Below are 115343 nucleotides of genomic sequence, written 5' to 3'. Positions count from 1 at the left end.
TGCTTCGCTACACCGACACGATGGATCGCTGGCTGGCTAACCCACCGGCTAGCGGCCCGCTGTTTCTGCCGCTGCTGTTAAGTCCGGCGCGGTTAGCTCGTTTTGCCAGCAGCCTGAGCCGTTCGCTGTGAAGTAAGCATAAAAACTGTGGCGGGTGTTGTCTGCAACTGGCGTAGAGGGAAAACCGGGGATGGGCGTGAAAAGCGGAAAAGCGTGATAGCCTTCGCGAATCGCAGATAAAGCCTGTGATGCGCGTTGGCTTTTTTCATTTAAATGACGTGATAAACATCACCTGAAGCGGAAAAAAATGTGATCCCCGGCCATGCGGCCGGGGAGGGTCAGGTTAGTGCGCCTGGCCGCGTTCGATACCGATCCCAGTCTGCGAACGGATAAACTGCGCGCGGAACTGCTCGCGCTCGCGCATCCCTTCGGCAGAGTTGTCGGTGGCAGAGAAGAACCAGATACCCACGAAGGCGATGGCGATAGAGAACAGCGCCGGATATTCATACGGGAATATCGCCTTTTCATGCCCGAGGATCTGCACCCAAATTGTCGGGCCGAGGATCATCAGGATCACCGCCGTCAGCAGCCCCAGCCAGCCGCCGATCATCGCGCCGCGAGTGGTGAGTTTCGACCAGTACATCGACAGCAGAATGATCGGGAAGTTACAGCTGGCAGCAATCGAGAAGGCCAGACCTACCATGAAGGCGATGTTCTGGTTTTCGAACAGAATCCCCAGCAGGATCGCCACCACCCCCAGCAACAGCACGGTGATTTTTGACACCCGCAGTTCATCGCGCTCGCTGGCACCTTTGCGGAAGACGTTGGCGTACAGGTCGTGAGAGACCGCCGACGCGCCTGCCAGGGTTAAGCCCGCGACCACCGCCAGAATTGTGGCGAAGGCGACGGCGGAAATAAAGCCGAGGAACAGGTTACCGCCCACCGCGTCAGCCAGGTGAACCGCCGCCATGTTATTGCCGCCAATCAGCACGCCCGCCGAGTCTTTGAACGCCGGGTTTGCCCCGACCAGCATGATCGCGCCGAAGCCGATGATAAAGGTCAGAATATAGAAATAGCCCATAAAGCCGGTGGCGTAGAACACGCTTTTCCGCGCCTCACGCGCATCGCTCACGGTGAAGAAGCGCATCAGAATATGCGGCAGACCGGCGGTACCAAACATCAGACCGAGGCCAAGGGACAGCGCGGATATCGGGTCTTTCACTAGTCCGCCAGGGCTCATAATGGCCGCCCCTTTCGGGTGAACCGCCATGGCTTCGCTGAACAGATTATTGAAGCTGAAACCAACGTGTTTCATGACCATAAAGGCCATAAAGCTGGCGCCGCACAGCAGCAGAACCGCTTTGATAATCTGCACCCATGTGGTGGCAAGCATGCCGCCGAACAGGACGTAGAGCACCATCAGCACGCCGACCAGCACCACCGCCACGTGATAGTTCAGGCCGAACAGCAGCTGAATCAGCTTGCCCGCACCGACCATCTGCGCAATCAGATACAGCGCCACCACCACCAGCGAGCCGCAGGCGGAAAGGGTACGAATCGGCCCCTGTTTCAGGCGATACGAGGCGACGTCGGCGAAGGTGTAGCGCCCGAGGTTACGCAGACGCTCGGCAATCAGGAACAGAATAATCGGCCAGCCGACCAGGAAGCCAAGGGAGTAAATCAGCCCGTCGTAGCCGGAGGTATAGACCAGCGCAGAAATACCGAGGAAGGAGGCCGCCGACATAAAGTCGCCGGCAATCGCCAGCCCGTTCTGGAAACCGGTGATATTACCGCCCGCAGTGTAATAGTCGTTGCGCGAGCGCACCCGTTTTGAGGCCCAGTAAGTGATATACAGCGTGAGGGCGACAAAAATCAGGAACATCACAATCGCCTGCCAGTTTGTCGGCTGGCGCTGCACCGCACCGGAAATAGCGTCAGCGGCGCTCACGGAAAAAGGGAGTGTGGCGGCAATCGCCGTCAAAACTTTTTTCATGATGCGTGCACCTCGTTAATCACACTTTTCGTCAGGCGATCAAACTCACCGTTTGCCCGCCAGACATAGATCCCGGTCAGTACAAAAGAGACAACGATAACGCCGATGCCAATGGGAATGCCTCGGGTGACGCTGGTGCCGGCATGCAGCGGCGTGCCGAGCCAGCCCGGGGCGAAGGCGATGAGCAAAATAAAGCCCACGTAGATAACCAACATAATCAGTGACAAGATGGCGGCAAACCTTTGCCGGGTAGCAACTAACTCCCTGAAATGCGCACTATCTTCTATCCGCTGACAAATTTGTTCATTCATTACAGCGTCTCCAGAGGTATCCCTTTTGTCATCCACGCGCCATTCATCGGCAGCACTTATCCGCCCGGCAGCGTGCTGTCGGGAAGAGGAGGGCTTGCGCTGTCCTGCTACGTGGAATCCTTAGGGGCTATTATTTATGTCCTCTCCCCTGAAGGGGAGAGGGTGTAGGGAATGCGTTGGTTTATGACGGCATGGCAATGGCCTGCTTCTCTTCGAGCAGTTTTTCCACTACGCCCGGATCCGCCAGGGTTGAGGTATCGCCGAGGTTGCTGGTATCGCCCGCGGCGATTTTGCGCAGAATACGGCGCATGATTTTACCGGAGCGGGTTTTCGGTAACGAATCGGTCCAGTGCAGCACATCCGGCGTGGCCAGCGGACCAATCTCTTTACGTACCCAGTTGCGCACTTCGGCATACAGTTCCGGCGTCGGTTCTTCACCGTGATTCAGCGTCACGTAAGCGTAAATCGCCTGGCCTTTAATGTTATGCGGAATGCCGACCACCGCCGCTTCGGCAATTTTCGGGTGCGAAACCAGCGCCGATTCGATTTCCGCGGTGCCCAGGCGGTGGCCGGAGACGTTCAGCACGTCATCCACGCGTCCGGTGATCCAGAAATAACCGTCTTCATCACGACGCGCGCCGTCGCCGCTGAAATACATATTCTTGAAGGTGGAGAAGTAGGTCTGTTCAAAGCGCTCGTGGTCGCCAAACAGCGTGCGCGCCTGACCCGGCCAGGAGTCAGCGATCGCCAGGTTGCCTTCCGTTGCGCCTTCCAGCGGGGTGCCTTCGTTATCGACCAGCACCGGCTGCACGCCGAAGAAAGGCCGCGTGGCGGAACCGGCTTTCAGCTCAATAGCCCCCGGCAGCGGCGTAATCATGAAGCCGCCGGTTTCGGTTTGCCACCAGGTGTCCATTACCGGGCATTTTTCGTTGCCGATCTTCTTCCAGTACCACTCCCAGGCTTCCGGGTTAATCGGTTCGCCGACGGAGCCCAGAATGCGCAGGGAAGAGCGGTCAGTGCCTTCGATAGCCTTATCGCCTTCCGCCATCAGCGCGCGGATCGCCGTCGGCGCGGTGTAGAGAATATTGACCTTATGCTTATCGACCACCTGGCACATGCGCGCCGGGGTCGGCCAGTTTGGCACGCCTTCGAACATCAGCGTGGTGGCGCCGCAGGCCAGCGGGCCGTACAGCAGATAGCTGTGACCGGTGACCCAGCCCACATCGGCGGTGCACCAGTAGATCTCGCCAGGATGGTAGTCGAAGACGTATTTAAAGGTAGTGGCCGCATAGACCAGATAGCCGCCGGTGGTGTGCAGCACCCCTTTCGGCTTGCCGGTGGAACCGGAGGTATAGAGGATGAACAGCGGGTCTTCGGCATTCATCTCGGCCGGCTGATGCTGGTCGCTGGCTTTTTCCAGCAGGTCGCTCCACCACAGGTCGCGATTTTCCTGCCAGTCGATTTTGCCGCCGGTGCGTTTGAGGACCACCACGTGTTCGATGGTGGTGACGTTCGGGTTTTTCAGCGCGTCATCGACGTTTTTCTTCAGCGGGATGGCGCGACCGGCACGCAGGCCTTCGTCAGCGGTGATCACCAGGCGAGAGCTGGAGTCGATGATGCGCCCGGCAACCGCTTCAGGGGAGAAGCCACCGAAGATCACCGAATGGATAGCGCCGATACGGGCGCAGGCCAGCATAGCCACGGCCGCTTCGGGCACCATTGGCATATAGATGGCGACAACATCGCCTTTTTTAATCCCGAGATTGAGCAGGACGTTCGCAAAACGGCACACGTCGCGATGCAGTTCGCGATAGGTAATGTGCTTGCTTTGGCTGGCGTCGTCGCCCTCCCAGATAATCGCGGTCTGGTCGCCGCGTTCGGCGAGGTGGCGATCGAGGCAGTTCGCTGCGAGGTTCAGGGTGCCGTCTTCATACCATTTGATAGAGACGTTACCGGGCGCGAACGAGGTGTTCTTCACGCGGGTGTAGGGCTGCATCCAGTCAAGGATTTTGCCCTGCTCACCCCAGAAACTCTCGGGGTCAGTAATCGATTGTTGATAGTTTGCCTTGTACTGTTCCGGGTTAATCAGGCAGCTGTCCGCAATGTTAGCGGGAATAGAGTGTTTATGTATTTGGCTCATGGCTTTTTTTCTCCTTTAGATTGTTAAATATATGTCAAGTAAACGTTAATTGTAGGGGCTTTAGCGGCTTTGTTTGCTATTTGGGGGGCAGATCACGCATTAATTCAACTGAATGAAAATCAATCAAATGAAACTTTGAAGTGGAATAATTTCGGAGATGTATTTATAGAAATTGAATTTATGAAAATTTTTTTATAACAAATACTTATGCAATATAAGTGGGGAAAGTTCGTGAATTTATGCACAAAACCAGCGGAAAGCCCTGTTCTTAAACGCTTGCGTAGCATGCCGTGCAAATGATACTGATACCGCGCGTTAAAAAATCCCATAAAGCAACGCAACACAATTCATACCCCTTTCAGTGGGCATCATTACCTCTGGGAATGCTGCCTTTCATTGAGGAAGTCTGTAGTGAAGAAAAAAACAAACGTCAGTCTGGCCTGGCAAATTTTGCTGGCCCTGGTGCTGGGTATCCTATTGGGTAGCTACCTGCACTATCACGCCGAAAGTCGCGAATGGATCATTTCGAATTTCCTGACGCCGGCGGGCGATATCTTTATCCATCTGATCAAGATGATCGTCGTACCGATTGTTATTTCGACGCTGATCGTCGGGATTGCGGGTGTGGGCGATGCCAAGCAACTGGGCCGTATCGGCGCCAAAACCATTATCTATTTTGAAGTGATCACCACGGTGGCGATTGTGCTGGGGATTACCCTGGCGAACGTGTTCCAGCCGGGAAGCGGCATTGATATGTCGCAGCTGGCGGCGGTGGATATTTCGAAATATCAGAGCACCACGGCGGAAGTACAAAACCATGCTCATGGTCTGATGGGGACGATCCTGTCTCTGGTGCCGACCAATATCGTCGCCTCCATGGCGAAAGGCGAAATGCTGCCGATTATCTTCTTCTCGGTGCTGTTCGGGCTGGGGCTCTCTTCGCTGCCAGCGACGCATCGCGAACCGCTGGTCACCGTTTTCCGTTCCATCTCCGAAACCATGTTTAAAGTGACCCACATGGTGATGCGCTATGCGCCGGTCGGGGTGTTCGCGCTGATTTCCGTCACCGTGGCGACCTTCGGTTTCGCCTCGCTGTGGCCGTTGGCGAAGCTGGTGATTCTGGTTTACTTCGCGATTCTGTTCTTCGCGCTGGTGGTGCTGGGGACCGTGGCGCGGTTATGCGGGCTGAGCATCTGGATCCTGATCCGCATCCTGAAAGATGAGCTGATTCTGGCGTACTCAACCGCCAGTTCTGAGAGCGTACTGCCGCGAATTATTGAGAAGATGGAGGCCTATGGCGCCCCGGCTTCAATTACCAGCTTCGTGGTGCCGACCGGTTACTCCTTTAACCTCGACGGCTCGACGCTGTATCAGAGCATCGCGGCTATCTTCATCGCGCAGCTGTACGGCATTGACCTCTCTTTGTGGCAGGAAATTACCCTGGTGCTGACGCTGATGGTGACTTCGAAAGGGATTGCTGGCGTGCCGGGCGTCTCCTTCGTGGTGCTGCTGGCGACGCTGGGCAGCGTGGGGATCCCGCTGGAAGGCCTGGCCTTTATTGCCGGCGTTGACCGTATCCTCGATATGGCGCGTACCGCGCTGAACGTGGTGGGCAATGCTCTGGCGGTGCTGGTGATTGCTCGTTGGGAACACAAGTTTGACCGCAAAAAAGCGCTGGCGTATGAACGCGAGGTGCTGGGCAAATTTGATAAGACGGCCCAATAACATAACAGGCCCGGTGCTATCGCACCGGGCCTGTTCTTATCCTTTGCTTATTCTGTCGAACTCTTCACACCCGGTATCAAACCCTTCCAGACAACTGACGTTCAGCCAGTGCAGTGCTTTCTGGTGATTCGGCTCGATAAACCCTTTCTCTCCCTGCAGGAACATCATCCCGGCCCAGTATTCGGCATACCCGGTGCGCGACAGCGAGGAGCTGCGTTTAAAATAGTCCGTCGCCATTGCATCATCTTCCGCCGCCTGCACGCCGCTGGCGTAAATTAATCCCAGTAGCATTTGGGCATCAACGGCAGAGTCATTTTCCGGGTCCTGCGCGGCATCCTGCAGCAGCGAGATCGCGTGGGAATAATCCGTCTGGCCGGCCTGATGGTTGACCAGCACCCGGGCAAGGACGATCTCTCCGGCCTTACTGCCGGTCTGTACCGATTTCTCGGCCAGCTGCCGGGCCAGTTTGTAATCGGCCTGCTGCGGATTGCGTATTTTTAGCTGAGCCAGCAGCGCCAGGGCGTCACCGTCGCCGTTATCGGCCGACTTTTGCGCCCAGTATTCAGCCTGCGGATAATCGCCGGAACTGACATAGGTATCAGCAAGATAATATTGCGCACGCGGATTGCCAGCTTCCGCCTGCTGTTTGTACTGGCTTCCGGGTTCCATGGCGCCAGCGGTGAGTGAAAATAATGCCAGAAGTAAATAGAGGTATTTCATTTTTTATTATCAGTCAGGGACACAGCGAGCAGTATAAAGGGAGGCGAAAAAGAAGAAAATGGCAGCAACTGGCAGGTTTGGTGAAACCCGGGGGCGGCGCTAACGCGCCTTGCCCGGGCTACGGGTTGTACAGTCCGGTAACCCGGACAGGTGCGCAGCACCGCCTCCGGGGAGGCGGAGGGCTTTCAGCTTGCCGTGCTCGTCAGTCACCGACAGTTCGGCGATGTTCCCGGGGGCGGCGCTAACGCACCTTGCCCGGGCTACGGGTGTGCAGTCTGGTAGCCCGGACAGGTGCGCAGCACCGCCTCCGGGGAGGCAGCCTGGTTAACCCATCGCGCTTTCGCGCAGGCGGGCTTTCAGCTTGCCGTATTCGTCAATCACCGACTGCCCGGCGATGTTCCCGGGGGCGACACTGACGTGCCTTGCCCGGGCTACGGGTTGTACAGTCCGGTAACCCGGACAGGTGCGCAGCACCGCCTCCGGGGAGGCGGTGTTGTTAACCCATCGCGCTTTCGCGCAGGCGGGCTTTCAGCTTGCTGTACTCGTCAATCACATACTGCTCGGCGGCGCGTTGATCGGCGATGCGCTCAACGTTCACGGCGCAGTACTTGTACTCCGGCGTCTTGGTTATCGGGCTCAGGTTCTCGGTCACCAGCTCGTTACAGGCGCCAATCCACCACTGGTAGGTCATATAGACCGCCCCTTTGTTCGGCCGGTCGCTGACCTGGGCACGGGTGATGATCCGCCCTTTGCGCGAATTGACCCACACCAGCGCTTCATCTTCAATCCCCAGACGCGCGGCGTCGGCGGTGTTGATTTGCGCATAGCCCGGTTCATCCGCCAGTGCGGCCAGCGCCGCACAGTTGCCGGTCATCGAACGACACGAATAGTGGCCCACTTCACGCACCGTGGAGAGCACCATCGGGTACTCGTCGGTCAGCTTGTCAATCGGCGCAACCCAGTCGCAGGTATAGAACTGCGCCAGGCCGTTCGGGGTATCAAACTTCTCTTTAAACAGATAAGAGGTCCCCTGATCGGCATCGGACTCGTCGCGACACGGCCACATGATGTAGCCCAGCTCGCCCATTTTCTCGTAGGTGGCACCGTAGAAATCCGGGCACAGATGCCGCAACTCGTCCCAGATCTCCTGGGTGTTGTTGTAGTGCATCGGGTAGCCCATCCGGGTGGCGATTTCACTGATGATCTGCCAGTCGGTTTTCAGGTCCCACTTCGGCTCTACCGCTTTAAAGAAGCGCTGGAAGCCACGGTCGGCGGCGGTATAGACGCCTTCATGCTCGCCCCACGATGTTGACGGTAAAATCACATCCGCCGCCGACGCGGTTTTGGTCATAAAGATGTCCTGGACGATAACCAGTTCCAGCTCTTCAAACGCTTTACGCACGGCGGACAGCTCGGCGTCGGTCTGGAGCGGATCTTCCCCCATGATGTACGCCGCCCGCACTTCGCCATGTGCCGCGCGGTGCGGCAGCTCGCTGATGCGGTAGCCGGTGTGTTCCGGCAGGCTGTCGACGCCCCAGGCCCTGGCGAACTTCTCGCGGTTTTCCGGGAACTTCACATACTGGTAGCCCGGATAGGTATCCGGCAGCGCGCCCATATCGCAGGCACCCTGGACGTTGTTCTGCCCGCGCACCGGGTTGACGCCGACGCTCGGTTTACCGAGGTTGCCGGTCATGATCGCCAGGCTGGTCAGCGAGCGGACGGTTTCCACCCCCTGATAGAACTGGGTGACGCCCATGCCCCACAGGATCGCGGCGGATTTGGCGCTGGCGTACATCCGGGCGCATTCGCGGATTTGCTGCGCGCTGACGCCGGTGATCGCTTCCACCGACTCCGGCGTGTAGCCTTCGACGATTTTGCGATACTCCTCGAAGCCCTCGGAACGGCTGGCCACGAAGGATTTATCGTAGAGATCTTCCTCGATGATGACATGCCCGATGGCGTTGAGCAGCGCGATGTTCGAGCCGTTTTTCAACGCGATGTGCATATCGGCAATGCGCGCGGTTTCAATTTTGCGCGGATCGCAGACGATAATTTTCGCCCCATTACGTTTGGCGTTAATCACGTGATTCGCCACGATGGGGTGTGAATCTGCCGGGTTGTACCCGAAGATAAACACGAGATCGGTGTTATCAATCTCTGTGATGGCATTACTCATGGCGCCATTACCGACCGACTGGTGCAGACCTGCAACCGAAGGGCCGTGTCAGACGCGCGCGCAACAGTCGACGTTATTGGTACCAATAACGGCGCGTGCGAATTTTTGCATCACATAGTTGGTTTCATTGCCGGTCCCGCGGGATGAGCCGGTGGTCTGGATAGCATCCGGGCCGTACTTGGCTTTAATCTCGCTGAGGCGGGTGGCGACGTAGTCGAGAGCCTCGTCCCAGGAGACGGATTCCAGTTTGCCGCCACGCTGACGGCGGATCATCGGGGTTTTCAGACGCGGGGTGAGGATCTGGGTATCGTTAATAAAGTCCCAGCCATAGTAGCCTTTCAGGCACAGGGTTCCCTGGTTGGTTTTCCCCTGTGCCGCCTCAGCCCGGACGATTTTGCCGTTATCGACCACCAGATTGATTTTGCAACCTGATGCGCAATACGGGCAAACCGTGACGACTTTTTTCATCGGTCTTGCTCCAGTTAATCAATGGGCGCATACGCGCTATCTCGCCCTCAATATGCATCTTCTATGCCATGTTTTCATTGTGTGTATTCACTGATAATACGTCGATTTTTTGGTCTGAATGCTGACGAAAAGCAGGCAATCGTCAGTTTTGACGTGTCGAAGTGAAGGGATGTGACGTGGGGAAGGGGCGTACCGGGTAGCCCGGACAGGTGCGCAGCACCGCCTCCGGGGATTCAGGATCGGAGACGTTACTGCACTTATCGGTATAACCGGGTCTAGGTTAAATAACGGCTACGTGCGAGCGTTGCTGCGCCCTGAGCGCCGTTAAACGCTGAGGACGAGGCGGTAACAAAGCGTACGACCTGGTAAGGCAGCGGACGGCGAACGTAGGTTTTAACCATGACGATTAGCGCGTCGCGCGGGAAGGCGGGCATATCCATCACGCCGCCGCCGAGGATCACCGCGTCCGGGTCAAACAGGTTGATGCTGGTGGCGATAGCGCGGGCTGCGTGGTTCAGCATCGCCTGCACAAACGGCTCCTGTGCAGCGTGGACAAACAGCTCGCCTAGCTCATACGTGCGCGGCTGTTGTTCATACCAGCGCTTTAACGCGATACCGGAACAGACGGTTTCCAGGCACGCAGGGTTGCCGCAGGCGCAGGTGAGAGCGCCATCACCTTGAGGAATATGCCCCAACTCGCCCGCAACGCCGTGCGCACCGGTCCACGGCCCGCCGTTCAGCCAGACGGCGAAGCCCATGCCGGTGCCGAGATAGGCCGCCAGCACCTCCTGCTCCTCGAGATCGTTTTCCTGAACGTCAAAAGAGAGCTGTAGATTTACATCGCGAGAAAACTCAACCGGGCAGCCAAGCGCCGCTTCCAGCCGGTCAGCCAGGTTATACAGGTCGTCAGCGGCCAGAGGCAGGTTAGGCGTTGAGATAATCGTCCGTTTGTCTTTTGCCACCAGTGCCGGGAACCCCATCACCAACCCGCTACAATGGGCTGCATAATGGCTAAGATGCTGCTGCAACAGGTTTTTAATGCCGTTGACCAGGCCATTAGGGGTTATCACATCAGCAGTACGCAGCTTTTCGCAGTGCAGCGCTTCGCCCTGCGATGTTTGCAGACAAAAACGGATATGGGTCGCCCCCATATCCACGCCCGCGACGACGTTACGCTGTTTTTGCATGAGGCAGTACCTCGTTTTTCGCCGCCAGGATCTGCTGTTCCATGATTTGCCACGCGTCATCAATCTGGTCGGCATGGTTAAAGAGACCGGAAGTGCCGACGATAAAGACATCTGCGCCCGCCGCCATCAGCTTTTTATAGGTGGCTTTGTTACAGGAACCGTCGATTTCAATTTCGTAGCTCAGACCGTCGCGCTCGCGCCAGGCTTTCAGTTCGGCAATTTTCTCCAGCATCTCCGGGATAAACGGCTGTCCGGCGAAGCCCGGATCGACGGTCATTACCGTGATTTTGTCGGCTTTATGAATGTAGTACTTCATGGCCTCAACCGGCGTTTCCGGATTCAGGATCAGCCCGACTTTCATGCCGTGGCGGTGAATCTCCTCAATCAGGCGGAAGGCCTGGCCGTTGATGGTTTCCGGGTGCAGGGTGATAAAGTCTGCGCCTGCCTGCGCCAGTTGGCTAATGTAATCCTGCGGACGAGTGACCATCAGATGGCAGTCCAGCGGCTTACTGGCCAGCTTTTTCACCTGGCTGACGAAAAACGGTGACAAAGTGAGGTTCGGCACAAAGTGACCGTCCATGATGTCGATGTGAAAATAGTCTGCATGCTGGTCGATAAACTCGATCTGTTCTTTAAATTTCAGAAGATCCATACACATTAACGAGGGAGCAATTTTCATCATAAATTCCTTACTTACTGATAAGACGGTCGAGGGCGACAGCCGCGATAATTAATCCACCCATCACCACCAGCTGGTAGTAGGTTTGTACCTGCAGAATATTCAATCCGTTGTTGATGGTGCCGATGATCAGACCACCTATCACCACTGAGAAAATACGTCCCTTACCACCGAAGAAGCTGGTACCGCCGATAATGGCACTGGCAATGGCGTATGTTTCAAAGCCCATCCCGGCCAGTGGTTCCGCTGCCCCCAGTCGCGCAGTGGAGACCACGCCAGCCAACCCGGCACAGACGCCAGAGATGATAAAGACCAGCAGCATGTGGAACTTGACGTCGATACCGGAGTAGAAGGCTGAGTTTTTGTTACCACCAAGGGCATAGATGTTGCGACCCAGTCGCGTACGGGTAGTCAGGAACCACAGGATCACCGCCACAATCAGTGAGAAGATAACCGGAACCGGGATCCCAAGCGGCGTAGCGGCAAAGAAGTTAACGAAGTCAAACGAGAAGCCGTACACCGAGTTGGCATCAGAGATAACCAGCGTAATACCGCGGAAAATAGCGTTAGTGCCGAGCGTAATAATGAACGGATGCAGGCCGGTCCAGTTGACCAGACAGCCGTTGATAGCACCTAGCGCACCACCTACCAGCACGCCGCCGATCAGCGCGGCGAGGAACGGATCGACGCCCGCGAGCATCAGCTTAGCGGTGACCATCCCGGAGAGTGCGAGAATCGCTCCGACCGACAGGTCGATCCCGGCGACGAGGATCGCGAAGAACTCGCCCATGCCGATCAGTACGGTGACGGAACTCTGAACGAAGATCTGCGTAATGTTGTTGGTCGTCAGGAAGTACTCTGACGATAGGGTGCCGAAAATCGCCACGATAATGGCGAGGATAAAAAAGGTGCCGTATTTATCCCAGAACAGCGCGAAGTTAAACGGCTTTTTTTCACCGGTTTCGCCTTTTACTCTTGAGGCAGTGCCCATACCATAATCTCCTCTTCGCTCATGTCGTCACGATTGGTCAGAATTTGCGTCATTTGCCCTTCGCAGAACACGGCGATGCGGTCGCAGACGGCGATAATTTCAGGAAGTTCAGACGACACCATCAAAATGACCTTTCCGTTATCGGCCAGTTGGCGCATCACTTTATAAATTTCAGCTTTCGCCCCGACGTCGATACCGCGCGTGGGCTCATCAAAAATAATGACGTCAGGGTTGCAGCATAACCATTTAGAAATCAGTACCTTTTGCTGGTTTCCACCGGAAAGTTCGGTAATGTTCTGATCGACGGAATGGCACTTCAGGGCCAACAGCTTGCGTTGTTCCTCCGCTGTTTTGCGTTCTTCTCCTTCATGAAACAACCCCATTGCACCTTTATAACCACCGCGTTTCAGGCTCTGACTCACCGCCATGTTCTGTGCAATAGTGAAATTACCGAAGAAACCATTCTCACGGCGGCTTTCCGTGATGTAGCCCATGCCTTTCTTTAAGGCATCCAATGGTGAGCGAGGAGAAATCTCCTTGCCGTTGAGGTGAATTTCGCCGCAGCTGCGCTTATCGACGCCGAACAGGCAGTCCATTAATTCAGTACGTCCGGAGCCAACCAGTCCGGCAAAACCGAGAATTTCGCCGCGATTAACGCTAAAGGAGATACCCCGGACCTTTTTCTTGTCATGGCTGGTGACGTTTTTCACTTCGAACACCGTCTCGCGAGCGATATTGCCGGTGCTCTCTTTCATAGCATTGAAGCGGTTTTGCAGCTCGCGACCGACCATCAGGCGCACGATGTCGTCATTGTTAACCTCGCTGACCATCCCGCTGCATACGCTACTGCCGTCTTTCATCACCGTGTAGCGGTCGCATATGCGGCGGATTTCCGCCAGCTTGTGCGAGATATACACGATAGCGGTGCCCTCTTTACGCAGCTGGTTCATGATCAGGAACAGATAATCCACCTCTTTATTAGTCAGCGAGGAGGTGGGTTCATCCATGATCAGAACTTTGGCGTCCAGCATCAGCGTCTTGGCTATCTCCAGCATCTGCTTATGGCTGATAGAGAGATTCGCCACCTTTTCTTCTAAATCGACCTTCAGCCCGACGCGTAGCAGCATCATTGCCGCCCGTACGCGCATCTCTTTCCAGTCGATAACGTTGATGCCGCAGACTTTTTTTGTCAGGTGCCGACCAATATATAAATTTTCCAGCACCGTCAATTCATCAATAACGCTGAGTTCCTGATAAATAATACCGATGCCAAGCTGGGCCGCTAATTTATGGTCAAGCTTGTCGTAGTTGACGTTATTAATGGTAATGGTGCCTTTGGTCGGTTCATATATTCCCGACAAAACTTTCATCAGCGTTGATTTACCGGCACCATTCTCCCCTAATAACGCATGTATTTCGTGGGGGTAAACAGTTAAATCAACCGACTTTAATGCGTGAACCGGACCAAAGGATTTGCCGATCCCCGCCATTGAAATATATGGCGTGAGCATAGAGATTCCTTATGTTTTCACCCCCACCCGGTGGTGAGAGGACCGGGGTGAGGGCAACCGACCGGACAAGGCCTGAATTATTTCGTCACCAGAATGGAATCCACCAGCTTAAATTCCGGGGTTTTATCCAGCGCGATGACTTTGCCGCTCTTCTCTGCATCAACCATTAGCTTCAGACCGGTTGCACCAATATCCGCTGGGTTCTGCGCGATAGTGGCGGTCATCTGTCCGGCTTCGACCATTTTGCGTGCCTCAGGAATACCGTCGGTACCGACAACCAGAATTTTGCCGGTTTTGCCGGCATTGGCGACGGCCTGGGCAACGCCCATTGCCATCGTGTCGTTAGCGCAGTAAATCGCTTTGACGTTTGGGTTACGCTGCAGCACGTTAGTGGCAACGTCCAGTGCTTTGATACGGTCCCAGTCGGCTGGCTGACTAGCAACCAGCTTGATCTGGCTTGCTTTTTTGAAGGCTTCGCTAGCGCCGTTGCGGCGAGCTTCGCCGGAGGCGTTACCGGCTTTGCCTTCAATAATAGCGACTTCACCACCTTCAGCGCCCAGCCTGTCAACGATAAACTCCGCCCCTTTTGCCCCTACCGCCACGTTATCGGTAGTCACAAAGCCTTCCACGTTGCCGCCGGCCTTCTTCAGGTTATCCATATCGATTTTTTCATCGAGGTTGACCAGATAGATGCCCTTTTTCCATGCTTTAGCCACCGGCATTACCAGGTTTACGGAGGAGAGCGGTGCAAAGGCGATACCTTTGTAGTTTTTGTTGCTCAGATCTTCAAACAGCTGCAGCTGCGACTGAAAATCGCCTTCAGAAGGGGAAGCAAAAATATCGACGCTGACGCCCAACGCTTTAGCTTCATCTTCAATGCCTTTTTTCATATCAACCCAAAATGGGTTCGATAAGGTTTTCAATACGACAGCGTAATCGGCGGCGGCAAAGGCGCTGGTGGATAACATTACGCCCATGAGCGTGCCGCTGAAAATTTTCAGATATTTATTCATGGCAGTATTCTCGATGTAGGATACAGTTATATTGATCCCACTAGTGTGGGATCGGTTTTTTATTTACTTAAGCGCGCCGGGTGAAAATAAATTAACAATCGCGCCCGTTTTTTGCATGTTTAAATTCGCTTGTTCAATATCGAGTTGTGCAACGGAAACAAAAAAAGCATCTAATAACGTTAGTTGTAATATACGCGCGGAGGCGTTTCGCCCTAATAAAGGCGTCTCTGGTGCTGGCGAACAAATAATAAAATCAGCTAATTTAGCAATCGGTGAATGATAGCTGTGGGTGATGCAGATAATTTTGGCCCCGTTCTTTTTAGCCAATTCTACTGCCGATTTAATATCGCTGGTGCGCCCCGAGTGCGACACAACCAGCACTACGTCCCCTTCTTTCAGCAATGAGGCGGACATCATCATGATATGCGCGTCTGGATAAGTCTGGCAGCGCACGCCGATGCGTAAAAACTTGTGCTGCACGTCAGCACAAATGGCGTTAGATCCGCCCGCACCGTACAGGTCGCGTTGGTTAGCCTGGGCAAAGAAGCGCGCCGCGCGGTGAATTTCGTCAACGTTGACGATCGACTGACCTTCCATAATGGTGCGTAGGGTGATGTTAAACACCTTATTCACCACATCCTGCGGTGCCTCATCAAAGGAAAGCTCAGCCGGAAGCACCTGCTCTGACTGCGAAAAATAGTCCTCCAGCGCGCTGCGCAGATTACGAAAACCGCTAAAACCCAACAGCTTGGAAACCTTGACGATCATGGCCTCGGATACGGATAGCGCTTCCGCGACGTCTTTGATTGCCGGTGCATCGCTGAGATTGCCGGGAGTAAGTACCCATTCGACGATGCGGCTTTCGTTTTCGGTCATGCCTTCCTGCTTCATACGTAGCCAGGGCGCAAGGCCGATACCGTTGGGGAGCGAACTGGGTTCTGACTGATTCATCGCTTTCTCTATGTCCATAAAATGAAGACGTCACTATATCACCACAGGCGAATCGGAAAAGATACAATCAACTTCACAAAAAATGTATTTTTATAAAGTTATGTATTTTGTGAAGTTTTCTTGATCGCTTAGGTAATGTGTTTTTAATTTAAATTCATTAAAATCAAAATGTTGCATTGAATTAATTAGCATTATAAAAATAACAGGTATTTGGTATAAATGGTTTTTCACACTTGATTTGTGAAATGTCGCCGTGTAGAACAAGCGCACATCATGGTAGATTTGATGTTTAAATCGGCAAAGAGTGCCGTTTAAATCACAAGGAAACCTAAGTTCGTAAAGTTAACTACAGGCGAGGCTAAGTATGAAAAGGATTGCAATTGGCTGCGATCATGTCGGGTTTATCCTGAAAGACGATATTCTGATGCACCTGTGTCAGCGCGGTATTGAGGTGGTAGATAAAGGCGCATGGTCCACGGAACGCACCGATTATCCGCGTTACGCCAGCGCAGTCGCGCAGGCAGTTGCCGCCGGTGAGGTTGACGGCGGGATCCTGATCTGCGGCACCGGCGTGGGTATTTCTATCGCTGCCAACAAGCACCCTGGTATTCGAGCGGTTGTCTGTAGTGAACCTTATTCTGCGCAGCTTTCACGCCAGCATAATGACACCAATATTCTGGCCTTTGGCGCCCGGGTAATCGGCCTTGAGTTGGCAAAAATGATCGTCGATGCCTGGCTGGCTGCCGAATTCGAGGGCGGTCGCCATCAGGGGCGGATTGATGCCATCGGCGCGATAGAACAGCAGCGGATTTGAGATTCCTCCGCTACTCGCCGTGAGGGCCGTTGATTAACGTAGGGCCAGCCCCCCGAAGAGACTGGCCCTATGAAACCACGTTACGCTACCGCTTTGATCTTCTGCACCCTGGTGCTGAACAGTCCGCTGGCGCGCGCCGATATTATCGACGACGCCATCGGCAATATTCAGCAGGCGATTAATGATGCTTACAACCCCAGCAGCAGCCGCGCGGACGACGATGACGATCGCGACGATCGTTATGATGACGGGCGCTACCAGGACAGCCGACAGCAAAGCAGCGATCGCCAGCGGCAGTATGACGACCGGCAGCGCCAGCTCGACGATCGCCGGCGTCAGCTTGACGATCGTCAGCGGCAGTTGGATCAGGATCGTCGCCAGTTAGAGAGCGATCGACGCCGGCTGGAAGACGACTATTGATGATCTCCTGATGCCAGGGCCGGGCTTAATCCAGCACGATCTCCATGCCGTCGTAACCCGCTTCGAACCCCGACGGTAGCGCGTTCTCCATCATCCACAGATCAAACTGGTGGCTGATATGGGTAAGAATGACCCGCGGGCAGCCAATCACCAGGTTGAGAGCCCGCACCGTATTCAAATCGCAATGGTTACGCGGGGTCTGCGGACGTGGTTCGTGGCTGCAGTCGATAACGATCACCTGCGGCTGGTTGTTCAGCAGAAACTTGAGGGTCTTGTCCGGCAGTCCGGCGGTATCCGACAGCCAGGCCACCCGGCTGTGGGCTGATTCCAGCAGATAACCGAACGTCAGCTTCGAGTGGTTCAGCGGCAGCGGCGTGACCCGCAATCCCTGCAATTCAAACACCACAAACGGCTCGACGGTATGGCTGAAATCCAGCAGACCGGGATGGGTAAACAGGTCGTCGCAGCCCACGGTGTCCGGTGGGCCAAACACCGGAATGGTCGCTCCTACGCCCCAGCGCAGCGGAAAGAGTCCCTGTACATGGTCCATATGGTAATGGGTCAGTAAAAACTGCTGAAACTGGCCGGCGGGCCACTGCTCCATCAGGTCGGGTAGCCCGGCATCCAGCAGGGTGACGGCCTCATTGAACTTCACCACCGCGCTACAGGGGCGGCGGCGATGGGCGTCATGGTCACGTGCGCGCTGGCAGGCCGCGCAGTGGCAGCCGAAGACCGGGACCAGCTGCGCGCCGCCGGTGCCGGTTAAGCGGATAGTCAGGCTCATGGCCCCTCCTCACCGCGTTTTTTTAAAACGCAGGTGGCTGTGGGTATACCCTTCGCGGAGTTCACTGGCAGGCATACTGATCCTCTTGTTGGGCATACTGGCGACGCAACAGCGTGAAGAACTGCTCGACCGATTGCCCCAGGCTGCCGTTGTTGTTGAGGGTCAGGCAGTCGGTGGGGGTATAGCGCGCCGCGCGCTCCAGCCGTTGGGCGATGTCGCTCTCGCACTCCCGTCCGCGCTGCTCCAGACGCTGGCGCAGCACCTCCGGCGTGACCTGCAGACAAATGGGCAGCAGGGCGTCGGCGTAGCGCGCCCGCGCCTGCGGCAGATGGGCGCGGGAGCCGTTCGCCACCACGTCAAAACCGGCATGCAGCCACAGATCTATCTCGATACCCACCCCGTAATAATTGTTGTTGGCATGCCAGCTGAGGGCAAAAAGCTGGCGCTCGGCGCGGTTAAAAAACTCTGACTTGCTGAGGGCGATATGGTTTTCACTGCCGGCGTTGAACGGGCGCGTGATATAGCGGTGCGCTACCAGCAACTGGGGATGTTCGCGCTGGCGTAACGCGGCCAGCAGACTGTCTTTTCCGGAGCCGGAGGCTCCCATCAGCCAGATCAATTTTCCCGTCATCAGAAGACCCTCTTTCCTTGACGCCAGACGTGGTCAATATGGACGTGATCGCCGCGCCGGTGCGCCAGCACCATGTCGGCCCGTTTGCCTTCCGCAATCACGCCGCGGTCGCGTAGTCCCAGGGCCCTGGCAGGGTTGGCGCTGACCAGCCGGATGGCCTGCGGCAGGGTGAAGCTGTTGCGCTCGTCATCGGCGATGCGGAATGCCGCATCCAGCAGGCTGGCGGGGTAGTAGTCCGACGACAGAATATCGAGCAGGTTGTCGGCCGCCAGGGCGTGGGCGGCGACGTTGCCGGAGTGCGAACCGCCGCGCACGATATTGGGGGCGCCCATCAGCACGTTCATGCCGTGATGACGCGATGCGGAAGCGGCGGCTAAAGTCGTGGGAAATTCGGCGATCACGCTGCCAAGTTGATGCGATTCCAGCACATGTTCCGGGGTGGCATCATCGTGGCTCGCGAGGGCGATGTTACGCTCGCGGCAGATCGCGGCAATGGTCTGACGGTTCGGCTGTGACCAGGTTGCCGCCAGCGCCATCTGCTCCTCTTCGAAGCGGTCCATCTCTTCGTTGGTCAGATGATATTTGCCCTGATAGTAGTCACGGTACTTGCTGCGGTCGGCGTACTGGCGCTGTCCCGGCGAGTGATCCATCAGCGAGACCATGCTCACCGGCTCGCGGCCCACCAGTTTCTCAAACAACGGCAGGGTGGTGTGGTGCGGCAGCTCGCAGCGCAGATGCAGACGGTGCTCGGCGCGGTTGATCCCGCGCTTCTGCGTCTCTTCGATGGCGTTGATCATCTTTTCCAGATTTTCCAGCCGATCGCCGCCGTCACGCACGTCGCCGATGGCCACCGCGTCCAGCACGGTGGTGATCCCGCTGGCGACCATCAGCGCATCGTGGCTGCTCATCGCCGAGTGGGCCGGCCAGTCGACCTTCGGTCGCGGGGTGAAGAATTTATCCAGATTATCGGTATGCAGTTCAATCAGGCCGGGCAGCAGCCAGCCGCCTTCGCCGTCGAGCGCTTGTGGCAGCTGGCTTTGGCTCTCTGCGAAGGCGTAAATCGTGCCGTCCTGAACCTCCAGAGAACCCTGCACCACCTCATCTTCGAGCACCAGTTTTACATTGTTGATAATCATGCTGTGATTCCCATCGGATGCAGCCGGTCAGCGACCTGGTTGCGCACCGTTTCATCATGGAAAATGCCGACGATAGCCGCGCCGCGCGCTTTGGCTTCGTGAATTAACGCCACCACCGCGGCGCTGTTTTTGGCGTCCAGCGAGGCGGTGGGTTCATCAAGGAGCAAAATCGGGTAATCCACCGCGAAACCACGGGCGATATTGACGCGCTGCTGTTCACCGCCGGAAAAGGTCGATGGCGCCAGATGCCACAGATGTTCCGGGACGTTCAGGCGCGTCAGCAGGCTGGCGGCCCGGGAGGCGCAGGTATCGCGCGCAACGCCGAGGTCGAGCAGCGGCTGCATCACCACGTCGAGGGCCGAAATGCGCGGGATCACCCGCAGAAACTGGCTGACCCAGCCGATGGTGCGCTTGCGGACTTCCAGCACCTTACGTGGTGAGGCGCTGACCAGATCCACCCATTCGTCGCCGTGGCGGATGTGGATATGGCCGGTATCCGGGAGGTAATTGGCATAGAGCGAACGCAGCAGGGTGGATTTTCCGCTGCCGGAATGCCCGTGCAGCACCACGCATTCTCCGGCGTCGACGGTTAAAGAGGCGTCGGCAAGGACCGGCAGACGAATGCCATGCTGCTGATGCAGAACAAAGGTTTTGTGTACATTTTCGACGCGGATCGCGTTCATTTTTTGCCTCTTTTGCATTTGTGCCTTCCCGGCGGCATGACGCCGGGGGTTAGTTCTGCAACACTGATGACACCAGCAGTTGGGTATAGGGGTGATGCGGGTCGTCCAGCACCCGGTCGGTTAGCCCACTTTCCACCACCTGACCCTGCTTCATGACCAGCAGTCGGTTGGCCAGCAGGCGCGCGACGCCCAGATCGTGGGTGACAATCACCACCGCCAGGTTCAGCTCCACCACCAGACCGCGCAGCAGGTCGAGCAGACGTGCCTGTACCGACACGTCCAGACCGCCGGTTGGCTCATCCATAAACACCAGCTTTGGTTGGGAGACGAGGTTGCGGGCAATTTGCAGGCGCTGCTGCATCCCGCCGGAAAACGTGGTGGGCAGGTCATCGATGCGCGACGGCGGAATTTCCACATCATTCAGCCACTGTTCGGCGGTCGCGCGAATACTGCCGTAGTGGCGCGCGCCGGTCGCCATCAGACGCTCGCCGATGTTGCCTCCTGCCGACACCTGACGGCGCAGGCCATCCATCGGATGTTGATGCACCACGCCCCACTCGGTGCGCAGCAGATGCCGACGTTCCGCTTCGCTCATGCCATACAGCGAGCGGTTGTCGTAGCGCACTTCGCCCTGCTGCGGCGCCAGTCGTGCGGAGATAGCTTTCAGCAGGGTAGTTTTCCCTGAGCCGGATTCGCCGACGATGCCCAGCACTTCGCCGGGCCATAGCTCGAAAGAGACGTCGCTGAAGCCCTTGCCCGGCGCATAGAGATGGGTCAGTTGATTGACCGCGAGTAACGGATGGCTCATTTGTTCAGCGCCTCGCTCTGTTGGCGGCAATAGTCGGTATCGGAGCAGACAAACATCCGTTTGCCACTGTCATCCAGCACCACTTCATCAAGATAGCTGTGGCGGGAGCCGCAGATGGCGCAGGGCTCATCCCACTCCTGCACGGTAAACGGGTGGTCGTCGAAATCGAGACTTTCCACCGGGGTATACGGCGGCACCGCGTAGATGCGCTTTTCGCGCCCGGCACCAAACAGCTGCAGCGCGGGCATCATGTGCATCTTCGGGTTATCGAATTTTGGAATGGGCGACGGGTCCATCACGTAGCGGCCGTTCACCTTGACCGGGTAGGCGTAGGTGGTGGCGATGTGGCCGAAACGGGCAATATCTTCATACAGCTTCACCTGCATCACGCCGTATTCTTCTAACGCATGCATGGTGCGGGTTTCGGTTTCGCGCGGCTCGATAAAGCGTAATGGCTCGGGGATCGGCACCTGGAAGATCAGGATCTGATCTTCGGTTAGCGGCGTCTCCGGGATCCGGTGGCGGGTCTGGATCAGCGTGGCATCGCAGGTCGCCTCGGTGGTGGCAACGCCGGTGACGCGCTGAAAGAACTGGCGAATCGACACCGCGTTGGTGGTGTCGTCGGCGCCCTGATCGATCACCTTCAGGACGTCATGCTCGCCGATAACGCTGGCGGTCAGCTGGATCCCGCCGGTTCCCCAGCCGTAGGGCATCGGCATTTCACGACCGCCGAACGGGACCTGGTAGCCAGGGATCGCCACCGCTTTGAGGATCGCCCGGCGGATCATGCGCTTGGTCTGCTCATCAAGATAAGCAAAGTTGTAGCCAGTGAGGGAATTAGCCACGTTCATTCTCCCGTTGCAGGCGTTTCAGCAGCGCCAGTTCGGCCTGGAAATCGACATAGTGGGGCAGCTTGAGATGCGAGACAAAACCGGCCGCCTCGACGTTATCCGCATGGGCGAGGACAAACTCTTCATCCTGCGCCGGGCCGGCAATCTCCTCGCCGTAGTCCGGCGCCTGCAGCGCGCGGTCTACCAGCGCCATCGCCATCGCTTTACGTTCGCTCATGCCGAAGGTCAGGCCGTAGCCGCGGGTAAAGTGCGGTGGCTCCTGCTCAGGGGCGACAAAGCCGTTGACCATTTCACACTCGGTCATCAGCAATTCGCCGATGCTGACGGCAAAACCCAGCTCTTCCGGCACGATCTCCACGCTGACGTAGCCGCTGCGGATCTCACCGGCAAAGGGGTGGTTGCGGCCATAGCCGCGTTGGGTGGAATAGGCCAGCGCCAGCAGATAACCCTCATCGGCGCGTACCAGCTGCTGCAGGCGTGATGAACGGGAGCCCGGGTAGACCGGTGGGTTGCGGGTGATGTCGTCCGGCGGGGTGTGGCTATCCTGCTCTGCTTTTGCCAGCCCCTCCTGCACCAGCAGGTTGAACACATGCGGCGTGGATCCCTGCGGCGACGCGGCGGTGCGTAGCGGCGGCGTTTCACCCTGTGCCAGCAGCGTGAAATCCAGCAGGCGGTGGGTGTAATCGTAGGTGGGGCCGAGCATCTGGCCGCCAGGAATGTCTTTGTAAACCGCCGAAATACGCCGCTCCAGGCGCATGCTGGCGGTGTCGATCGGTTCACCGATCGCCAGTCGGGGCACGGTGGTGCGCCAGGCACGCAGTAAAAAAATCGCCTCGACGTTGTCGCCGCTGGCCTGCTTCAGCGCCAGCGCCGCCAGTTCGCGATCGGCGATGCCGCCTTCGGTCATCACGCGGTCGACGGCCAGGTGAAACTGCTCGGCAATCTGCTCAACGCTCAGTTCCGTAAGCCCGCCATCGCCCCGGCGTTTATGCTCCTGTAAGGCGTGAGCGGCGACGATCGCCTTTTCCCCGCCTTTGACGGCAACATACATTAGCAAACCTCCACGTGGGTGGTGCGAGGGATCGCCAGCAGCCGCTCACCGCAGGTCAGGATCAGGTCAATACCGAGCGGGAACGGGTGCGGGCGTTCGGTCAGTTCATCAATAATGCAGTCCGGCAGCTGCGGGGCGATCATCCGCTCTTCGGCGATACCGGCGCCGGTGAGGCGCAGCATGCGCCCGCCGCTGAGGCTGGCGAGCTGGACGATCAGGGTGACGCCGGTCTCCGGGGCGGCAACGGTGCCGGCGGAGAGGACGTTAAGCTGCTCGCTGCTGATGCGATCGTCGGTGACGGCAAACACCGCCTGCTGCGGCAGCTCCACCAGCGGAGCGCCGGTATGAAAACGCAAATTCTGGCCGACCAGGTCGTTATGCAGCGCCGACGAGAACCACACCGGCGTGTCGTGGTCCGCCAGGGTCAGCAGCAGGCTGGTGGAGGCGATGCTCAGGGGCTGCCAGCCGTGCTGGAGCTGCTGCAGGGCGACAATCACGCCTGGCTCGCTCATGGCTTTCAGCAGACGACGAAAACTGTGTTGGGCATCCTGCACCGGTAGGGTAAAAGCGGTTTGTAAGGTCATGCGTTATCTCCGCGAACCAGAGTAAAGAAGTCGACCCGGCTGGCGTTGACTTCGGCGCGTCGGGCTTCAATGCGCGCGCTTCGTTGTGCTTCCAGCGGGGTAATCAGGGTTTCCATCAGGGTGTGAAAATGGTGGGGCGATTGCATCAGCGCGTCGACGGTTGCGCAGCGCTCGGCGTGGGGACGATCGCGCCCCAGGATCCAGCTGTAGCCGATGGTGCCGTCGGCCAGGCGAACCGCCGCGCGGGTTAAGGTGGCATCGCCGGCGAAAAAGCGGTCGCCGATCCCGCCCATGCGGGCCTGCAGCTGAACCAGGCCGGTTTCCGGCGTGCGAATCAGCTCATACGACGGCGCCAGCTTGAGGGTCTGCATCCGCGCTTCAAGTTCTTGTGGTTCACTGTGGGCCAGCACGGACATCCAGCGCTGGCGGGTGGCGGTATCAAAGTGCATTCAGTGCTCCATGGTGAATTCAATCATGTCCGCCCGGGTCAGGCTGACGGAGTACTCCGTGGCCTGCTGCTCGCCGGCCCGGTGGTTGAGAGTTCTTACGCACAGCAGCGGCGCCATGTTGGGGATCCCGAGAATGTTGCTCTCTTTGGCCTGGGCGCGGCGGGCGCTGATTTTGGTTCGCGTGCGGGTCAGTTCGACATCCAGCTGCTGGTGCAGGAAATCGTGCAGCGAACCCTGGGTAAAGGTTTGCAGCGCGGGCCAGAAGCGCAGGTCGGCGAAGTAGTGATCGATCAGGCACAGCGCGACGCCGTTGACGCGGCGCAGGGTGCGCAGGTGGATAACGTTATCCCCTTCGTGAATGCCAAAGGCCTCGGCGACGTGGCTGCTGGCCGGGCGCAGCACCGACAGCAGCTTTTCGCTGGTCGGGTGGCTGCCCTGTTCGAGCAGGTTCTGGCTAAAGCGGGCCTGGGCGTTGAGCGGGTAATCGATAGGGCGCATCAGCACCAGCACCCCGACGCCCTGGCGGCGCTGGACCCAGCCGCGATCGACCAGCTGGTCGATCGCCCGACGCAGGGTGTGGCGGTTGACGTCAAAGCGCGTCGCCAGCTGTTGTTCGGCGGGCAGGTAGTCACCGCAGCGATAGTGGTGACGCAGCTCCTGCTCAAGTTTGGCGGCTATTTCCTGATACCGGGTCGGATAACTGGTCGGATGTCTGGATAAGTGCATGTCAATCGAGCCTCACTGAGCAGAAGAAGGGATTTCCTTCTGAGAGTGGCCCGATCCTGACGCGTTTTTGTTACATTTCGGTTAACGCATAATGACCGATGGATGAAGAGTGAGTGCCGGCAGAGTGACAGGGCGGGAGACCCCGCCCGAAGTGGACTGCGGTTAAGATTGTTTGACGACGTTGACCATCCACGGCACGCCAAAGCGATCGATGGCCCGGCCAAATCCATGGGCCCAGAACGTTTCCTGCCAGGCCAGTTCGACCCGCCCGCCGTCGGCGAGGTTGTCAAACCAGCGTTTCCCTTCGTCCAGGTCCTGGGTGTCGAGCACCAGGTTAAATCCGTTATAACGGCCGCTATCTTCGCCGGGACTGTCGCCGAGCATCAGTTCGCTGCCCGCGACGCGCAGGCTGGCGTGGGCGATGCAATCCGGGGAGATTTGCAGGCCGGAAGGGCAGCCGTCCTGGGCATCCTGACTGTTCTGCGGCATTTCGCCGTAGGTAATTTTGTGGACCAGCTCGGCGCCCAGCGCATCCTGGTAAAACGCTATCGCCTCCGCGCAGTTGCCACTGTAGGAGAGGTAGGGACTCAGGGGCATGATGATGACCTCAGATAACGAAAGACCCTTTAAGCATAGAGGAAGACAGGCACTTCAGGCCAGGCGGTAAAAACCTGGTGTCGGCACGGCGTTACAGCGGAAATAAGTGGACGGTACTGCACTATGATATTCGTTAATTTAATCCGTCATCTTTTTCCGCCGCAGGGAAATAACGCCGCTGGGGGTAGGGAATAAGATTAATTCTTTTTCACGAATTCTGATTTCAGCTTCATCGGGCCAAAACCATCAATTTTGCAGTCGATGTTATGATCGCCTTCGACCAGACGGATATTCTTCACTTTGGTGCCAATTTTCAGCATCGAAGAGCTGCCTTTGACCTTCAGATCTTTAATCACGGTGATGCTATCGCCATCGGCGAGTAAATTGCCGTTCGCATCTTTTACCACCAGTGCGTCATTATCTTCAGATGGCTCGGCATTGTTCCATTCATGGGCGCATTCCGGGCAGATAAACATGCCGTTATCTTCGTAGGTGTATTCAGATTGGCATTGTGGGCAGTGTGGCAGTTGCATGGCGTTCCTCGTGATGGCTGATGAAAATAGGGCGTTGGCCCTTTAAACAGCGGCTGATAGCCGAAAGTGGGGGTGATTATAGCCTATTCACGTACTTTTGTCGGGCCTTTTTTTATGATAATAGCACCAGGGAAATGGCCGAATTAACCAGCGGTTATGCCAGAAATATGGCGCGCTGGCTATCACCCTGCTTATCCAGAAATAAACCATTCTGCGGTTATGTTCATGGAACCTATTAATTTTTCTCGACTAAACTATACGGTCTGTAATTTTTCGTGAAGTTGATCCCAAATTTAAACGCTGTTAGGGTAAAAAAGGAGAGTTCGTAAATTCAGCAAATTTATGACTAACGCTATTTATTGATAAATGCCATAGAGCAGGCGTCAATAGGTTCGGTTGTACGGACTGTCAGCAGACAGTGCAGGCAAACCTGCTACGCTTGAAAAGAGGAGCACAGCAACTCGCCGCTCCCAACGCACAACGCCACGGCTTTGCCGTATGGCGGCGATCTGTGCGCTCACGGCGAAGCTTTAGAGGAAAAATATGCTTAAAAGAAAAAAAATAAAGCCAATCACGTTGCGTGATGTCACCATCATTGACGATGGTAAGCTTAAGAAAGCCATCACCGCAGCATCGCTGGGTAATGCGATGGAGTGGTTTGATTTTGGTGTGTATGGTTTTGTGGCGTATGCTTTAGGTAAAGTCTTCTTCCCCGATGCCGACCCCAGCGTGCAGATGATTGCCGCGCTTGGGACATTCTCCGTTCCGTTCTTAATCCGTCCGCTAGGTGGCCTGTTCTTCGGCATGCTGGGGGATAAATATGGTCGACAAAAAATACTGGCTATCACCATTGTCATTATGTCGATCAGTACCTTCTGTATCGGCTTGATTCCGTCCTACGCCTCGATTGGTATCTGGGCGCCGATTCTGCTGCTGCTGTGTAAAATGGCGCAGGGCTTTTCGGTTGGCGGAGAGTACACCGGTGCATCGATCTTCGTTGCCGAATACTCACCTGACCGTAAGCGTGGCTTTATGGGCAGCTGGCTGGACTTCGGTTCGATAGCCGGGTTTGTGCTTGGTGCCGGCGTGGTGGTGCTGATCTCCAGCATCGTGGGTGAAGAGAGCTTCCTCGAGTGGGGCTGGCGCTTGCCGTTCTTCCTGGCGCTGCCGTTAGGGCTGATTGGCCTCTATCTGCGCCATGCGCTGGAAGAGACCCCGGCGTTCCAGCAGCACGTTGAAACCCTGGAGCAGGGCGACCGTGAAGGATTGCAGGAAGGGCCAAAAGTCTCGTTCAAAGAGATTGCGACCAAACACTGGCGTAGCCTGCTGACCTGTATTGGTCTGGTGATTTCCACCAACGTGACCTACTACATGCTGCTCACCTACATGCCGAGCTACCTGTCGCATAACCTGCATTACTCGGAAGATCATGGGGTGCTGATTATTATCGCCATCATGATCGGGATGCTGTTCGTCCAGCCGATTATCGGCCTGCTCAGCGACCGTTTTGGCCGCCGCCCGTTTATTCTTATCGGTAGCGTCGCGCTGTTCGTGTTGTCGATTCCGGCCTTTATCATGATTAACAGCAACGTGATCAGCCTGATTTTCGCCGGTCTGCTGTTGCTGGCGGTGGTGCTTAACTGCTTTATCGGCGTGATGGCCTCATCGCTGCCGGCGATGTTCCCGACCCATATCCGCTTTAGCGCCCTGGCGAGTGCCTTTAACATCTCGGTGCTGGTGGCGGGTCTGACGCCAACGCTGGCGGCCTGGCTGGTGGAAACCTCACAGAACCTGATGATGCCGGCGTACTATCTGATGGTGATTGCGGTTATCGGCCTGATGACCGGTCTGACGATGAAAGAGACGGCAAACCGCCCGCTGAAAGGGGCGACGCCTGCCGCATCGGATATCCAGGAAGCGAAAGAGATCCTGCGCGAGCATCACGATAATATTGAGCACAAAATCGAAGATCTCGACCAGGAAATCGCGGAACTGCAGGAAAAACGTTCCCGTCTGGTACAGCAGCATCCGCGTATCAACGAGTAAGCGCAGCCTCTGCTAAAAATGCCGCCGTGGGCTTCCCCGGCGGCATTTTTTTGCTGGTTTACAGGCCCTGTCGCCGCTGCTGGCTGAGTTTGCGGTACTGCTGCGGCGGCATGCCGACGTAGCGGGTAAAGGTGCTGTAGAAGCGGCTGCTGGAGCGAAACCCGGCGATCAGCGCAATGTCGAGAATCGTTTTGTCGGTATCGCTGAGCAGGGCGCGGACGTGGTTAATCCGCATCGCGGTGATGTACTGCTTCATGGTCTGCTGCATCACCCGCTGAAAAATCCCCATCGCATAGTTCGCGTTGAGTTTGACGTGTTCGGCGACGTCGGCGACGGTCAGCGCCTGATCGTAGTGGCTGGCGATAAACTCAAGCATCTGGCTGACGTAAAACTGGGCATGGCGCGAGACGCTGTGCTTGTGGGTGCGTGAGGTTTTGTTCACCAGAATCGGCTGCCAGCCGGAAAGGCTAAAGCGCTTAAGCATCAGGGCGATTTCATCGATGGCCAGCTGGCGGATCTGTTCGTTGTCGCTGTTCAGCTCCTGCTGCCAGCGCTGCACCTCAAAGGCGCTGAGCTGCTGGGCAGAGAGCGATTTGATGACCATCCCGTGAGTGACGTTATTGATCAGCTCACGGTCGAGCGGCCACGACAAAAACAGGTGCATCGGCAGGTTGAAGATCGCCATTTGCTGGCAATTGCCGGGGCGCGTCAGCTGATGCGGCGTACAGGCCCAGAACAGGCTGATATAGCCCTGTTTAATTTGCACCGCTTCGTTGTTGATGAGGTATTCGACATCGCCGTCAAAGGGGACGTTGACCTCAACCTGGCCGTGCCAGTGGCTGGTGGTCATGGCGTGCGGCGGGCGCAGTTCGATATCCATCCGCTGGTATTCGGAGTAGAGCGCCAGCGGGCTGCGGGTGTCTTTCTCGTCGCTGCTGCTCATGTACGGATCGTGATGTTTTTCCATGCAGAAATAGGTTCCTGAATCGTCACAGTTGCTGTTTTTTTGCACCGACATGCGTCTATCTTAGCGGAGAAAACGGCCCGTTTTCTCTCCTTTTCCGCCAATTTATTCTCATAAACTCAGATTTTGTGTGCGCCCACCGGCGATCTGAGTTTTCGGGAATGCTCCGTGGGGAAGGGGGCAGCGAGCCGAGCGGCGGGCATGTCACTCTACATGGACACAATGACATGATGGAGAACGCTCTATGTCTGCCCCAAAAATTACCTTTATCGGCGCGGGTTCAACGGTTTTTGTTAAAAATATCCTCGGTGACGTTTTTCAGCGCCCGGCGCTGAAATCGGCCCATATCGCGTTAATGGATATCGATACGACGCGGCTGGAAGAGTCGCATATTGTGGTGCGCAAGCTGATGGATTCCGTCGGCGCCGATGGTGAAATCAGCTGCCATCGTGACCAGCGGGTCGCGCTGCAGGATGCGGATTTTGTGGTGGTGGCCTTCCAGATTGGCGGCTATCAGCCCTGTACCGTGACCGATTTTGAAGTCTGTAAGCTGCACGGCCTGGAGCAAACGATCGCCGATACCCTCGGGCCTGGGGGGATCATGCGGGCGTTACGCACCATTCCGCACCTGTGGCAGATTTGCGACGACATGACCGCCGTGTGCCCGCAGGCCACCATGCTGAACTACGTCAATCCGATGGCGATGAACACCTGGGCGATGTATGCGCGTTACCCGCATATCAAGCAGGTGGGGCTGTGCCATTCGGTACAGGGAACGGCGGAAGAGCTGGCGCACGACCTTGACCTCGATCCGGCGGATTTACGCTATCGCTGCGCGGGGATCAACCATATGGCGTTCTATCTGTCGCTGGAGAGAAAGCTGGCGGACGGCAGCTACACTGACCTGTACCCGGAGATGCTCCAGGCCTGCGCCGACGGGCGGGCGCCGAAACATCGCGAGAATTCGCGCTGCCAGAATATCGTGCGCTATGAGATGTTTAAAAAGCTCGGCTACTTCGTCACCGAGTCCTCTGAGCACTTCGCTGAATATACGCCGTGGTTTATCAAACCGGGGCGGGAAGACCTGATTACCCGTTACCAGGTGCCGCTGGATGAGTACCCGAAACGCTGCGTAGAGCAGGTGGCGAACTGGCATAAAGAGCTGGAGCTGTATAAATCCAGCGAGCGGATCGAGATTAAGCCGTCTCGTGAATATGCCAGCACCATCATGAACGCGATCTGGACCGGCGAGCCGAGCGTGGTTTACGGCAACGTTCGCAACGACGGGTTGATCGATAACCTGCCGCAGGGCTGCTGCGTGGAGGTGGCCTGCCTGGTGGATGCCAACGGCATTCAGCCCACCAAAGTCGGGAAACTGCCGGCCCATCTGGCCGCCTTAATGCAGACCAACGTCAACGTTCAGACGTTGCTGACCGAGGCGATCCTCAACGAAAATCGCGACTATATCTATTATGCGACGATGATGGATCCGCACACTGCGGCGGCGCTGGGGATCGAGGAGATCTATGCTCTGGTGGACGATCTGATTGCCAGCCACGGCGACTGGTTGCCGGAGTGGGTTCATCGTTAAGGGTATCGTTAAAGGAATCGTTAAAGAACCGTCGGGCCGTCTGGCCCGACGTTGCGGTTGCACGGGGTTAACCGTGAGTCAGAAAGCGGGCCAGCTGTTGCTGCAGCAGCCGGTTCTCGCGGGTCAGGCGGGCGTTTTCATCCAGTAGCGTTAAGGCTACCGCGATGCCCGGCCAGTCCAGCTCCAGCTCCCGACGCAGGCGCAGCGCGCGATGGACAATCACCACCGCGCTGTCATCGAACAGCCAGGCTTCAGCCTGCGGCTGGCGTGGCTCAATCACGCCCAGGCCGACGATCTCCCTCAGGTCATCCTCAGACACGCCGGTATGCAGACAAACTTCGCTTATGGTGAACGTCACCGTCATCTTAGTCATTATGCTTTCTCCCATGCTTTACGCGGCGCGAAGCCAGCCTCTGCATCGGCCAGCTGTTGCCAGAGTGCGCTGGTTTTGTCGTTCGGTTTCGGCGGCATGACGATTTTTATCACTGCATATAAATCGCCGGTCGTCGTTTTGCTTGCCAGCCCTTTACCTTTGATGCGCAGGCGTTGCCCCGCCTGGCTGCCCGGCGGGATAGTCAGGAGGATGCTCTCTTTGAGCGTCGGGATGGTGACCTTCGCACCCAGCGCGGCTTCCCACGGCGCCAGCGGCAGGACGATTTCCAGGTTATGACCGACAATATCGAACAGCGGATGCGGAGCAATATGGATAACCAGCCACAGATCGCCGTTCGGCCCGCCGTTTTCCCCCGGCGTCCCCTGGCCTTTCAGGCGGATACGCTGGCCGTCGCTGACCCCGGCGGGGATTTTCACATTCAGCGTTTTCGGGGTTTCGCTCTCGACCATCCCGAAGACGTTATAGACCGGCAGGGAGTAGCTGATGGTGCGGGTCTGCTCGGCGAGGGTCTCTTCGAGGAAGACCGCGACTTCAATCTCCAGATCGTGGCCGCGCGCGGCATGCTGGCGGCGGGCGTGGTGCGCCTGCTGGCCAAACATCGATGAGAAGATATCGTCAAAGTCCTGCTGGCTGTAGCTCTGCTCGTGGGTCTGCTGCTGACGACCAAACTGCGGATCGTTGCGGTGCTGCCAGAGCTGGTCATACTCGGCGCGACGCTGTTCATCTTTGAGCACTTCCCAGGCTTCGGCGAGGTCTTTGAATTGCGCTTCGGCATCGGTTTCTTTGCTGACATCGGGGTGATATTTGCGTGCCAGACGGCGGTAGGCGGTCTTGATGGTTTTTAGATCGTCCGTTGGCTTAACCCCTAGAATAGTATAATAGTCCTTTAATTCCATGGCGTTATCTCATTTGGATTGATGCAGTGGTCACAGCTTTCACCTCTAAGCTTAGGGCAAATGAGGGCGCGCGGAGCAGGAATGTGCGGGAAACTTGACGCCGTCGGGTTGACGGCGTGCGTCGCGGGCAGGGCGGTTATTTGGCCGGGCGGGTCCGGTAGTTGCGGCGCAGTCCTTCCAGCAGCACCAGCGCGGCGCCAAGGGCGCCGGCAATCAGCGAGAGTGAGTCGGGCGCGTGCGGGAACAGGCGCACGATGGTCGGGTCGGTCACCCACATCGACCCGGCAATCCAGCCGATCAGCGCGCCGCCCAGCAGGATAACCACCGGGAAGCGGTTGAGGATAGCCAGCACCAGTTTGCTACCGGCAACGATAATCGGGATGCTGATCAGCACGCCCAGCGCTACCAGCAGCAGGTGGCCTTTACCGGCGGCGGCGACGGCCAGCACGTTATCCAGCGACATGATTACATCGGCGACGGTTATGGTGACGGCGGTCCGCCACAGGCTGCCTGAGCTGCTGACCTCTTCATTCTCTTCCTGATTGGCAACCAGCTTGATGCCGATCCACAGCAGCAGCAGGGCGCCAACAATTTTCAGCCACGGCAGTGAGAGCAGGTAGAGGGCGATGGCCAGCAGCAAAACCCGCGCCACGATGGCGCCGGCGGTGCCAATAATAATGGCTTTGGTCCGCAGTTCCGGCGGCAGCTTACGACACGCCATGGCAATCACCACCGCGTTGTCGCCGCCAAGCAGCAGATCGATTGCGATGATTTGCAGCAAAATGACGACGATATCCCACTGATTAACTAACTCATTCATGCCTGACTCATATCATTAAAAAAGATCTCAACGGGAAAGCGTACCCCTGTTGCGCCATCGTGTCATATTGAAAAACAAAGTTACTAATCAATGCATCGTGTCACGATGATTCCCCGGTAAAGAGTGTTACCTTGTCCCGTTAGGCTCACCTGCCGTTTTACTCATCGCAAGGATTACCCTCATGGCTGGCATGAAAAAAATACTGACTGGCGCATTGCTTGGCGTCACGTTACTTCCGGTTCTGGCAATGGCCGCAGAGGCTCCCGCCGCAACATTTACGCCGGAGCAAGAAGCGCGCATTGGCAAAATTGCCGCGGATTATTTAGTCGCGCACCCGGAGGTGCTGTTACAGGCCAGCCAGAAGCTGCAGCAAATTCAGCAAGAGCAGCAGGCGAGCGCGGCAACCCAGGCGGTAATGAAAAACCAGGCTGCGCTGACCCAGGATAAAAATACCCCGACCTATGGCCCGGCGGATGGTAAGGTCACCGTTATCGAGTTCTTTGATTACCAGTGCATCTACTGCAGCCGTCTGGCGCCGGTGATGGAGCAGGTGATCAAAGCGCATCCGCAGACCCGTTTTGCGTTTAAAGAGTGGCCTATTTTCGGCAGCCGTTGGGAAACCTCGCTGACCGCCGCGAAGACCGGCCTGCAAATTTATCAGCAGAAAGGGGCAGAAGCTTACCTGACCTACCATAACGGGATTTATGCTACCGGGCATAACGAAGGCAAGCTGACGGCGGCAAATGTTCAGCAGCAGGCGAAGAAAGTGAATTTCGACGCTAAAAAAGCGGCGGATGTTGACGCGGTGCTGCAGAGCACCAACACGCTGGCCCAGGAGATTGGTCTGAGCGGCACGCCGGGGGTGATCGTCATGCCGACAACCGGCGCGACCGAAGCCACCATTACCGTCTTCCCGGGGCTTGCAGATAAAGACTCGCTGGAAGCGGCGATTAAGAAGGCCGGCGGCAACTGATTGCTGGTCGTCGACAGCACCGCGAACCCGCCATTCGGCGGGTTTTTTATCGTGACGGCCTCCCCGTCTTACAGCCCCGTTTGCAATATGTTGGTTGTGGTTCGCATACGCGATGCATCACGCGTGTTGATGGGACGTCGGCATGGTGCCGCGAAGTAAAAATCCTTGTACCGCATCGGCACCGCTCTCGAGGCTGAGGGCATAATCTTGCCGGGTCTCAACCCCTTCAATCACCACACGGCGGCCTATCTGGCGATAGCGGGCGATCAGTCGCGTCAGCTGGTGCTCTGCGGTTCTGAACTGGTGGAACAGCGTGTTCGAGATTTTTACGGCATCAAAGCCCATTCCTGATGATTGCCAGGCGGGCAGTTGCTGCGGATATAGATCATCCAGCCAGACGTTAAACCCTGCCCGACGGAGTATGCGCAGGGAGGTCAGCACATTGTGTTGTTCGCTGTGGCCGAGGTGCAGCAGGGTCCCTGGATCCTGGATTTCAATGATAATCCGCGCCGGGTCTGCCTGGGTTACCAGGGACTGCACAAAGGTTGGCTGAATGATCATGTTGAGAGAGAGATTGATCGAGAATCGCCCTGAGAGAGGGGTAACCTGGCGGACTTGCCACAAAAAGAGCTGCTGCTTCGCCTAAGCAGAAAGATGACGAAAGAACGCATCCAGTGAATCGCGCGTCTTGACCTGGCTTAAGACTTCCTGGACGTTGGGTTCAGCATCGGCGAAGAAGTGGATTAATTCCAGCCGGATGCCGCAAATTTGCTCCAGTTCATGATGACGCTCCGTTGCTGGCGGGGTCAGGGTATTGGCTCTCTGTCTGCTCATGTTAATCATTCCGTTGATTGAAAGGGCGTCGTTGGTCCTGTAGCCAGGCGATCCGACGGTCAAGCGGGTATTCAAGATAAAAGCGGGCCGCCAGCTGGCGGGCCGTGGCGACATCTTGCTGATGCAGGGCAATCAGAATGCGTGTGAAAGAGACATTCGGATCGGGGTGAATGCGGACGTAGTCGGTTGCCCAGCGGCGAAACGCGAGGAGCCAGCGCTCGTCTTTCGTCTGCTGGTAGCGCTGCAGATAGCCCATGTTGATATCGAACCGGTAGCGAGTGGCAAGCAGCCAGGCGTCAGGGGGGACCGGTGCCTGAAGTCGATACTGTTCGCCACGTCTTTCAAGGGCGGTCAGGCGCTGTTGGGTGTGCAGCGTGGTTAGCAGAAGCGGGATGAGCAGCAGCGTCAGGATTAGGGTTGTGATGCGGATCGTCGCCGTTGCGGTCCCGGTAAGCCGTTTTCCCTGAACCGGGCGATCGGCACAGCGTATCAGGATGATCAGTAGCAGCCAGTGCGGCGTTGATTGCCAGACAGGGTATTCCGTTAGCATATGAATCAAGACCGGCGTCCCGGCCAGTAAACAGGCGCGACGCCAGATATTGCCCGTCAGCCAGAGCCAGAGGCCGCCGGCGATAAAACAGGCAACCCCGAGTAGCCCGACAATGCCACCTTCCACCCACCACAGTATCAACTCGTTATGCGGGTGCGAAATCCGGCTCAGCCCGGTGTGGCCAAACTGCGTCAGGAACAGAGACGGAAAGCTGCCAACCCCGGAGCCTGACCAGGGATGGCGGGCAATCAGCGCCCATGAAAAGCGCAGGATCTCCCAGCGTGTCGAGGCGGAGGTCAGATGGTCAATTGTTGCGACGGACAGCAGGCGGTGCATGGCTTCGCCAGCGGCGACCCCCAGTAACAGCAGCAGCAATAACCGGAACAACGGCTGGCGTGCAGGAACCACCAGCAGCAGCTGGGGCCAGCCGATAAACAGGGCCAGGTATCCGGTTTGCGACTGGCACCCATGCACCACAAATCCCATCAGCACCATGCCAATACCGATGGCGATACGGTATCGGGGGCCGGTTCGCAAGGCCAGTACGGCGGAGATCAGCGTGCCGCTGGCCGTGAAGCTGGCCATCAGATTGACCTGCTGGAAAACGCCATACGGACGAGTCTCTCGCCATAACGGAAATTCCCAGAGCTGCGCGAGGGGCAGATGCAGGTACTGGATGAGAAACACCAGGCACTGGATCAGGCTGGCTCCCCATAGCATTGAGAGCAGGGCGGTCAGCGTTTTTCCCGTGAGCGGTATCTGCAGCAGCACCAGGTAAAAGAGGGCTCCGCCGATGAGCGCGCCGGCGACAAGTGTGGCCTCTGCACGCCAGATCGCTGCCGTCAGCAAACACAGCATCGTCAGCAGGAGCGTGCCCGCGAGCATAAAGCGCAATGGCGTGGTGATGCGCCAGGGGTGTCGGCGTAGCACGCAGGAGGCGCCGCCCATCACCAGCGCGGCATAGAGCCAGGCGATGATATTCAGCGGTAGCGACAGGCCACTCCCTCCGTTATTGGGCCAGTAAAGAGGGAGCGCCGCTCCCCAGAATGCCAGGCTCAGGCCCAGCAGGAAGCGGCGTGCCGGGGAGCGTGTCGGAGAAAAAAGAAGACTCATGCTATTGATAATTCAGGGTCCAGGTTCCACTGGCGCTGAAAGGACCATACTCGATGGTCTGGTTTTTCAGGGCCTCTGGCTCCGCCTCTACCCAGCTCAGGAAGGTTAAATCCATGGGGCCTTCGGTAATGGTCTGACGGGAAGTGCTTTGGCCCAATTGAATGGCATCGCCATTCTGCTCACTCAGCCCAATGGCGATGCCCGATGCGCTACCTGGCCCTGCGGAATTTAACGCCAGGTGGTTGGGCAGGTTCGCATTTTCTGTGCCGTTAAAGGTGACGGACAGGGTGGCAAAAACGTTGGGATTACAATCCCGTAATGAGAGGGTGAATGCGTGCGGCTGGCTACGCCCGGTCAGGTAGAGGTCTTTCACGGCAATATGGCCGAAATCAACTTCAATTTTGTCCGCGTTGGGCGCAAGGCTGCAGGCCAACGCCATGACGGTGCCGTGAAAATGCATATCGCCGCCAACGAGTTTGGTATCCGCTTTGACGGAACTGACGGGCAGCAGAAGGAGCAACGTCATGAATAGCCGGTATGTCATCAGGTACCTCACTGAAACTGTGCCACGACGGTGGCAGAGGCTTCAAATTCCCCCTCTTTCACACTGCCGACCCCGGGACTGGCAACCGGCGCGGCGGTGATATTCCAGTCCCCCTGGTTTTGATAGAACCCTTTGATGTTATAGAACTGATTGGGTACCACGGTGCGGCCGCTTTCCTCTTTGAGGATGATGCCGAGATCGTCGCGCTTTTGTCCGTTGCTCAGCGTGCCGAGAAACTGGTTGTTGAAACTGGCGGTTCCGGAGGCGGTACTGGTCTGGACCGCCAGATTGATATTCAGCGCGCCCTGGTCAAAGCTCCCGCCCTCGCATTCAACATGGATGGGGATGGATTTGCTAAAGTTGGTGCCGTTGAGCTTATCGCCAGAGCCGGGTAAGTTACCGAATTCAATCGTGATTTTGTCACCACGGTTAAAGGTGCATTTGTCCGGTACGGTAATAATCCCGGATTTAATCACCACGCGAGAAATAGAGGTGGTCGGCGTGGGACCGACCGTGCCCATTCGTCCCGCCACGTCGAGCAGCGACTGAGAGGCGATGTTGATGCCGTTAATAATCGGTTTGGTGACGATAAAGACCACTTTTCCTTTGGAGCCGCTTTCCACGTTTCTGACCTTCGCGACACCCGTGCGCGTCGAGCACGAGTTGTTGGTCAGGCGATTGGAGACATTGGTGAACGGCGCCCGGACGTAGTCGCGGTAATTTCCGGCAATCCACACCGACACTTCAACATCGAGGTATTCATTCAGGCGATAGCGATTGGGCCCCTCTGATGAGAGCGGCATGGTTGAAAGCGTGGAGTAATGGATCGCTCCCCGGCGAATATTCTCCAGGGGGCAGTGGAAATTGACCGTATACTGGCCGTTCAGATTCCAGGTGAAAGGGTTAGTCCGGCCACCGATATGGTTCTTGCTCATATCTAACGATTTCAGTTCGATATCATACTGATGCGGCATTCCCCCCTGCGGTTCACCTTCCCCTTGGGTGAATGCTGACGCGGCCAGAGGGCTGAGCAATAACGCCGAGCCGAGCAGCGCGTTGAAAAATACGGTCATAAATACTCCAGCTGCAGTCTGAGCAATCCGTGAAACTCACCCGCGCTCACTTCCGTCCCGGTCGATTCCAGCGCGGCGAGAAAGTGAATCGCATTGTTGCCAGGCTTAACGATCCACATGCGTTGTGGCTGGCTGAGGTGGATCAGCTGTTGGCCTTCATTCATCACACGGATGCCCGCTCCCTCGACATCACCATGAATACGCGCGAGATCGCTATTTTCCCGTGCGCTCTCCGCCATCAACGTTAATGACACCCCTTGTCCCGTTGTACTGTGTGCGAACAACGGGGCGGCAGAGGTTTGCCCGGCGACGTCCTGGAGCTTGTGGCCCGACCCTTTCAGACAATCGTTGAGGTTTAAGGTCACCAGCACCGGGTGGCTGCGATCTCCTGCCTGATGAAAAGCCCTGGCGGAAATCTCCCCGAGGTCGATGCTTTGGTCACGCGACGCCATGTCCAGCACGCACGGAGAAACATAAACACGCCCGTGGAAGTGAACGTTGCCATATTCACCAGAGACATGGCTCATATCCCGGCGGCCGTTATCGGCCTGAACCGCGCAGGCGTAGCCGGCCAGCAGCAGCGCGCATAGATGCTTTTTCATTGTTGAACCCCCGATCACGCGTGTTACCTGGGCTGCTGGGCGGCCGGCAATGCCCGGCAGGTATCGCCTGTGCAGCGGTATTTGAGTTCTGGATGACCGCCAAAATCATTCACGTACATCATGGTGAACTGGCTGATGCTGGCGTCGGTGACCTTGAAGTCCATCGAGGATTTGGGGGCCACCATCATTCCCGGGAAATCCGTCAGCCTGCCGCTGCCTTCTGCTTCCGGTTTGCGGCTTAGCCCAATCACGGTCACAAAGTAGGGGGTCGGGTTTTCCACTGACCACTGGCGCCCTTTTTTGTGAAACACCACCTGGTTTTGCCACACCGCACCGGGCTCCGGCGGCACAATGGCGGAAGGGCGATAGAACAGTTTGATGCGGGACTGCATCGCCAGCTGCAGCACATTGGGCTTATCCGGCTTGGGGGGAATTTCACGCACGTTAAGGTAGAACAGGCTTTCACGGTCCTGCGGTAACGCGGTAATCCCGCTGGTTTTGGTGACGCGGGCAATCCCTTTCTGGCCGCCATTAATGCGCTGCAAAGGCGGGAGCACCATCAACGGCGATGTCACTTTGGCGCCGCTGGCATCCTCTACCCAGGATTGCGCCAGGAATGGGGTCGTGGGGCTGGTATTCGATAAATTCGCGCTCACCGAGCGATCGTTCTCGTTGATGATGAGTCGGGTGCGGTCAAGGGCAACGCCTGCCCAGGCGGAATCGACGGCGGCGGCCAGTAGCAGGCCGCATGTAACGGACATCAGCCAACGCCGGACAGATAAATAAGATTGTTTTTTCATCACGCTATTCATTTTGCTGGTTGAGAGAATTGGCAAGGCAGTAAGACATTGCCCTGGGGGTTGATTTGTCGGGGAACCTGCAGGTGACACTGCGTCCGGCCTCCCCATACAACGGAGAGCGTTTCATCCGGCTTAACGCCAGCGATCCAGCTTTCACCGTTGTCCATGACCATGGCGACGCTGACGCCGTTGGCATTAAACACTTCTGCACCAAAAGGAGGGGCCGAACCGTCGGCAAGACGCAGCATGGCCATCATCTTTTCCCCTTGCGCCACGGCAAAGCGTTGGTAGCCGATGGCTCCTTCCGTTAGCGTGCTGGTGACAATCGCTTTGGTGGCGGCGATATCTTCATCCATGGCATCGACGTCAATCCGGGTATCAAAGCTGTTGTAGCTGACGATGTCTGGCACGACCGCAATCCCATAGCGGTTTGAGTGAGCCTGTTCGCCGTTGAGCGGGACGTTGGCGACGCCATCGGTATCGACCATCACGCGGGCGGTGTTCATCGAGGCCTGGCTGTTGTGCAGCGCGGCACCATGCCGCGTGGCGGTAAAACCACCGCGCACGGTGCCCCCGACGGAAAGGTAGCGATCCTGCTGCCAGCTGACGTTGGACTCCAGTTCCGCCATCATGCTGCGGTGCTGGTAGTAACCATCAAAGGCCGTTCGCCCCTCATCTGACAGGCCTGCACGTATGCGCCATGGGTTATTGCGATCGCGGTTATCCGAATAGGAAACCATCTGGCTGGTCCGGTTGCCGCTGTTTTGCAGTTGATATTCAGTCGAGCGCCCGTCTCGCCACGGGATGGACAGGGACAGAGAAAGACTGTCATCGCGCTTTCCCTGATATTCAGAACGATACGCCGCAAGGTTAGCGCTGACCCCTTCCACTCCGGCGAACGAGAAGGTATGCCCGACGGACAGGCCATAGCGGTCCTGCGAGCGCCGATCCCAGTAGTTCTGGTGGGCATAGGTCAGATACAGCGTGGTGGCAAGGCGCGGATCGTCAGCAAAAAAGGTTTTATTCCCGGTGAGGGTATACATCTCTTTTTCACGCCCGGAGCTGTCGTTGTTTTCATACTGCTCATCGAGGAACTGCGAGAAAGAGCGGAAATTTCGCTGGGAAAAACGATATCCGGCAAAGGTAATGGCGCTGTTGTACTCGTCAAAGGTCTTGGCGTAGCTGAGCTTGAAGGACAAGCCTTTTTGTTGGTTTTGATCTTTTACCCGACTTATCGACTGGGTGACATCCGCCGAGAGTGCGCCAAGCAGGCTCAGGTCACGCCCGATCCCCACAGACCAGGCGTTGTAGCGATTACCGGTCAGCAGCGCGCCGCCATACAGGGACCACGCGTTGCTGACCCCCCATGAAAAGTCACCACTGTAAAACGTAGGCCCCTGGAGGTCGTGATTGTAGCGCGAAGGTTTCCCGACCGAGGTGTTGTAACGTACATAGCCCGGGCGCGTCAGATAGGGGATATCCGCGGTATTGACCTGAAAGGTCTGCACTGTCCCATCCTGCTCTTCCACCCGGACATCCAGGGTACCGCGCACCGAACTGCGTAAGTCTTCGATATTGAAGGGGCCTGCCGGGACGGTGGTTTGATAGATCACGCGTTGCTGTTGGCTCACCGTCACTTTGGCATTACTTCTGGCAATGCCGTACACCTGTGGAGCATAGCCCTGCAGATTCGGCGGCAGCATACGCTCGTCGCTGGCGAGATTCGCGCCAGTAAAGCGAATAGAATCAAAGAGCTGTGAATTCAGGTAGATTTCACCAAGCGTGAGCTTTGCCGCCAGCATGGGCAGTGGGCGATAGGCGTAAAACTGATCCCAGTCGAAGCGTGTGCCTTGCGTATCGGAGGTGTAATTAGCCTGATACTGGCTACGAAAACGCCAGGCACCGATGTTAAATCCCGTCTGACCATAGCCGGACAGGGACTGGTAGCTACCGCCATCCTGCTGATAGCGTGTTGCCTGGCCGGACAGGTTGTAGTCAAAAATGAGCCCGGCGATACCGTTGTCCCAACGTTCAGGCGGCGTCCAGTTTGGGTCGCTGTATTTCATCCATGCCTGGGGGATGGTGATGTCCAGGACCCCGGCGCTATTGTTCAGCACAATGCCGGGTAAGTGCGAGATGTCGAGGCAGCGTTCAGAACGCGCCCGGACGTAGGTCAGCGCCTCTTCCTTTAGCGCTAACAGGTCGAGTTGTTCTGCGCTGAGGCAGGCCACTGTTTTATGCGGGTGGTCGGCATCGGTAATGTAGTGGATCTGCTGCTGAGCGATCTCCTGGCCGTTGATGTGCACATCCAGCAAATACTCTCCTGGAGCCACATAGTTACCTTCTGAAAAACGCTGTAAATCAACATTTTGTCGGTCGCTGGCATCCAGTACGGCAGTATTGAATTCCACGGCATCGTCAGCGGTGGCTGGAGAAGAGCAGGCGAGGGTAATAAAAAGTGCCAGAAGCGTTTTGGATGTATTCAGATTAGTCATCTTTTTTACTCACCTTCAGGACCTTTATTACCAGAACTGCTTAGAGATAATTCACAACAAAATGCATGTTGGCGTTAAATTCACCGGAGCTGATATGTCCGTCCTCGGAAATCAAATGCGCGGTAAATCTGAGCGTATTTTTCCCTGGATTTAGCGCATAATCCGGCGAGGGAACGCCAAGTTGAATGGGGTTGCCATATTTATCAAATATCGTGATTGATAAATCTCCAGCATCAGTTTTCACACTTAAATGATCTTTGCGCTGGCGATCTGAGACACTATAAAAAGTAATGCTGGCACTATGAAATATACTGCCAGGGTGTTGTGAGTCGCCTAATGAACATCCCAGTAAATGAATGCTAAAATCATGTGCTGAAATATTTCTAGGGGAACCGCTGATATCTCTTGCTGAAATACTATTGAATTCCACCGTGAGATCCTGGTCATCATGATCAACATAACAAGCGGCTTCGATTATTGTTCCCTGCAAATGCATTTTCCCTGGCGTTTTGGCGTTGTTGCCGGTATTAGCCAGAGTCCATGTCGATGGAAGGAAAATAAAAAGCAAGAGCATCCGCCATCCAGGCATCACCGCACTCCCTTTATCGCATTGATAAAACGTTTTGAGCAGGTGCACTGAGGCACCTGCCCGATATCGTTACTGGTAATCGATCTGGAAGTTCACGGTGGACTCAAAGTCACCTGGTGTTACGGTATCGGAGGCGTTATTTGCCTGTAAATAAGCAACGAAGTCGATATCGGTTTTGCCATTAGCAATATTGACCTGGGATGCTGCTTCGCCCCATTTCACGTCCTGGTTACCGCTGTCAATCATGCCAATACCTGCGCCATGGGCAGTACCGGAAGTGAAGGCGGCGAGAGCGGCATTGTCCGGGTCGATGGTTGCCGGGGTATAGGTCACGGTTGCTGTTTTAGCGACGGTAGTATCGCAACCCTGCAGCATAATTTTTGCATGCTTGGTTCCGGCGCGCTGATTGTCTTTTAATTGCGATGTCGGGATTTCACCAAAATTAACCTGTACCGGGCTGGATTCCGGAGCCAGACCGCACGCAGAGTTGACCAGGGTACCGCTAAACTGAATTTTACCATTGGTCGGGTCAACATTTTTTGCTGCGAAAGCAGAGGTTGCAGTCATTGTCATACCGGCTATCAGCGCACAGGCGACAGCTACATTTTTCATATTCATGTTTATTCTAACCTTGTTTCTGTTTTGGGTTATTACAACGATGCTTCTGCAAAAGGTATTTCTTCGCCAGAAATACCTTTTTAGCGAATGGTCACGTCAGTTTCTTTACATCTTCTGGTGAAGACGGTCTGTGTGTCAGCCGGTAAATAATTAAAGTGTCATTATCTTGAGCTGCCATGTGCATCGTTTCGGTGACCTATATTAAGTCGGTAAGAAAATGAGACAATGCAAAGTTCGGGTTTGAATCAAACTCAGGGGAACCTGTTGCGGTGATGACGTTGTGGTGCGTTTTTATGCGAATTTAGCTGTATTTGTGCGCTGCGTGTGGATTTATATACTGTATTTATCTATTTTTATGGTGCTTTTATCTGTTTTTGTGATTTTTATTTATCTGTGAACCCCATCTTCAGATATTTATAAATTCTTTGTAAATAAAAACAGGGAGATCAAAGTGTAGGGGTGACAATAAGATAGCCACTTTTTGCATGCAGAGTATTCAGTCATGAGGAAGGGGTTAATAAAATGTTATTAAGTGGATAATAAAGTGATCTTTGGCAAACGCAAAAATGATAAATGAATTGTGATATGCTTACGCCTCAATCATTTATTCAGGGAGATTCCTGTATCAAGGAGACATCATTGGTTTCTCATATCCCAATATGCAAGATTAAATCTGTGATAATTGACGGCGGGCTGGTGTTCAGGCCGCAAAAGAATTCGTTAAAAGACGTTGGGTCCGGGAAGACAGGCAATCTCAATAATGTCGCATCACAATTACTACTTTATTTGTTGCAAAACGGTAGTGAAGTGTCCACACGCGATGAGGTTCTGCTTAATGTTTTTCAACGTAATGGCGCCAGGGCAACGGATGCGAACCTGAATCAGCATATCTCTTTTATACGTAAAGTGATCACCTCTATTGGCCATCCGGCTGAGGTGATTGTGACGGTACCGCGAATGGGATTCAAAATCGGCGAGTTTGGTATTAATTTTCAGTTGCTCGAAGCACCTGAAAACGAGAAGGGACTCGCTGTTGATGCCGTTAACATAAAAGAACACAGCAGGAAAACAAGCCGCTGGGCGATCGGACTGACGGGATTAATTACCAGCATTGCGGTGCTGGCAACATACTGGTGGACCTGGATACCCAATAACATTCCGATGATTGACGTTTCGGTCCTGAGGACCATCGAGTGGCAACAATGCCACATTCATATTCTCGGGAATGCCAGTACCGACAATATTACGGATAAAAGTGCTCAGGATATTTTTAAGGATACCGGGATTGCGCCGGACTGTTCTGTGAAAAAAGACCTGTATCTCAATGCCTGGGCCAGTAATCATGATCTGATCAACTGGAAATTTGCTGCTGAGTGTGGGCGTAACAATGGCTATTACTATTGCCACAGCCAGTATCATCATCGTGAGGAGTGGTATGAAGACTGAGAGGGATCTGTCGCCATTTTTTTGGTCACTGGTGATCATCATTATTGGAGGGGCGGTGATAGCTTTTTTACTGGTAAGCCGTGATGCCAAAAAAAATGAAATTAGCTTTTCCTGTTCATCTGAATTCAGCTCATCTCTTGATATCCATAAATCAAAGATGAATCTTGAGGGGATTTTGTTGATTACCAGCTATCACTCCGGTAATTTTTCCTTGTCTGTACAGGGAACGCTGAAAGCTGAAGGTGGCCAGTATGTTGTTAACCGCAAGCTTTTCTTTCGCTATTCCCGGCCACTGGGACACGCGGCGGGCGTGTACAACATTAATCCATCAGGTCGTGAAAAGTCGCCGGATGATAATGCGCCAGATGCCATCGATTATCTTTTCTTTGATGCCTATGAGCGTGGGGATAAGCTGTATATGGTCAAACGCATTGATCGTGAAACGGTCATCATCGGTGACCAGTTTTCACCACGCTACGCCTGTGTGATGAACCATTTTACCCACTAGCGATAGCGTCATATCTTCTGGCATAAGACCGAATCCGTGAGAGGCAATAGGGAGGATGTTGTGTTCTCCTCCTTTAGTCGCTTTTGGTAAGAGACTGGAACATTTACGTTGAGGTCTGGAAGCGTTGTTTATAACTACAAATAGTGTCCTGATAACGATGAAACGGCTAAGAGAAACTGACAAATATAAAGTGATAAACTTCACATAACTAAATTCATTCGCTTTTATTCAGTCTGGCTGGTTCGATAAATTAAGTCATTACAGGATTGTGACTGAAAACAGGCAAAACCTGAAATCTGAATGACTCCGTCTGACGGGGGAGTGTGGATTTCAGGTTTTTTTGTTTTTGTTAACAGAAGGGAATGATTATTCGCTAGCTGAATATAAACAGGTAAGCGCTAAAGCTTTTAACAGGGAAAAATAAAATGCTGATAAGAAAATGGTTAGTATCCGCTTTGTTAATAATGAGTTCATGCTCATTATATGCCAGTGAAGTTGTCACGCTGACGCTGTTTCATACAGGGGACACCCACGGCAGAGGGATGAGCGATGAGAACATCGGATACGGAAAAATGAGTAAGTATATCAATACCTTTAGAGAGAAGTCAGAGCATGTTCTTTTGCTGGACGTTGGTGACGCGGTCAGTGGTATTCCCGTGACGGATCTGAGTGCTGGCCAGACAAATATCGATGCAATGAATATTATGAAGTATGATGTCTTTACGCCAGGAAACGCAGACTTTATTTTTGGCGGCCAGGCATTGCTGGCATTGAAAGAAAAATCCCGGTTTCCGTTTGTCACATCTAATGTCTGGTATCAGGATAAGCCAGCGTTTAATCCATTTATCATTAAAAACGTCGGCGGACTGAATATCGGTATTATTGGCGTCTCTCCGCTAAATGCGATGGTTGCAACGACGGATAATAAATTATCAGGCTTTCGGGTCAGCGATCCGCTTGAAGCCGTGCAGGAAGCCGTTGCCCGGATTAAAAACCAGACAGACCTTATCATTGTGCTGGCTCATCTGGGGAAAACAGACCCCGAAGTGAATATTACTAAGCTGACTGATGCCGTGGCGGATATCGATGTCATTATCGACGGGCATGACCATATTGCCGTGCCGGGCGGAAAACAGCTGGGTAAGACAATCATGGTGAATGCCGGGCAGTATGGCGAATATCTGGGACAACTCACCCTGACCGTTAAAGATAAAAAGATTACGGCCTGGCATGAACAATTGCTGGATAAGGCCGCATTGTCCCAGCTGGTTCCGGACCCGGAAACGCAGTCTCTTATCGACCGGGTGAATGCAGAAAATCAGGCGGTCCTTAGCCAGATCGTCATGACGCTGCCTTTTGCGCTGGATGGCGAGCGGGCGCATGTCCGGTCCGGGCAGACAAACCTGGGGTCAGTGCTGGCCGATGCTGAGCGTGAACACGCAAAGGCGGATATTGCCTTTACGGTCGGCGCTTTCCTGCGTGACAGTATCAGTGCCGGGCCGGTGACTTTTGGTCAGGTACTTAACGCGGTGCCATTCTCTCTGCCTCTGGTGACGCGGGATATGACCGGTCGTCAGGTCAAAGATTTTATCGAACATAATTATAGCGAGCCAAAGGTCTATACCGGTGCCTATGCCCATGTCAGCGGGCTGGCGTTTGAGGTGGATTTCTCCCGTCCTGTGGGCGACAGAATGATGAATATTCGTGTGAATGGTTCACCGTTTGAGATGAACAAAACATACCGGGTGGCCTGCAATGAACAGGTCAGCGACTTCGGGATCCGGGATATCGCCATCCGTGACCGCTATGAGGTGACGATGTCCACGGTGTTGACGGACTACGTCAAGCGCCATCCGGAGTTGATGCCGCCGAATGCCCGGGTCCACTTTATCGGCCTGGAAAAGTAGCGCTGTGGGAAATTTAATTGTCCTGCCCGCACGCTTGTCGAGCGGGTCAGAAAGGGTGAGCGGTTTAGTGAGAATTACCTAATCAACACTGTGTTAAAACACAGTATTGACAGTGGGTTAATAACGAGTAGATTGACCTTATGGCCGGTAAGGAATTAATTTAGTTAGAGTGTTATAACCGGTATGATTTATCAGGTAAAACTTACCTGATAAAGTAAGTCAGATGCGATAAAGGCCACGAAGTAATTGTTGTTTGGGCTCTTCAGCATTGAGCAGAAAGTTTATGCCATGATATGAAGAGGTTTTAAGGCCACGTAGTAAAGCTCTACAATCGCATAATGTGGACGATGGCGCGATGATGTAAGGCCTTGTTGTTGATGGTTATTTTGCGGTTCGATTGGTGGCAGTTATGGCAACCAAAAGACAGCGAAGATAGTAAGGCAACGCATAAAAGAGTATATATCGCGCGGGCGATGTACTTAATTGAGAATCGTCGTCAGGATAATTCTCAATGAAATAAACAGGATAGAAATTTGTCTACTAGGATTTCAGGAGGATAGCAGCATCTGAAGTACCGATATATCCTGTGAAAACATGTACATCTTTAGCAGTAGTATTAAATAATTAAGTTGATTAATGTTAGATATTAATTTGAAAGTATCATAAAAGCCCCGGTGTTTTATTGCTGGGGCTTTTTCATTTTTGCGGCTAGTGGTGCCCGGACCCGGACTAACGCCGCAGGCGTTGAACAGCGCGCTTGTCGCGCTGGCCCCGAAGGGGTGAGCGGTTTACCGCGAATAATCGAACGGAATTCGATGAAGAGTCCGGCTCTCAGAAAGCAAAAAACCCGCCATAGGCGGGTTCTTCTAAATAGTGGTGCCCGGACTCGGAATCGAACCAAGGACACGGGGATTTTCAATCCCCTGCTCTACCGACTGAGCTATCCGGGCAACGGGGCGCATTAAACCGTAATCCACTCTGTGCGTCAACCAAATTTCTTGATTTTCCTGCTGATTGCTTAACTTTGCGGCAGTTACGCCGCAAAAGGAGTATTTTCCCTGGGTATCACATCATTCCGTTGTCGCCTTCACGGGGCTTCCAGCCGCTGATGGCCGAGATCGCATGGCGTACGCCGGAAATCGTGTAGCCGCCGATGACATCTTCATCTTCGCGGGGGGAGCTGATCATGATCTCGGCATCGACACCGTGACGATAGGCGCCGTGATGGCTGACCACCGTGCCGATAAAGCATTTTCCGGCGATCCAGACGGGAATATAGGCTACCGTTTCATAGACATAATAAGAGGCTACGCCGCTGTAGTAGTTATCCGCTTCATCAGATGAGGTGCCGGGCGGTATCGGGCAGATTGGCTCATCCCCGGCGTTGGTTTTTTTGTCTTTCAGCAGATTGCTTTGCATCAGATCCAGCGACTTGAGCAGGTCTGCCTGATCCTGGGGATTCAGCGCCGGGGAGAGCGGCTGGCCCTGTTCCGGTGAACTCAGGGTTTTCAGCGCATAACGATAGCGAATCGTCACCGCTGGCGTTCTGTCGGTCGGGCTGAAGGGCCGCAGCAGATAAAGATTGTCCTCGCCAAACTGGCCGTTGTACCACAGCGCATACACCTGGCCGTTGATTCTGACCCACTGATTCCACTGATTGGCGCCGCGCCCGTTGAGTGAAAACAGTGCGCCAGGTACTCCGGCGTCAAAATCATCGTCGTCGTCGCTGTCGCCCTGAACGACGCTATCAAACGTACTGTCGCCGCGTTTCAGTACCCCGGTATAGCTGAAGAGCCCGGTGCCGCCGATATAGCTGTCGATGATTAAATCGCGCTTGCCGTCGTTATCCAGATCGACCAGCGTAAAGCTGACCTTGCCATTTTCCGAGTCGGCATCGATATCGGAGTGGAGGAATGCCTGCCATTCATCGTCGCTGATATCGACAGCGGGTTTGCTGGTCGACACCAGGGAGTCATCGGCGTAGGTCAACGTGAAGTTGGTGATGTGCCCGGTCAGGGGGAATTGCTCGGCCACCTTTTTTAATGCCAGCTCAGGGTTGGCCTTCTGCTCTTTCAGCACCGCGTTATACAACGCTTTCAGCGCGATGTTATCGGCCTCTTTCTGCTGTTTTGGCCGTACCTGGCTGACGAAGGTTGGCAACATCCAGGTGCCGCCAGGCGTGATTTCACGGCACATCCCGGTGCTGTACTTCAGACTCTGAACAAAGGTGGTGCCGTCCCAGACCCGCTCTTCACCGCTGACGCAGTCGGCGATGCCGCGGCCTTTATTGAAGAACGTGATCACGCCGTCGGCGTAGCTGGAGGCATCGGTGGTAATGGCGACAGGTGGCGTACGCAGGGCGTTATCCACCACCCACATCGCGTAGCCGTCGTTATAGGCCGCACGCCAGCACAGTGCCTGAATGAGTGAATGGCTCTTATCCAGCGGCGTAGATGTTATCTGGCGCTCCTGCGCTGGAATTGCGTTGTTCTGCCAGTCGTCACAATGGCTGTTCAGCTGCGGGATGAGCGCCGGCAACAGCTTCTGGCGCTGTTTTGCCGTCAACGGCTCGGCCGACGCGTTGTGTGGCGTTGGGGCGGCGATAATCTCCGGTGCAGGAAGTGGGTTAAGCGTGCCGTCATCGTCGGCATCGCCTTTGCGGACCAGCGCATCTGCGGTTCCGAGACGTTGCTGAAACTCATCTATCTTGAGGAATACCGCGCTGCTGCCGGCGCTGGAGAGCGGCTTACGCTGGCCATTGAGCGCGATCTCAATCTGCCGGCTGTGCTCCAGCGCCTCAATTAGCGCGGCGGTCTGGGGACTATCGAAACGGAAGTGGCTGTCGTCTTTCGCCTCCAGGGTGCCGCGATCCTGGCCGTCGATCAGCAGGCTCACCGTGGCATCGGAGGGAATATCATTATCGGTCTGGGCGAAAGTCACCTGGGCGTTTACGCGCTGCCCGGCGCCGGCGTCACGGGTCAGCAGGACGCTAATTTCACCGATGTTGACGCCATAGCCCGCGGCCCGGCAGGTGCCGGTGTTATCGCAGGCGACTTCCCAGTCTTTATAGGCGAAAGAAAACCCTTGAAGTGGTGCTGCCTGGAGCAATAACGGACACAGCCCGATGATGGCAGCCCAAAGGAGACGTCGCATTTCAATCCCGGTAGACAGAGTGGTGTAGGGGGATTATACGCTGCGGACATCAAGTTGCATCTGTGTTAGTCGGCCGTTCATTCCCCGTTTACCCACCAACGGGCATCGCCCTGAATGTCAGGCGCGTGTAACGACGACCTGCCGACCACGATCAGGTTAACGCACCGCCGCTCCGGCACTGGGCAAAGCGCAGAATGTCTTCTGCCAGCCGCTGCGCGGTATCGACATCTTCCTGGCTACGTTTGACCAGCATACGGCTCAGGCAGCCTTCGACGATCAGCTCCATCTGTTTGGCGACCATCGCTGGATCGTCCACTTCCAGCAGCGTCAGCAACTCGTGAGTATAGGCCAGCGAGGCCTGTTTTTGCTGTTCCGCCAGTTGATGGACAGGATGCTGCGCGTCCGGGAAAAAGGTACAGGCGGCGATAAACAAACAGCCGGGATAGCGATGGTTGCTCACGCATTTGGTCAATGCGCCGTAGCGAGCCAGCAGCTTTTGTTCCGGCGTGAGCGAGTCGTCGAGCAGCAACTGCCGACGCCAGACATCAACCTGATGACTGAGATAGCGCAGCGCATCGTACAGCAGCGCGTCGCGATCGGGCCAAAAACGTTTGAGGTCATCGAGCGGGTAAGAGACGCGTTCGGCGACCATTTCCAGCGTGGTGTTGGCAATACCTTCGATTTCGAGAATTTGTATGGCTTCACCCAGGACATCTTCACGTTGCACGGTCTTCTCCTCCATTTTTCCTCCTAAAGTGTCGTTCACAGTTGCCAATCACGCAAATGGGCGCTGAATGCGGCTGCATCCATAAACCCGGTCACACGTTGCGCGGGCTGTTCTTCTCCCCGTGTATTAAAGAACAGAATCGTGGGCAGGCCGAGCACCTGCAGGTGCTTCAGCAATGCCACATCGTCGGCGCTGTTCTTCGTCACATCGATCTGCAGCAGAACGGTCCCTTTCAGGGCCTGTTGTACCTCTGCAGCGCTAAAGGTGTATTTCTCGAACTCTTTGCATGCCACGCACCAGTCGGCGTACAGGTCGAGCATCACCGGCTTGCCTTTTGCCTGTGCCAGCGCGCGATCGAGTTCTGCGACGTTACTGACGCGCGTAAAGGCCAGGTGCGCCTGCTGTTGCGCGGCGGGCGCGCCGAATGCCCAGTCCTGCAGCGGGCGAGCGCTGACCAGCGCGGCGCCGAACATCATGATTTGCGCGATGCGCAGCCACGGACGAGTGGCGCCGAGCAAGGTAATAAAGGCCCAGCTAAAGAAGGCTACGCCCAGCAGCGACCACAGGCGCAGCCCCCAGGGTTCACCGACGATACGCTCCAGTAAAAAGACCGGCAGCGCCAGGATCACAAAACCAAATGCGCTCTTCACGTGGCCCATCCATGGCCCGCTCTTCGGCAACAGACGGTTGCCAAAAACGGTCACCAGGATCAGCGGCAGCCCCATGCCCAGCGCATAGAGATACAGCGTGCCGCCGCCGAGCCACAGATTACCGCTTTGGGCAATATACAGCAGGATGGCGCTCAGCGGTGCGGTGGTGCAGGGCGAGCAGATCAGCCCGGCAATGGCCCCCATCGCAAAGACGCCGCCGGGGGAACCGCCCTGGCGTTTGTTGCTCATCAGCGTCAGGCGGGTCTGCACGGCAGAGGGGAGTTGCAGGGTAAACAGGCCAAACATCGACAGCGCCAGCAGGATAAAGACCACCGAGAGGCCAATCAGCACATAGGGGTGCTGCAGCGCCGCCTGGAACTGTAAACCGGCGGCGGCGACCACCAGGCCCAGCGCGGTATAGGTCAGCGCCATCCCCTGGACGTAGATAAACGCCAGCAGCAACGCCCGGGCGGTGGACAGCCGCTGTTTACCGCCGAGCACTATGCCGGAGATCAGCGGGTACATCGGCAAGACGCACGGCGTGAAGGCAATACCGATGCCGATCAGCAGCGCCCAAAGGGCAGTGAAGGGCAGGCTGGCCGGATCATCGCTGGCGTCGGGCTTCTCCTGTGGCGGAGTCGGCTGTACCGGCGGGGCGGTTTTGGCGATCAGCTCCGGACGTTTTTCTACGGGCAGAGGCGGATTAAATTTCGGCTGCCCGACGGCAGGAAGCGCTGCCGGAGTCGACGTTGACTCGCTGTCGGACGTCGCCAGCACCGCGCGAAGCGGGACGATTTTGGTCTCTGGCGGATAGCAAAAACCGGCGTCGGCGCAGCCCTGGTAGGTGACGGTGAGCGTCGCGCCTTTTGCCGCCTGGCTGAAGGTCACCGGTACGCTCAGGCTCTGACGATAGATCTCGCTCTTGCCGTAAAACTCATCTTCATGCCAGGTGCCCGGAGGCAACGTTGGTTCGACGAGCGTGGCCTCTGCCGCCGTCAGTTTGATCTGCTGGCGATAGAGGTAGTAACCATCCTTGATGTGCCAGGTCAGGTTGACGTCGTGCTGGTTCTGCTTGAAATCAAAAGCAAAAGCCTGATCCGCAGGAACGAAATTAGAACGACCAGGGGCGTCAAATAACCCGGCGAAAGCGGATGTGCTGCACAGCAGCAGAATCAGCGTAATGATGCGTTGAGCCATGAGAGGTAATCAGTGTCTCCGTGGGTGACGGGTAAAACCAAGAGTTCGGGCGTTTGATACGGGTGATGGGCCTTCAGACATTCCAGTAAGGCCTGCTGGTGAGCCAGGTCGGTTTTCAGCAGCATTTGAACTTCATACTCCTGTTCCAGCTTCCCTTCCCAGTAGTAGAGCGATGTTGCACCTGGCAGGAGGGTGGCGCAGGCGGCGAGCTTTTCTGCCAGCACTTTTGCCGCCAGATCCTGGGCGGTGGCTTCATCGGGCGCGGTACAGAGAACAACAACAGCATCAGGCGTAGTCATCGTGAACCTCGTATCAGCGAAAAGAGGCACTATAGCACGCAAGGTGGGGGATTAATGAAACGGGCCAGGAACTGGCCCGAATTTAAGCAGATTTACAGCATGATGCCGCCGAAAATGAACCCCAGAATGACGCACAGGGTAATGGCAATCACGCCGGGGATCAGGAACGCGTGGTTAAAGACGTATTTGCCGATGCGCGTTGAACCGGTGTCGTCCATCTCAACCGCCGCCAGCAGCGTCGGGTAGGTCGGCAGGACGAACAGCGCGGATACCGCCGCAAACGAGGCGATAGCGGTCAGCGGGGTGACGCCGAGCAGCAGCGCCGCCGGCATCAGCGCTTTGGTGGTGGCAGCCTGGGAGTACAGCAGGGTTGCCGCGAAGAACAGCACCACCGCCAGCAGCCACGGATAGTTGTGTAGCAGGTCGCCGGCAACGGCCTGGATATCGGTGATATGCGCTTTGACGAAGGTATCGCCGAGCCAGGCGACGCCCAGCACGCAGACACAGGCGCTCATCCCGGATTTAAAGGTGCTGGCGTTGAGCACTTCGCCAGTATCGATTTTACAGGTGATGCTGATAAGCGTCGCAATGGTCAGCATGAACACCACGATCGCTTCGTTACGCGGCAGTACCGGGTTCTGAATCAGCCCGACGGTATCGCTGATCGCCGTAGCGTAGAACATTACCGCGACAATACCGACGAGAAACAGCAGCACCGAGCGTTTCGCATGAGGTTTCAGTTCGAACACCTGACTGCCGCGCAGCCTCACTTCACCTTTTGCCAGGCGCTCCTGGTAAATCGGGTCGTCTTTCAGTTCACAGCCGAGGAAGTTACAGACCACGGCGGTGAGCATCACGGCAATCAGCGTCACCGGAATACAGATCGCCAGCAGCGTCAGGTAGCTGACGCCAAGCGGTTCGAGGATCCCGGCAAAAAAGACCACGGCGGCGGAAATCGGCGAGGCGGTAATCGCAATCTGCGAGGCGACAACGGCGATAGACAGCGGGCGGGACGGGCGAATACCTTGCTCTTTCGCCACTTCGGTAATCACCGGCAGGGTCGAGAATGCGGTATGTCCGGTTCCCGCCAGAACGGTCATAAACCAGGTGACCAGCGGGGCAAGGAAGGTGATGTATTTGGGATGGCGTCGGAGCATGCGCTCGGCCAGGCTGACCAGATAGTCCATGCCGCCGGCCACCTGCATCGCAGCAATCGCGGCGATAACCGCCATGATGATTTCAATGACGTCGAAAGGGATCGCGCCGGGTTTAATTTGAAAGATGAGCGTCAGGACGAGCACGCCCAGACCACCGGCAAAGCCAATGCCGATGCCGCCGAGCCTGGCTCCCAAATAGATAGCCAGCAGGACAACCACGAGTTCTGCTCCAAACATATGCGCCTTCCTTGTTTTTTAACAAGTTGATATTGAATTGTTGTGATTTGGTAAACCTAAGAATGCAAAAAAGGCATGTCATTGCTGACATGCCTTTTGGTAGTTTAACCCGAAAGCTTACTGTTCGCTTTCATCGGTATATCGCTTCGCTTTATAGGCCGGATGCATCAGGTTCTGGGCAGAGAAAATATCGTCCAGCTCTGCTTCGGTGAGCAGCCCGCGCTCCAGTACGACTTCGCGTACGCTCTTGCCCGTTTCGGCGCAAATCTTGCCGACGATATCGCCATTGTGGTGGCCGATAAACGGGTTCAGGTAGGTGACAATCCCAATTGAGTTATAGACATAGCCTTCACAGACTGCTTTGTTGGCGGTAATGCCGTTGATGCATTTTTCCAGCAGGTTGTAGCAGGCGTTGGTCAGGATATGGATAGACTCGAACATGGCCTGGCCAATCACCGGCTCCATGACGTTCAGCTGCAGCTGACCGGCTTCGGAAGCCATTGTGACCGTGGTGTCGTTGCCGATAACCTTAAAGCAGACCTGGTTAACCACTTCTGGCACCACCGGGTTGACTTTGGCCGGCATGATGGATGAACCCGCCTGCAGCTCCGGCAGGTTGATTTCGTTCAGGCCAGCGCGCGGACCGGAAGAGAGCAGGCGCAGGTCATTACAGATTTTGGACAGTTTCACCGCCAGGCGTTTCAGCGAGCTGTGGACCATCACGTAGGCGCCACAGTCTGAGGTCGCTTCAATCAGGTCTTCCGCCGGAATAACCGGCAAACCGCTGACTTCCGCCAGTTTTTGCACTGCCAGCTGCTGATAGCCATCCGGGGTATTCAGACGCGTACCGATGGCGGTGGCGCCGAGGTTCACTTCCAGCAGCAGCTCAGCGGTGCGCAGAATGCATTTGGTCTCTTCATTCAGCAGAACGTTAAAGGCGTGGAACTCCTGGCCGAGGGTCATCGGTACCGCGTCCTGCAGCTGGGTACGGCCCATTTTCAGGACGTCCTGGAATTCAACGGCTTTATGCTGGAAGCCTTCGCCCAACTGGTTGATGGCGTCGGTTAATTTCAGCAGTGAGGCATAAACGGCGATACGGAAGCCGGTCGGGTAGGCATCGTTGGTGGACTGGCATTTGTTAACGTGATCGTTGGGGTTCAGATACTGGTATTCACCCTTCTGATGGCCCATCAGCTCAAGGCCGATGTTAGCCAGAACCTCGTTGGTGTTCATGTTGACGGAGGTACCCGCGCCACCCTGGAACACATCAACCGGGAACTGGTCCATGCATTTACCGTTATTCAGTACTTCGTCACATGCGGCAATAATGGTGTTTGCGACGCTTTTAGGAATGGTTTGCAGTTCCTTGTTGGCCATCGCAGCGGCCTTTTTCACCATCACCATACCGCGCACAAACTCAGGTATATCACTGATTTTGCTATTGCTGATGTAGAAGTTTTCAATCGCTCTCAGAGTATGAACACCATAGTAGGCGTCAGCTGGAACTTCCCTGGTACCCAACAGATCTTCTTCGATACGAATGTTGTTTAACATGTGAACCTTCTTTTTCAAGCTGCCAATGAATTCACCAAATACACAGAATTTATGAGATTTAGCGTATTTTCTTGCCGAAGATTATTTCCTTAATCGGCCCGGTGCCCACGATCATATGCTGATGATAGCGAATGTCAGCAACCTTGATCACTTATTATGTATTGCAGGGTATAAGAATTATTAATCTGTGAAATGAGTCACCGCTTTGCCATTCATGACAAAATAAGCCTTTCCACAGATTGAAATCTGGCGTTTTAGCCCAATATTGATGTGATGCGAAAAGCAAACCAATGACTGCGGGGGCCGATAATGGCCGCCGCTAATGAAGGAGACGCCGGTGCGTTGGATTCCGTTAATTGCCATTTTTTTATACGTTTACATCGAGATATCGATCTTCATCCAGGTGGCCCACGTGCTTGGCGTGTTCATGACGCTGATTCTGGTGATCTTTAGCTCGGTGGTCGGGATGTCGCTGGTGCGTAACCAGGGCTTCAAAAACTTGATGCTGATGCAGCAGAAGATGGCGGCAGGGGAAAGCCCGGCCGCCGAAATGATCAAAAGCGTCTCGCTGATCATTGCCGGTCTGTTGCTGCTGCTGCCGGGGTTCTTTACCGACTTCCTCGGCCTGCTGTTGCTGTTGCCGCCGGTGCAAAAGCACCTGACCCTGAAGCTGATGCCGCATTTGCGCTTTAACCGGATGCCGGGCGGCGGTTTTAGTGCCGGAACCGGGGGCGGTGAGACCTTTGACGGCGAATACCAGCGCAAAGATGAAGAGCGCGACCGTCTGGACCACAAAGACGACCGCTAAGCTGTTCAGCCCGGTCATCCATTGCCGGGCACAACAGTTTATGAGCCGGATACGCGTTGCGCGGTCCGGCTTTTTTTATCGGTTTTTTATCGCAGATGAAGGCGTCTGGGCCGGTGGGCGGCGCTTCGGCAGCCACAACCAAAGGGCGGCCATCACGACCAGGGCATACAGACTTTTCCAGCCCACCATCGTCAACAGCAGCAGACAAAGTCCGCTCCCGACGATCGCCAGCACCCGGTAGCGCCCCTGTAACAAGCGGCAGCCTGCCAGCATGCACAGCAGATAAATCATAATAAAGATGCCGTTGGCATAGACGATCAGCGCGTCGAGATTGATATCAAGCCAGTAGATGCACAGCGTGCTGATGACGCAGCAGCCCAGTACCGCATTGAGCGCATTGCGGGGAATACGCTGCGGCGAAAGTTGCGCGAGGTAGCTTTCGGGCTTGTACTGCGCCTGGGACCAGACCAGGCGGGCAAAGCTCTGGATATAAATATTGAGGCTGGCGAAGCAGGCGAGATAGCCAATTACGCAGGCGACCCACAGTGCCTGCACGCCAAATAAGTGCACTACGATGGTCGGTAACGATGCGGCCGCGGCCATGTCGTCCCCGAAGGCATGAAAATGCAGAACCAGCACGGTGCAGGCCCAGTACACCGACCCGGCCAGTAACAGGCCGATCATCAGTGCGCGGGGGAAATCGCGCTCCGGGCGTTTAAATTCCGATGCCAGATGGGCAAAGGCTTCGAGACCGACAAAGCACCAGAACATCACCGATAGCGCAGAGAAAAGCTGGGAGCGATCGATTTCCGTCGCCGCCGGAAAGGGGATGTGCGCAAGGTTAATCCCACCGCGCCACCAGATGGCGGCGATCAGCGCTACGATAAGGATCGCGACCAGCGTTTGCAGGTTAGCGCTGGAGCTGGCGCCCCGCGAGCCGACCCACCAGACGATGGCCAGGGTGCCCAGCTCTGCCAGCAGCAGCTGGCTGTCGTGCCAGCCAAACAGGGCCTGCCCGAAGCCGGTAGCGATATGCAGGGCGGCAGGTAGCCCCACCGGAATGACCGACAGGAACAGCCAGCCGGTGACGCGTTCCATACGGGAACCGAACGCCATATTGACGAAGTGCGCGACGCCGCCGGCGCTGGGGAAATGGCGGCCCAGTACGGCAAAGACAATGGCAATCGGGAAGACCAGCAAAATCAGCGCAGGCCAGGCCCACAGGCTGTTGTCTCCCGCCACCAGGGCCGCCAGCGCAGGCACTGCGAAGACGCCGGTGCCAAGTAGCGACGTCGAAAGCAGCCCCACTCCCTGAGCCAGACCTAACTCCTGCTTCAAACCACTCATGATGCAATCCTGTCCCTGAAAAAATCGATGGTATCACAATCGTTTTTACTTATGACGACGGCCGTTTTTGTGCGTCAGCGCACGCGGAAAAATTTTTTTTTAACTTTGCCCCTTGAAGCGGGAAAACCTACCCCCATCTCTCAGGCACTAGCCGGAAAACCTTATACGGGCCGGTGTCACCCATAACTGATAATGACTTTCTCGAAGGAGAGCTATCAATGAGTATTCGTCCGTTACATGATCGTGTGATCGTCAAACGTAAAGAAGTTGAAACCAAATCTGCAGGCGGCATCGTTCTGACTGGTTCTGCAGCAGCCAAATCAACTCGTGGCGAAATCATCGCTGTCGGTAAGGGCCGCATCCTGGAGAACGGCACTGTGCAGCCGCTGGACGTTAAAGTTGGCGACATCGTTATTTTTAACGACGGCTACGGTGTGAAGTCGGAAAAAATCGACAATGAAGAAGTGCTGATCATGTCTGAAAGCGACATTCTGGCAATTGTTGAAGCGTAATTCGCGCGCGAAACTGAACGAATTTGAGGAATAGAAAAAATGGCAGCTAAAGACGTAAAATTCGGTAACGACGCTCGTGTAAAAATGCTGCGCGGCGTGAACGTACTGGCAGATGCAGTGAAAGTGACCCTGGGTCCGAAAGGCCGTAACGTGGTACTGGATAAATCCTTCGGTGCACCGACCATCACCAAAGACGGCGTGTCCGTTGCACGTGAAATCGAGCTGGAAGACAAGTTCGAAAACATGGGCGCGCAGATGGTTAAAGAAGTTGCCTCTAAAGCGAACGACGCTGCAGGCGACGGTACTACCACCGCAACCGTACTGGCTCAGGCGATCATTGCAGAAGGCCTGAAAGCCGTTGCTGCTGGCATGAACCCGATGGATCTGAAACGTGGTATCGACAAAGCTGTCGTTGCTGCTGTTGAAGAACTGAAAACGCTGTCCGTACCGTGCTCCGACTCTAAAGCTATTGCTCAGGTTGGTACCATCTCCGCTAACTCCGACGAAACTGTAGGTAAACTGATCGCTGAAGCGATGGATAAAGTCGGTAAAGAAGGCGTGATCACCGTTGAAGACGGTACCGGTCTGGAAGACGAACTGGACGTGGTTGAAGGTATGCAGTTCGACCGCGGTTACCTGTCCCCATACTTCATCAACAAGCCGGAAACTGGCGCTGTTGAGCTGGAAAGCCCGTTCATCCTGCTGGCTGACAAAAAAGTCTCCAACATCCGCGAAATGCTGCCAGTGCTGGAAGCCGTTGCGAAAGCAGGCAAACCGCTGGTTATCATCGCTGAAGACGTTGAAGGCGAAGCGCTGGCTACTCTGGTGGTCAACACCATGCGTGGCATCGTGAAAGTGGCTGCAGTTAAAGCACCGGGCTTCGGCGACCGTCGTAAAGCTATGCTGCAGGACATCGCTACCCTGACCGGCGGTACCGTTATCTCTGAAGAGATCGGTATGGAGCTGGAAAAAGCAACTCTGGAAGACCTGGGTCAGGCAAAACGCGTTGTGATCAACAAAGACACCACCACCATCATTGATGGCGTGGGTGAAGAAGGCGCTATCCAGGGCCGTGTTGCTCAGATTCGTAAGCAGATCGAAGAAGCAACTTCTGACTACGACCGTGAAAAACTGCAGGAACGCGTTGCTAAACTGGCAGGCGGCGTTGCAGTAATCAAAGTCGGTGCTGCTACCGAAGTTGAAATGAAAGAGAAGAAAGCACGCGTTGACGATGCGCTGCACGCGACCCGTGCTGCGGTAGAAGAAGGTGTTGTTGCTGGTGGTGGTGTGGCGCTGGTTCGCGTTGCCGCTAAACTGGCTAACCTGACTGCTCAGAACGAAGATCAGAACGTCGGTATCAAAGTTGCGCTGCGCGCAATGGAAGCTCCGCTGCGTCAGATCGTTTCCAACGCCGGTGAAGAGCCGTCTGTCGTTGCTAACAACGTGAAAGCGGGCGAAGGTAACTACGGTTACAACGCAGCAACTGAAGAATACGGCAACATGATCGACTTCGGTATCCTGGACCCAACTAAAGTGACCCGTTCTGCTCTGCAGTACGCGGCATCCGTTGCTGGTCTGATGATCACCACCGAGTGCATGGTTACCGACCTGCCGAAAAGCGATGCGCCTGATTTAGGTGCTGCTGGCGGTATGGGCGGCATGGGTGGTATGGGCGGCATGATGTAATCGTGCGCTATACCCCTTAGAAACAAAGAAACCCCCGGGCAGAAATGCTCGGGGGTTTTTCTTTTTCTCCTCTTTTTAGTATAAGGTGTACATCCGGGCCAGCGCGTCCAGCTCATTGATCATGGGGAATAACATGCAGGTAAGATATTTAGCAGGGATTGTCGGCGCAGCACTATTGTTAGCGGGTTGCAGTTCCAGCAACGAACTGAGCTCAGGCGGACAGAGCGTACGCTTTGTTGAAGACAAGCCGGGTGCGGATTGCCAGCTGTTGGGGACCGCGACTGGCAAGCAGAGCAACTGGTTGTCTGGTCAGAACGGTGATGAAGGCGGCTCCATGCGTGGCGCAGCTAACGCACTGCGTAACCAGGCAGCGGCAATGGGTGGCAACGTGATTTATGGCGTCAGCAGCCCGACGCAGAATCTGCTGTCGAGCTTTGTCCCGACCGACAGCGAAATGAACGGTCAGGTTTATAAGTGCCCGAACTGATGTGAGGTTGTGCCTTTCTCACCGTCGGTGAGAAAGCGGCCTGCACGTCGAGGGTCTGCCAGTTTATCCCCGGCAGACCTTTTCACGAATGTTGTTTCAAGCCTAAATCCAGCGGCGTCTTGCTTGGTTCGCCGCCAATCTCACGCGCCAGTTTTGGCACCATATAGCCTGACACCAGGGTCAACAGTTCGCGCATAATCGCCCGTGCTTCTTCATCATCGACCATAAAATGGGCCGCGCCCTGGACCTTATCCAGCACGTGCAGATAGTAGGGGATGACGCCAGCATCAAACAGCGCGTTGCTGAGATTCGCCAGCGTTTGCGCATTATCGTTAATGCCGCGCAGCAGGACGCTTTGATTCAGGAGCGTGACGCCCGCTTTACGTAAGCGCATCATCGCTTCACGAAAGTCGTTATCGATCTCATTGGCATGGTTAATGTGGTTCACCAGCAGTATCTGCAGCGACGATTGTTCAAACCGCGATACCAGCGTAGCGGTGATGCGCGCCGGAATGACAATTGGCAGACGGCTGTGGATGCGCAGACGCTTGATGTGCGGGATACCTTCCAGCTGCGTCAGCAGCCAGTCGAGCTCATGATCTTTCGCCATCAGCGGGTCACCGCCGGAAAAAATGATCTCATCGAGCTGCGGATGGGCGGCGATATACTCCAGCGCGGCCTGCCAGTTGCGTTTATTGCCCTGGTTTTCAGCATAGGGGAAGTGCCGACGGAAACAATATCGACAATTTACCGCGCAGCCGCCTTTCACCAAAAGCAGCGCCCGGTTGCGGTATTTATGCAACAAGCCAGGCACGACGCTGTGCTGTTCTTCCAGTGGATCGGTGGAGTATCCAGGGGCAGAGACAAACTCTTCCTGCGAGGTAAGTACCTGACGAAGAAGAGGATCATTGGGGTTTCCCGGTTCCATGCGAGCGATAAATGCCCGTGGAACACGCAGCGCAAACAGGCGCTTCGCATCACGCCCCGCCAATAAGTTTGCATCAGCGTCTACATTTAAAAGATGCAGCAGTTCATCAGGACTGGTCACAACATCGGCAAGTTGCGTTAACCAATCTTCTCTGGATGGGGTATTTAGGGTTACAATATGCGCCATTTTGTGGCTTAGCTACCAATTAACAATTTCAGAGGGCCTTATGGCGACTTACTATAGCAACGATTTTCGTGCCGGTCTTAAAATCATGATGGACGGCGAACCTTATGCGGTTGAAGCGAGTGAATTCGTGAAACCAGGTAAAGGTCAGGCTTTTGCTCGCGTTAAGCTGCGTCGTCTGCTGACCGGTACCCGCGTAGAGAAAACCTTCAAATCTACCGATTCCGCTGAAGGCGCAGACGTTGTCGATATGAACCTGACTTACCTGTACAACGACGGTGAGTTCTTCCACTTCATGAACAACTCTACTTTCGAGCAGCTGGCTGCCGACGAGAAAGCCGTAGGCGATAACGCTAAATGGCTGCTGGATCAGGCTGAGTGCATCGTGACCCTGTGGAATGGTCAGCCTATCTCCGTGACTCCGCCGAACTTTGTTGAACTGGAAATCGTTGAAACCGATCCAGGTCTGAAAGGCGACACCGCAGGTACCGGTGGTAAACCAGCAACGCTGTCTACTGGCGCTGTGGTTAAAGTTCCGCTGTTTGTTCAGATTGGTGAAGTCATCAAAGTGGATACTCGCTCTGGCGAATACGTATCCCGCGTGAAGTAATTCATGTTCTGAGATGGTTGGCGCAGCGGTGTGCTGCGCCTGCTATTGCACGTCAGGGTATGGTAAGCAAGGAACGGACAAGCAGGGGAAGATGAATAACTCAATTAAGCTTCTGATATTGCTCTCCCTGAGCGCAGTTTTGTTGACCGGCTGCAATACAGCCCGCGGCTTTGGTGAAGATATTCAGGGTCTGGGGCATGCCATTTCCCGTGCCGTCAGCTAGGCGCTTTTGCCAGGCTACATGATGCATCATCGCATCTGTTGTACCGTTGCACTTCCTTCTGTTGTTTCATCACTCCTTTTCTCTTAAAAAACGCTGAGATCCCGCCATCCCGGGCCAGGTTGTCTATGCTTATAGGGCACGATAACTAAAACTGGTAATAAGGATGACATTATGGTGAAAAAAGCGATTGCAGCGTTCTTTACGGTTTTGGCCCTTTCTTCTGTGTTGACCGCATGTAATACAACACGTGGTGTTGGTCAGGATATTTCAGAAGGTGGTAGTGCCATCTCTGGGGCTGCGACTAAAGCTCAGCAATAGACCTCGACGGTACGGTTTATCGGCCGTACCGTTCTTCCTCTCTGCGACGTAGTTGCTTATAATACCTGCGATTTTCACACACCTTGCGGGACGACCCGTAAGCGTATCGCATCCGGGGACGGCCCCATCAAGGGGGTTCTGTGTCCTGGTTTGTTCTGTTTATCGCCGGTCTGCTGGAAGTGGTCTGGGCGGTTGGTCTGAAATATACCCACGGTTTTAGTCGCCTGGTGCCAAGCGTTATCACGATTGTCGCCATGGTGGTCAGCATGGCGATGCTGTCGTGGGCGATGAAGACGCTGCCTGTCGGCACCGCCTATGCGGTCTGGACGGGGATTGGCGCGGTAGGTGCCGCCATCACCGGTATCGTCCTGCTGGGCGAATCCGCCAGCGCTATGCGTATTGCCAGCCTGGCGTGCATCGTTGTCGGTATTATCGGGCTAAAGATCAGCGCACACTGACTAATAGTGCTGATTCACCCAGATAAGTTTACTGACGTCGAAACCTTGCCGGGTAGCAATGTCCAGCATCTGCTGTTTAACCTCCGGTGAGATTTGCGGCGAGCGGGCCAGCAGCCACAGATAATCGTGGTCTGGTCCGCAGACCAGCGCATGGCGATACTCTTTATCCAGCGCGATAACGTTGTAGCCGCCGTAGAAAGGGCCAAAGAAGGAGACTTTTAATGCTGCGCGGGTCGGTGAGCCGGTAAAGTAAGCCACGCCATCGGTTTTTTGCCACATCTCCCGGTCGGGGTTATAGCCTTTATTCACGACGTCCAACCCGCCATCGCCACGCAGGCTGTAGGTGGCGGTGACTTTTTCGAGACCGCTTTCAAACGAGTGGTCGAGACGGGCAATCTCATACCAGGTGCCAAGATAGCGCTGAGTGTCAAACGGGCTGACCACCGTCACGCCTTGCGGCGGTGTCGGCGTGCTACAGGCGACAACCAGAAACGACGCGGCAATAACCGCAATAATGGGCAGCACACGCATAGCATTTTCCTTGCTGGCTTTTTAGCTAAGTGTAGATTCTGCCTGGAAAAAAGCGGGGATATTTTCTGCAAAAGAGAGCCCGGTAACAGAATGCTACCGGGCATCTGGGACGTTAAATAAATAATACGCCGATCAGCGTCACGACCGTCAGAATGGCCGCCAGGCCGTAGAAGACCCATTTACCGTTCGGGACGTGGATTTTCAGGTCATGCATGGCGTGATGGATACGGTGTAACCCGCACCACAGCGGCAGGACGATCATCAGGAAGATGAAGGCGCGCCCGACAAAGCTCTGCGCAAAGCCCAGCACGCGCTCGTAGCTGAAAGCATCGCCTGGCGCCAGACCTAATGGCAGCAGGATACCTACCAGCAGCACCATCACCGGCGCGACAATCGCGCCCCACATGCCGCCGGCACCAAACAGTCCCCAGAAGACCGGCTCATCGGAACGTTTCGGGTTGGGATTGATCATTTCAGTCTCCTTACCAGAACAGGGCAACAAACAGGATCACCACGGTCACCAGCGCGGTCACCATCCAAAGCCCCTTAATCACCGGCTCTGGCCCCATTTTTTCACCTTTAAGAATGATATTGGCGGCTTTCGGCGCCAGCTCAAACCAGGTTTTGGTGTGCAGCAACGCGCCTGCCAGGGTGATCAGATTCAGGATCACCACCACCGGGTTCTGCAGGAAACCCACATAGCCCGCCCAGCTTTCTGCGCCGTGCTTCAGGGCAAACAGACCGTAAATCAGCACAATACTGAACCATACCGTCGGTACGGCGGTGCCTTCACGCACCATATAGAAGCGATAAAACGGCAGCTTTTTCCACCAGGTGGAGGTCATCGGCCGCACATAGGGTTTGCGTTTCGTCGTCATCATGCACTCCTTAGCGTGGTTTCAGGGTGGCGATAAGAAAGTCTTTCGAGCTTTCTACTTTGCCCTGCTGAATGGCAGCCGCCGGGTCGACATGCTTCGGACACACTTCCGAGCAGTAGCCCACGAAGGTGCAGGTCCAGACGCCATTCTGACCGTTCAGCTGCGCCATACGTTCCTTCTTACCGTGGTCGCGGCTGTCTTCGTTGTAGCGATGGGCGAGGGTGATCGCCGCCGGGCCGATAAACTCCGGATTCAAACCAAACTGCGGGCAAGCGGCATAGCACAGGCCGCAGTTGATGCAGCCGGAGAACTGATGGTATTTCGCCATCTGCGCCGGGGTTTGCTTGTTTGGTCCCTGGTCCGGGGTTCGCGGGTTGCCGATAATATAGGGCTTAATAGCTTCCAGGCTTTCGATAAAGTGGGTCATATCGACGACCAGATCGCGCTCGATCGGGAAGTTAGCCAGCGCCTCAACTTTTATGCCCTTGGTGTATTCACGCAGGAAGGTTTTACACGCCAGTTTCGGCACCTTGTTGACCATCATCCCGCAGGAGCCGCAAATCGCCATGCGGCAGGACCAGCGGTAGCTCAGGTCAGGCGCCAGGTTGTCTTTGATGTAGCCCAGCGCATCAAGTAGCGAGGTTTGCTCATCATACGGGACTTCATAAAACGCGCTGTGCGGTGCGGTGTCCACTTCCGGGTTGTAGCGCACCACTTCAATTTTGAGGTTTTTCATCTCAGCCATTTGCCGGCTCCTTCTTCTCGGCTGCTTCCGCTTCTGCACCATAGACACGTTTTGCTGGCGGCAGAGTGGTGATTTTCACATCGCCATATTCCAGACGTGTGGTGCCATCGGCATCGCGGAAGGCGAGCGTGTGTTTGAGGAAATTGACGTCATCACGTTCGGTGCAGCCTTCGTCGAGGCGCTGATGCGCGCCGCGCGACTCTTTACGGGCGATGGCGGAGTGCGCCATGCATTCCGCGACGTTCAGGCCGTGGCCCAGTTCGATGGTGTAGAGCAAATCGGTGTTGAAGACGCTGGAGTTATCGGTGATGCGCACGCGCTTGAAGCGCTCCTGCAGTTCCGCCAGCTTATCGATGGTTTTCTGCATCAGCTCCGGCGTACGGTAGATGCCGCAGCCTTCTTCCATCGACAGTCCCATTTCATCGCGAATTTTCGCCCAGTTCTCGTTACCTTCCTGATTGACGAGCGTTTTAAGGCGTTTTTCCACGTCGGCAGCCTGGGCATCCAGCGCTGTGCCGTTAGCTTCCCCGGCCTCAGCGGCGCGCTTCATGGCTTGTTCACCGGCAAGGCGACCAAATACCACCAGTTCCGCCAGCGAGTTAGAGCCAAGACGGTTCGCGCCATGCAGGCCGACGGATGAGCATTCGCCCACCGCAAACAGGCCCTTAATGCGGGTTTCACACTGCTGGTCGGTATCAATACCGCCCATGGTGTAGTGGGCGGTCGGGCGAACCGGGATCGGTTCTTTAACCGGGTCTACGCCGACATAGGCCTTCGCCAGCTCACAGATAAACGGCAGGCGCTCAAGCAGCTTTTTCTCGCCCAGATGGCGCAGATCGAGATACACCACGTCGCCGCGCGGCGTGGGGATGGTGTTACCTTTCCGCCACTCATGCCAGAATGCCTGAGACACTTTGTCGCGCGGGCCGAGTTCCATATATTTGTTTTTCGGCTCGCCCAGCGGCGTTTCCGGGCCCATGCCGTAATCCTGCAGATAGCGGTAGCCGTTTTTGTTGACCAGAATACCGCCTTCGCCGCGACAGCCTTCAGTCATCAGGATGCCGGAGCCTGGCAGGCCGGTTGGGTGATACTGTACAAACTCCATATCGCGCAGCGGCACGCCGTGGCTCAGCGCCATGCCCATGCCGTCGCCGGTGACGATGCCGCCGTTGGTGTTATAGCGATAGACGCGTCCTGCGCCGCCGGTGGCCATGACCACCGCGTTGGCGCGGATTTGCACCAGAGTGCCTTCCATCATATTCATCGCTACCAGGCCACGGGCCTGGCCATCATCGACCAGAATGTCGAGGACGAAGTGTTCGTCGAAGCGTTGAATTTGTGGGAACTGGAGGGAGGTCTGGAACAGGGTGTGCAGCATATGGAAGCCGGTCTTATCGGCGGCGAACCACGTGCGTTCGATTTTCATCCCCCCGAAGCGGCGTACGTTGACGCTGCCGTCCGGACGGCGGCTCCACGGACATCCCCACTGCTCAAGCTGGGCCATTTCCGTCGGGCAATGGTGGACGAAATAGTCGACGACATCCTGCTCGCAGAGCCAGTCGCCGCCGGCGACGGTGTCGTGAAAATGGTACTCAAAGCTGTCATGATCCTGCGCGACGGCGGCGGAACCGCCTTCTGCTGCCACGGTATGGCTGCGCATGGGATAGACTTTTGAAATCAGTGCGATTTTGGCATTTGGATTTGCCTGCGCCGCGGCAATGGCTGCGCGAAGACCTGCTCCGCCAGCGCCAATTACGGCAAGATCGGCTTGAAAAGTTTGCACGACATTCCTCCAGTTTTTGTTTATTTCGCCGCCGGACTGGCGAAAATGTATCACTGCTCCTTTATAGGTAAAGGAGTATAGCCGTAGGGTTGATGGGGAAAATTGATGTGTTCGATTTTTTTATCAATATGTGCGCCGGATTATTAGCTGCGGTTATGAATTTTGGTCAAAAATAAATTATCCGAATGCTTTACGGCGGCCAGTTTGCACAAAATTTGTTTCACCCGACGGTTACGAGTAGACTTCGTGCCCTTGTATGAAATCGGAGAAAGTAACATGAGCGAAACGGCAACCTGGCAGCCGAGCGCGTCCATTCCAAACCTGTTAAAACGTGCGGCGATAATGGCGGAAATTCGCCGTTTCTTCAGCGACCGTGGCGTGCTGGAGGTGGAGACGCCTTGCATGAGCCAGGCAACGGTGACAGATATTCACCTGTTCCCGTTCCAGACCCGTTTCGTTGGCCCTGGCTATTCGCAGGGGATGGATCTTTACCTGATGACCAGCCCGGAATACCACATGAAGCGTCTGCTGGCGGCAGGCTGTGGTCCGGTATTCCAGCTGTGTCGTAGCTTCCGTAATGAAGAGATGGGGCGGCATCACAATCCTGAATTCACAATGCTGGAGTGGTATCGTCCGTGCTACGACATGTACCGACTGATTAATGAAGTCGATGATTTACTTCAACAAGTGCTGGAGTGCCAGCCGGCGGAAAGCCTCTCTTATCAGCAGGCGTTCCTGCGCCATCTTGAACTGGATCCTCTGTCAGCAGATAAAACGCAGCTGCGTGAAGCGGCGGCGAAGCTCGATCTGAGCAATATCGCCGATACGGAAGAAGACCGGGACACCTTATTGCAGCTGCTGTTTACCATGGGCGTTGAGCCGCATATTGGTAAAGATCGTCCGACCTTTGTGTATCACTTCCCGGCAAGCCAGGCTTCTCTGGCGCAGATCAGCACGGAAGATCACCGCGTTGCTGAGCGCTTTGAGGTCTACTACAAGGGGATTGAACTGGCGAATGGTTTCCATGAACTGACCGACGCGCGGGAACAGCAGCAGCGTTTTGAACAGGATAACCGCAAGCGCGCGGCCCGCGGTCTGCCGCAGCAGCCGATTGATACCAACCTGCTGGGTGCGCTGCAGGCCGGTCTGCCAGACTGCTCCGGCGTGGCGCTAGGGGTCGATCGTGTCGTGATGCTGGCGCTGGGCGCCGAGAGTATCAGCGAAGTGATTGCCTTTACCGTCGATCGCGCCTAGGTCCTGTCACATACGCTGGCGTAGCGTTGAATAACGGAATCACATAGCCCGGCGTTCACTCTCGCCGGGCTATGAGAGAGTTAGCGGGATATCTCAAAAATGACCGCCGAGCGCGGCGGCAAAGTGACCGTCAGGACCTCCTGCTCATTGTGCCAGACGGCTTCATGTTGCACGGTGGCTGGATAACCCTGTCGTACGCTGCCTTTAAGCCCGGTCAACGGTAGCGCGCAGCTCTCCTGCGGTCCCTCTCGTCGCCAGACCGCCAGCCACACCTTGCCTTCTGTGGACTTCATGCCCAAAGCCACCCATTCGTCGGTAAAGCTCGAGAGCCCCAGCGGCCAGAACGGCAGCGCAGTGTTGATGTGCTGGCGCAACGTTTTGTAGTAGCGAATCGCCTCTTTGACCTGCTGAAACCCCCGCTCGGAGAGCTCCGCCAGATGGCCGCTCTGGTGAATGCGCAGCAGCATCGCCGAGACCTGATTAAAGATGACCGCCTGTTCATCATCATCGCGCAGTGGATAGGACCAGATAGCCGCCTGCTCCGGCGTGACGGCGGTAGGGGCGTTGGCGGCAATGGTGGCGTACTTCAGGTAATCTTCCTGATCGCTGGTTGACTGGATAGAGCAGCGGCTCAGCATGGCATAATCCATCCGCAGGCCGCCGCTGCCGCAGTTTTCAATGATCAACTGCGGATAGCGGGTAAACACGCGGTCCAGCCACGCCAGCCAGGCCCGGTTATGCTTCAGCAGACCGTCGCCGGCGCTATCGGCGTTCTGCTCGGTGCCAATGCCGGGCTCAATGTTGTAATCCATTTTGATATAGCCGACACCATATTCAGTGACCAGCCGGTCGATCACTTCATCGGCATGGCGAATGACCGCCGGGCTGGTAAAGTCCAACTGGTAACGGCTGCGGTCAAAGACCCGTTTACCGTGGCGCATGAAGAACCAGCTGTCGTCGGTTTCCGCCAGTTTAGGTGATTTCACACCCATGACTTCCAGTTCCAGCCACAGCCCAGGGATCATGCCTTTTTCGCGAATATAGCGAATCACATGCTGAATGCCTTCGGGGAAACGCTCTTCGCTCGGCAACCACTGACCCACGCCGTTCCACCATTCACCTTTGTCATACCAGCCGCAATCGATACAGAAATATTCGGCCCCCGCTTCAGCGGCGGCATCGATCAGCGGCAGCAGTTTTGCCGTTGTGGGATCGCCAAATAAGCAGTTCATGTAGTCGTTGAAGATAACGCCTAACTGCTGGTTATCATCATTGAGACGCCGGGTGCGGCGGCGATACTGGGTCAAGGTCGCCATGGCATCGGTGAAGCCCGCCTGGGTGACGCCTATCGCCACCGGAACAGAACAGAACGCGTCGCCGGGCTGCAGCTGTTTAAACCAGTGATGATAAAACTCATTCGGACCACCTAACTGCAGATAGAGTTGGTTGGCCTGATCGCCGATTTCCCAGTGCCATGAACCGTTATGCTCAATTTGCCAGAACAGGCCGGCGCCGGTGCAGCTATCTTCCAGATAGCCCATTGGCAGGTATTCTTTGCTCGACCACGCACCGGTATTACTGTAGTGCAGCGGTTTTGATGAACGCTGCAGCCCTTTCTGAATACAGGGCATGAACCCTAATTCATCAAACCGGTACTGTCGCCATTGCAGCTCACGGGTCCAGCTGTTGTGGGGAATATGCAATGTGAAGTTATCCCCCCAGTTTTTGGCGCTCTCTTTGGCAATGCCGTTAATCACAAAGCTGGAAAGATACTCTACGGTAAAGGCCTCATGACCTTGGTTACGAATGACGCTCCAGCTGCGGATCAGCGCCAAATGAGTATAAAACTGATAATGAACTTCAACCTGTGCGGCGGTGATGGTGTCATACAGGGTAAAAACCAGCTTGCGTCCGTCGCGATTGTGGGAGTCCTGGTGCTGCTGGTAGCGCAGCGTATAGCCCGGTGCCGTAGCGGTGAACCCGGCGCCATGTCGTTCAAGCGGCTTATCCAGCCCGGAAATATTGACCTCAACCAGATTAAAGCGCGATTGCTCATCGTGATTGGGGCCGATGGTGTCAGCATTAAACGGCAGGGCGGAAAAATGCAGCAGACGTGCCCGGTCGGCTAAATCGAAAACCATGGTAATACCGTTTTCAATGACGGATAAAAACTCTGACATATCAACTCCTGAATCGCAGGGTTATACGGTTGGCGCGGGGTGCAGCACCCGATTGCGCGATAACGTGAAAACAGAAATAACGGTGAAGCACAGCGCGATAATGCCGAGGACGGTATAGGACTGTTTGAAACCCATCGCATCGTACATACCGCCGATGGCGGTGCTCATGAAGATTTGGCTGAACTGCTTGGAGAACTGGAAGCCGATTAAGTACACGGTGGCAGACAGTCGCCAGTCGAAATTGGCGGAGATGTATTTCAGGGTGGCGATAATCAGAATCGAGCTTTCGAAGCCATGTAATAGCTTCATGGTGGAAATCATGATCGGGCCGGTGGCCATTGCGCTGCCGATAATACGGAAGGTCATGATAAAACCGCAGTACAGCAGGGCGTTTTTGGGGCCAATACGATTGACGATGGCCGGCGCGAAAAACATGGTTAACGCATCAAGGAAAATCTGTACGGTGTAGAGATAGCCAAATACTTCCGCTCCCCGTTCGCGGGTGGCGAAAAAGCTGCTGTAGTAGACAGCGAACTGTTGATCGTAGGTTTCATAAACGGCGCCAACGCCCACCATATACAGCACCAGAAACCAGAAGCGTCCTGTTTGCAGCAGGGCCAGCACATCGCCGCGCTCTATTTTTACCCGCTGCGGACTGAGCGCATCGTCTTGCATATGCAGGCCTGGGCGGAAGAAACAGAGCAACACGGCGAGGATCAGCCCGGCGCAGCTTGCCATGATAAAGATGTAGTTAGGGTTAATCGCAAAAAGCTTACCGGAAATAAAGGTACCGACCGCCGCCCCGATACCGCCCCACATTCTGGCACGGCCAAATTCAAACCCTTCGAGACGAGAAATTTTATCGATCCACGCCTCGCAGATCCCGCAGCCGCAACCAAACGTCAGGCCGATGAAGACGCCGCCCGCCAGAGCCCCGGCGATAATATTGATTTTGAGTAACGGGGCGAACACCCAGATCCACCAGGGGGCAAAAGCAATCATCAGCCCCGCCAGCATCCACATCAGGTGTTTACGGAAGTTAAGCTTATCGGCCAGGATGCCGAAGACGGGCTGGAAGACCACGGCGACAATAGCGATGCAGGTATACACCATGCCGACTTCGGTTGAGCGAATGCCAATTTTTTCCGTTAGCCATAATGACAGCCAGGGAAAGCAAGAACCCCAGCCGATAAAGAAAAAGAGAAACCATATGCTCGAGAGCAGGTAGTTCTCTTGCTTCATACCCTTTGCCGATAACATATAAAACCTCATTTTTAGTAAACAAGATATTGTTACCTTAAAAATTAACTTATCGTTTTGGGAAGAAGGCAATTATTGAAGCGTGAATAAGATCATGTTTCAAAACCAATTGAGCAATATATTTCATGGTGATAGCTAATATTTCCATATTAATCACGGCGGGATTTTTAGCTTAAAAAATCGAGGGTTGCTGTGGGTACGGCATAAATTTATAGTTAACGTAGTATGTTTATTTTTTATTGGGAGCGACATGACAAAGCCGGTCAGGATCAGAAGTATTGCTGAGGCGTGCGGGCTGTCCGTTGCCGCAGTATCCCGAGCCCTCAAAGGGCAGCCGGGGCTCAGGGAAGACACCCGGCAGAGAGTTATCGCGGTGGCGAAGGAAATGGGGTACGACTTTTCCCGTCTACGGGGAGATAAAATTAAGCGCGTCCTGTTTTTGCTCCATCGTCAGCATGATATTGCTCGTGCACTGCCATTTTATTCCCTGCTGTTGCTCGGCGTGGAGGACCACTGCCGTGAGCAAGGGATCGCCATGAGCTTTCTCTCCATCGGGCCTGGCGATAATGTCGATGAACAAATTGCATTGCATCATCCTGATGCCCTGATTTGTGCCGGATATTTTGAAAGCACGTTGATCATGGCGATACAGAAAACGAAGCTGCCGATGGTGCTGGTCGATTTATGGGCCCCTGATCTGCCCTGTGTGAATCTGGATAACCAGCATGGCGGATATCTGGCGACGCGCCATTTGATCGACACCGGGCGCAAGCGTATTGCCTTTCTTGCCAGCACTGCCGCCCACTACAGTATTCGTCAGCGGGAAAAGGGCTATCGTCAGGCGTTATATGAAGCGCAGATGATGATGCCGCCGGAATATGAAGTGATTGCTTCACCGCTGGTGGATACCAACCTGTCGCTGGTGACGGCAATGAACGAGCTACTGTCGCTACCGGTACCGCCGGACGCCATCTTCGCCTATAACGACGTGACGGCGATTGCGGCCATGAATATTTGTGAACGACGCGGGGTTCGTGTCCCACAGGATATTGCCATTATTGGCTTCGATGATATTGCACCTGCAGCGTGGAGTCGTCCGGCGCTGACCACTATTGCGGTCGACAAACATCAGCTCGGTTATCGGGCCGTGGGACTCTTGCTGGAAGGGGTGACACAGGCGGATGAAATGCTGCCCGTCACGCTGGTGGTGAGGGAAAGTACCGGGGGATAGCTCCCCCGGATGGCTTTACAGACTTCCCGGCGCCCGGCCGGATTTCCCTGCTGAGGTCAGCGACTTACTGGTTTTGAGGCCATCGATGCTTTCCAGACGCATCTGGAACGGCGGGAACGGCATGTCGATACCGTGTTCACGATAGCCCGCCAGAATCAGCTGGTGGATCTCATGGCGCAGCGGCATCCGGTGTCCCATCTCGGCGGCGTAAATACGCAGTTCGAAAATCTGAATACCCTGCTGCAGATCGACGAGGAACGCCTCTGGCGCAGGGGTATCGATCACCAGCGAACAACGGTGTGCCGCGGCGATCAGGATCTGCGTAACCTCTTCGGTGTTCGCATCCGCCGGCGCCGGAATGGTTAACACCACGCGGGTGACGGAGTCGGAGAGCGACCAGTTGATGAACTGCTCGGTGATAAAGGCCTTGTTGGGCACAATAATCTCTTTGCGGTCCCAGTCACTGATGGTGGTGGCGCGGGTATTGATTCGGGTCACGCTGCCGGTCAGATCGCGGATTGTCACCGTATCGCCAATACGTATCGGTTTTTCAAACAGAATAATCAGGCCAGAGATAAAGTTGGCGAAAATTTCCTGAAGACCAAAACCAAGCCCGACACCCAGCGCAGCAACCAGCCATTGCAGTTTCGCCCATTCAATCCCGATCATCGAGAAGCCCATCAGGCCACCGACCAGCATCAGCAGATATTTGGTGATGGTGGTGATGGCATAGCCGGTACCCGGCGTGAGATCGAGGTGCTGCAGCACCGCCAGCTCCAGCAATGCCGGGAAATTTCTCACCAGTTGAGTGGTGATGATTATCACCAGAATGGCGATCAATACCGCGCCGAGGGTAATCGGCTCCAGGCTCTCAACGCCCTGTACCGTAGAGGTGACATCCCATAACGAGATGTTCTCGAGGAAGCCGAACGCGGAATGAATTTCTGACCACAGCACGATCACCGACACCAGCGCGATGAGCATTAGCAACGAACGCACCAGGCGCAGAGACTGGGTACTGATGGCGTCGAGATCGATCTCGCTGACTTCGTTCTCCGCGGACCCTTCCGGACTGCTGGTATGAACCACATCATCTTCCCCGCGAGCACGCTGGGCGAGAATTTCCGCCCGCCGGTGTTTCGCACGGTCGAAGGCCAGCCGGCGGCGCTGAATCAGCATCCAACGGCGGATAATGTGGTACACCACCAACAGCAGGAACCAGATAGCCACCGAGGTTTCCAGCCTCGCCAGCAGCGCCTGAGCGGTAGCCAGATAGCCGATCGCCGCCGCCAGCATGGCGATTAACGGCGCGCCAAGCAGCAGGTTCCACAGCATGCGGTTGATCATGTTCTCGCCGCTCCCGGATTTATCGAGATACAGCGGGATCCCGGCGTGTTTCAGGCTCCACGTCACCAGCGCCAGCGCCCCGCAAATCAACAGGAAACAGAGACGCCCGAGTGAGGCGGAAAACTCACGATCGTTAAGATTATCAAACATAATCAGCGCGATAATCAGCGGCACGATCAGCCCGATGCTCATCAGGTAGTAGCGCATAGCTTTGGTGACCCGACTACGCGGCCAGCCAAAGTGGGCGATAAACAGGCCGTTTGGCCGGGCGAAGGTGGCGCAAATCATCACTACCCACAACAGCGGGACCGTCGCTGTGACGCTATCGCCGATCGCCACCGCCAGCGGATAGGGCCAGGCGGACTGCAGACCAAAGCCCAGGGTCATCCACAGCACCGGAAGGGGAGATGCCACCAGAATCGACCAGAACACGGTACGCAGCGTCAGCCAGAAGTGATCCTGAGTGACTTTGCCAACCCGGGCGCTGGAACGCTCCAGAAAACGGGTGAAATGGCGACGGGAGCTGATGCTGAAGCCCACCAGAATCAAGGCACCAAACAGCGGGAGCAGTGTCTCTTTGCTGGTCAACATCATGGCGCTGGCTTTGCCAAGCTGGCTGACGGTATCGAGAGACACCAGACGGCGCAGGTCGTGGACGATTTCCAGCGGCCATGAGAAACCGATAGGGCTGACGTCTGAGGTCCAGAACAGATAGCGGTGGGTCGCTTCGTTGATCTCTTTCAGCGCATCTTCCAACTGACTATTGGAAACTTTCAGCTTGGTCAGTTCCAGAATCAGCGTGTCGCCACCCTGCAGCAGTGAATTAAGCAGTTCGTTCTGCGTGCGCAGCTGCGCTTCAAGAATGCGGTTTTGTTCGCTGGTGAGCGGTTCGCCGTCGGCCTGGCGTATGAGCCGCAGCTGTGGCTGGTTGCCGAGCAGATCTTCAAAGTGCAGGCGCTGTACCCGCAGCTGAGCCATCTCGGTATCCAGCTGCTGTGGTTTTGGCATTTCCGGCAGACGGGCCACCTGGGCACGTAAGGCTTCACCCAGCAGGTTAGACGACCCGAGCCACTGAGATTGTTCGCGCAGGGTATTCAACGCCTGACGTACCTGGAGCGTCTGATTGGTGGCCTGGCGTTGCTGTGAGGCCACCAGGTCCATACGCTGGGCCTGCTGATTCAGCGCCTGAGAGAGTTCTCGGTTAACCTTAAACTGCTCTACAAGCTCCGGCGGCAGGTTTTCGCTGTTCTCTGCCAGCAGCTCGGTACTTTCCAGCGCTTTTTCCGCTTCGCGTTGGCGCTGGCTATTGAGCTGATTGCGTAGCGCCTGCAGGTAGCCGTCGAGGAGCTTGCTCTGTTTTTGCGCTAACTCGCCGCGCATGCGCGACAGTTCCTGACGATTGTTCGCCGAGAGCTGCGCCAGATCCAGTTCGTTCACCAGCGCTTTCAGGCGCGAGGATTCCGCCTGTAGGCCAAGATTCTGCGCCTGTGCCAGCGGCGTATTGCTGGTCTGCGCGCCGACCCGACGCTCCACTTCGTTGAGCTGACGGCGTGCGTCAGTTTGCTGTTGCGGAAGCTGGTTCAGGGAGTCGGCGATATCGCGCGCGCGCTCCTGCTCTTGCTGTGCCTGACGACTGGCTTCGAGCAGCTGGCTGCTGACCTGCAGGATCTCCTGGTTCAGCGCATCGGAAGAGAGGCTGGTTGAGACCTGGCGCGGTTCGTCGGACAGATTATTGAGCTGCGAGCGCAGCGTCTGGAAAAGCTTGGGGAAGTTGTCGATAACCTGCTGATACTGACGCGCGCGCTCGAGGGAAGCACTTCGTTCCTCAAGCGCGTTCAGTGCAGCTTGTAACGCTTCAACGGTACCAGGCTGGGCGGGTTTTGCCGCCTTCGCCTGTTCAAGTTCCTGAGCGATCTGTTTCGCGTCGGGGGCTGTCGCTGCGTACGCCCCGAAACTGAGGCTCCAGGCCAGCAGAAAAATAGATATCAGGCGCACGGCATAACCCTTTTTAGTCAGGAATTAACCTTCGTCTTGTGTGGCATCGTTCAGTGGGGTGGCGTCGTCTTCGACCGCGGACAGCGTCTCGACGGCAGTCGCCAGCGGCTGACCGAGCTGCGTGACGGAGAGGCTTTGCAACTGCTCAACCAGCTTCACTTTACCCGGTGCGAACAGGTTGATAACGGTAGAACCGAGCTTAAAGCGGCCCATCTCCTGGCCTTTCAGCAGCGCGATAGAACCTTCGCTGTCGCCTGCCGGCCAGGTCCAGCGTTTGATGATGCCTTCACGCGGCGGGGTGACCGTACCGGACCACACGGTTTCAATGCTGCCGACAATCGTTGCGCCCACCAGAATTTGTGCCATCGGGCCAAATTCCGTATCAAACAGGCAGATCACGCGTTCGTTACGGGCAAACAGATTAGGCACGTTCCGGGCGGTCAGGTGGTTCACGGAGAACAGATCGCCTGGCACATAGATCATTTCACGCAGGATGCCGTTGCACGGCATGTGCACGCGGTGATAGTCGCGCGGTGACAGGTAGGTGGTGGCGAAGTTGCCGTTACGGAACAGGTCGGCCATCTGGTAGTTACCTGCCAGCAGGGCTTCCAGGGTGTAGTTGTGGCCTTTCGCCTGCAGGATTTTATCGTCTTCGATGGCGCCCAGCTGACTGATGGCGCCGTCGGCAGGCATGACCAGCACGTTAGGATCCGTGTTAACGGGACGCACTTCTTCACGCAGCGGGCGCACGAAGAAATCGTTAAAGGTGCGGTAGCTGGCGGTATCTGGCTTCTGCGCCTCTTTCATATCGACCTTGTAGCATTTCACAAACAGATCGATGACCAGTTTCGTCAGCCAGCCCGCTCGCTTGCTCGCACCCCAGCCTGAGAGGCGGGTGAGCCACAGTTTAGGCAGAATGTATTGCAGTGAAAGTTTAAGATCGTTTAACAAGGTAGCCTCCAGGCCATGATTTGTCGTTCCTGACCCCGCAAACGCGCGGGGACCTGAAAAAAGGGGGACGATTCTAACGATGCTCAGCTTAATTGTCAGTCATCGGATGATGAAAAGCTTTTACGCGTTTTTACCTGTACCTGCGTCATGCTTTCCAGGATGCGGTGATAGTTTGCGAAACGGCTCTCAGCAATTTTGCCATTTTCCACTGCTTCGCGAATAGCGCAGCCTGGATCGGTATCGTGCTTACAGTCGCGATATTTGCAACGGCCTAAATAATCGTGGAATTCGACAAAGCCGTGGGTAATTTGTTCCGCTTCCAGGTGCCATAACCCGAATTCACGTACGCCAGGGGAGTCGATCACATCGCCCCCGTGCGGGAAGTGATAGAGACGTGCCGCGGTGGTGGTGTGCTGGCCCAGCCCTGAGTTGTCAGACACATCGTTGGTCAGGATCTGATCTTCATGCAGACCCAGCAATGCGTTCAGCAGGCTGGATTTCCCCACCCCGGACTGCCCGGCAAAAATACTGATGCGGTCAGTGAGCGCGTCTTCAAGCGGTTTCAGACCATCCTGCGTGCGGCTTGAAACCATCAGTACGCGGTAGCCGATACCACGATAGATATCCATCTGCTCGTTAACGAAGGCCATGCCGTCAGCATCCAGCAGATCGGTTTTGTTGAGCACAATCAGAGGCTCAACATCCAGCGTTTCGCAGGCCACCAGATAGCGGTCAATAATGTTTAATGACAGCTCGGGCAAGATAGCGGAAACGATCACGATTTGATCGATGTTGGCAGCGATAGGTTTGACGCCGTCGTAGAAGTCCGGGCGTGTCAGGACGGAGGTTCGGTCGTGTACCGCCTCAACAATCCCTTTGACGTTGACGCCGTCAGCGGCATCTTTGCCGGGTCTCCAGACCACGCGGTCGCCGGTCACCAGCGAACGGATGGTACGGCGAATGTTGCAGCGGTGAACGTTACCGTCGGCGGATTCGACATCGGCATGCATACCAAACCGGCTGATAACGATGCCTTCGGACGTTTCGCCAAACAGGTTGTCATCGTAATCGGCCTTCTCCGAAGTCGTTTTCAGGCGGCGCTGATGATTGGCCTTCACGCGGCGCTGTTGGCCTTTGGAGAGCTTATTTTTACTCAATCGAACTGGCTCCTGGTCGCCCTGAGTGGGCAAAACCTCTATGATACACGCGATCTAAGATGAATATCGACCCGTCATCTTGCAAGATGCTGGTGCATTGTTCCGCCTGCATCCTGAAATTTTACGGGCCAGAATGGTAAAATTATGGGTGGAAAATAGCATGAGTGCAGATGAAAACAACCTGATTTGGATTGATCTTGAAATGACAGGGCTGGATCCAGAGCGCGATCGCATTATTGAAATCGCCACCCTGGTGACCGATGCGCACCTTAACATCCTGGCAGAAGGGCCGACGATTGCGGTACACCAGTCCGACGCGCAGCTGGCGCTGATGGATGACTGGAACGTGCGTACCCATACCGGGAGCGGCCTGGTTGAGCGCGTGAAGGCCAGCACTCAGGGTGATCGTGAAGCAGAGCTGGCGACGATCGAATTTCTTAAACAGTGGGTGCCGGCAGGTAAATCACCGATCTGCGGGAACAGCATTGGTCAGGATCGTCGCTTCCTGTTCAAATATATGCCGGAGCTGGAAGCCTATTTCCACTACCGCTACCTTGACGTCAGCACTCTGAAAGAGCTGGCGCGCCGCTGGAAGCCGGAAATCCTCGATGGCTTTAAAAAGCAGGGCACTCATCAGGCGATGGATGATATCCGCGAGTCGGTGGCTGAGCTGGCCTACTATCGCGAACACTTTATTCAACTGTAATCCCAACGCCGGGGTCAGTTGGCCCCGGCGCAGATCCTCTATTTAAACCACTTCTGTTCCATGGCCTGGAAGTCCGGCGAGGCTTTCACCGACTCCAGCGCGGCATTCATCGTATTAAGCAACTCCGGGTCGTCTTTACGCACCGCAATGGCGTATTGCTTACCGTAATAGTTCGGATCGGTGGCTCGTTCATCCATCATCGCGTAGTCAGGATTATCCGACAGCCACTGGTCCAGGGTCGTCTGGTCGCCCATCACACCATCCACGCTTCCTGCTTTCAGGGCTCCGAGGGCGTCGTCGCTATTGGCGTACATCTGCATGTTCACCCCTTTTTGTTTGTCCTGCAGGTAATGCTGATGAATGGTGCCTTTGACGACGCCGAGCGTTTTGCCCTTCAGGTCGGTGAAATGATGGGCGGCACCTTTCGCAGTGACTACCACGCCAGAGAGCGCCTGACGATAGGGCTGAGTGAATGCCACCTGTTTCTCACGCATCGGAATCACCTCGATACCGGCGATGATGGCGTCGAACTTTTTAAAGCGGAGCGCCGGGATCAGTGTATCGAAGTGCTGCGGGGTGAATTTGCACTCGGCCTGCATCTGTTTGCACAGTGCTTTGGCCAGGTCGATATCAAAACCTGAGGGTTGGTTTTTGGCGTTGACGGTTTCAAAGGGCGGATTGGCCGTAGTGGTACCAAAATGCAGCGTCGTCGCGGATGCTGTTCCTGCAGCAAGCGTGGTCAGCAGCAGGACCGAAAGCGCTCTTTTCATGTTAATTCCCTGTTTGTCATTGTGGTTGACCGTCTGCGGGTATCGCGACCCACAAATCTGAGCGATTTTGCGCCCTTAGCGGAGCCGGAAAAAGTTATTTTGCCTTGTTCGGCGCTTATTTGTACAATTTGACGCTGCGGTTGGCGATAAAGTGTCCATTCAGACAAAAAACACAAAAAAGTGTTCGCCGGGGGGTTGCAGCTCCATCGAATTCTCGTATAATGCGCCTCCCGTGACGAAGCAGAAATGCAAATCACGACGCCGTAGAAATATGGCCAGAAATACCCAGAAGTACGCGGGAATAGCTCAGTTGGTAGAGCACGACCTTGCCAAGGTCGGGGTCGCGAGTTCGAGTCTCGTTTCCCGCTCCAAAATTTGAAAAGTACCATACCCAAGCGGGAATAGCTCAGTTGGTAGAGCACGACCTTGCCAAGGTCGGGGTCGCGAGTTCGAGTCTCGTTTCCCGCTCCAAAATTTGAAAGTCACCATACCCAAGCGGGAATAGCTCAGTTGGTAGAGCACGACCTTGCCAAGGTCGGGGTCGCGAGTTCGAGTCTCGTTTCCCGCTCCAAGTTTTCTTCTCATCCTCAGTTTATCCACAGTGCAAATCGCATCTGCGATGCTTTTCCGCATCACATCAAAAATACTGTAAACAGAGTTATCCACAGGTTAGCGTCTGCGCATTTCCAGATGAATAACTTCATTTTGTAAATAATATCAGTCCATCGTATTGAAATTTAATAATAAAAATTCATTTCAAAGTGTTATCGCGATCACTTGACGAACGTCTGTATGTTGAAACGCAATGTGTTTTTGTTTTTATTCACAGCCTGTGAATGAATCAGGCATCCCTTGGCAGTCCTTTTTCAATCACCCGAACCAGCCGCTGTTTTTTCGGCAACTGCACTTCAATGACGTCAGTATTTCGCTTCTCGATTTGCTGGGCGACCGCCCACTCAATGTGTTCATCGAGTAGTGGGTGCTCACCTCGGCGACTCTCCAGCGCGCTGAGATGCGCGTCATCCCAGGCGGCATTGCCCAGCGCAACGGCAATATTACGCAGCCAGCGCAGATGACCAATGCGGCGGATCGCGGACCCTTCGGTAACTTTCAGAAAATGCGCTTCGCTCCAGGCAAACAGCTCCACCAGCGGCGGGGCGTGCAGCGCTTTACGCGGGCTGAAGTCCTCTTCATCGGTTAGCTGCGAGAAGCGGTTCCACGGACAGATGAGCTGGCAGTCGTCGCAGCCATAGATACGGTTGCCAATGAGCGGACGAAACTCTTCTGGTATTGCCCCTTCCAGTTCGATGGTCAGATAGGAGATACAGCGGCGGGCATCGACGGTATACGGTTCAACGATCGCCCCGGTCGGGCAGATCGTCATGCAGGCCACGCAGCGCCCGCACGCTTCCTCTACCGGGCTATCTATGGGAAGAGGGATATCGACCAGCAGTTCGCCGAGGAAAAAGAACGACCCGGCATCGCGATTAAGAATAAGCGAATGCTTACCAGTCCAGCCCAGACCGGCTTTTTCCGCTAACGGGCGCTCCAGAATGGGCGCAGAATCGACAAACGGTCTAAAATTGAGCGAAGTACACTGTTCCTGAATCATCTCACCGAGTTTTTTCAGGCGGTTACGTAGCAGCTTATGATAATCACGCCCAAGGGCATAACGGCTGACGTAACCCAGCGAGGGATCTTTCAGGGTGCGGGCGAAAGCGGCGTTGGCGGGGAGATAGTTCATCCGCACGCTAATCACGCGTAACGTACCGGGCTGAAGCTCATGGGGACGGGCGCGCATCATACCGTGACGCGCCATCCATTCCATCTCGCCGTGGTATTGTTTGTCCAGCCATGCCTGCAGTTTAGGTTCGCTGGCGCTGAGATCGGTGTCGGTAATGCCGACCTGCTGGAACCCTAGTTCAGTGCCCCATTGCTTGATTTGCTGCGCTAACGTATTGAGATCGAGGGGCTGAGACATGATGGACCATACAATGACAAAAAACCCTGTCAGTATACCACACTTCATTTGGCCTGCAGATGCGCTGCGACGCGCCGAAAAAGCGGCGGCGGACAGCCTCGGCCTGACGCTGTTTGAGCTGATGCAGCGCGCCGGCGAGGCAGCTTATCAACATGCCCGGGCCGACTATCCTGCCAGCCAGCACTGGCTGATTCTCTGCGGCCACGGCAATAACGGCGGCGACGGCTATGTGGTGGCGCGTCTGGCGCAGGCCGACGGTATTCGCGTGACGCTGCTGGCAGTCGAGAGTGATAAGCCGCTGCCGGAAGAGGCCGCCGCCGCCCGTGAAGCCTGGCTGGATGCCGGCGGGACTATTCATGCGGCGGAAATCCCCTGGCCGCAGGATATCGATCTGATTATCGACGGGCTTCTTGGTACCGGGTTACAGAGTGCGCCGCGGGAAAATGTCGCCACGCTGATCCAGCGTGCGAATGCCCATCCGGCCCCGGTGGTGGCGCTGGATATTCCTTCCGGACTCAATGCGCAAACGGGGGCGACCCCTGGGGCGGCGATCGACGCTGCCTGTACGGTCACGTTTATTGGCCTCAAACCAGGGCTACTGACAGGGAAAGCCCGGGATGTGGTTGGTCGGCTTTATTACCATGCCCTCGGGCTGGAAAGCTGGCTGGCGGGCCAGACGGTGCCGCTACGGCGTTTCGACGCCTCGCAACTGGCCGACTGGCTCCCGCCAAGACGCCCGACATCGCACAAAGGCGATCACGGTAAGCTGGTGATTATCGGTGGTGATTGCGGCACCGGAGGCGCAATTCGCATGGCCGGTGAAGCGGCGTTGCGGGCCGGGGCCGGTCTGGTGCGAGTGCTTACTCACAAAGACAATATTTTTCCCATTATTGCGGCCCGGCCTGAGCTGATGGTCCACGAACTGACAACCCAGATCCTCGATGAGAGTCTGCAATGGGCCGATGTGGTGGCGATTGGCCCCGGGCTCGGGCAGCGCGAATGGGGCGCTCAGGCGCTGCGTCAGGTGGCGCACTTTCCTAAACCAATGGTCTGGGATGCGGATGCGTTGAACCTGCTGGCAATCACTCCCGATAAACGTCACAATCGTGTGCTGACGCCGCACCCCGGTGAAGCCGCCCGTCTGTTGAACTGCAGCGTGGCAGAAATTGAAAGCGATCGCTTACTTTCTGCGCAACGTCTGGTAAAACAGTACGGGGGCGTGGTCGTGCTGAAAGGCGCGGGTACGGTGGTGGCCAGCGAAGCAGGTGAGATGGGTATTATCGATGCTGGCAACGCGGGCATGGCCAGCGGCGGCATGGGCGATGTGCTGACCGGCATTATCGCCGCGCTATCAGGACAACGACTGACGCCGTATGATGCTGCCTGCGCCGGATGTGTTGCGCATGGCGAAGCCGCTGACCGGCTGGCTGCCCGTGATGGCAGCCGTGGGATGCTGGCGACCGATCTTTTTTCCACGCTCAGGCGTGTTGTTAACCCGGATGTGATTGACCTAGACCATGATTAACCGAGTGATTCCTTTACCCGACGAGCAGGCAACTTTAGACCTTGGTGACCGCCTTGCGCAGGCCTGTTCCGGCGCCACGGTCATCTATCTGTATGGCGATTTAGGCGCGGGTAAAACGACCTTTAGTCGCGGTTTTCTCCACGCCCTCGGCCATCGCGGCAATGTCAAAAGCCCGACGTATACGCTAGTAGAGCCTTACACCCTCGAAAATCTGATGGTGTACCACTTTGATCTCTATCGTCTGGCGGATCCTGAAGAGCTCGAATTTATGGGGATCCGTGATTATTTTGCAAACGATGCCATCTGCCTGGTGGAATGGCCTCAACAAGGTGCGGGTGTACTGCCTGAGCCGGATGTCGAAATCCATCTTGAGTATCAGGCACAAGGGCGTGAGGCGCGCGTGACGGCGGTCTCCTCATTAGGTGAGTCTGTATTGACGCGTTTAGCCTGAGGGATAACGGGATGATCCATCGTATAACCAGTTGGCTGGCCGCTGCGCTGATGCTGTTAAGCATTCAGGCGACTGCGGCAAGTCTGTCCGATATCCAGGTCTCCAATGGCGATCAACAGGCCCGTATCACCATCAGCTTTATTGGCGATCCTGAATACTCGTTTAGCGCGCAGGGGAAACGTACCGTGGCGCTGGATATTAAGCAGAGCGGCGCGCTTCAGGGGCTGCCGTTGCTGTTTAGCGGCAACAATCTGGTGAAGAGCATTCGTGCGGGGACGGCGGCGGATACACAGACGCTGCGCCTGCTGGTCGATCTGACCGAAAATGGCAAAACACGTGCCGTGAAACAGCAAAATGGCTCGAACTATACCGTCGTCTTTACTATTAATGCCGATGCGCCGCCGCCACCTCCATCGCCACCACCGGTGGTCGCTAAGCGGGTGGAAGCACCGATAGTGCCTGTACGTCCGACAGCGCCGGCACGTAACCCATTCAGCGCATCTGGGAGTGAACGACCCACCGCGATGACCAACAACCAGAGCACGACGCGCCCGGTGACACGCGCGGTGGCCACGGATGAAAAAGTCATTATTGCGATCGATGCCGGTCACGGTGGCCAGGATCCTGGCGCTATCGGACCGAATGGTACCAAAGAGAAAAATGTCACCATCGCGATTGCCCGCAAGCTGCGCACGCTGCTCAATGCCGACCCGTTGTTTAAGCCGGTGCTGACTCGCGATGGCGACTATTTTATTTCGGTAATGGGCCGCTCAGACGTGGCGCGTAAGCAGAATGCGAACTTCCTGGTGTCGATTCACGCCGATGCGGCGCCGAACCGCGATGCTACCGGTGCATCGGTGTGGGTGCTGTCCAACCGCCGTGCAAACAGCGAAATGGCGGGCTGGCTTGAACAGCACGAGAAGCAGTCTGAACTACTCGGTGGAGCGGGGGATGTGCTGGCAAACAGCCAGTCAGACCCTTATCTCAGCCAGGCGGTACTGGATTTACAGTTCGGCCATTCTCAGCGCGTCGGGTATGATGTCGCGACAAACGTATTAAGCCAGCTGCAGCGGGTGGGCGATCTGCACAAACGTCGCCCTGAACACGCTAGCCTGGGCGTTCTGCGCTCGCCGGATATCCCGTCGATCCTCGTGGAAACCGGCTTTATCAGTAACAACGGGGAAGAGCGCCTGTTGGGCAGCGATAATTATCAGCAGCAGATTGCCGAAGCCATTTATAACGGCCTGCGTAACTACTTTATGCAGCACCCGCTACAATCGGCCCCCCACGGTGAGCCAGCGCAAACCGCCAGCGCCACGTCGCCTGGCAGGACGTTGATCAATTAAGGAGTCAGTCATGCCGATTCAGGTTCTACCGCCGCAGCTCGCCAACCAGATTGCCGCAGGTGAGGTGGTGGAACGTCCGGCGTCGGTGGTGAAGGAGCTGGTAGAAAACAGTCTCGATGCTGGCGCCACGCGGATTGATATTGATATCGAACGCGGCGGCGCAAAACTTATCCGCATTCGTGATAACGGCTGCGGTATCAAAAAGGATGAGCTGGCGTTGGCGCTGGCTCGTCACGCCACCAGTAAAATCACTACTCTCGACGATCTGGAAGCCATTATCAGCCTCGGTTTTCGCGGCGAAGCGCTGGCCAGTATCAGCTCGGTTGCCCGGCTGACGCTCACCTCTCGCACCGCGGAGCAGCAGGAAGCGTGGCAGGCATATGCCGAAGGTCGCGATCAGGAGGTGACGGTCAAACCGGCGGCACACCCGGTTGGCACCACTCTCGAAGTGCTGGATCTGTTCTATAACACCCCGGCGCGACGCAAGTTTATGCGTACCGAAAAGACCGAATTTGGCCATATCGATGAGATCGTCAGACGCATCGCACTGGCGCGCTTCGACGTCACGATTAATCTCAGCCACAACGGCAAAGCGGTGCGTCAGTATCGTGCTGTGCCAGAAGGTGGGCAACGCGAGCGGCGGCTAGGTGCGATCTGCGGTATGCCGTTTCTGGAACATGCCCTGGCGATTGAGTGGCAGCATGGCGACCTGACGCTGCGCGGCTGGGTGGCGGATCCGCTGCATACCAACCCGGCACTGGCGGAAATTCAGTACTGCTATGTGAATGGCCGCATGATGCGCGATCGGTTAATTAATCACGCGATTCGTCAGGCCTGCGAAGATAAGCTCGGGGCGGATCAGCAACCGGCGTTTGTCCTCTATCTTGAGATCGATCCGCACCAGGTGGATGTAAACGTCCATCCGGCGAAGCATGAAGTCCGTTTCCATCAGTCGCGCCTGGTGCATGATTTTATCTACCAGGGCGTATTGAGCGTGCTCCAGCAGCAGCTTCAGGCGCCGCTGGTGGAGGACGATGACGAGATGGCGCCGTCGCGGCCGCAGATTCCGGAAAACCGGGTGGCAGCGGGAGGTAACCATTTCGCGCAACCCGCGCTGGCGCGTGAGCCTGCCGCGCCTCGTTATTCCAGCGATACGCCACGCACTCCCACCAATCCTGCAGCCGCAGGGGCGGCCAGCTGGCCGCATGCGCAGCCGGGCTACCAGAAACAGCAGGGCGCGCTCTATCGCCAACTGTTGGATACTCCCGCGGCAGAGCGTAAAAACGTTGTGCCGACGCCGGCGGCGGAAGGGTTATCCGGCCATAGCCAGAGCTTTGGCCGCGTGCTGACTATTGTCGGCGGCGATTGCGCGCTGCTGGAGCGCGACGGCAAGCTGGCGCTGCTGTCGTTGCCGGTCGCGGAGCGCTGGTTACGGCAGGCACAGTTGACGCCGCAGGTCGAGCCGGTTTGCGCGCAGCCTCTGTTGATCCCGCTGCGTCTGAAGGCTTCCGCGGCGGAAAAAGAGGCGCTGGGTAAAGCCCAATCGGCCCTGGCAGTGCTGGGTATCGATGTGCAACCGGACGCGCAACATTTAACGGTGCGCGCCGTGCCTTTACCCTTAAGACAACAAAATTTACAAATCTTGATTCCTGAACTGATAGGCTACCTGGCGCAGCAAAAGGCATTCGACGTCGGCAACATCGCGCAGTGGATTGCGCGTAATCTGGCAAGCGAGCATGCGCAGTGGAATATGGCGCAGGCGATTACCGTTCTGGCAGACGTTGAACGTTTGTGCCCGCAACTGGTAAAAGCGCCGCCGGGTGGTCTGTTACAACCTGTTGATTTACATTCGGCGATGAATGCCCTGAAAGATGAGTGATGTCACTACGGCGAGCCTGCCTAAGGCAATATTTTTAATGGGCCCAACGGCCTCCGGTAAAACCGCATTAGCGATTGCGTTGCGTAAAATTTTACCGATAGAGTTGATTAGTGTTGATTCCGCCCTTATCTATCGAGGAATGGATATCGGCACTGCCAAGCCGGATGCCGCGGAGCAGAGTGCCGCGCCGCATCGGTTGCTGGATATTCGCGATCCAGCAGAGGCTTATTCCGCGGCTGATTTTCGCCGCGATGCGCTGGCAGAAATGGCGGATATCGTCGCTGCCGGGCGCATTCCGCTACTGGTTGGCGGAACCATGTTGTATTTCAAAGCGTTGTTGGAAGGCTTATCGCCGCTACCGTCGGCGGACCCTCAGGTCAGGGCCAACATTGAGCAGCAGGCAGCAGAGCAGGGGTGGCACGCATTGCACCGGCAGCTACAGGAGATCGATCCCGTTGCCGCCGCGCGTATTCATCCAAATGATCCGCAAAGACTTTCCCGAGCACTGGAAGTTTTTTTCATTTCGGGTAAAACTTTAACGGAACTGACGCAAACGTCAGGAGACGCTCTGCCTTACCAGGTGCATCAGTTCGCCATCGCCCCGGCGAGCCGTGAACTGCTCCATCAGCGCATTGAACAGCGTTTTCATCAGATGTTGGCTTCGGGTTTTGAAGCAGAAGTACGGGCGCTTTTTGCCCGCGGAGATTTGCATACGGACATGCCTTCCATTCGTTGTGTTGGATACCGCCAGATGTGGTCATACCTTGAAGGCGAGATCTCGTATGATGAAATGGTTTATCGAGGTGTTTGCGCGACGAGACAGTTAGCTAAACGTCAGATCACCTGGTTGCGTGGCTGGGAAGATATTCACTGGTTAGATAGTGAACACCCTGAACAGGCGCTCAACAAAGTATTACAGGTAGTTGGTGCGAGCCAGGACTGAACGTGTACAATTAAACGGTATCGTGCGTAATTTTTTTTAAGAATCGTAAGGTTCTGAGTACAAAACAAGCATACATATAAGGAAAAGAGAGAATGGCTAAGGGGCAATCTTTACAAGATCCGTTCCTGAACGCTTTGCGTCGGGAACGTGTTCCGGTTTCTATTTATTTGGTGAATGGTATTAAGCTGCAAGGGCAAATTGAGTCTTTCGATCAGTTCGTGATCCTGTTGAAAAACACGGTCAGCCAGATGGTCTACAAGCACGCAATTTCTACTGTTGTCCCGTCTCGCCCGGTGTCTCACCACAGCAATAATGCTGGCGGCGGTACAAGCAACTATCACCATGGTGGTAGCGCGCAGGGTTCTTCTGCGCCGCAGCAAGACAGCGAAGATACCGAGTAAGGTTTCGCTGTTTTTCCATGCCGGGGAGCCAGGTTTTACCGATGCATTTCAGGTTTCAGGTAAGCGGCATGTCGTGACTCCCCAGTCATTTACGTCAGTGAATGACTGGGTACAACACATTTGTCAGACGCATATTGAAAGCGGTGTTTGGTGACCCGTATGGGTCAGAGCACCAACGCATGCGACCTGAAAGACGACGGGTAACTGGGTTCTCCGCTGGTATTTGATAAGGGGTTTATGCTTGTTTGACCGTTATGATGCCGGTGAGCAGGCGGTGCTGGTACACATCTATTTTTCGCAAGACAAAGATATGGAAGACCTTCAGGAGTTTGAATCCCTGGTCTCCTCTGCCGGTGTCGAAGCAATGCAGGTGATTACCGGTAGCCGTAAAGCACCGCACCCAAAATATTTTGTTGGTGAAGGTAAGGCTGTCGAAATTGCGGAAGCCGTAAAAGCGACCGGCGCGTCAGTCGTGCTGTTCGATCATGCTCTGAGCCCGGCTCAGGAACGAAACCTGGAACGTTTATGCGAATGCCGGGTTATCGATCGCACAGGTCTTATTTTAGATATTTTTGCCCAGCGCGCACGTACCCATGAAGGGAAACTGCAGGTTGAGCTGGCACAGCTACGCCATATGGCCACGCGCCTGGTTCGTGGCTGGACCCACCTTGAAAGACAAAAAGGCGGGATTGGTTTGCGCGGCCCGGGTGAAACCCAGCTCGAAACTGACCGTCGACTGCTGCGTAACCGGATCATGCAGATCCTGGGGCGGCTGGAAAAGGTGTCAAAACAGCGTGAACAAGGACGGCGGTCTCGAGCCAAAGCCGATATTCCAACCGTCTCGCTGGTGGGTTACACCAACGCCGGAAAATCAACGCTGTTCAATCAGATAACCGAAGCCGAGGTTTATGCTGCGAACCAGCTGTTCGCAACGCTGGATCCAACGCTTCGTCGCATTGATGTCGCCGATGTTGGCGAGACCGTGCTGGCGGATACCGTCGGCTTTATTCGCCATCTGCCGCACGATCTGGTTGCCGCGTTTAAAGCCACCCTGCAGGAGACGCGTCAGGCGACCCTGCTGCTGCATGTGATTGATGCAGCCGATGTCCGCGTGCAGGAAAACATTGATGCAGTTAATACGGTACTCGCTGAAATCGAGGCCGATGAAATTCCGATGCTGCTGGTAATGAACAAAATCGACATGCTGGATGATTTTGAACCGCGTATCGATCGGGATGAAGAGAATAAACCGATTCGGGTCTGGCTCTCCGCCCAGACCGGAGTTGGCGTACCACTGCTTTTTCAGGCTTTGACGGAACGACTTTCCGGTGAAGTGGCACAGCACACGCTGCGTCTACCGCCACAGGAAGGGCGACTGAGAAGTCGGTTCTATCAGCTTCAGGCGATAGAAAAAGAGTGGATGGAGGATGACGGCAGCGTGAGTCTGCAGGTGCGCATGCCGATCGTTGACTGGCGTCGCCTCTGTAAACAAGAGCCAGCGCTGGTTGATTACGTGATTTGACCTTGCAGCTTGCCTGAAGATATTAACCCCTGTGGGGATATCAAAAACAAATATGGAGCATATACATGGCGTGGAATCAGCCCGGTAATAACGGACAGGACCGCGACCCGTGGGGGAGCAGCAATAACCAAGGCGGCAACTCCGGGGGAAATGGCAATAAAGGTGGTCGCGAGCAGGGGCCGCCCGATCTGGATGATATCTTCCGCAAGTTAAGTAAAAAACTTGGCGGTCTCGGTGGCGGTAAAGGTGGCCAGGGGGGCGGTAGCAGCTCTCAAGGACCACGCGGCCCGATGGGCGGACGCATTGTCGGCATCGTTGCCGCCGCTGCGGTAATTATCTGGGCAGCCAGCGGTTTCTATACCATCAAGGAAGCGGAACGTGGTGTGGTAACACGCTTTGGTAAATTCAGTCATCTGGTTGAGCCTGGTCTTAACTGGAAGCCGACCTTTATCGATAACGTGCAGGCCGTTAACGTTGAATCAGTACGTGAACTGGCGGCTTCTGGCGTCATGCTGACGTCCGATGAAAACGTCGTACGCGTTGAGATGAACGTGCAGTATCGCGTGACCGATCCTGAGCGCTACCTGTTTAGCGTAGCCAGCGCAGACGACAGCCTGCGTCAGGCGACCGACAGCGCCCTGCGTGGCGTTATTGGTAAGTACACGATGGACCGCATTCTGACCGAAGGTCGTACCGTTATTCGTAGCGATACCCAGCGTGAGCTGGAAGAGACGATTCGTCCGTACAACATGGGTATCACTCTGCTGGACGTCAACTTCCAGACGGCTCGTCCGCCGGAAGAGGTGAAAGCCGCATTTGATGATGCGATTGCCGCTCGTGAGAACGAACAGCAGTACATCCGTGAAGCTGAAGCGTATACCAACGAAGTGCAGCCGCGAGCCAATGGTCAGGCGCAGCGTATCCTTGAAGAGGCGCGTGCGTACAAGACTCAGACCGTACTCGAAGCGCAGGGTGAAGTTGCTCGCTTTGCGAAAATCCTGCCAGAGTATAAAGCTGCGCCGGAAATTACCCGTGAACGTCTGTATATCGAAAGCATGGAAAAAGTGCTGAGCCACACCCGCAAAGTGCTGGTTAACGATAAAGGCGGCAATCTGATGGTTCTGCCTCTGGACCAGATGCTGAAAGGCGCTGGCACCCCAGCGGCAAAGAACAGTAGCAGTGGTGCCAGCGATCTGCTGCGCCTGCCGCCTGCGTCAAGCTCAAGCAGCGCCAGCACGACGTCGACCACTACGGACGGCAATATCATGGACCAACGCCGCGCTAACGCGCAGCGTAACGACTACCAGCGTCAGGGGGAATAACGATGCGTAAACCTGTTATTGCGATAGTGGTTATCGTGCTGGTAGTGCTTTACATGTCTGTCTTTGTTGTCAAAGAAGGCGAGCGTGGTATTACGCTGCGCTTTGGTAAAGTCCTGCGCGATAGCGAAAATAAACCGCTGGTCTATGCGCCGGGTCTGCACTTCAAGATCCCGTTCATTGAATCAGTGAAAACGCTGGATGCGCGTATTCAGACCATGGACAACCAGGCCGATCGCTTTGTGACTAAAGAGAAGAAAGACCTGATCGTTGACTCCTACATTAAATGGCGTATCAGCGACTTCAGCCGCTACTACCTGGCAACCGGCGGCGGCGACGTCTCCCAGGCCGAGGTACTGCTGAAGCGTAAGTTCTCTGACCGTCTGCGTTCTGAAATTGGTCGCCTGGACGTGAAAGATATCGTGACCGACTCCCGTGGTCGTCTGACCCTGGAAGTACGCGATGCCCTGAACTCCGGTTCTGCAGGGACTGAAGATGAAGTCAGCACCCCGGCTGCCGACGATGCTATCGCCAAAGCGGCGGAGCGCGTGGCGACAGAAACCAACGGTAAAGTCCCGGTGATTAACCCGAACAGTATGGCGGCACTGGGTATTGAAGTCGTTGACGTGCGTATCAAGCAGATCAACCTGCCGGCGGAAGTGTCTGAAGCGATTTACAACCGTATGCGCGCCGAGCGTGAAGCGGTTGCTCGTCGTCACCGTTCACAAGGCCAGGAAGAGGCTGAGAAGCTGCGTGCTACCGCGGACTATGAAGTCACCAAGACACTGGCTGAAGCGGAGCGTCAGGGCCGTATCATGCGTGGTGAAGGTGATGCAGATGCCGCTAAGCTGTTTGCTGATGCATTCAGCCAGGATCCAGGCTTCTATGCCTTTATCCGTAGCCTGCGTGCCTATGAGAACAGCTTCCAGAGCAATCAGGATGTGATGGTGCTCAGCCCGGACAGCGATTTCTTCCGTTATATGAAATCACCTGCGGCGACTACTCGCTGATTTGTGGATGATATGATGAAAAGGCGCCTTTACAGGCGCCTTTTTTTATAGGCAAATCTAATAAACAGCCGCAGCACAATCGGTTATGGTCTTTTGTGCGCGAAAGCAGTACATAATCAAGGCGAAATGCCGGACAATGCGGCAAAAGTCCAATTTACACGTTGCTCTGCCGCAGCGGTCAGCTTTCTCTCTAAGGGTCAATAATGAATTCAACAATCTGGCTGGCACTGGCGCTGGTTTTAGTTCTGGAAGGGCTCGGGCCACTGCTTTATCCACGTGCCTGGCGGCGAATGATTGCGACAATGACCCAGCTTCCGGATAATTTATTACGCCGTTTTGGCGGTGGTCTTGTGGTCGCTGGGTTCGTTATCTACTACATGTTGACGAAATCGTTAAACTGATCAAAAAGTGGTCAGACTTGCCTGATATTGGCTGCAAAAAGTGCTGTAACTCTGAAAAAGCGATGGTAGAATCCATTTTTAAGCAAACGGTGATTTTGAAAAATGGGTAACAACGTCGTCGTACTGGGCACCCAATGGGGTGACGAAGGTAAAGGGAAGATCGTCGATCTCCTGACTGAACGGGCTAAATATGTTGTGCGCTACCAGGGTGGTCACAACGCTGGCCATACTCTCGTAATCAACGGTGAAAAAACCGTCCTCCATCTTATTCCATCAGGTATTCTCCGCGAAAACGTTACCAGCATTATCGGTAATGGCGTTGTGCTGTCTCCAGCTGCGCTGATGAAAGAGATGAAAGGTCTGGAAGACCGTGGTATCCCTGTTCGTGAGCGTCTGCTGCTGTCTGAAGCCTGCCCGCTTATCCTCGATTATCACGTAGCACTTGATGTGGCTCGTGAGAAAGCACGTGGCGCGAAAGCTATCGGTACTACCGGTCGCGGTATCGGCCCTGCGTACGAAGATAAAGTCGCACGTCGCGGTCTGCGCGTGGGCGATCTGTTTGATAAAGCCACCTTTGCTGACAAGCTGAAAGAAGTGATGGAATATCACAACTTCCAGCTGGTGAATTTCTACAAAGCAGAAGCGGTTGACTATCAGAAAGTGCTGGATGATGTGATGGCGATTGCCGACATCCTGACGGCGATGGTTGTTGATGTGTCCGATCTGCTGGACCAGGCGCGCAAGCGTGGCGACTTCGTGATGTTCGAAGGCGCGCAGGGTACTCTGCTGGATATCGACCACGGTACCTATCCGTACGTGACCTCGTCCAACACCACTGCTGGTGGCGTGGCGACAGGTTCCGGTCTGGGTCCGCGTTATGTCGATTACGTTCTGGGGATCATCAAAGCCTACTCCACTCGCGTTGGTGCAGGTCCGTTCCCGACAGAGCTGTTCGATGAAACCGGCGAGTTCCTGTGCAAGCAGGGTAACGAGTTCGGCGCCACCACTGGCCGTCGTCGTCGTACCGGCTGGCTGGATATCGTGGCGATCCGTCGCGCGGTGCAGATCAACTCCCTGTCTGGCTTCTGCCTGACCAAGCTGGACGTGCTGGACGGCCTGAAAGAAGTGAAAATCTGCGTCGGTTACCGTATGCCAGATGGCCGCGAAGTGACTACCACGCCGCTGGCTGCTGATAACTGGGAAGGCATTGAGCCGATCTATGAAATTATGCCGGGCTGGTCTGAAACCACCTTCGGTGTGAAAACACGTAGCGGCCTGCCGCAGACAGCGCTGAACTATATCGCTCGCATTGAAGAGCTGACCGGTGTACCGGTTGATATCATCTCTACCGGTCCTGACCGTTCTGAGACGATGATTCTGCGCGACCCGTTCGACGCATAATCAATAACCTGGGGCGCCGTTCAGGCGCCCTTGTTTTTGCTGTTCACCCGCCCCATTTCAAATAAATTAGCGGCCTGAGCGCTGGCTGGTTTATCATCAATACAGTATCAATATCGTTTTTACCCGAGGATCAATGCTCTAAAGCATTCAGGATGCGCCCGTTCGCGCAGCAACTGAAGCCAGAGTGCTGACCGTTCCCCCTTACCCTGAGGTTGATGTGCAGTTAACGAGTTTTACGGATTACGGATTACGTGCGCTGATCTACATGGCGTCGTTGCCGGATGGAAGAATGACGAGTATCTCCGAAGTGACGGAGGTTTACGGCGTTTCCCGTAATCATATGGTTAAAATAATCAATCAGTTAAGCCGTGCTGGTTACGTTATGGCCGTGCGGGGGAAAAACGGGGGGATTCGCCTGGGTAAACCAGCGCAAGCTATTCGTGTTGGTGATGTTGTCCGCGATCTGGAGCCGTTATCGCTGGTCAATTGCAGCAGCGAATTTTGCCACATTACTCCCGCCTGCCGCCTGAAAAAGGCGCTTGCTGAAGCTGCGCAAAGTTTTCTTAAGGAACTAGATAACTACACGCTGGCTGATTTGGTTGAAGAAAATCAACCGCTTTATAAATTATTACTGGTGGAGTGACGTAAACTCACATCAGAGATGACAACGGAGGAACCGACATGTCACAAGATCCTTTCCAGGACCGCGAAGCTGAAAAGTATGCGAATCCAATCCCAAGCCGGGAATTTATCCTCGATCATTTAACAAAACGTGAAAAACCGGCCAGCCGCGAAGAGCTGGCGATAGAACTGAATATCGAAGGAGAAGAGCAGCTCGAAGGGCTGCGTCGTCGTTTGCGCGCGATGGAGCGTGACGGACAACTGGTCTTTACCCGTCGCCAGTGCTACGCGCTGCCGGAACGTCTGGACCTGCTTAAAGGCACCGTTATCGGCCACCGCGATGGCTACGGCTTCCTGCGCGTCGAAGGACGCAAAGACGACCTTTATCTCTCTTCCGAGCAGATGAAAATGTGTATTCATGGCGATCAGATCCTGGCGCAGCCGCTGGGTGCCGATCGTAAAGGCCGTCGCGAAGCGCGCGTGGTGCGTATTCTGGTGCCGAAAACCAGCCAGATTGTCGGCCGCTACTTCACTGACGCCGGCGTCGGTTTCGTCGTGCCCGACGACAGCCGTCTGAGCTTTGATATCTTAATTCCGCCGGAAGAAGTCATGGGCGCGCGGATGGGCTTTGTGGTGGTGGTTGAACTGACCCAACGCCCGACCCGTCGAACCAAAGCCATCGGCAAAATCGTTGAAGTGCTGGGCGACAACATGGGCACCGGCATGGCGGTCGATATGGCGCTGCGCACCCACGAAATCCCTTATACCTGGCCACCGGCGGTGGAAAAACAGGTCTCGGTGCTGAAAGAACAGGTACCGGAAGAGGCCAAAGTGGGCCGCGTAGACTTACGTGACCTGCCGCTGGTCACGATCGATGGCGAAGATGCCCGCGATTTCGATGATGCGGTCTACTGTGAGAAAAAACGCGGTGGCGGCTGGCGCCTGTGGGTTGCGATTGCTGATGTCAGCTACTATGTCCGCCCCGGCACGCCGCTGGATGCGGAAGCGCGTAGCCGCGGAACGTCGGTCTACTTCCCGTCTCAGGTTGTCCCGATGCTGCCGGAAGTGCTTTCCAACGGCCTGTGCTCCCTGAACCCGCAGGTCGATCGCCTGTGCATGGTGTGTGAGATGACCATCTCCTCCAAAGGGCGCCTGACCGGATATAAATTCTATGAAGCGGTGATGAGTTCACACGCGCGCCTGACCTATACCAAAGTGTGGCATATGCTGCAGGGCGATCAGGAACTGCGTGAGCACTATGCGCCGCTGGTGAAGCATATTGAAGAACTTCACACTCTCTATAAAGTGCTGGATAGCGCCCGTGAAGAACGCGGTGGGATCTCATTTGAGAGTGAAGAAGCGAAGTTCATCTTCAACGCTGAACGTCGTATCGAACGCATTGAGCAGACGCAGCGTAACGATGCGCACAAGCTGATTGAAGAGTGCATGATTCTGGCGAACATCTCCGCCGCGCGTTTCGTTGAGAAGGCGCTGGAGCCCGCGCTGTTCCGTATTCACGATAAGCCGAGCACCGAAGCGATCACCGCGTTCCGCTCCGTGCTGGCGGAACTGGGTCTGGAGCTACCTGGCGGGAATAAGCCAGAGCCGCGAGACTATGCTGAACTGCTGATTTCGATTGCTGACCGTCCGGATCATGAAATGCTGCAGACGATGCTGCTGCGCTCCATGAAGCAGGCGGTGTACGATCCGGAAAACCGTGGTCACTTTGGCCTGGCGCTGCAGTCCTATGCCCACTTCACTTCACCGATTCGTCGTTACCCGGATCTGTCGCTGCACCGGGCGATCAAGTATCTGCTGGCGAAAGAGCAGGGTCATAAGGGCAACAGCACCGAAACCGGCGGCTGGCACTACAGCATGGACGAAATGCTGCAGCTGGGCGCGCACTGCTCGATGACCGAGCGCCGTGCCGATGAGGCCACCCGTGAAGTGTCTGACTGGCTGAAATGTGATTTCATGCTGGATCAGGTGGGCAACGTCTTCAAAGGCGTGATTGCCAGCGTCACCGGCTTTGGTTTCTTCGTGCGTCTTGATGAACTGTTTATCGATGGCCTGGTTCATGTTTCTTCCCTCGATAATGACTACTATCGTTTCGATCAGGTCGGGCAACGCTTGATCGGCGAATCCGGTGGCCAGACTTACCGTCTGGGCGACCGCGTGGAAGTCCGGGTGGAAGCGGTCAATATGGACGAGCGTAAGATCGACTTCTCGCTGATCTCCAGCGAACGCGGTCCGCGCAACGTCGGTAAGACCGCGCGGGAGAAAACCAAAAAGGCGAACACCGCAGGTAAACCTTCTGGCCGTCGTCGCCAGGCGGGCAAGCAGGTGAACTTCGAGCCAGACAGCGCTTTCCGTGGTGATAAGGGTAAACCGAAGCCGGCGAAAGCGAAGAAAGACAAGAGCGCTAAAAAACCGTCAGCCAAGACGCAGAAAATCGCGGCGGCGACCAAGGCGAAGCGCGCGGCGAAGAAAAAAGTCGCTGAATAAGCATCGATCAATGTTGCAGACCGGGGCGCCCGGTCTGCAAGGCCGAAACGGCAATACCAACACGTAACGAGTACATCAATGAGTGAAATGATTTACGGCATCCACGCGGTGCAGGCCCTGCTTGAACGCGCTCCAGAGCGTTTTCAGGAAGTTTATATTCTGAAAGGCCGTGAAGATAAACGTCTGCTGCCGTTGATTCACGCCCTGGAAGCGCAGGGTGTGGTGATTCAGGTCGCTAACCGTCAGTTCCTTGACGAGAAAAGCGAAGGGGCAGTACATCAGGGGATCATCGCCCGCGTGAAACCGGGACGGCAGTACCAGGAGAACGATCTGCCTGACCTGCTGGCCTCCCTCGATCAGCCGTTCCTGCTGATTCTGGATGGCGTCACCGACCCGCACAACCTGGGCGCCTGCCTGCGTAGCGCGGATGCCGCCGGCGTTCATGCGGTGATTGTGCCGAGAGACCGCTCTGCACAGCTCAACGCAACGGCGAAAAAAGTTGCCTGTGGCGCGGCAGAGAATGTCCCGCTTATCCGCGTGACAAACCTGGCACGCACCATGCGTTTGCTGCAGGAAGAGAACGTCTGGATCGTCGGGACCGCCGGTGAAGCTGACCACACGCTGTTCCAGAGCAAAATGACCGGCCCGATGGCGCTGGTGATGGGCGCAGAAGGCGAAGGCATGCGTCGTCTGACCCGCGAACATTGCGATGAGCTGATCAGCATCCCGATGGCCGGCAGCGTTTCTTCCCTGAACGTCTCGGTGGCGACCGGTATTTGCCTGTTTGAAGCGGTGCGCCAGCGTAGCTAAACACCTTGTTTCGCTAAGCGCAAAAATGCAAAACCATCCCTCGGGATGGTTTTTTTGTGACTGCTTTCGCGGGCGAGGTTGGTTCAGGGTGACCATACTTAATGGCAACGCCATTGAGGGAGGGAAACACCATGCACTGGCAGACGCACACCGTCTTTAATCAACCCACGCCGCTGTGCAATAGCAACCTGTTCCTGTCGGATACCGCCCTGCGCGAAGCGGTAGGGCGCGAAGGTGCGGGATGGGATAGCGATTTACTGGCCAGTATCGGCCAGCAGTTGGGGACCGCGGAATCGCTGGAGCTGGGGAGGCTGGCGAACAGCAATCCGCCGGAGCTGCTACGCTACGATGCCAGCGGCAACCGGCTGGATGATGTCCGTTTTCACCCTGCCTGGCACCTGTTGATGCAGGGGCTTTGCGCAAACCAGGTCCATAATCTCGCCTGGCAGGACGAGGCCCGCAGCGGGGCGTTTGTCGCGCGTGCCGCCCGCTTTTTGCTCCACGCTCAGGTGGAGGCAGGGACATTGTGCCCGATAACCATGACCTTCGCCGCCACACCGCTGTTGCAGCGCGCGGTGCCTGAACCGTTCAGCGACTGGCTGTCACCGCTGCTAAGCGACCGCTACGATCCGCACCTTGCCCCAGGCCAGCAGAAACGCGGGGTGTTAATTGGCATGGGAATGACGGAAAAGCAGGGGGGATCTGACGTTCTGATTAACACCACCCGGGCAGAAAAAACGGCGGAAGGTTTTTACCTTCTGACCGGACATAAGTGGTTTTTCTCGGTTCCGCAAAGCGATGCGCATCTGGTGCTGGCCCAGGCGCCGGAAGGTCTCTCCTGCTTTTTCGTGCCCCGCTTGCTTCCCGACGGGCAGCGTAATGCGCTGCACCTCGAACGGCTAAAAGATAAGCTGGGGAATCGCGCTAACGCCAGCAGCGAAGTGGAGCTGTTTGAGGCCCATGGCTGGCTGATTGGCGATGAAGGCGATGGTGTGCGGCAGATCCTGAAAATGGGCGGCCTGACCCGTTTCGATTGTGCGCTGGGTAGCCACGCCTTAATGCGCCGGGCGTACTCGGTCGCGCTGTACCATGCGCTGCAACGCCAGGCCTTCGGTAAATACCTGGTCGATCAGCCGATGATGCGCCAGGTGCTGGGTCAGATGGCGCTGCGTCTGGAAGGGCAAACCGCCTTTATGTTCCGCCTGGCGCGGGCGTGGGATCGCCGTGATGATGTTAACGAGGTGCTGTGGGCCCGGTTGTGGACGCCGGCGGCGAAATTTGCCATCTGTAAAGCCGGGATGCCGTTTGTTGCGGAGGCGATGGAGGTGCTGGGCGGCATTGGCTACTGCGAAGAGAGTGAGCTACCGCGTCTGTATCGCGAGATGCCGGTCAACAGCATCTGGGAAGGCTCCGGTAATATTATGTGCCTGGATGTGATGCGGGTGTTGAGCAAGCATCCGGCGGCGCTGGAGCTGCTGGCGGCAGAGTGTGCCGAGGTGAAAGGGCAGAATCGTCACTTTGACCGTGCCTGGCGGCAGCTGCAGCAGCTGTTACGGCGTCCCGCTGAAGAGCAGGGCAGAGAGATTACCCGTCTGGTTTATATGCTCGGTGTCGGGGCGCAGATGCTGCGTTACGCCTCACCGCCGCTGGCGGAAGCCTGGTGTCGGATGATGCTCGACACGCGCGGCGGTATGCGTCTGGATGCGCCGACGCTGGACGATTTATTGCTACGTGCGATGGGACGTGGGCGCCAGGCGCCTCAGGCGTAGAGAATCGCCTGTACCCGCCAGTTATCCGGCTGCTGCTCTTCGTACATCTGTACGATGCGGTACCACGACGCGCCTTGCTCATCGGCCTTCACGGCGATGGCATGTTCAACGTCCTGCTGGCTGCCGGCAATGTTATTCACGGAAATCAGGCCAATTTCATTCAGGCCAGTGACGCAATCCGCACTAGCGAATTCCGCTGATTGTGCCGTGGTGTTGGCAGTTGCTGCGCTCAGCAGCAGACTGGGTAGGGTAAAAGATCGTTTCATCGTCAGCTCCATTTCACGTAGTCCTGAGGGCAGTCCGTTGCTAACGTTCTGCCAGGGTATGGCTGGCTGAACGTTATTATGCACAGGAGAACGTGAATGGATGCAAAGCAGTGTAAATCTGGGTTAAATTTTAACCGTTACTTACGGTATAAAATCGCCTGCGAATACCACTGGCCGGGAACCATGGTGTCATCAATCATAATGATGACGTAGTAATCCGCTTTCGCTGTCTCTGCTTTGACTTTTAGCGCAGCTTCTACATCCATCGGTGAGCCATACAGTAAGACGCTCACTGTTCCTATCTTCTGTAGACCCTGCGTCTGATTACGCTGGATCTCTTGCGGATGGTCGGTTGCGGGTGGCGGCGCTTCTGGCGTTCCCTGTAGGGCACTACAGCCAGTTAAGGCGAGAACCAGTAACCACGGTGTAAACCTACGCATAACCATATCTCGTTTCCTGATAGTCATAGTGTAGTGGTAGCCTGAATGTCATTTCCGGGGAATGTTCCCGAAGTGTTATCTCGAACGCGAATTTCGAATGAAAATATCGTGAAAGCGTAATCTGGTTCTCAACATTATGAATCACCGTGAACCTGGTTTCCTGGTGAATATGTCGCTTCCGGGCATGTCACCCCTTGAGTGAAAGGAGATGGTCAATGATTGCTCTTGAAGTACGTCACCTCGCGGGGGGAGAAGTGCTGCACGCCTGCCCGCAGGATGCGCTGGATAAACCGTTGCCCTGCATCATATTTTATCATGGTTTTACCTCCTCGAAGTGGGTATATAGCTACTTCGCCGTGGCGCTGGCGGAGGCCGGTTTTCGGGTGATCATGCCCGATGCCGCGGAGCATGGTGCGCGTTACGATGGGGATGAAGGCGGGCGGATGCAGCGTTTCTGGCCGATTCTGCTGCACAGCTTTCGCGAGTTTCCTGCGCTGCGCGAAGCGGTTTTCGCACAAGGTTGGGTCGAGGGTGAACGGTTGGGTGTCGGTGGGGCGTCGATGGGCGGAATGGCGGCGCTGGGGATCATGACCCATCATCGGGAGCTGAAAAGCGTGGCCTGTCTGATGGGCTCCGGCTATTTTACCTCGCTCTCGCAGAGCCTGTTTCCGTCTCCGGAATTCGATGTTGAGCAGCTTGCAGAATGGGACGTTGACCACGATCTCAGCGCGGTGGCTGACAGACCGCTGCTGCTATGGCACGGTGAGGAGGACGATATTGTGCCCCCTGAAGGGACGTTCCGCCTGCAGCAGGCGCTACAGGACAGTGCGGATCTGACCTGCGTCTGGCAGCACGGCGTGGGCCACCGGATCACGCCGGAAGCGCTAACGGCAACGGTGGCGTTTTTCCAGCGTCATCTGTAAACGGCAATCACCTGAAAGCCGATCCTCAAAGTGCTTGAGGATCGCTTTCTGTCCTGGCGTCCGGCTTAGTTTTGCTGGTAAGCGGATGGCATACAGCGCATGCCAATCAGCGTCAGGACGCAGATTATCGCGCCGGCGTAAAACGTCGAGGCGGCGCCAAAAACTTCCCACAGCACCCCGGCTCCGGCGCTCGCCAGCAGCAGCGCGATGCCGCTCATCAGGTTGAACATCCCGAAGGCGGTGCCGCGCAACTCCGGCGGAGCAGTATGTGCCACCATCGCCGCCAGCAGACCCTGCGTCATCCCCATATGAATGCCCCACAGCGCGACGCCCGCAAGAAGCGTGCTCCAGTGGCCGCTGAGCGCCAGTACGATATCGGCGGCGATCAGCACCAGCAGGCCCCATTGCAGCATTTTGCTGTGGCTCATGCTGTCCGATAACTTACCGAATGGATAGGCGGTCAGGCTGTAAACCAGATTCATCGCGACCATCACCAACGGGATGGCGAACAACGGGATTTCCATCTGCTGGGCGCGCAGAACCAGAAAGGCTTCGCTGAAGCGGGCGAGGGTAAAGATTGAGCCGATCGCCACCACCCACCAGTAGGCGGCGGACAGCTTTTTTAGATTCTCGCGGCGCAGGGGATTCGTGCGTTTTTGGGCGACCGGCGTTTTTGGCTCTTTTAACCCAAAGCCCAGTAACGCGATAGAGAGCGCGGCGGGGATCACTGCGACCCAGAAAATAGACTGGAAATCGTTATCCCACAGGAACATCAGCGCGACGGCAAGCAGCGGCCCCAGAAACGCGCCAATGGTATCCAGCGCCTGACGCAGCCCGTAGGCGGCGCCGCGGATTTCCGGCGGCGTGACGTCGGCGACCAGCGCATCCCTTGGCGCTCCACGGATGCCTTTGCCGACACGGTCGATCATCCGGGCGCTAAACACCACGCCGGAGGTGGGAGCTATGGCGAAAAGCGGCTTGCTCAGCGCCCCCAGGCCGTAGCCGAGTAGCGCCAGCCCTTTGCGTTTGCCCACATAATCGCTGATGACGCCGGAAAAGACTTTTAGCATCAGCGCGGTGGCTTCAGCAACGCCTTCGATAATTCCGATAATAATGACGCTGGCCCCCAGGGTAGTGGCCATAAACAGCGGGAGCAGGCTGTGGATCATCTCTGATGACACATCCATCAGCAAGCTAACGCCACCAAGAACCCACACGCCTTTGGGGATACGACTTAGCGTGGCAAAACGCGAAACCATGAATGACTCCGGATAATCATGCGATTAAAAGGGGATTAAATCAGGTTACGGTGATGCTGATAAGTCATAAATAAAATAATTATCAATCGCATTAAGACTTCGCCCTTGTGGTCGGGCGAAGTCAACGATTCAGAGGGGTTAGCGGTAAATCGCCGCTTCTGCGTGTATCAGACCGTTGCTTTCCGGTTCGTGAATCAGGATTGGCTGGAAGTATTTTGCGCCTCGCGCATCGCTCAACTGATTCAGAGCCTGATCGGCTTCTTGTTCAGTCGCCATATTATGGTTGATATAGATAACGCCAAGGCTCTGCACATCGTCCATATTCCGTGCCTGGCGCCCATCGATCTTGATGGCTGCCTGCGCGCTCGCGCTCAGTAAGACAGCAGCCAATGCAGCAATGATGATGTTTTTCATACTCTACGCTCCTGACGTTCTGTCGGCCATGCTGGCGTTAATCCGGGGTCCTCTTGGGTTATCGATGGCTTTGACTTAAGTGTAATCTCTGGCTGTCGCGGCATCGCGACCATTTCTGATGGAGTTGTTCAAAAAAACGTCGCTACCGTTGTTGATTAATTTTAAATCACTGACTTAATACGGCTTTGCGGATAGTGCGAATTATTTGCGCAATTTGCTTGTCTTAATTGGCTTTCGTACGTATTATGACGCGTCAATTTTTCAGCCGCCCTTTAACCACGTTCCTTGCCTCCATGGGCCGCGGCTGACCCAGACAGGAGGCTGAATAATCCGTAAGGAGCAATTCGATGCGTCATTACGAAATCGTTTTTATGGTCCATCCTGACCAGAGCGAACAGGTTCCGGGTATGATCGAACGTTACACTGGTGCAATCACTGCAGCAGAAGGTACGATCCACCGTCTGGAAGACTGGGGCCGCCGTCAGCTGGCTTACCCGATCAACAAACTGCACAAAGCTCACTACGTTCTGCTGAACGTTGAAGCCCCGCAGGAAGCGATCGATGAGCTGGAAACAAACTTCCGCTTCAACGACGCCGTTATCCGCAGCATGGTAATGCGTACTAAGCACGCTGTTACCGAAGCATCTCCGATGGTTAAAGCGAAAGACGAGCGCCGTGAGCGTCGCGAAGATTTCGCAAACGAAACCGCAGATGATTCCGAAGCTGGGGATTCTGAAGAGTAATCCTGATGACCAATCGTCTGGAGCTGTCCGGCATTATATGCAGGACGCCAATTCGTAAGGTCAGCCCGTCAGGAATTCCACACTGCCAGTTCGTGCTTGAGCATCGTTCAGTGCAGGAGGAAGCCGGTTTTCACCGGCAGGCATGGTGCCAAATGCCCGTTATTATTAGCGGACACCAAAACCAGGCCATTACTCACAGTATAACGGTCGGTAGTGCAGTAATCGTTCGGGGGTTCATTTCTTGCCACAAGGCAAAGAACGGCCTGAGCAAAATGGTTCTGCATGCCGAGCAGATTGAATTGATAGATTCTGGAGACTAGCCAAATGGCACGTTATTTCCGTCGTCGCAAGTTCTGCCGTTTCACCGCGGAAGGCGTTGTAGAGATTGATTACAAAGACATCGCTACGCTGAAAAACTACATTACCGAAAGCGGTAAAATTGTCCCGAGCCGTATCACCGGTACTCGTGCAAAATACCAGCGTCAGCTGGCTCGCTGCATCAAGCGCGCTCGCTACCTGTCCCTGCTGCCATACACTGATCGTCATCAGTAATCGGCCGCCGTCTATTAACGACTTTAAGAGGATAAGGTAATGCAAGTTATTCTGCTTGATAAAGTAGCAAACCTGGGTAGCCTGGGTGATCAGGTTAACGTTAAAGCGGGTTATGCTCGTAACTTCCTGGTACCGCAGGGTAAAGCTGTTCCTGCTACCAAGAAAAACGTTGAATTCTTCGAAGCGCGCCGCGCAGAACTGGAAGCTAAACTGGCTGACGTCCTGGCTGCTGCTAACGCACGTGCTGAAGCAATCAATGCACTGGGCAACGTTACCATCGCGTCTAAATCAGGCGACGAAGGTAAACTGTTCGGTTCCATCGGTACCCGCGACATCGCTGACGCTGTAACTGCAGCTGGCGTTGCCGTCGCTAAGAGCGAAGTTCGTCTGCCGAACGGCGTTCTGCGCACCACCGGTGAGCACGAAGTGGACTTCCAGGTTCACAGCGAAGTATTCGCGAAACTGGTTGTAAACGTTGTAGCTGAGTAATTTATTACTGAGTTCGCGTCGAGACGCCGGCCTTGTGCCGGCGTTTTGCTTTTCTGCATCACGTCTTTGAACAATCTTTTCCTTGTATGGTGGCTATTCCGCGTGCTTTCTGGATAATAAAATAAAACGCTATTTTATTTTTGGTGACGCGAATGGATGCCCCCTCAGTTTTTTCCCGTAAGAAAGTGGCTTACGCCTGTGCAACCCTGTGTTGTTTATTATGGGGAAGCTCTTATCCGGCAATAAAAAGCGGCTATGAACTGTTTCATATCGCCACCGATGATGTGCCGTCAAAACTGGTCTTTGCAGGTTACCGTTTCCTGTTTGCCGGGTTGCTGTTGCTGCTCTTTGCCCTGGCACAACGAAAACCGGTTGCGCGCCTGAATCCCCGGCAATGTGCACAGCTGGCGATACTTGGCGTAACGCAAACCTCCCTGCAGTACATTTTCTTCTACATCGGGCTGGCGTTTACCACCGGCGTGAAGGGCTCGATCATGAACGCCACCGGGACCTTCTTTAGCGTCTTGCTGGCGCACTTTATCTATCAGAACGACAAACTGAGCTACAACAAAGCCATCGGCTGTATTCTCGGCTTTACCGGCGTGATGCTGGTGAACTTTAGCCATTCGCTGAGCGATTTTAGCTTTGTCTGGCAGGGGGACGGTTTTGTGGTGCTGGCGGCGTTTATTCTGTCGGCGGCGACACTCTACGGAAAGCGTATTTCACAAACGGTCGATCCCACGGTGATGACCGGCTGGCAGCTGGCGTTTGGCGGTCTGGTGTTGCTGGTTGGGGGTTACTTCACCGGTGGCGAGTTGGTTATCCACAGCACCACGGCGCTGCTGGTGCTCGCCTATCTGACGCTACTCTCTTCGGTGGCTTTTGCAGTGTGGAGCGTATTACTCAAGCACAATCGCGTCAGTATGATTGCGCCGTTTAACTTTGTGATCCCGGTTGCCGGAACCGTGCTGTCAGCGATTTTCCTCGGTGAGAACATCTTTGAGATCAAATATGTGATTGCGCTGGTGCTGGTTTGTGTCGGGATTCGGTGGGTAAACAGAGAAGGGACGCCGCGCGTCAAAAAATCCAGGCAGGCCGGGTGACACACCCGGCTATGCCACATGCTTTAGCGCGCGTTATCGTGCGCGGATAAAGCTGCCATTCGCCTGGCGGGTGAACAGCACCTGCTGCCCGCTGCCGGTATCAATCGTCAGACCCGTCACCACACCGTTGGCATTCTGGCGAATCTGCACCGTCTGCCCGGTTTGCAGCGAACTTAACGGCTTACCCGCGCCTTCGACCTGGGCCATGGCGTAGACGTCAGTCGGCGGAAGATTATGGTCGCGGAACAGCTGAGCCAGGGTTTTACCGGCTTCGATGCGGTAGGTGCGCCACTGTTGCTCAATCCCCGGCGCGGATTGCTGTTGTTGTTGCTGCTGCTGTGGCTGAGAGTAGGCCTGGCTTTGACTCTGGCCCTGGTCCATCGGCTCATCCTGAACAGGCTCAGGCGCCACCGGGGCCATTTGGTCGGCATCATTGACCGTAGGCGTGTTGGTAATAGGCGGCAGCGGCATGCCCTGCTGGGCCGACTGCGGCTGGGACTGTGATTGCAGGTCGATACTGGCTTCGCGGCTATTTTGCATTGGGCTGCTGCTATCCTCTGAAGGCAGCAGTATGCCGATAATCACCAGCAACGCGCCGGCAATAATGCCCCGACGATGCATTGGCGGCAGCGGATCCATGATGCGAATATGATCCGGGGCGTGCCAGATCTTCGCCAGGGTAGGTGTGATATCAAAGCGCCCGGGCATGGCTTTCCTCCTGCTCCGCATATTTTTATCCTGCTCAGTAGAGTATAGATGGCTAACTTCCTGATGGCCGAGACAAAGATATGTTTCGTGAGGTTAACCTGATATCTCCTATTGTTTCTGTTTCCCTTAGATTTGTCATCATCTCCGCGACAAAGTTTTACCCGTCGTGCTATGGCTGATATGCTTCCCACCACTTTATACCCGTCATACTTCAGGTTGCAGGCGCGTTGGCTGCACTCGAATTATCCAGGGTATCTATTCCGGCTTTTTCCGCTGCTGTCGCATGAAGCCGTGGAGTATGAAACTCTCACCCAACAAAGGAACAAAGATGGCAACCCCGACTTTTGACACGATTGAAGCGCAGGCAAGTTATGGTATTGGCTTGCAGGTTGGACAACAGCTGAGCGAATCTGGCCTGCAGGGGCTGCTGCCGGAAGCACTGGTTGCCGGCATTGCTGATGCGCTGGAAGGCAATCAGCCGCAGGTGCCGGTGGAAGCCGTTCACCGCGCGCTGCGTGAAATTCACGAGCGTGCTGATGCAGTGCGTCGCGAACGTTTCCAGGAAATGGCGGCTGATGGCCAGAAATACCTGGATGAAAACCGCGAGCGTGAAGGTGTGAACAGCACCGAATCCGGTCTGCAGTTCCGCGTTCTGACCCAGGGCGAAGGCGCGATCCCGGCACGTACCGACCGCGTACGCGTGCATTACACCGGTAAACTGATCGACGGTACCGTGTTTGACAGCTCTGTGGCGCGCGGCGAACCGGCTGAATTCCCGGTAACCGGCGTTATCGGCGGCTGGATTGAAGCGCTGACCCTGATGCCGGTCGGTTCCAAATGGGAACTGACTATTCCGCACGAGCTGGCCTATGGCGAGCGCGGTGCTGGTGCATCCATTCCTCCGTTCAGCACCCTGATTTTTGAAGTTGAACTGCTGGATATTATCTAAACAGCAGGGGCTTCCTCTCCCGTTTGGGGGAGGAAGCGACTAAAAATAGCGAAAAAAACTTAAGTTGAGAGTTTGCTGGTGTTTTATATTGCTCGCTCGCGTTTTAGGTGTATTTTTGTGAGCTGTTTCGCGTGACTGGGGTGATATAACACTCACTTTAAACATATATTTAACATTATATCTAAATCATAGTATTCATCCCTCCGATTCTTACCTAATATCGATAAGCCCATTTTCAGGGCAATAGCGAATGACGGGCCATCAGAGCCTGAACAACACAGACAGGTACAACAGGAAGAAAATCACATGGTAGATCAGGTTAAAGTCGCTGCCGCAGAGCAGGCTCCGACTGAACAATCGCTACGGCGAAATCTCACGAATCGACATATCCAGCTTATTGCTATCGGTGGCGCCATTGGTACCGGGCTGTTTATGGGCTCCGGCAAAACCATCAGCCTTGCCGGTCCATCCATCATTTTTGTTTATATGATCATCGGCTTTATGCTGTTTTTCGTTATGCGTGCCATGGGCGAATTACTGCTGTCGAACCTCGAATATAAATCATTCAGCGATTTTGCCGCCGACCTGCTGGGGCCGTGGGCAGGGTATTTTACCGGCTGGACCTATTGGTTCTGTTGGGTCGTGACCGGGATGGCCGACGTGGTGGCCATTACCGCCTACGCCCAGTTCTGGTTCCCCGGGCTGTCCGACTGGGTGGCCTCGCTGGCGGTTATCCTGCTGCTGCTGAGCCTTAACCTGGCCACCGTGAAAATGTTCGGTGAAATGGAGTTCTGGTTCGCGATGATCAAAATCGTCGCTATCGTGGGGCTGATTGTTGTCGGCCTGGTGATGGTGATGATGCATTTCAAATCGCCGACCGGTGTTGAGGCGTCGTTTGCCCATCTGTGGAATGACGGCGGCTGGTTCCCGAAAGGCATCAGCGGGTTCTTTGCCGGCTTCCAGATCGCGGTCTTTGCGTTTGTCGGTATTGAGCTGGTGGGCACCACCGCTGCGGAAACCAAAGATCCGGAGAAATCTCTGCCGCGCGCGATTAACTCTATCCCGCTGCGTATCATCATGTTCTACGTCTTCGCGCTGATCGTGATTATGTCGGTGACGCCGTGGAGCTCCGTGGTACCGAGCAAGAGCCCGTTCGTCGAGCTGTTTGTGCTGGTGGGCCTGCCGGCTGCCGCCAGCCTGATTAACTTTGTGGTGCTGACATCGGCCGCTTCTTCGGCCAACAGCGGCGTGTTCTCGACCAGCCGTATGCTGTTCGGTCTGGCGCAGGATGGTCAGGCGCCGTCGATGTTTGCCAAGCTGTCGAAGCGTGCGGTACCGGCGAAAGGGCTGACCTTCTCCTGCATGTGCCTGCTGGGCGGTGTGGTGATGCTGATGGTTAACCCGAGCGTGATTGCTGCGTTCACCATGATTACCACGGTGTCGGCGATCCTGTTTATGTTCGTCTGGACCATTATCCTCTGCTCCTATCTGGTCTACCGCAAAAAGCGTCCGCAGCTGCATGAGCAGTCGAAATACAAGATGCCGCTGGGCAAACTGATGTGCTGGGTTTGTATGGCCTTCTTCGTCTTCGTTCTGGTACTGCTGACGCTGGAAGCGGACACTCGCGAAGCGCTGATTGTGACGCCGCTGTGGTTCGTTCTGCTGGCGGTGGGTTGGTTCTTTGCCGGTAAGAAGCGTCTGGCGAAATAAAAATCTTCGGCAGAGATTTTTAACGTTGCTTGCAACGGCCCGTAGGGAGACGGGCATAAAAAAGGCCACTGCGGTGGCCAATAAGACTGACACTGTCGAGGGCGCCTGCGGGCGCCTTTTTTGTTAGTTTCCGGCGAGGGCGCGCGGGAACAGCACGTTGTTCTCCAGGCTGATGTGTTCCATCAGATCGTCAATCAGTTCATTAATGCCGTTGTACATCGCTTTCCAGGTGGTGCAGGCTTCCGGCGGCGGCGTCACATTGTTGGTGACGTGCTTAATCACCTCCAGCAGCTCACCCGCTTCGTCGTGTTCGCTTTCCATGACGCTGACAGGCCCTGCGGCTTGCGTCCCCATGCCCTGCTTAATCATCGGGAACAGGATCTGTTCCTCTTTCATCATGTGGCTGGAGAGCTCCTGGTGCAGCATGGTCAGGTATTTTGTCAGGCCGACGGGCACGTTGGGTTTGTCAGCATGCACACGCTCAACTTTGGTGGCCTGCAGGATAAGCTCCGGCAGTTGCTCGCGGTGGCGGTCGTGGTAACGCACGATAATGTGGTCGATGATTTCCGCATACGGCACGACACGCCAGTCGCGTTCTACCGGTGTTTCTGCCAGCTGCGCCAGCTCGGCTTCAATCACCGCGACGTCCAGGTCTTTGCGCGTTGCCGCGCGATCCAGCGTCTGCTTGCCGCCGCAGCAGTAGTCCATGTCATATTTACGGAATAACGCGGAGGCGCGCGGGATAGTCAGCGCCAGTTCGCCTAAAGGTTGGTCACGAAAAGCCATAGCGGATACCTCGTCTTTAAAAATATAAGATGCATATTAAATGCATCTTATAGATAAAGGAATACCCCTTTAGGATACCAGGCTATTTTTTATGCCCGCAGACCGGCTCCAGCACCGGCAATTTTTGTGGTCGGGAGCGCACCGCGTAGACCACGCCGATCACCAGCAGCAGAATGCCGCTCAGGGTCAGCAGCGGCGGCATGCTTTGCCGCAGCAGGAAGGTATACAGCAGGCCGGCCAGCGTTTCGAAGACGATCAGCGGCCCGAGGATCACCGTAGGAAGCTTCTGGCTGGCGATGTTCCAGCACAAGGCGCCCACCCACGAACAGAGCACGGCAATAGCCAGCATCAGCGTCACGAAAAGCACCGGCCGCGGGCCGAAGGGAAGCGGGAAGTCGGCCTGTTGAGCCTGCAACCACCCACAGGCAACCAGATAGCCCGCCAGCGAAACCGGTAAGGTCACCAGCGCCTGCGCCGTCGCCCACATCATCGGATGCTTGTCCGGGTTTTCCCGCAGCCAGCGGGCATTACGTAAGGCGTACCACGCCCAGCAGGCCACGGAGATCAACGCCAGCCCAATGCCGGAACCATAGCGCCAGACGCTGAAGTTGGGCAGGCCCTGGCGAAGTTCAGCGATGTTGACGCATACCAGGCCGATGGCAATGCAGGAGAGCGCCGGGAACAGGCGTCGCCACGGCAGTTTGCCATCACGCTGGCTATAGAGCAGGTTTGCCATCACCGGCAGCACCACCGGCAGCGTGCCGATAATCATGGTCGATACCGGCGCGCCGGTGCGCTGGATGGCGCTGGCAAGGCAGACGTAATAGATAAGATTGCCCATCATGGTCAGCCCCAGCGCCGTCCACCAGTCTCGTCCCGACAGCTGACGCAGTCGCGCGCGACCCAGCCAGGCCAGCGGCAGCGCAATCAGCCCCAGCGCCAGATAGCGCCCCATCGATTGCAGCACCGCCGGGTATTCCGGGATCAGCACCGGGCCGACAAAGATCAGTCCCCACATCAGCCCTGCCAACAGGGCATACAACACACCGCTAATCATCACATCATCCGCACTCGTTTCAGTTGGCGTAAAGTGTAGAAGAGGGTGGGGCGGAAATATTGTATGAGGTTGCGCATTAGCGCCGGGCGACCTGCTTTTGATAGCGAACCGGGGTGATGCCGTAGCGGCGGGTAAAGGCGCGGGTCAGGTGCGACTGATCGGTCAGGCCAGCGGCGGCGGCCACTTCGGCGGCGGGCATACCGTGGGTGAGGAAGGCTTTGGCTCGCCACAGGCGAATGGCCATCAGCATCTGATGCGGCGTGACGTGGAAGTGGGCCTTAAACTGGCGCTGAAAATGGTATGGGCTCAGGGCGGCAACCTGTGCCAGCTCATCCAGCGAGACGGCGTGCATATAGTTGTCGTGCAGATAGTCGCGCACCCGCTCGAAGCGGTGGGAGGCTTCAGCCAGCACCGGCGCGTGATGGGCCAGCGGGCGGAAGGTATCGATCAGGTCCAGCAACAGTCCCTGCTGGGCCAGCGGGTCATCGGTGTGCCATAAGCCATAAATCAGCTGGCACAGTTGCTGCGAGCGTCGGGGATCCTGGCGTACCACCTCGCTAAACCACCAGTGGCGTACGCCGGTGATCTCTTCCAGCTTGTCAGGCTCCAGATAGACCATTCTGTAGCGCCAGCCGTCAGCGGTCGCCGCTTCACCGGTGTGCAGTTCATCCGGGTTCATGGTGACGATGGAGTTTACCGGGGCGACGTACTGGCTGCCGCGATAGCGAAAGCGCTCGGCGCCCAGCTCTATCGCGCCAATACCGAAGGCTTCGTGAGTATGGGGTTCGAAGGCGTAGCGGGAAATATGGGCATGATACAGCTCAACGCCGGGCACCTGCGCCAGATGGCGAAAGCGCGCGCTGTCTCTCTCATCGTTGAACTGTTCCGGTACGCCCTGCATTGAGTCACTCCCGACGGATCTCCAGTTATTATTGGGGATGACCCGCCGGGATGCTACAAAAATTAACCTTTTTGCAACGGTTACAGAATGGCGCTGATGCTTTCCGCCAGCGAAGTCGTCGGACGGCCAATCAGCGTGCTCAGGGTATGACTGTCGTCAAACAGGCCGCCTTTTTCGGCGCCGCTGTCCGAATCGGCGAGCATCTCCGCCAGTCCGGCTGGCAGGCCAACGCTCTTCAGCGCCGCCGCAAAATCGGCTTCACTGAGATTCTGATAGACCACGTTTTTACCGCTTTGCTTGCTCAGCTCTGCGGCCAGTTCGCTCAGGGTCCAGGCGTTATCGCCGGCCAGCTCATACACTTTCCCGGCGTGGCCCTCTTCGGCGATCACGCGCGCTGCCGCTAAGGCATAATCGGCACGGGTTGCCGTGGCGATTTTCCCTTCACCGGCAGCACCGATAAAGACGCCATGCTCCAGTGCCGGCGGGGCGCTGGCGAGATAGTTCTCGGTGTACCAGCCGTTGCGCAGCAGTGCGTAAGGGATGCCGGAGTCGGCGAGTAATTTCTCGGTCTCCACATGCTCAACGTGCAGGCCCAGCGGAGAGGTATCCGCGTGCAGCAGGCTGGTGTAGGCAATGAATTTCACGCCGGCCGCTTTAGCGGCATTGATGACGTTACGGTGCTGCGGCGTGCGCTGGCCGATTTCATTGGAGGAGATCAGCAGCAGCTTGTCCACACCCTGCAGGGCGGCGGTAAATGCGGCTTCGTCGGTGTAGTCGGCCTGGCGAACCACCACGCCTTGTTGGCTCAGGGATTCGGCTTTCGCCGGGTTACGCACAATGGCCACAATCTGGCTGGCCGCGGTGGTCTGTAACAGATTCTGTAGTACCAGGTGGCCAAGCTGGCCGGTAGCGCCGGTAATTGCGATCATGGGTCTTCTCCTTCGTGTTCAGTAGCAGTTGTGGTAAGCTAACACCTTAGCTAACTTTTAGTAAGTACGTACAAAAAGGTAAGTATGAAGAACGTGAATCCCACTCTGAGTGAACAGCTGCGCGACGGTAACCTGTTTGCCGAGCAGTGCCCGTCACGCGACGTGCTTAAACATGTGACCAGCCGCTGGGGAGTCTTAATTCTGGTGGCGTTACGCGGCGGTACCCATCGTTTTAGCGAGCTGCGTCGTAAGATGGGCGGCGTGAGTGAAAAAATGCTGGCGCAATCGCTGCAGGCGCTGGAGCAGGATGGCTTTATCAATCGGCTCTCCAGACCGGTGGTGCCGCCACACGTCGAGTATAGCCTGACCCCGCTTGGCGAGCAGGTAAGCGAGAAAGTGGCGGCGCTGGCCGACTGGATCGAGCTGAACCTGCCCGCGGTTCTGGCGAACCACGAGCAGGTGGCTGAGGTTTAAGGCTTCGACTGACCCAGATCCAGCTGGTAAATGGCAAAGCCGATATCGTCGGTGGCAACCTGGTGCATCGGATACTGTGCTTTTTCTTTGATGAACGCCGCCGCTTTCTCACCCGGCGAGGTCTCAAAGCGAATATCCAACGGCACCGTGCCGTGAAGCGGCGCCAGGCGCCAGTTATTATCGGCGGACGGGTGAATAGCACCGGATTTTTTCGATTCGGCGCCGATCCATGCCGCCAGTACCGAGCGGTTTTCGTCAGGGGAAGCAAACGCAATATGGCTATCGCCGGTACCGGCAAACTTGCCGCCGTAGGCGCGATAGTTATTGGTGGCGACGAGGAAGGTGGCGGTCGGGTCGACAGGTTTACCGTTAAAGGTCAGATCCTTAATGCGTTCCGCCTGCGGGTTAACCATCTGGCATTCGCCGTCGTAGCGCGCCGGCTGGCTGACATCAATCTGGTAGTTCACACCGTCAATCACATCAAAGTTATAGGTGCGGAAACCGTCCCAGTTGATTAATGACTGCGGTTTGCTGCTGGTCAGGTCGATGCGATTGAACTGTCCGGCGGAACATTCCAGCCACTCTTTGACCTCTTTGCCGCTGACTTTCATTACCACCAGCGTATTGGGATAGAGGTACAGGTCGGCGGCGTTACGGAAGGTGAGCTGGCCCTTTTCGACTTCGACGAAGCTGGCCGGGTCGTTCTTACGACCGCCAACTTTAAACGGCGCGGCGGCGGAGAGCACCGGCAGTTTCGCCAGATCCGGATCGCCCTGAATATAGTGTTCGACATAGGCCTTCTGCGCCATGTTTACCACCTGCACGGTGGGGTCATCCTGCACCAGCGCCAGGTAGCTGTACATGTTATCGGCAGACTGGCCGATGGGTTTGCTGACGAACTCACGGGTTGCATCGTGATCGGCTTTGAGCACCTGCACCAGCTTCGCGTCTTCTGCCGCCAGCGATTTCTTCGCCACCGCGTCATAGATCGGGCGCGCTTCAGCTTTGGCCTGCGCGACCTGCCAGTGGCCAGCATCGTTATTCAGCACCAAATCGACGATGCCCAGGTGGTCGCCCCACATGCCGGGCATCACGGCGGGAATGCCGTTCAGCGTGCCTTTTTCGATATCCGCGCCCTTAATGCTGGCGAAATCTTTCCCCGGGAATACCGCATGCGCGTGGCCGAACATAATGGCATCCACGCCGGGCACCTGGCTTAAGTAGTACACCGAGTTTTCCGCCATCGCCTGGTACGGATCGGCGGAGAGCCCGGAGTGGGCAATGACCACCACCACATCGGCGCCTTTTTCACGCATTTCCGGCACGTATTTCCGCGCGGTTTCGGTGATGTCGTTGACGCTGACTTTACCGCTGAGATTAGCTTTATCCCAGGTCATAATTTGCGGCGGCACAAAGCCGATATAGCCGATGCGTAGCGTCTGGGTTTTGCCATCGCTGTCCTGAACCTGGGTCTCTTTGATCAGGTACGGCGTGAACATCGGCTGGCCGGTTTTGCTATCGATAACGTTGGCGTTCACGTAGGGGAACGTCGCCCCGGCCAGCGCCTTGTGCAGGAAATCGAGGCCATAGTTGAATTCGTGATTGCCGAGGTTGCCCACTGTGTAATCCAGGGTATTCATCGCCTTATAGACCGGATGAACATCGCCTTTGTTGAGCCCTTTTGCCGCCATATAGTCGCCCAGCGGGCTTCCCTGAATAACGTCGCCGTTATCGACCAG

At 55.7% G+C, this 115343-nt stretch carries 112 protein-coding genes and 4 tRNA genes (2 of these 116 running past the window's edge); 48 read left to right on the top strand and 68 right to left on the bottom strand.

Features of this window, described 5'->3' with window-relative positions; translation table 11 throughout:
* Positions 1-131: the end of a hypothetical protein gene (locus tag HF679_RS16705; protein WP_123757774.1), read on the top strand. Its footprint begins 1447 nt before the window's first position; 131 of the gene's 1578 nt are visible here — the last part of the coding sequence; the start codon falls outside the window, past its left edge; it ends in the stop codon at positions 129-131.
* Positions 132-343: 212 nt separating this feature from the next.
* Here HF679_RS16705 and actP read toward each other — a convergent pair whose 3' ends face one another.
* The 3 genes from actP to acs form a co-directional block, all read right to left on the bottom strand.
* Complete coding sequence (actP, locus tag HF679_RS16700) at positions 344-1993, bottom strand: cation/acetate symporter ActP (protein ID WP_123757775.1); 1650 nt, start codon at positions 1991-1993, stop codon at positions 344-346.
* Positions 1990-2304, bottom strand: coding sequence for a DUF485 domain-containing protein (locus HF679_RS16695; RefSeq protein WP_123757776.1), 315 nt, complete (start codon positions 2302-2304; stop codon positions 1990-1992). The genes actP and HF679_RS16695 overlap by 4 nt, the downstream gene beginning before the upstream one ends.
* A 181-nt stretch (positions 2305-2485) precedes the next feature.
* Positions 2486-4444 (bottom strand): acetate--CoA ligase, encoded by a 1959-nt coding sequence (acs, locus tag HF679_RS16690; protein WP_123757778.1) that lies wholly within the window; start codon positions 4442-4444, stop codon positions 2486-2488.
* 411 nt (positions 4445-4855) lie between these two features.
* On the opposite strand from acs, the gene gltP reads away from it, so the two are divergent.
* The gene (gene gltP, locus HF679_RS16685) at positions 4856-6169 is read left to right on the top strand and encodes a glutamate/aspartate:proton symporter GltP (RefSeq protein WP_123757779.1); all 1314 of its coding nucleotides are present in this window, start codon (positions 4856-4858) and stop codon (positions 6167-6169) included.
* A gap of 36 nt (positions 6170-6205) precedes the next feature.
* Here the strand turns inward: gltP and HF679_RS16680 are convergent, their stop codons facing one another.
* The 8 genes from HF679_RS16680 to alsR form a co-directional block, all read right to left on the bottom strand.
* Positions 6206-6889, bottom strand: a complete 684-nt coding sequence (locus HF679_RS16680) for a tetratricopeptide repeat protein (protein ID WP_123757780.1) — start codon at positions 6887-6889, stop codon at positions 6206-6208.
* 496 nt (positions 6890-7385) lie between these two features.
* Positions 7386-9533, bottom strand: a complete 2148-nt coding sequence (gene fdhF / locus HF679_RS16675; RefSeq protein ID WP_123757781.1) for a formate dehydrogenase subunit alpha — start codon at positions 9531-9533, stop codon at positions 7386-7388.
* Positions 9534-9808: 275 nt separating this feature from the next.
* Positions 9809-10720 (bottom strand): allose kinase, encoded by a 912-nt coding sequence (gene alsK / locus HF679_RS16670; protein WP_123757782.1) that lies wholly within the window; start codon positions 10718-10720, stop codon positions 9809-9811.
* The gene (gene alsE / locus HF679_RS16665; RefSeq protein WP_123757783.1) at positions 10704-11399 is read right to left on the bottom strand and encodes a D-allulose 6-phosphate 3-epimerase; all 696 of its coding nucleotides are present in this window, start codon (positions 11397-11399) and stop codon (positions 10704-10706) included. The genes alsK and alsE overlap by 17 nt, the downstream gene beginning before the upstream one ends.
* Positions 11400-11409: 10 nt before the next feature.
* Complete coding sequence (alsC, locus tag HF679_RS16660) at positions 11410-12390, bottom strand: D-allose ABC transporter permease (RefSeq protein WP_123757784.1); 981 nt, start codon at positions 12388-12390, stop codon at positions 11410-11412.
* Positions 12369-13901 (bottom strand): D-allose ABC transporter ATP-binding protein AlsA, encoded by a 1533-nt coding sequence (alsA, locus tag HF679_RS16655; protein WP_154145278.1) that lies wholly within the window; start codon positions 13899-13901, stop codon positions 12369-12371. The genes alsC and alsA overlap by 22 nt, the downstream gene beginning before the upstream one ends.
* A gap of 77 nt (positions 13902-13978) precedes the next feature.
* Positions 13979-14914: a D-allose transporter substrate-binding protein gene (alsB, locus tag HF679_RS16650; RefSeq protein WP_123757786.1), complete on the bottom strand. Its 936-nt coding sequence runs from the start codon at positions 14912-14914 to the stop codon at positions 13979-13981.
* 63 nt (positions 14915-14977) lie between these two features.
* A complete protein-coding gene (gene alsR / locus HF679_RS16645; protein WP_123757787.1) occupies positions 14978-15865 on the bottom strand; it encodes a D-allose utilization transcriptional regulator AlsR in 888 nt (295 codons plus the stop codon).
* 364 nt (positions 15866-16229) lie between these two features.
* Between alsR and rpiB the strand changes: the two genes are divergently transcribed.
* Together rpiB and yjdP are read left to right on the top strand one after the other, a co-directional pair.
* On the top strand, positions 16230-16679 hold the full coding sequence (gene rpiB, locus HF679_RS16640; RefSeq protein WP_123757788.1) for a bifunctional allose-6-phosphate isomerase/ribose-5-phosphate isomerase RpiB: 450 nt from the start codon (positions 16230-16232) through the stop codon (positions 16677-16679).
* Positions 16680-16748: 69 nt separating this feature from the next.
* A complete protein-coding gene (gene yjdP, locus HF679_RS16635; protein ID WP_123757789.1) occupies positions 16749-17099 on the top strand; it encodes a DDRRRQL repeat protein YjdP in 351 nt (116 codons plus the stop codon).
* A gap of 25 nt (positions 17100-17124) precedes the next feature.
* Here the strand turns inward: yjdP and phnP are convergent, their stop codons facing one another.
* From phnP to HF679_RS16575, 12 genes are all read right to left on the bottom strand, one after another.
* Entirely contained in the window at positions 17125-17883 is a 759-nt protein-coding gene (gene phnP / locus HF679_RS16630) for a phosphonate metabolism protein PhnP (RefSeq protein ID WP_154145277.1), read from the bottom strand.
* A gap of 61 nt (positions 17884-17944) precedes the next feature.
* On the bottom strand, positions 17945-18514 hold the full coding sequence (phnN, locus tag HF679_RS16625; RefSeq protein ID WP_123757791.1) for a ribose 1,5-bisphosphokinase: 570 nt from the start codon (positions 18512-18514) through the stop codon (positions 17945-17947).
* Entirely contained in the window at positions 18514-19650 is a 1137-nt protein-coding gene (phnM, locus tag HF679_RS16620) for an alpha-D-ribose 1-methylphosphonate 5-triphosphate diphosphatase (RefSeq protein ID WP_123757792.1), read from the bottom strand. Before phnM ends, phnN begins: the two co-directional genes overlap by 1 nt.
* A complete protein-coding gene (gene phnL / locus HF679_RS16615) occupies positions 19647-20333 on the bottom strand; it encodes a phosphonate C-P lyase system protein PhnL (protein ID WP_123757793.1) in 687 nt (228 codons plus the stop codon). The genes phnM and phnL overlap by 4 nt, the downstream gene beginning before the upstream one ends.
* 49 nt (positions 20334-20382) lie before the next feature.
* On the bottom strand, positions 20383-21141 hold the full coding sequence (gene phnK, locus HF679_RS16610; RefSeq protein WP_123757794.1) for a phosphonate C-P lyase system protein PhnK: 759 nt from the start codon (positions 21139-21141) through the stop codon (positions 20383-20385).
* A complete protein-coding gene (locus HF679_RS16605) occupies positions 21138-21986 on the bottom strand; it encodes an alpha-D-ribose 1-methylphosphonate 5-phosphate C-P-lyase PhnJ (RefSeq protein ID WP_123757976.1) in 849 nt (282 codons plus the stop codon). Before HF679_RS16605 ends, phnK begins: the two co-directional genes overlap by 4 nt.
* Positions 21979-23043 carry a carbon-phosphorus lyase complex subunit PhnI gene (locus HF679_RS16600; RefSeq protein ID WP_123757795.1) on the bottom strand — a complete coding sequence of 355 codons (1065 nt, stop codon included), beginning with the start codon at positions 23041-23043 and terminating at the stop codon, positions 21979-21981. Before HF679_RS16600 ends, HF679_RS16605 begins: the two co-directional genes overlap by 8 nt.
* Positions 23043-23627: a phosphonate C-P lyase system protein PhnH gene (gene phnH / locus HF679_RS16595; protein ID WP_123757796.1), complete on the bottom strand. Its 585-nt coding sequence runs from the start codon at positions 23625-23627 to the stop codon at positions 23043-23045. Before phnH ends, HF679_RS16600 begins: the two co-directional genes overlap by 1 nt.
* On the bottom strand, positions 23624-24076 hold the full coding sequence (phnG, locus tag HF679_RS16590) for a phosphonate C-P lyase system protein PhnG (protein WP_123757797.1): 453 nt from the start codon (positions 24074-24076) through the stop codon (positions 23624-23626). Before phnG ends, phnH begins: the two co-directional genes overlap by 4 nt.
* Positions 24077-24802: a phosphonate metabolism transcriptional regulator PhnF gene (gene phnF / locus HF679_RS16585; protein ID WP_123757798.1), complete on the bottom strand. Its 726-nt coding sequence runs from the start codon at positions 24800-24802 to the stop codon at positions 24077-24079.
* A gap of 162 nt (positions 24803-24964) precedes the next feature.
* Complete coding sequence (gene yjdN / locus HF679_RS16580) at positions 24965-25399, bottom strand: VOC family metalloprotein YjdN (protein ID WP_187042237.1); 435 nt, start codon at positions 25397-25399, stop codon at positions 24965-24967.
* Between the two features lie 197 nt (positions 25400-25596).
* Positions 25597-25932 (bottom strand): zinc ribbon domain-containing protein YjdM, encoded by a 336-nt coding sequence (locus HF679_RS16575; protein WP_123757800.1) that lies wholly within the window; start codon positions 25930-25932, stop codon positions 25597-25599.
* Between the two features lie 543 nt (positions 25933-26475).
* Here HF679_RS16575 and proP point away from each other — a divergent pair.
* A complete protein-coding gene (gene proP / locus HF679_RS16570) occupies positions 26476-27978 on the top strand; it encodes a glycine betaine/L-proline transporter ProP (protein ID WP_123757801.1) in 1503 nt (500 codons plus the stop codon).
* Between the two features lie 58 nt (positions 27979-28036).
* Here the strand turns inward: proP and melR are convergent, their stop codons facing one another.
* Positions 28037-28945, bottom strand: a complete 909-nt coding sequence (gene melR, locus HF679_RS16565) for a transcriptional regulator MelR (RefSeq protein WP_123757977.1) — start codon at positions 28943-28945, stop codon at positions 28037-28039.
* Between the two features lie 241 nt (positions 28946-29186).
* On the opposite strand from melR, the gene HF679_RS16560 reads away from it, so the two are divergent.
* Positions 29187-30533 carry an alpha-glucosidase/alpha-galactosidase gene (locus HF679_RS16560; protein WP_187042236.1) on the top strand — a complete coding sequence of 449 codons (1347 nt, stop codon included), beginning with the start codon at positions 29187-29189 and terminating at the stop codon, positions 30531-30533.
* Positions 30534-30600: 67 nt separating this feature from the next.
* Here the strand turns inward: HF679_RS16560 and cbpM are convergent, their stop codons facing one another.
* From cbpM to HF679_RS16545, 3 genes are all read right to left on the bottom strand, one after another.
* The gene (gene cbpM, locus HF679_RS16555) at positions 30601-30906 is read right to left on the bottom strand and encodes a chaperone modulator CbpM (RefSeq protein WP_123757803.1); all 306 of its coding nucleotides are present in this window, start codon (positions 30904-30906) and stop codon (positions 30601-30603) included.
* A complete protein-coding gene (gene cbpA / locus HF679_RS16550) occupies positions 30906-31823 on the bottom strand; it encodes a curved DNA-binding protein (protein WP_123757804.1) in 918 nt (305 codons plus the stop codon). The genes cbpM and cbpA overlap by 1 nt, the downstream gene beginning before the upstream one ends.
* 136 nt (positions 31824-31959) lie before the next feature.
* Positions 31960-32643, bottom strand: coding sequence for a TerC family protein (locus HF679_RS16545; protein WP_123757805.1), 684 nt, complete (start codon positions 32641-32643; stop codon positions 31960-31962).
* Positions 32644-32824: 181 nt separating this feature from the next.
* Between HF679_RS16545 and HF679_RS16540 the strand changes: the two genes are divergently transcribed.
* Positions 32825-33616, top strand: coding sequence for a DsbA family protein (locus tag HF679_RS16540; protein WP_187042235.1), 792 nt, complete (start codon positions 32825-32827; stop codon positions 33614-33616).
* Positions 33617-33733: 117 nt separating this feature from the next.
* Here the strand turns inward: HF679_RS16540 and HF679_RS16535 are convergent, their stop codons facing one another.
* Genes HF679_RS16535 through HF679_RS16495 form a run of 10 tightly spaced genes read right to left on the bottom strand, consistent with a single transcriptional unit; the run spans position 33734 to position 42834 of the window.
* Positions 33734-34240, bottom strand: a complete 507-nt coding sequence (locus HF679_RS16535; RefSeq protein WP_261802947.1) for an EAL domain-containing protein — start codon at positions 34238-34240, stop codon at positions 33734-33736.
* 18 nt (positions 34241-34258) lie between these two features.
* Complete coding sequence (locus HF679_RS24900) at positions 34259-34450, bottom strand: hypothetical protein (protein ID WP_261802946.1); 192 nt, start codon at positions 34448-34450, stop codon at positions 34259-34261.
* Between the two features lies 1 nt (position 34451).
* Positions 34452-36113, bottom strand: coding sequence for an O-antigen ligase family protein (locus tag HF679_RS16530; RefSeq protein WP_187042234.1), 1662 nt, complete (start codon positions 36111-36113; stop codon positions 34452-34454).
* Between the two features lies 1 nt (position 36114).
* Positions 36115-36639, bottom strand: a complete 525-nt coding sequence (locus tag HF679_RS16525) for a fimbrial protein (RefSeq protein WP_227540164.1) — start codon at positions 36637-36639, stop codon at positions 36115-36117.
* Positions 36640-36665: 26 nt separating this feature from the next.
* Positions 36666-37730, bottom strand: coding sequence for a fimbrial protein (locus HF679_RS16520; RefSeq protein WP_123757810.1), 1065 nt, complete (start codon positions 37728-37730; stop codon positions 36666-36668).
* A complete protein-coding gene (locus HF679_RS16515; RefSeq protein ID WP_123757811.1) occupies positions 37727-38332 on the bottom strand; it encodes a fimbrial protein in 606 nt (201 codons plus the stop codon). The genes HF679_RS16520 and HF679_RS16515 overlap by 4 nt, the downstream gene beginning before the upstream one ends.
* A gap of 23 nt (positions 38333-38355) precedes the next feature.
* A complete protein-coding gene (locus HF679_RS16510; RefSeq protein WP_123757812.1) occupies positions 38356-39144 on the bottom strand; it encodes a molecular chaperone in 789 nt (262 codons plus the stop codon).
* Entirely contained in the window at positions 39141-41627 is a 2487-nt protein-coding gene (locus HF679_RS16505; protein WP_187042233.1) for a fimbria/pilus outer membrane usher protein, read from the bottom strand. The genes HF679_RS16510 and HF679_RS16505 overlap by 4 nt, the downstream gene beginning before the upstream one ends.
* Positions 41628-41667: 40 nt before the next feature.
* Positions 41668-42264 carry a fimbrial protein gene (locus tag HF679_RS16500; RefSeq protein ID WP_227540165.1) on the bottom strand — a complete coding sequence of 199 codons (597 nt, stop codon included), beginning with the start codon at positions 42262-42264 and terminating at the stop codon, positions 41668-41670.
* Positions 42265-42285: 21 nt separating this feature from the next.
* Positions 42286-42834, bottom strand: a complete 549-nt coding sequence (locus tag HF679_RS16495; RefSeq protein ID WP_187042232.1) for a fimbrial protein — start codon at positions 42832-42834, stop codon at positions 42286-42288.
* A 585-nt stretch (positions 42835-43419) separates the two neighbouring features.
* On the opposite strand from HF679_RS16495, the gene HF679_RS16490 reads away from it, so the two are divergent.
* The 3 genes from HF679_RS16490 to HF679_RS16480 all read left to right on the top strand — a co-directional run bounded on the left by HF679_RS16490 (position 43420) and on the right by HF679_RS16480 (position 46695).
* Positions 43420-44280 (top strand): transcriptional regulator, encoded by an 861-nt coding sequence (locus HF679_RS16490; protein ID WP_227540166.1) that lies wholly within the window; start codon positions 43420-43422, stop codon positions 44278-44280.
* Entirely contained in the window at positions 44270-44788 is a 519-nt protein-coding gene (locus tag HF679_RS16485; RefSeq protein WP_123757815.1) for a FidL-like protein, read from the top strand. The genes HF679_RS16490 and HF679_RS16485 overlap by 11 nt, the downstream gene beginning before the upstream one ends.
* 425 nt (positions 44789-45213) lie before the next feature.
* Positions 45214-46695: a bifunctional UDP-sugar hydrolase/5'-nucleotidase gene (locus tag HF679_RS16480; protein WP_315970226.1), complete on the top strand. Its 1482-nt coding sequence runs from the start codon at positions 45214-45216 to the stop codon at positions 46693-46695.
* Positions 46696-47569: 874 nt separating this feature from the next.
* Here the strand turns inward: HF679_RS16480 and HF679_RS16475 are convergent.
* From HF679_RS16475 to aspA, 7 genes are all read right to left on the bottom strand, one after another.
* Positions 47570-47645: transfer RNA gene (locus HF679_RS16475), tRNA-Phe, on the bottom strand.
* A gap of 115 nt (positions 47646-47760) precedes the next feature.
* Positions 47761-49848 (bottom strand): DUF1176 domain-containing protein, encoded by a 2088-nt coding sequence (locus HF679_RS16470; protein ID WP_187042230.1) that lies wholly within the window; start codon positions 49846-49848, stop codon positions 47761-47763.
* 151 nt (positions 49849-49999) lie between these two features.
* Positions 50000-50575: a transcriptional regulator gene (locus HF679_RS16465; protein ID WP_123757980.1), complete on the bottom strand. Its 576-nt coding sequence runs from the start codon at positions 50573-50575 to the stop codon at positions 50000-50002.
* Between the two features lie 35 nt (positions 50576-50610).
* Positions 50611-52422, bottom strand: coding sequence for a protein-disulfide reductase DsbD (locus HF679_RS16460; protein WP_187042229.1), 1812 nt, complete (start codon positions 52420-52422; stop codon positions 50611-50613).
* Complete coding sequence (gene cutA / locus HF679_RS16455) at positions 52398-52721, bottom strand: divalent cation tolerance protein CutA (RefSeq protein ID WP_123757819.1); 324 nt, start codon at positions 52719-52721, stop codon at positions 52398-52400. Before cutA ends, HF679_RS16460 begins: the two co-directional genes overlap by 25 nt.
* Positions 52722-52813: 92 nt before the next feature.
* The gene (locus HF679_RS16450; RefSeq protein WP_154145074.1) at positions 52814-54115 is read right to left on the bottom strand and encodes an anaerobic C4-dicarboxylate transporter; all 1302 of its coding nucleotides are present in this window, start codon (positions 54113-54115) and stop codon (positions 52814-52816) included.
* 117 nt (positions 54116-54232) lie between these two features.
* Entirely contained in the window at positions 54233-55669 is a 1437-nt protein-coding gene (gene aspA, locus HF679_RS16445) for an aspartate ammonia-lyase (RefSeq protein WP_123757821.1), read from the bottom strand.
* A 337-nt stretch (positions 55670-56006) separates the two neighbouring features.
* On the opposite strand from aspA, the gene HF679_RS16440 reads away from it, so the two are divergent.
* A complete protein-coding gene (locus tag HF679_RS16440) occupies positions 56007-56477 on the top strand; it encodes an FxsA family protein (RefSeq protein WP_174509907.1) in 471 nt (156 codons plus the stop codon).
* Between the two features lie 75 nt (positions 56478-56552).
* Here HF679_RS16440 and yjeH read toward each other — a convergent pair whose 3' ends face one another.
* Positions 56553-57824, bottom strand: a complete 1272-nt coding sequence (gene yjeH, locus HF679_RS16435) for an L-methionine/branched-chain amino acid transporter (protein ID WP_154145073.1) — start codon at positions 57822-57824, stop codon at positions 56553-56555.
* A 218-nt stretch (positions 57825-58042) separates the two neighbouring features.
* Between yjeH and HF679_RS16430 the strand changes: the two genes are divergently transcribed.
* From HF679_RS16430 to HF679_RS16420, 3 genes are all read left to right on the top strand, one after another.
* Positions 58043-58336, top strand: coding sequence for a co-chaperone GroES (locus HF679_RS16430; RefSeq protein WP_003855929.1), 294 nt, complete (start codon positions 58043-58045; stop codon positions 58334-58336).
* A 39-nt stretch (positions 58337-58375) separates the two neighbouring features.
* Positions 58376-60022: a chaperonin GroEL gene (groL, locus tag HF679_RS16425; protein WP_123757824.1), complete on the top strand. Its 1647-nt coding sequence runs from the start codon at positions 58376-58378 to the stop codon at positions 60020-60022.
* A 133-nt stretch (positions 60023-60155) separates the two neighbouring features.
* Positions 60156-60509 (top strand): DUF4156 domain-containing protein, encoded by a 354-nt coding sequence (locus HF679_RS16420; protein WP_004856962.1) that lies wholly within the window; start codon positions 60156-60158, stop codon positions 60507-60509.
* Between the two features lie 82 nt (positions 60510-60591).
* On the opposite strand, the gene epmB is transcribed toward HF679_RS16420, so the two are convergent.
* Positions 60592-61623 carry an EF-P beta-lysylation protein EpmB gene (epmB, locus tag HF679_RS16415; protein ID WP_123757825.1) on the bottom strand — a complete coding sequence of 344 codons (1032 nt, stop codon included), beginning with the start codon at positions 61621-61623 and terminating at the stop codon, positions 60592-60594.
* A gap of 40 nt (positions 61624-61663) precedes the next feature.
* On the opposite strand from epmB, the gene efp reads away from it, so the two are divergent.
* From efp to sugE, 4 genes are all read left to right on the top strand, one after another.
* A complete protein-coding gene (gene efp / locus HF679_RS16410; protein ID WP_123757826.1) occupies positions 61664-62230 on the top strand; it encodes an elongation factor P in 567 nt (188 codons plus the stop codon).
* Between the two features lie 91 nt (positions 62231-62321).
* Positions 62322-62453 (top strand): entericidin A/B family lipoprotein, encoded by a 132-nt coding sequence (locus tag HF679_RS16405; RefSeq protein WP_154145071.1) that lies wholly within the window; start codon positions 62322-62324, stop codon positions 62451-62453.
* A gap of 171 nt (positions 62454-62624) precedes the next feature.
* The gene (gene ecnB, locus HF679_RS16400) at positions 62625-62771 is read left to right on the top strand and encodes a lipoprotein toxin entericidin B (protein WP_004097935.1); all 147 of its coding nucleotides are present in this window, start codon (positions 62625-62627) and stop codon (positions 62769-62771) included.
* Between the two features lie 140 nt (positions 62772-62911).
* Positions 62912-63229 (top strand): quaternary ammonium compound efflux SMR transporter SugE, encoded by a 318-nt coding sequence (sugE, locus tag HF679_RS16395; protein WP_123757827.1) that lies wholly within the window; start codon positions 62912-62914, stop codon positions 63227-63229.
* On the opposite strand, the gene HF679_RS16390 is transcribed toward sugE, so the two are convergent.
* From HF679_RS16390 to frdA, 5 genes are all read right to left on the bottom strand, one after another.
* Positions 63230-63760, bottom strand: coding sequence for a lipocalin family protein (locus HF679_RS16390; protein WP_123757828.1), 531 nt, complete (start codon positions 63758-63760; stop codon positions 63230-63232).
* Between the two features lie 112 nt (positions 63761-63872).
* Entirely contained in the window at positions 63873-64232 is a 360-nt protein-coding gene (gene frdD / locus HF679_RS16385) for a fumarate reductase subunit FrdD (RefSeq protein WP_004856982.1), read from the bottom strand.
* Positions 64233-64242: 10 nt separating this feature from the next.
* Positions 64243-64638 carry a fumarate reductase subunit FrdC gene (frdC, locus tag HF679_RS16380; protein WP_123757829.1) on the bottom strand — a complete coding sequence of 132 codons (396 nt, stop codon included), beginning with the start codon at positions 64636-64638 and terminating at the stop codon, positions 64243-64245.
* A gap of 10 nt (positions 64639-64648) precedes the next feature.
* Positions 64649-65383, bottom strand: coding sequence for a fumarate reductase iron-sulfur protein (frdB, locus tag HF679_RS16375; RefSeq protein WP_032689849.1), 735 nt, complete (start codon positions 65381-65383; stop codon positions 64649-64651).
* Entirely contained in the window at positions 65376-67166 is a 1791-nt protein-coding gene (gene frdA / locus HF679_RS16370; RefSeq protein ID WP_123757830.1) for a fumarate reductase (quinol) flavoprotein subunit, read from the bottom strand. Before frdA ends, frdB begins: the two co-directional genes overlap by 8 nt.
* A 276-nt stretch (positions 67167-67442) precedes the next feature.
* Between frdA and epmA the strand changes: the two genes are divergently transcribed.
* Positions 67443-68420 carry an elongation factor P--(R)-beta-lysine ligase gene (gene epmA, locus HF679_RS16365; protein WP_123757831.1) on the top strand — a complete coding sequence of 326 codons (978 nt, stop codon included), beginning with the start codon at positions 67443-67445 and terminating at the stop codon, positions 68418-68420.
* Positions 68421-68500: 80 nt separating this feature from the next.
* Here epmA and HF679_RS16360 read toward each other — a convergent pair whose 3' ends face one another.
* Complete coding sequence (locus HF679_RS16360) at positions 68501-70600, bottom strand: alpha-galactosidase (protein ID WP_123757832.1); 2100 nt, start codon at positions 70598-70600, stop codon at positions 68501-68503.
* Positions 70601-70621: 21 nt separating this feature from the next.
* Positions 70622-71860, bottom strand: a complete 1239-nt coding sequence (locus HF679_RS16355; protein WP_123757833.1) for an oligosaccharide MFS transporter — start codon at positions 71858-71860, stop codon at positions 70622-70624.
* Positions 71861-72110: 250 nt separating this feature from the next.
* On the opposite strand from HF679_RS16355, the gene HF679_RS16350 reads away from it, so the two are divergent.
* Positions 72111-73091 carry a LacI family DNA-binding transcriptional regulator gene (locus HF679_RS16350; RefSeq protein WP_187042228.1) on the top strand — a complete coding sequence of 327 codons (981 nt, stop codon included), beginning with the start codon at positions 72111-72113 and terminating at the stop codon, positions 73089-73091.
* A gap of 15 nt (positions 73092-73106) precedes the next feature.
* Here HF679_RS16350 and mscM read toward each other — a convergent pair whose 3' ends face one another.
* The 3 genes from mscM to rsgA form a co-directional block, all read right to left on the bottom strand.
* The gene (gene mscM / locus HF679_RS16345) at positions 73107-76433 is read right to left on the bottom strand and encodes a miniconductance mechanosensitive channel MscM (RefSeq protein WP_123757835.1); all 3327 of its coding nucleotides are present in this window, start codon (positions 76431-76433) and stop codon (positions 73107-73109) included.
* Positions 76434-76457: 24 nt separating this feature from the next.
* Positions 76458-77384, bottom strand: coding sequence for an archaetidylserine decarboxylase (gene asd, locus HF679_RS16340; RefSeq protein WP_154145068.1), 927 nt, complete (start codon positions 77382-77384; stop codon positions 76458-76460).
* A 95-nt stretch (positions 77385-77479) separates the two neighbouring features.
* A complete protein-coding gene (rsgA, locus tag HF679_RS16335; protein ID WP_123757837.1) occupies positions 77480-78541 on the bottom strand; it encodes a small ribosomal subunit biogenesis GTPase RsgA in 1062 nt (353 codons plus the stop codon).
* A 160-nt stretch (positions 78542-78701) separates the two neighbouring features.
* On the opposite strand from rsgA, the gene orn reads away from it, so the two are divergent.
* Positions 78702-79247: an oligoribonuclease gene (gene orn / locus HF679_RS16330; protein WP_123757839.1), complete on the top strand. Its 546-nt coding sequence runs from the start codon at positions 78702-78704 to the stop codon at positions 79245-79247.
* Positions 79248-79285: 38 nt separating this feature from the next.
* Here orn and HF679_RS16325 read toward each other — a convergent pair whose 3' ends face one another.
* Positions 79286-80017 (bottom strand): arginine ABC transporter substrate-binding protein, encoded by a 732-nt coding sequence (locus HF679_RS16325; RefSeq protein WP_187042227.1) that lies wholly within the window; start codon positions 80015-80017, stop codon positions 79286-79288.
* Between the two features lie 295 nt (positions 80018-80312).
* On the opposite strand from HF679_RS16325, the gene HF679_RS16320 reads away from it, so the two are divergent.
* The 3 genes from HF679_RS16320 (at position 80313) to HF679_RS16310 (ending at position 80588) form a co-directional block, all read left to right on the top strand.
* A tRNA-Gly gene (locus tag HF679_RS16320) sits at positions 80313-80388 on the top strand.
* Between the two features lie 24 nt (positions 80389-80412).
* Positions 80413-80488 (top strand) — tRNA-Gly (locus HF679_RS16315).
* 24 nt (positions 80489-80512) lie between these two features.
* Positions 80513-80588: transfer RNA gene (locus HF679_RS16310), tRNA-Gly, on the top strand.
* A gap of 270 nt (positions 80589-80858) precedes the next feature.
* Here HF679_RS16310 and queG read toward each other — a convergent pair.
* Positions 80859-81998 (bottom strand): tRNA epoxyqueuosine(34) reductase QueG, encoded by a 1140-nt coding sequence (queG, locus tag HF679_RS16305; RefSeq protein ID WP_123757841.1) that lies wholly within the window; start codon positions 81996-81998, stop codon positions 80859-80861.
* 13 nt (positions 81999-82011) lie between these two features.
* Here queG and nnr point away from each other — a divergent pair, with 13 nt between their 5' ends.
* From nnr to HF679_RS16230, 15 genes are all read left to right on the top strand, one after another.
* On the top strand, positions 82012-83523 hold the full coding sequence (gene nnr / locus HF679_RS16300) for a bifunctional ADP-dependent NAD(P)H-hydrate dehydratase/NAD(P)H-hydrate epimerase (protein ID WP_187042226.1): 1512 nt from the start codon (positions 82012-82014) through the stop codon (positions 83521-83523).
* Positions 83516-83974, top strand: a complete 459-nt coding sequence (tsaE, locus tag HF679_RS16295; RefSeq protein ID WP_123757843.1) for a tRNA (adenosine(37)-N6)-threonylcarbamoyltransferase complex ATPase subunit type 1 TsaE — start codon at positions 83516-83518, stop codon at positions 83972-83974. Before nnr ends, tsaE begins: the two co-directional genes overlap by 8 nt.
* A gap of 11 nt (positions 83975-83985) precedes the next feature.
* Positions 83986-85320, top strand: a complete 1335-nt coding sequence (amiB, locus tag HF679_RS16290; RefSeq protein WP_154145065.1) for an N-acetylmuramoyl-L-alanine amidase AmiB — start codon at positions 83986-83988, stop codon at positions 85318-85320.
* Between the two features lie 10 nt (positions 85321-85330).
* Positions 85331-87199 carry a DNA mismatch repair endonuclease MutL gene (gene mutL, locus HF679_RS16285; protein ID WP_187042225.1) on the top strand — a complete coding sequence of 623 codons (1869 nt, stop codon included), beginning with the start codon at positions 85331-85333 and terminating at the stop codon, positions 87197-87199.
* The gene (gene miaA, locus HF679_RS16280) at positions 87192-88142 is read left to right on the top strand and encodes a tRNA (adenosine(37)-N6)-dimethylallyltransferase MiaA (RefSeq protein ID WP_154145063.1); all 951 of its coding nucleotides are present in this window, start codon (positions 87192-87194) and stop codon (positions 88140-88142) included. The genes mutL and miaA overlap by 8 nt, the downstream gene beginning before the upstream one ends.
* A 92-nt stretch (positions 88143-88234) precedes the next feature.
* On the top strand, positions 88235-88543 hold the full coding sequence (hfq, locus tag HF679_RS16275; RefSeq protein ID WP_004857035.1) for an RNA chaperone Hfq: 309 nt from the start codon (positions 88235-88237) through the stop codon (positions 88541-88543).
* A 241-nt stretch (positions 88544-88784) separates the two neighbouring features.
* On the top strand, positions 88785-90065 hold the full coding sequence (gene hflX, locus HF679_RS16270) for a ribosome rescue GTPase HflX (protein ID WP_123757847.1): 1281 nt from the start codon (positions 88785-88787) through the stop codon (positions 90063-90065).
* A 65-nt stretch (positions 90066-90130) separates the two neighbouring features.
* Positions 90131-91387, top strand: coding sequence for an FtsH protease activity modulator HflK (gene hflK, locus HF679_RS16265; protein WP_123757848.1), 1257 nt, complete (start codon positions 90131-90133; stop codon positions 91385-91387).
* A gap of 2 nt (positions 91388-91389) precedes the next feature.
* Entirely contained in the window at positions 91390-92394 is a 1005-nt protein-coding gene (gene hflC, locus HF679_RS16260) for a protease modulator HflC (protein WP_123757849.1), read from the top strand.
* A 203-nt stretch (positions 92395-92597) separates the two neighbouring features.
* Positions 92598-92795: a DUF2065 domain-containing protein gene (locus HF679_RS16255; RefSeq protein WP_154145062.1), complete on the top strand. Its 198-nt coding sequence runs from the start codon at positions 92598-92600 to the stop codon at positions 92793-92795.
* 102 nt (positions 92796-92897) lie between these two features.
* Complete coding sequence (locus HF679_RS16250) at positions 92898-94196, top strand: adenylosuccinate synthase (RefSeq protein ID WP_187042224.1); 1299 nt, start codon at positions 92898-92900, stop codon at positions 94194-94196.
* A 217-nt stretch (positions 94197-94413) separates the two neighbouring features.
* Positions 94414-94839, top strand: coding sequence for a nitric oxide-sensing transcriptional repressor NsrR (gene nsrR / locus HF679_RS16245; protein ID WP_123757981.1), 426 nt, complete (start codon positions 94414-94416; stop codon positions 94837-94839).
* Between the two features lie 38 nt (positions 94840-94877).
* Positions 94878-97322: a ribonuclease R gene (rnr, locus tag HF679_RS16240; protein WP_123757852.1), complete on the top strand. Its 2445-nt coding sequence runs from the start codon at positions 94878-94880 to the stop codon at positions 97320-97322.
* Positions 97323-97400: 78 nt separating this feature from the next.
* Positions 97401-98132, top strand: coding sequence for a 23S rRNA (guanosine(2251)-2'-O)-methyltransferase RlmB (gene rlmB, locus HF679_RS16235; protein WP_123757853.1), 732 nt, complete (start codon positions 97401-97403; stop codon positions 98130-98132).
* A gap of 131 nt (positions 98133-98263) precedes the next feature.
* Positions 98264-99901, top strand: coding sequence for an isovaleryl-CoA dehydrogenase (locus HF679_RS16230; RefSeq protein WP_154145060.1), 1638 nt, complete (start codon positions 98264-98266; stop codon positions 99899-99901).
* Here the strand turns inward: HF679_RS16230 and yjfN are convergent.
* Together yjfN and bsmA are read right to left on the bottom strand one after the other, a co-directional pair.
* Positions 99892-100167, bottom strand: a complete 276-nt coding sequence (yjfN, locus tag HF679_RS16225) for a DUF1471 family protease activator YjfN (protein WP_174509889.1) — start codon at positions 100165-100167, stop codon at positions 99892-99894. The two genes, HF679_RS16230 and yjfN, sit on opposite strands and share 10 nt — an antisense overlap.
* Positions 100168-100304: 137 nt before the next feature.
* Positions 100305-100613, bottom strand: coding sequence for a biofilm peroxide resistance protein BsmA (gene bsmA / locus HF679_RS16220; protein WP_222618205.1), 309 nt, complete (start codon positions 100611-100613; stop codon positions 100305-100307).
* Positions 100614-100822: 209 nt separating this feature from the next.
* On the opposite strand from bsmA, the gene yjfP reads away from it, so the two are divergent.
* On the top strand, positions 100823-101530 hold the full coding sequence (gene yjfP / locus HF679_RS16215; protein ID WP_123757857.1) for an esterase: 708 nt from the start codon (positions 100823-100825) through the stop codon (positions 101528-101530).
* A 65-nt stretch (positions 101531-101595) separates the two neighbouring features.
* Here the strand turns inward: yjfP and HF679_RS16210 are convergent, their stop codons facing one another.
* The gene (locus HF679_RS16210) at positions 101596-102789 is read right to left on the bottom strand and encodes an MFS transporter (protein WP_123757858.1); all 1194 of its coding nucleotides are present in this window, start codon (positions 102787-102789) and stop codon (positions 101596-101598) included.
* A gap of 138 nt (positions 102790-102927) precedes the next feature.
* Complete coding sequence (locus tag HF679_RS16205; RefSeq protein ID WP_123757859.1) at positions 102928-103203, bottom strand: DUF1471 domain-containing protein; 276 nt, start codon at positions 103201-103203, stop codon at positions 102928-102930.
* A 347-nt stretch (positions 103204-103550) separates the two neighbouring features.
* Between HF679_RS16205 and rpsF the strand changes: the two genes are divergently transcribed.
* The 5 genes from rpsF (at position 103551) to HF679_RS16180 (ending at position 106090) form a co-directional block, all read left to right on the top strand.
* Positions 103551-103946, top strand: coding sequence for a 30S ribosomal protein S6 (rpsF, locus tag HF679_RS16200; RefSeq protein ID WP_004098001.1), 396 nt, complete (start codon positions 103551-103553; stop codon positions 103944-103946).
* A gap of 5 nt (positions 103947-103951) precedes the next feature.
* Positions 103952-104266 (top strand): primosomal replication protein N, encoded by a 315-nt coding sequence (gene priB / locus HF679_RS16195; RefSeq protein WP_041143726.1) that lies wholly within the window; start codon positions 103952-103954, stop codon positions 104264-104266.
* Positions 104267-104270: 4 nt separating this feature from the next.
* Positions 104271-104498: a 30S ribosomal protein S18 gene (gene rpsR, locus HF679_RS16190; protein WP_002210155.1), complete on the top strand. Its 228-nt coding sequence runs from the start codon at positions 104271-104273 to the stop codon at positions 104496-104498.
* Between the two features lie 39 nt (positions 104499-104537).
* The gene (gene rplI, locus HF679_RS16185; RefSeq protein ID WP_041143727.1) at positions 104538-104987 is read left to right on the top strand and encodes a 50S ribosomal protein L9; all 450 of its coding nucleotides are present in this window, start codon (positions 104538-104540) and stop codon (positions 104985-104987) included.
* A 152-nt stretch (positions 104988-105139) separates the two neighbouring features.
* On the top strand, positions 105140-106090 hold the full coding sequence (locus HF679_RS16180) for a DMT family transporter (RefSeq protein ID WP_123757860.1): 951 nt from the start codon (positions 105140-105142) through the stop codon (positions 106088-106090).
* A gap of 33 nt (positions 106091-106123) precedes the next feature.
* Here HF679_RS16180 and HF679_RS16175 read toward each other — a convergent pair whose 3' ends face one another.
* Entirely contained in the window at positions 106124-106798 is a 675-nt protein-coding gene (locus tag HF679_RS16175; RefSeq protein ID WP_187042223.1) for a LysM-like peptidoglycan-binding domain-containing protein, read from the bottom strand.
* Between the two features lie 328 nt (positions 106799-107126).
* Here HF679_RS16175 and fklB point away from each other — a divergent pair, with 328 nt between their 5' ends.
* Together fklB and cycA are read left to right on the top strand one after the other, a co-directional pair.
* The gene (fklB, locus tag HF679_RS16170; RefSeq protein WP_123757862.1) at positions 107127-107747 is read left to right on the top strand and encodes an FKBP-type peptidyl-prolyl cis-trans isomerase; all 621 of its coding nucleotides are present in this window, start codon (positions 107127-107129) and stop codon (positions 107745-107747) included.
* A 306-nt stretch (positions 107748-108053) separates the two neighbouring features.
* Positions 108054-109457, top strand: coding sequence for a D-serine/D-alanine/glycine transporter (gene cycA, locus HF679_RS16165; protein WP_123757863.1), 1404 nt, complete (start codon positions 108054-108056; stop codon positions 109455-109457).
* Between the two features lie 123 nt (positions 109458-109580).
* On the opposite strand, the gene ytfE is transcribed toward cycA, so the two are convergent.
* From ytfE to HF679_RS16145, 4 genes are all read right to left on the bottom strand, one after another.
* Positions 109581-110243 carry an iron-sulfur cluster repair protein YtfE gene (gene ytfE, locus HF679_RS16160; RefSeq protein WP_123757864.1) on the bottom strand — a complete coding sequence of 221 codons (663 nt, stop codon included), beginning with the start codon at positions 110241-110243 and terminating at the stop codon, positions 109581-109583.
* An 82-nt stretch (positions 110244-110325) separates the two neighbouring features.
* Positions 110326-111300 carry a DMT family transporter gene (locus HF679_RS16155; protein ID WP_123757865.1) on the bottom strand — a complete coding sequence of 325 codons (975 nt, stop codon included), beginning with the start codon at positions 111298-111300 and terminating at the stop codon, positions 110326-110328.
* A gap of 76 nt (positions 111301-111376) precedes the next feature.
* Positions 111377-112201, bottom strand: a complete 825-nt coding sequence (locus tag HF679_RS16150) for an AraC family transcriptional regulator (protein ID WP_123757866.1) — start codon at positions 112199-112201, stop codon at positions 111377-111379.
* 80 nt (positions 112202-112281) lie between these two features.
* The gene (locus HF679_RS16145; RefSeq protein WP_123757867.1) at positions 112282-113130 is read right to left on the bottom strand and encodes an SDR family oxidoreductase; all 849 of its coding nucleotides are present in this window, start codon (positions 113128-113130) and stop codon (positions 112282-112284) included.
* Between the two features lie 84 nt (positions 113131-113214).
* Here HF679_RS16145 and HF679_RS16140 point away from each other — a divergent pair, with 84 nt between their 5' ends.
* Positions 113215-113604 carry a winged helix-turn-helix transcriptional regulator gene (locus tag HF679_RS16140; RefSeq protein WP_123757868.1) on the top strand — a complete coding sequence of 130 codons (390 nt, stop codon included), beginning with the start codon at positions 113215-113217 and terminating at the stop codon, positions 113602-113604.
* Here the strand turns inward: HF679_RS16140 and HF679_RS16135 are convergent.
* Positions 113601-115343, bottom strand: the 3' portion of a protein-coding gene (locus HF679_RS16135) for a bifunctional 2',3'-cyclic-nucleotide 2'-phosphodiesterase/3'-nucleotidase (RefSeq protein WP_123757869.1). Its footprint extends 210 nt past the window's final position; 1743 of the gene's 1953 nt are visible here — the last part of the coding sequence; its start codon lies off the right edge, out of view — the gene reads right to left on this strand; the stop codon is at positions 113601-113603. The genes HF679_RS16140 and HF679_RS16135 overlap by 4 nt on opposite strands.

This window comes from Enterobacter sp. JUb54 (genome assembly GCF_014298075.1).
In the GTDB taxonomy this organism is placed as follows: Bacteria; Pseudomonadota; Gammaproteobacteria; order Enterobacterales; family Enterobacteriaceae; genus Klebsiella; species Klebsiella lignicola.
Note: the sequence above shows the minus strand (reverse complement) of the source record. Positions and strands in the feature narration are given on the sequence as shown.

Excerpts from the sequence above, each read along its gene's own strand:
- actP (WP_123757775.1), bottom strand. The coding sequence starts at position 1,993 with ATGAAAAAAGTTTTGACGGCGATTGCCGCCACACTCCCTTTTTCCGTG.
- HF679_RS16695 (WP_123757776.1), bottom strand. The coding sequence starts at position 2,304 with ATGAATGAACAAATTTGTCAGCGGATAGAAGATAGTGCGCATTTCAGG.
- acs (WP_123757778.1), bottom strand. The coding sequence starts at position 4,444 with ATGAGCCAAATACATAAACACTCTATTCCCGCTAACATTGCGGACAGC.
- HF679_RS16680 (WP_123757780.1), bottom strand. The coding sequence starts at position 6,889 with ATGAAATACCTCTATTTACTTCTGGCATTATTTTCACTCACCGCTGGC.
- alsK (WP_123757782.1), bottom strand. The coding sequence starts at position 10,720 with ATGCAAAAACAGCGTAACGTCGTCGCGGGCGTGGATATGGGGGCGACC.
- alsE (WP_123757783.1), bottom strand. The coding sequence starts at position 11,399 with ATGAAAATTGCTCCCTCGTTAATGTGTATGGATCTTCTGAAATTTAAA.
- alsC (WP_123757784.1), bottom strand. The coding sequence starts at position 12,390 with ATGGGCACTGCCTCAAGAGTAAAAGGCGAAACCGGTGAAAAAAAGCCG.
- alsA (WP_154145278.1), bottom strand. The coding sequence starts at position 13,901 with ATGCTCACGCCATATATTTCAATGGCGGGGATCGGCAAATCCTTTGGT.
- alsB (WP_123757786.1), bottom strand. The coding sequence starts at position 14,914 with ATGAATAAATATCTGAAAATTTTCAGCGGCACGCTCATGGGCGTAATG.
- alsR (WP_123757787.1), bottom strand. The coding sequence starts at position 15,865 with ATGAATCAGTCAGAACCCAGTTCGCTCCCCAACGGTATCGGCCTTGCG.
- rpiB (WP_123757788.1), top strand. The coding sequence starts at position 16,230 with ATGAAAAGGATTGCAATTGGCTGCGATCATGTCGGGTTTATCCTGAAA.
- yjdP (WP_123757789.1), top strand. The coding sequence starts at position 16,749 with ATGAAACCACGTTACGCTACCGCTTTGATCTTCTGCACCCTGGTGCTG.
- phnP (WP_154145277.1), bottom strand. The coding sequence starts at position 17,883 with ATGAGCCTGACTATCCGCTTAACCGGCACCGGCGGCGCGCAGCTGGTC.
- phnN (WP_123757791.1), bottom strand. The coding sequence starts at position 18,514 with ATGACGGGAAAATTGATCTGGCTGATGGGAGCCTCCGGCTCCGGAAAA.
- phnM (WP_123757792.1), bottom strand. The coding sequence starts at position 19,650 with ATGATTATCAACAATGTAAAACTGGTGCTCGAAGATGAGGTGGTGCAG.
- phnL (WP_123757793.1), bottom strand. The coding sequence starts at position 20,333 with ATGAACGCGATCCGCGTCGAAAATGTACACAAAACCTTTGTTCTGCAT.
- phnK (WP_123757794.1), bottom strand. The coding sequence starts at position 21,141 with ATGAGCCATCCGTTACTCGCGGTCAATCAACTGACCCATCTCTATGCG.
- HF679_RS16600 (WP_123757795.1), bottom strand. The coding sequence starts at position 23,043 with ATGTATGTTGCCGTCAAAGGCGGGGAAAAGGCGATCGTCGCCGCTCAC.
- phnH (WP_123757796.1), bottom strand. The coding sequence starts at position 23,627 with ATGACCTTACAAACCGCTTTTACCCTACCGGTGCAGGATGCCCAACAC.
- phnG (WP_123757797.1), bottom strand. The coding sequence starts at position 24,076 with ATGCACTTTGATACCGCCACCCGCCAGCGCTGGATGTCCGTGCTGGCC.
- phnF (WP_123757798.1), bottom strand. The coding sequence starts at position 24,802 with ATGCACTTATCCAGACATCCGACCAGTTATCCGACCCGGTATCAGGAA.
- yjdN (WP_187042237.1), bottom strand. The coding sequence starts at position 25,399 with ATGCCCCTGAGTCCCTACCTCTCCTACAGTGGCAACTGCGCGGAGGCG.
- HF679_RS16575 (WP_123757800.1), bottom strand. The coding sequence starts at position 25,932 with ATGCAACTGCCACACTGCCCACAATGCCAATCTGAATACACCTACGAA.
- proP (WP_123757801.1), top strand. The coding sequence starts at position 26,476 with ATGCTTAAAAGAAAAAAAATAAAGCCAATCACGTTGCGTGATGTCACC.
- melR (WP_123757977.1), bottom strand. The coding sequence starts at position 28,945 with ATGGAAAAACATCACGATCCGTACATGAGCAGCAGCGACGAGAAAGAC.
- HF679_RS16560 (WP_187042236.1), top strand. The coding sequence starts at position 29,187 with ATGTCTGCCCCAAAAATTACCTTTATCGGCGCGGGTTCAACGGTTTTT.
- cbpM (WP_123757803.1), bottom strand. The coding sequence starts at position 30,906 with ATGACTAAGATGACGGTGACGTTCACCATAAGCGAAGTTTGTCTGCAT.
- cbpA (WP_123757804.1), bottom strand. The coding sequence starts at position 31,823 with ATGGAATTAAAGGACTATTATACTATTCTAGGGGTTAAGCCAACGGAC.
- HF679_RS16545 (WP_123757805.1), bottom strand. The coding sequence starts at position 32,643 with ATGAATGAGTTAGTTAATCAGTGGGATATCGTCGTCATTTTGCTGCAA.
- HF679_RS16540 (WP_187042235.1), top strand. The coding sequence starts at position 32,825 with ATGGCTGGCATGAAAAAAATACTGACTGGCGCATTGCTTGGCGTCACG.
- HF679_RS24900 (WP_261802946.1), bottom strand. The coding sequence starts at position 34,450 with ATGAGCAGACAGAGAGCCAATACCCTGACCCCGCCAGCAACGGAGCGT.
- HF679_RS16530 (WP_187042234.1), bottom strand. The coding sequence starts at position 36,113 with ATGAGTCTTCTTTTTTCTCCGACACGCTCCCCGGCACGCCGCTTCCTG.
- HF679_RS16525 (WP_227540164.1), bottom strand. The coding sequence starts at position 36,639 with ATGACGTTGCTCCTTCTGCTGCCCGTCAGTTCCGTCAAAGCGGATACC.
- HF679_RS16520 (WP_123757810.1), bottom strand. The coding sequence starts at position 37,730 with ATGACCGTATTTTTCAACGCGCTGCTCGGCTCGGCGTTATTGCTCAGC.
- HF679_RS16515 (WP_123757811.1), bottom strand. The coding sequence starts at position 38,332 with ATGAAAAAGCATCTATGCGCGCTGCTGCTGGCCGGCTACGCCTGCGCG.
- HF679_RS16510 (WP_123757812.1), bottom strand. The coding sequence starts at position 39,144 with ATGAATAGCGTGATGAAAAAACAATCTTATTTATCTGTCCGGCGTTGG.
- HF679_RS16505 (WP_187042233.1), bottom strand. The coding sequence starts at position 41,627 with ATGACTAATCTGAATACATCCAAAACGCTTCTGGCACTTTTTATTACC.
- HF679_RS16495 (WP_187042232.1), bottom strand. The coding sequence starts at position 42,834 with ATGAATATGAAAAATGTAGCTGTCGCCTGTGCGCTGATAGCCGGTATG.
- HF679_RS16490 (WP_227540166.1), top strand. The coding sequence starts at position 43,420 with ATGCTTACGCCTCAATCATTTATTCAGGGAGATTCCTGTATCAAGGAG.
- HF679_RS16485 (WP_123757815.1), top strand. The coding sequence starts at position 44,270 with ATGAAGACTGAGAGGGATCTGTCGCCATTTTTTTGGTCACTGGTGATC.
- HF679_RS16480 (WP_315970226.1), top strand. The coding sequence starts at position 45,214 with ATGCTGATAAGAAAATGGTTAGTATCCGCTTTGTTAATAATGAGTTCA.
- HF679_RS16470 (WP_187042230.1), bottom strand. The coding sequence starts at position 49,848 with ATGCGACGTCTCCTTTGGGCTGCCATCATCGGGCTGTGTCCGTTATTG.
- HF679_RS16460 (WP_187042229.1), bottom strand. The coding sequence starts at position 52,422 with ATGGCTCAACGCATCATTACGCTGATTCTGCTGCTGTGCAGCACATCC.
- cutA (WP_123757819.1), bottom strand. The coding sequence starts at position 52,721 with ATGACTACGCCTGATGCTGTTGTTGTTCTCTGTACCGCGCCCGATGAA.
- HF679_RS16450 (WP_154145074.1), bottom strand. The coding sequence starts at position 54,115 with ATGTTTGGAGCAGAACTCGTGGTTGTCCTGCTGGCTATCTATTTGGGA.
- aspA (WP_123757821.1), bottom strand. The coding sequence starts at position 55,669 with ATGTTAAACAACATTCGTATCGAAGAAGATCTGTTGGGTACCAGGGAA.
- yjeH (WP_154145073.1), bottom strand. The coding sequence starts at position 57,824 with ATGAGTGGTTTGAAGCAGGAGTTAGGTCTGGCTCAGGGAGTGGGGCTG.
- HF679_RS16430 (WP_003855929.1), top strand. The coding sequence starts at position 58,043 with ATGAGTATTCGTCCGTTACATGATCGTGTGATCGTCAAACGTAAAGAA.
- groL (WP_123757824.1), top strand. The coding sequence starts at position 58,376 with ATGGCAGCTAAAGACGTAAAATTCGGTAACGACGCTCGTGTAAAAATG.
- HF679_RS16420 (WP_004856962.1), top strand. The coding sequence starts at position 60,156 with ATGCAGGTAAGATATTTAGCAGGGATTGTCGGCGCAGCACTATTGTTA.
- epmB (WP_123757825.1), bottom strand. The coding sequence starts at position 61,623 with ATGGCGCATATTGTAACCCTAAATACCCCATCCAGAGAAGATTGGTTA.
- efp (WP_123757826.1), top strand. The coding sequence starts at position 61,664 with ATGGCGACTTACTATAGCAACGATTTTCGTGCCGGTCTTAAAATCATG.
- HF679_RS16405 (WP_154145071.1), top strand. The coding sequence starts at position 62,322 with ATGAATAACTCAATTAAGCTTCTGATATTGCTCTCCCTGAGCGCAGTT.
- ecnB (WP_004097935.1), top strand. The coding sequence starts at position 62,625 with ATGGTGAAAAAAGCGATTGCAGCGTTCTTTACGGTTTTGGCCCTTTCT.
- HF679_RS16390 (WP_123757828.1), bottom strand. The coding sequence starts at position 63,760 with ATGCGTGTGCTGCCCATTATTGCGGTTATTGCCGCGTCGTTTCTGGTT.
- frdD (WP_004856982.1), bottom strand. The coding sequence starts at position 64,232 with ATGATCAATCCCAACCCGAAACGTTCCGATGAGCCGGTCTTCTGGGGA.
- frdC (WP_123757829.1), bottom strand. The coding sequence starts at position 64,638 with ATGACGACGAAACGCAAACCCTATGTGCGGCCGATGACCTCCACCTGG.
- frdB (WP_032689849.1), bottom strand. The coding sequence starts at position 65,383 with ATGGCTGAGATGAAAAACCTCAAAATTGAAGTGGTGCGCTACAACCCG.
- epmA (WP_123757831.1), top strand. The coding sequence starts at position 67,443 with ATGAGCGAAACGGCAACCTGGCAGCCGAGCGCGTCCATTCCAAACCTG.
- HF679_RS16360 (WP_123757832.1), bottom strand. The coding sequence starts at position 70,600 with ATGTCAGAGTTTTTATCCGTCATTGAAAACGGTATTACCATGGTTTTC.
- HF679_RS16355 (WP_123757833.1), bottom strand. The coding sequence starts at position 71,860 with ATGTTATCGGCAAAGGGTATGAAGCAAGAGAACTACCTGCTCTCGAGC.
- HF679_RS16350 (WP_187042228.1), top strand. The coding sequence starts at position 72,111 with ATGACAAAGCCGGTCAGGATCAGAAGTATTGCTGAGGCGTGCGGGCTG.
- orn (WP_123757839.1), top strand. The coding sequence starts at position 78,702 with ATGAGTGCAGATGAAAACAACCTGATTTGGATTGATCTTGAAATGACA.
- HF679_RS16325 (WP_187042227.1), bottom strand. The coding sequence starts at position 80,017 with ATGAAAAGAGCGCTTTCGGTCCTGCTGCTGACCACGCTTGCTGCAGGA.
- queG (WP_123757841.1), bottom strand. The coding sequence starts at position 81,998 with ATGTCTCAGCCCCTCGATCTCAATACGTTAGCGCAGCAAATCAAGCAA.
- nnr (WP_187042226.1), top strand. The coding sequence starts at position 82,012 with ATGACAAAAAACCCTGTCAGTATACCACACTTCATTTGGCCTGCAGAT.
- tsaE (WP_123757843.1), top strand. The coding sequence starts at position 83,516 with ATGATTAACCGAGTGATTCCTTTACCCGACGAGCAGGCAACTTTAGAC.
- amiB (WP_154145065.1), top strand. The coding sequence starts at position 83,986 with ATGATCCATCGTATAACCAGTTGGCTGGCCGCTGCGCTGATGCTGTTA.
- mutL (WP_187042225.1), top strand. The coding sequence starts at position 85,331 with ATGCCGATTCAGGTTCTACCGCCGCAGCTCGCCAACCAGATTGCCGCA.
- miaA (WP_154145063.1), top strand. The coding sequence starts at position 87,192 with ATGAGTGATGTCACTACGGCGAGCCTGCCTAAGGCAATATTTTTAATG.
- hfq (WP_004857035.1), top strand. The coding sequence starts at position 88,235 with ATGGCTAAGGGGCAATCTTTACAAGATCCGTTCCTGAACGCTTTGCGT.
- hflK (WP_123757848.1), top strand. The coding sequence starts at position 90,131 with ATGGCGTGGAATCAGCCCGGTAATAACGGACAGGACCGCGACCCGTGG.
- hflC (WP_123757849.1), top strand. The coding sequence starts at position 91,390 with ATGCGTAAACCTGTTATTGCGATAGTGGTTATCGTGCTGGTAGTGCTT.
- HF679_RS16255 (WP_154145062.1), top strand. The coding sequence starts at position 92,598 with ATGAATTCAACAATCTGGCTGGCACTGGCGCTGGTTTTAGTTCTGGAA.
- HF679_RS16250 (WP_187042224.1), top strand. The coding sequence starts at position 92,898 with ATGGGTAACAACGTCGTCGTACTGGGCACCCAATGGGGTGACGAAGGT.
- rnr (WP_123757852.1), top strand. The coding sequence starts at position 94,878 with ATGTCACAAGATCCTTTCCAGGACCGCGAAGCTGAAAAGTATGCGAAT.
- rlmB (WP_123757853.1), top strand. The coding sequence starts at position 97,401 with ATGAGTGAAATGATTTACGGCATCCACGCGGTGCAGGCCCTGCTTGAA.
- HF679_RS16230 (WP_154145060.1), top strand. The coding sequence starts at position 98,264 with ATGCACTGGCAGACGCACACCGTCTTTAATCAACCCACGCCGCTGTGC.
- yjfN (WP_174509889.1), bottom strand. The coding sequence starts at position 100,167 with ATGAAACGATCTTTTACCCTACCCAGTCTGCTGCTGAGCGCAGCAACT.
- bsmA (WP_222618205.1), bottom strand. The coding sequence starts at position 100,613 with ATGGTTATGCGTAGGTTTACACCGTGGTTACTGGTTCTCGCCTTAACT.
- yjfP (WP_123757857.1), top strand. The coding sequence starts at position 100,823 with ATGATTGCTCTTGAAGTACGTCACCTCGCGGGGGGAGAAGTGCTGCAC.
- HF679_RS16210 (WP_123757858.1), bottom strand. The coding sequence starts at position 102,789 with ATGGTTTCGCGTTTTGCCACGCTAAGTCGTATCCCCAAAGGCGTGTGG.
- HF679_RS16205 (WP_123757859.1), bottom strand. The coding sequence starts at position 103,203 with ATGAAAAACATCATCATTGCTGCATTGGCTGCTGTCTTACTGAGCGCG.
- rpsF (WP_004098001.1), top strand. The coding sequence starts at position 103,551 with ATGCGTCATTACGAAATCGTTTTTATGGTCCATCCTGACCAGAGCGAA.
- priB (WP_041143726.1), top strand. The coding sequence starts at position 103,952 with ATGACCAATCGTCTGGAGCTGTCCGGCATTATATGCAGGACGCCAATT.
- rpsR (WP_002210155.1), top strand. The coding sequence starts at position 104,271 with ATGGCACGTTATTTCCGTCGTCGCAAGTTCTGCCGTTTCACCGCGGAA.
- rplI (WP_041143727.1), top strand. The coding sequence starts at position 104,538 with ATGCAAGTTATTCTGCTTGATAAAGTAGCAAACCTGGGTAGCCTGGGT.
- HF679_RS16180 (WP_123757860.1), top strand. The coding sequence starts at position 105,140 with ATGGATGCCCCCTCAGTTTTTTCCCGTAAGAAAGTGGCTTACGCCTGT.
- HF679_RS16175 (WP_187042223.1), bottom strand. The coding sequence starts at position 106,798 with ATGCCCGGGCGCTTTGATATCACACCTACCCTGGCGAAGATCTGGCAC.
- fklB (WP_123757862.1), top strand. The coding sequence starts at position 107,127 with ATGGCAACCCCGACTTTTGACACGATTGAAGCGCAGGCAAGTTATGGT.
- cycA (WP_123757863.1), top strand. The coding sequence starts at position 108,054 with ATGGTAGATCAGGTTAAAGTCGCTGCCGCAGAGCAGGCTCCGACTGAA.
- ytfE (WP_123757864.1), bottom strand. The coding sequence starts at position 110,243 with ATGGCTTTTCGTGACCAACCTTTAGGCGAACTGGCGCTGACTATCCCG.
- HF679_RS16155 (WP_123757865.1), bottom strand. The coding sequence starts at position 111,300 with ATGATTAGCGGTGTGTTGTATGCCCTGTTGGCAGGGCTGATGTGGGGA.
- HF679_RS16150 (WP_123757866.1), bottom strand. The coding sequence starts at position 112,201 with ATGCAGGGCGTACCGGAACAGTTCAACGATGAGAGAGACAGCGCGCGC.
- HF679_RS16145 (WP_123757867.1), bottom strand. The coding sequence starts at position 113,130 with ATGATCGCAATTACCGGCGCTACCGGCCAGCTTGGCCACCTGGTACTA.
- HF679_RS16140 (WP_123757868.1), top strand. The coding sequence starts at position 113,215 with ATGAAGAACGTGAATCCCACTCTGAGTGAACAGCTGCGCGACGGTAAC.